The organism is Bacteroidales bacterium, from assembly GCA_029210725.1.
Lineage (GTDB): Bacteria > Bacteroidota > Bacteroidia > Bacteroidales.
Genome location: JARGFM010000001.1, coordinates 1 through 112,543 on the forward strand (window position 1 = coordinate 1; position 112,543 = coordinate 112,543).

The window sequence follows — 112,543 nt, forward strand, 5'->3', positions numbered from 1 at the left end:
GGGTACCGGTATTGAGTCAAGTAGATAGATGTTTTCACCTTCATTCAATAGGGAAGCGATCCGGTCGTTTAATCTTGCAATCAAGTCTCCCAGTCGCCGCCTTCTTCGATTGAAGGGGCTTCTGTGTATGAGATTGGGAAAATCGTTGATATGATCAGATTTGATCTTCCCAAACAGGTAGTTCTCACTGTCAATACCGATAGTTTCACCCAGTAATGAAAGTGCAATTATTTCACAATCAGACATTTTGGGCTTGTTAGGATAGATGTAATAGTTATAGTCAGCATCAATAGAGCCTTTAAAAAACGATTTTGTAATGTTCAAAATCTTGTCGAAATTTGATTTGAGATGGTGCATGATAAAGGAGTGTTTTTGGTTGAATACTTCCTTTAATTTACTGAAATACAGTAACATGCGCAATCTTTTTTTATAAGAGTTATAAACAGTTTTTAATAGCACAACAGGTTGTATCTTTATCCCGTTAATTAGCCAAACCACACATCCATGAAAAAATTATCGTTAGTATTCCTTTGGGTAGCCGCACTGGTCCTGACTTCCTGTTCGAAAAAGACCCCTGACTTTGTGCACAGCATACCGGATGATGCCATTGCAGTACTCTCGCTGCATCCGATGCAAATTCATACAAAAGGTAAGATCAATTCTTTTACCTCCATCAAGGAAAAAATGAAAGATGAAATCTGGGGGCAGATCCTTGAAAATCCTCTGAGCACCGGTCTTTTGATGAATGAGTATGCTTTTGTTTTCGTGAAGATGGAAGAGGAAGCCCCGGTTTTAGGAGTGGTCGCAGGAATGAAAGATGTGAATAAATTCAAATCCACGCTCTCCGGAATTAAGGAAGGAATCAGTGAAGAGTTTCAGATCAGGGAGGATTACACCTGGATCCAGCCTGACAAGGAAGGGGTAATTGCCTGGAACAACAAGCAGATGATTTTACTGGTCTCCCCGGATCATGATGAATTTGAAACATCCTACTTTATTGAATCCCTGGATCATATGTTCAGTCCGGTTAAAGAAGAGTCCATTACCAGTCTGGTCGATTTCAAAGATTTCCTGGGGAAAATGAAGGACCTCAATCTCTGGGTATCTTCCGATGAAATGTTTGATATCATCGAGATGATGGCGGGCGACAGAATGCCTGATATTCCGGTGGCTCTTTACAATAATTATGCACAAATCTATGTGGATTTTGCCAACGGGGCTATGAATATTAACGGGGAGACTCATTTCAGCGAAGAAGTTGAAAAAAATATCGAGGAATTCCTGGTCATGAAACCGGCTCTCAATAAAGACATGCTGAATCTGGCTCCCGGGGGTCAACTTTTAATGGCTCTGGCTGGTTCCGTGGACATGGCTAAAGCACAAAAGATGGCCGGGAAGTTTGCCAATCCGGAACTTGATACAGTCAGTAATAAGGTCGAGATGGTTACCGGAATGGAGATCCAGGATCTTCTGGATGCCCTTTCCGGCGATTTTACTATTGCCATTAACGGAGTGGAAGGTGAAGCCATGATCCCGCTGGAACTCTACCTGGGAATCGGAGTCAACGGCCAGGCTTTGCAGGAAAAACTCATGGAAACAGTTCAGGGGCTTGCAGCCGTGGAAGAGGAGGGCGATTTCTTCATCATAAACATCCAGGGTAACGAAATATACAGCGGTATCCTGAACGATGTCCTGGTAATCACCAATTCAAAAGGATATAAGGAAGCCGTGAAGGACGGAAGCCATGATACTCCGCTGACCAAATCCAGGTTTGGTGATTTTACCGATGGTTCCTTTGGAATGTATGTGAATCTGGACCTTCCCAAATACCCTGCCATGATCCAGGGTCTGCTTGCCCAGAGGTCCGGGGCTCAGCAATGGGTGTCACGTATTACCGGTCCTTTTGATTACCTGGGTGTAAGCGCCGGAAACTACAAAAACAGGGCCTTATTAAAAACCAGCGACCCATCGGAGAACAGTTTGTATACCATCATGAAAGTTATTGACTCTCCGGAATAAGGCCTGGAACTGAATTGCAGTACATGACCATCCGGCTCGAAAAGATGATACCCCTGCCGATGCTGGAGCAGGACACCTCCGGCTCCGAAGTCTGGGAAGCAGATTCCCTGTTGCTCGAGCAGGGTAAGAGCTATGTGGCCGAAGCTTCCTCGGGAAGAGGAAAAACAAGCCTCCTTTCTGTCATTTATGGCCTTCGGACCGATTACCAGGGGGTGGTCTTCATAGATGACCGGGATCTTAGAAGCCTCTCCCTGAAGGAATGGTCGTCTTACCGGAAAAACAGACTCTCTTTTATCTTTCAGGGGCTTGAGTTGTTTGAAGATCTGACTGCCCTGGAAAACATCCGTTTGAAAAATGAGCTGACCGCTTACCAGACGAACGACAGAATCCTGGAGATGGCCGGGATGCTGGGAATTGAGCCTTTTCTGAAACGAAAAGCCGGGATTCTTTCCTTTGGCCAGCAACAGAGAGTGGCCATTATTCGCGCACTCTGTCAACCCTTCAATTTCCTGCTGGCCGATGAATGTTTCAGCCACATGGACCGGGAAAACAGTCTCGCAGCCTACCAGCTGATCCGCCAGGAGTGTGAAGCGCGCCGGGCCGGATTGATCCTGACTTCTCTCAATAAAACGGACCTTCCAGATACTCTTGCAAGATTAAAACTATGAGGCTCATCTACCGGATACTGTGGAAAGATCATAGCAGGGCCCACCTTCTGGGAGCATTCCTGGGAACCCTGGCAGGATTTGTTCTTTTGCTGGCAGGTATTCAGTTCTACATGGATATTAAATCTGTCCTTACAGAAAACAGGGACCTGCTCGATCCGGAATATATTGTTATAAATAAGAAAGTAAATATCGGTCAGACCCTGGGGCTCGACATAAGTGGATTCACCGAGGAAGAGATACGGGAGATCGAAGCCCAGCCCTTTGCCGACCAGGTGGCAGCTTTCATCTCTAATGAGTTTCCCGTAAGCGCCTTTACCGAGAATGATCGCTTCCCCGATTTTATCACCGAACTTTTCTTTGAAGCGATCCCCGATGAATTCATCGATGTGAAATCGGAAGACTGGCAATGGGATCCTGAGGAAGGAACTATCCCGGTAATCATTCCGCAGGATTACCTGAACCTTTATAACTTTGGCTTTGCCCCCAGCCAGGGACTTCCCCAGATTCCCAAGGGGGTTGTTTCCATGATCAATTTCAAATTGAGGCTGAGAGGTCAGGGACGCGGAAACTATGAAGACTACCAGGGTCGCATAGTGGGCTTCAGTAATCGTGTGAACTCTATTCTTGTTCCGCTCGATTTTCTGGAATGGGCCAACAAGAAATACGGATACTTTAAGAAAAGTGATCCGTCTCAGGTCATCCTGGTCTCCAAAGATCCCACCGATCCTTCCATCATCAGGTTTATCGAGGAAAAAGGTTACGATACCATCCGGGAAAAGCTGAAGAGCAGCCGGATGAATATCATCCTCAAATTTGTAATCAGCTTTCTGGTGATTGTGGCTGCCATCATTATCGGACTGGCATTCCTGGTATTCCTTCTCAGTCTGCAGCTGATGATCAGCCGCTCTTCAGATAAGATCAGGAGGCTCAGCAAACTGGGCTTTCATTACCGGGAGATCAGCCGTCCCTATATCCTCTTACTGCTTTTGCTAATGGCAGGAATTACCGGGCTTTCTTTGTTGCTTACCTCCGTGCTTGCCGGTCAGATTCAACAAAGCGCAGAAGCCTGGAGCCTCAATATCTCTCCCACGCTTCACGGGATCATTTACGGCACTGCCCTGGGTCTGATCCTTCTGATATCTGTGGCCAATGTGGCCGCCATTCTGATAAGTACCAAAAAGCTATGCAAATAGCTCCATTTTTGCTGCAAATAGTTTGTATCATTCAAATTAATCACTATTTTTGCATCCCCAAATAATTTATAAGTCGATTATGGCACATCATTTATCAGCGAAGAAGAGGATCAGGCAAGCAGAGTCGAAGCGAGCAAATAACAAGTATTCCGCCAGGACCACAAGGAACGCCGTGAAAAAACTGCGTGGAACTACCGATAAGGAAGCCGCCACAGAGCAGTATTCAGAAGTAGTTTCCATGCTTGACAGACTTGCCAAGAACAATGTAATTCACAAGAATAAGGCCTCCAATCTCAAGTCGAAGCTTTCAAAGCACGTGAACAGCCTGTAAGAGCATTCACCTCACCATATTCTTAAGGCCTTCCACTTCCGGTGGTGGGCCTTTTTTTATTTAAATATTCTTCCGGAGAAGGGGGGGGGTATTCACACTGATGTTTCTGCTTCCGGCATATCAAAGAGTTAAACAGGAAGATGAACAAATACAACTCACACGCCCTGACCACCTGGGCAGTGGAAGAGCGCCCCAGAGAAAAAGTGATGGCCAACGGGGTCCACTACCTCTCCGATTCAGAGCTCCTGGCAATTTTGCTGGGTTCGGGCACAAAAAATATGACAGCGGTAGAACTGGCCCGCTTCGTTTTGAAAGAGTCGGGGAACAATCTGCAGCAACTGGGAAGGCAGGGAATCAGCGATCTGGTAAAAATTAAAGGGGTTGGACCGGCCAAGGCGATCACTCTGCTGGCTGCCCTGGAACTCGGCCGCAGGAGGGCGGGGATGCAGCATACGGAAAAAATACCGGTTAAATCCAGTGAAACGGTCTTCCGGATCTTTCATCCGCTGATGGGCGACCTGGAACATGAAGAGTTCTGGCTGCTGATGCTTAACCGGGCAAACAGGGTGTTGGGAAGGTATAAAGTCAGCCAGGGCGGACTCTCAGGGACAGTGATCGATACCAGGATCATACTGAAAAAATCCCTGGATAACCTGGCCTCCTCCATCATTGTTTGCCACAACCACCCCTCGGGCAATATGCAACCCAGCGATGCCGATGTGAAAATCACCGAGAAATTAAAAAAAGCGGCCGAAATGCTGGAAATTAAACTATTGGATCATGTTATTATAGCAGATAAGTCCTATTTTAGTTTCGCAGATGAAGGATTGATTCACTAACTACTCTTGTATTTTGATTCAGATTCTACTGACCATACTCTTTAGCTCCTTTAAGTTTGCAGCTACCTTTCCGCTGGTCGTCCTGAAGTTCAGGTTTTCATTTGCGGAGACCCTGCTGTGGACCAACCTTGGAGGAATAGTTGGAATCTACTTTTTTGCCTTCCTGGCGGAAAAGGTACTTGCCTGGTGGGAAAGGATATTCGGAAGATGCAGGAGGACCCTCCCGGAGGACAGGCAGAAGGTAAAAAAGACCTTCACCCGCAGGAACCGGAGGATCGTTCGAATAAAGCAGAAATACGGGCTTACCGGCATTGCCCTGTCTACGCCCTTCCTTCTTTCCATCCCGGTCGGCGTCTTCCTGCTTGTCCGGTATTACCGGAGCTCCAGAACCAAATTTCTGTACCTGATTGGCTCCAACATCATCTGGTCGGTCATCTATACGGCTTTCTATATGTTCTGGGATGAACTTCTTCTGAACAGGTCCTGACCTGCCGGCAGGACTTCCGACTGATCGGAACACTGTTCCAACATCTCACGGATGCTTATTCCCGAAACAGGATGTATCAGTTCAGGGGCCATTTCGGCCAGCGGAACCAGGACAAACCTGCGGTCTCCCATGGATGGATGAGGAAGTGATAAGCGGGGATGATCCATCTGCATGTGCCCGTACAGCAGCATATCAATATCAATGATCCTGTCGCTGTAACCCGCTCCGCCCTTTCCCCTGCCCATCTCTGCTTCTATATCCTGCAAGAGATCCAGTAAAGGAAGCGGCCCAAGGGCGCTTCTGATTGAAATACAGCAGTTACAGAACCTGTTCTCACTGGTATATCCCCAGGCTTCCGAATCATAGTAAGAAGAGATGGCTTCCATCCTGCCGATCCTTTGCTGAATCAGCTTCACCGCCTCGTTAAGGTTTTGTTCCCGCCTGCCCAGGTTGCTTCCCAGTGAAAGGTATATCAGATTCATGTTTTCTTCACACTAAGGTATTTATTATCATGCACAATTTTAGTACATTGCGGCTTCAAAATCAGTAGATATGAAAAATTTTCTTAGTAGTCTTTTAGCTACCATCACAGGCCTGCTAATTATGACTGTTCTGGTCTTTATAATTTTTATGGGTCTAGTTGCTGCCTCCACCTCCAAAGCACCCGTGGAGGTTAAGGAAAACTCCCTGCTTCTGGCAAGATTTAATGCACAAATTCTTGATCGCACCACGGAGGATCCTTTTGCGCTTCTTTTCTCAGGAAATTTCATGTATGATGAAACCATGGGGCTGAACCAGATCCTGAAGGACCTGAAGAAAGCCGGCACCGATGAGAACATTGAAGGTATCTTTATGAATCTTGGTGGTATCAATGCCGGGATCGCCACCCTGGGAGAGATCCGGGAGGCCATGCTGGACTTTAAGGAGAGCGGGAAGTTTATCTACGCCTATTCCAGCGCCTACACCCAGAAATCCTATTACCTGGCTTCAGTGGCCGACAGTGTGTTTATGGCCCCTGAGGGAATGTTCCTGTTTAACGGGATGAGCGCCCAGGTCATGTTCTACAAAAAAGCCCTGGAAAAGGCCGGGGTCGAAATGCAGGTGATCAGGCACGGATCCTACAAGGGAGCCGTCGAACCTTTCCTGCGTAACGATCTGAGCGAAGAGAACAGGGAGCAGATTGAAAGTTATGTGGGAGCCCTGTGGGGTAAGATCGTGGAAGATATCTCTGCGAGTCGTGGCCTTTCCGTAGAGAAGCTGAACCAGATTGCCGACGAACTGGCAAGCATTGACCCGGAAAAACTGGTAGAGACCGGGATGATCGACGGACTCATCTATTACGATGAGATGCTTGCCCGGATGAAAGAGCGCCTGGGAGTGGAAGAGGAGGACGATCTGGAGGCTGTCTCCCTGAAGGACTATAAGGATGCGACTGTAAAGAAGAAGGATAAGGAATTCAGCAGGGACAAAATTGCGGTTATTTATGCCTACGGGGCCGTGGTGGACGGAAATATGGGTGAGGGATACATCGGGTCGGAACGCATCTCCCAGGCCATTCGCAAGGCCCGGAGAGACAAGTCTGTCAAAGCCATCGTTTTCCGGATCAATTCCGGGGGAGGCAGCGGATCCGCCTCTGACATTATACACCGGGAAGTAATGCTGGCAGCGAAAGTAAAACCTGTGATCGCTTCCATGGGTGACCTGGCGGCTTCAGGTGGTTATTACATCGCCGCTCCTGCCGATACCATCCTGGCCGGACCGGGCACCATTACCGGATCCATCGGTGTATTTGGGATGTTTCCCAATGTTCAGAAACTGATGAATGATAAAATAGGCATCACCACCGAGGTGGTAAAAACCAATGAAAATGCCAACATACTCACGGCCCTGGATCCCCTGGATCCTGAGGAGCGGCAGATCGTTCAGAAAATGATTGATGACTTCTACATCAATTTCGTGAATATAGTGGCAGAAGGAAGGAATAAATCCTATGAGGAGATCGATGCCATAGCAGGAGGCCGGGTCTGGGCAGGTGCAGATGCCCTGGACCTGGGATTGATTGATATGTTTGGAGGATTGGAAAAATCTATCGAAGTAGCCGCAGAGATGGCCGGACTGGAGAGCTATCGGGTGCAGGAGCTACCCAGACTTGAAGACCCCATGGCAGCCATCATGAAACAGCTTACCGGGGGCTCCATGGCCCGGACCGAGCAAATCCTGAAACGCGAACTCGGAGAAGAATACAAACACTACAGGAAGATTCAGGAGATCCGGAATATGCATGGCATACAGGCCATCATGCCCTTCGAGATTGAACTCCGTTAATAAGAGGCAGGGCAGACCTGGAAAACCTATCATGAACTATGAATAAAACCGGTCGGAATAACTGGAAGGTCCTTCTTATCCCTTTCTCCTGGCTCTACGGCCTGGTGATCTGGGTCAGGAACAACCTTTATGATACGGGGTTTCTGAAATCTGCCGGCTTTAACATCCCCCTGATCTCGGTGGGGAACATCACGGCAGGAGGCACAGGAAAAACTCCGCATGTGGAGTACCTGGCCGAGCTGCTTCAAAAAGATTTCCGTGTCGCCACCCTGAGCCGGGGCTATAAAAGAAGTACCAGAGATTTCCGGATTGCCGGCCCGGAATCCTCCGTTCAGGAAATCGGAGACGAACCCTTGCAGATGAAGCGGCGTTTTCCGGGGATAACCGTTGCCGTTGACCGGAACAGGTCAAACGGAATACAATTGTTAATGAAAGAGGATCCCTCGGTGGAGGTGATCCTTTTGGACGATGCCTATCAACACCGCTCCGTCAAACCCGGGTTCTCCATTCTGCTGGTCGATTACACCCGCCCCATCGGCAAGGACCATTTGCTGCCCGCCGGCATGCTGAGGGAACCGGCCAGGAACCTTCACCGCGCCAATATCGTTCTGGTCACCCGTTCGCCCGAAAGAATCAAACCCTTGGAGCTCAGGCAGTATGCCAATGAGACAGGCCTTACCCTGGGTCAGCACCTCTATTTCACAAGCATGCGCTACGGGAATCTGTCCCCGGTATTTCCGGCAGTCAGAAAAAAGGATGCTGCATGGTTCAAACATTATGCGGGGGGAGTTCTGATTGTATCGGGAATTGCCAGGCCCCGGCCTCTTCGCCAGTATGCAAGAAGCATCAACACCAACATCCGTGAGCTCTCTTTTCCGGACCACCACCCCTATTCCGGGAGAGACCTGGAGAAGATCTCCCGCAACTATCGGGAATTCAGGGAGCAGCATGGGGAGATCCTGGTACTGACCACCGAAAAGGATGCCGTAAGGCTTCGGGGTCTCAATCCGGAAGTGGAGTGGAAAGAGGCCATGTATGCCGTGCGCATCCATGTCCACTTTTTGAATGATGATAAAGATGAATTTGACCGACAAATATGGAACTATGTTAACAGCAATAAACGAAGCAGTCTCCTTTATCAGGGAGCAGATTCATGAAACCCCCGATACAGCCATTATTCTGGGGACCGGACTGGGAAAAATAGTGGATCACCTGGAGGTGGAACAGGTAGTGGATTACGAATCCATCCCTCATTTTCCGGTTTCCACAGTTGAAGGACACGAAGGGAAGCTGATCTCCGGCCGGCTGGGAGAGAAACGCATCCTGGTGATGCAGGGGAGATTTCACTTCTACGAAGGGTATGCGATGCAGGAGGTGATCTTCCCCATACGGGTGATGAAGCTGCTGGGCATCAAGACCCTGGTGGTCTCCAATGCTGCCGGGGGAATGAACCCGGATTTCGAGATCGGCGATATCATGCTGATCAATGATCATATCTGCCTGATGCCCAATCCCTTGATTGGAAAACACGATCCCGGATTTGGCGCCAGGTTTCCGGATATGAGTCAGACCTACGATCCTGATCTGCTTCAAAAAGCCCGGGACCTCTCTCAGAAGCTGCAGATACCCATCCGGGAAGGGTGTTATGTAGGTGTAACGGGCCCTACCCTGGAGACCCCCGGGGAGTACCGGTACCTGCGGATTATCGGGGGGGATGCCGTTGGCATGTCGACGGTTCCTGAGGTCATAGCCGCCCACCAGATGGGAATTGCCATCTTTGCGGTTTCGGTAATCACCGATCTGGGTGTTCCCGGAAAGATCCAGAAACTCACCCATCAGGATGTGATTGCTGCCGCAGAAAAGACGGCTCCCAAACTCACGGAGTTGATCATCAACATGATCACCGGCTGATGCAAAAAGCCGGGGACGGATTTGAAAAGGGGAGAGTGCTGACCATGTCGGCGATCCACTTTGTACATGATTGCTACACCGCCTTCCTGGCGCCGGCCCTGCCCCTGATCATTGATAAACTCGGTATCTCTTACGGGATGACCGGACTGCTGGCGGTGATCCAGCGGATTCCATCCCTCTTTAATCCACTGATCGGCATCATTGCCGAGCGACCGGTGATGCGCCATATGGTGATCTTCTCTCCGGCCCTGACCGCCGTGTTTATGAGTCTGATCGGCCTGGCCCCTGGTTATACCATGCTGGCCGTTTTGCTTTTCTTTTCCGGAATCAGTTCTACCCTGTGGCACATTCCCACTCCGGTCATTGTGAAACAAGTCTCCGGAAGCCGGGTGGGGAAAGGGATGAGTTACTATATGGGAGGCGGGGAGCTGGCCCGGACCGCCGGTCCCATGATCGTCCTGGGAGTGATCAGCTGGTGGGGACTGGAAGGGATGTGGAGAATGATGCCCCTGGGAATCATTGCCTCCATGGTCCTCTGGTTCCAGTTCAGGAAAGCCCGGTTTACTCCGCCCTCTTCACCCCGAAAACATCAGGAAGGAAGTTACTGGAAGATCTTCCTGCGTTTTTCAACAGCCTTTGTTCTCACAGGAGGATTCACCTTCTTTCAGGCGGGTTTGAAGGCCTCTGTTACTTACTTTCTGCCCACCTTCCTTACCTCCACCGGAAACTCCCTGCACTATTCCGAGCTGGCCCTGACGGTCCTGCAGCTGGCAGGTGCCATGGGGGCTTTGTTTGCCGGGACCATCAGTGATAAAATAGGCCGGTTCCGTACCCTGCTGATCATCAGTGTTTTTACCCCCTTGCTGACTTTATTGTTCCTGAAGCTGGAAGGATTCTGGATCTTTCCTGTCTTACTGCCACTGGGCTTTTTCATCTTCGCCCCCACCTCGGTGATGCTGGCCACGGTGCAGGAACTGGACACGGAAAAGAAGGCATTCGTGAACTCCATCTACATGACCCTGAATTTTTTTGTAAGTGTGATGGTTTACCCCCTGGTGGGTGCCGCCATCGACAGGCTTGGATTCCTTCCCACCTACCGCTTTATCGCCTACCTGGGATTTGGTGCGGTGATCATTGTGCTTTTTACCCGGAAAGGCTTGCAGAGGACTACCGGTAAACCAGTCCAACCGCCTTCCTCCTGACCCATTGCTCCCCGGTAGGGGGGTGATATGCCCGGGCATGAATCACGTAAAATCCCATAGCCTGCATGGATCCGTCCTCTCCCTCCCCGTCCCAGGTATAGGTCAGCGTGGGCGCTGCCACATGGTTGTTGGCCAGGGTTCTGATCCGCCTTCCCTCCAGATCGCTGATCCACAATCCCACCACCCAGTCGAATCCCCCCGTAGCCAGGGTAATGCGAAGCTGGTCCTGGTAGCCGTCATTATCCGGACTGAACACCTGGGGCTCCACTCCCAGTAATTCCCCGCTATCCCCCTCCGCTGATCTCTGGGAATTTTCCTTTCCGGGGGTGGCATAGCCTGCGATGGAGGCTGCAGAGTGCCAGTTGTCCGGATCACTTCCCGGCCGGTCCGCGGAGATCCGCTCCAGGCTGATCCCCCGGGGATCCTGCAGCAGCTCAAGATGCAGGGTCTCACTGTATGCAGCCATATCCACGACCAGTCCGGCCCGGTCGGTCAGGTAAATGATCCCGCTGCTGTTGTTCATGGCGGGCAGTTCCTCCACCTCCACCCACTGACCGCTTTCCTCCAGCTGGTAGCGGTCCGTCAGCTGAGGCACACAAGCTGTAAGCACCAGGTACTGCCCGGGAAAAACAAGCCTGGAGCATGAAGAGAGCGCGACGGGATGATCGGGAACCCCCTCCTTCTCCTGCAGGTGTACAGCCAGGTCCTTAAGGTCATAAAAACGGTCTCCCGGCAGGTAGAGCTCCAGATACTCCGGGTCTCCCTCTTCGGGATCGAACATGATTTCATTTATCACCAAGGATGCAGGGACCGGACCTGAAACAGCTCCTGCCCGGAACTCGGAGCCGGCCGATTGATTCCCCGCACAATCGCTCAGTCCGGGCAGGGAGAGCCGGTAGGCAGGCCACCCCTGAAAATCCTCCGCAAAACTCAGGTGAAGGGTCTGTGAGAGTGGACCGGGAAGCTCCACAGACACCGGTTCAGCTCCTCCCGGATTCAGCCGGAATGCCGATCCCTGTGTTTCTTCCAAACGTAAGGGTTCAGAAAAGTGCAGCTGCATCTCTCCCGGATCCCCCAGACCGCCATAAAGCAATACCGGGGGAGTCCTGTCCGGCAGGAGCTCCTGAATGCTATTGATCCTGCCCGGTGTTCCTCCTCCGGGATCCTTTGAAAATTTCCAATTTTCGGTAAGTCCGCACAGGTCATCCGGATCAGGCGATTCCAGCGACCATCCTCCCTCCTTCTTCCAGCCGGGCCCGTCCCAGGGAAGCTTGTAGGCAGTTGCTTGCACCAGGGTCCCCTCCCCGCTGTATAGAGACAAAACAGCTCCTTCATTGGGAAGGGTCATCCCCTGGCATACTCCAAATTCCTGCGGGCCGATCTCCTGCAGGAAAGCAGACAGCAGATAAGTCCGCTCATTGACCTTCAGTTCCCACCCCTCCAGGCTGCACAAATAATCCGACCTGTTATAAAGTTCCAGATATTCCGTATCGTAACGAAGCGGTGGTTCGGGATCGGCCATTACTTCATTAAAAACCAAATCCCCCCATTGCGCTTCGTTCCTCAGGACCGGGACCAGGGTATCCGGCATCAGATTTCCATCCGGATCGGCCAGGCCGAAAAGCCGGAGAAGGCAGGGGACCCGGTTCGGGAAGGCCTCGGAAAAGGAGAGCAGAAATTTATCGCCCAGCTCCTTCAGGCTGTCCGGAACCACTCCCCCGGGCCGCTCTTCAGAAAACAAAAGGATGTGGCTCGAATCCGTAAGAACCACCCTTTCCGAAAAGCTTATCTGCAGATCCCTCTCCCCCACCAGGGCCGAACCGGTGACCTTCGGTGCGATGGTATCCATCCCGAAGTGGCCTTCCAGGAGGAAGCGGTCCATCCATAAACCCTGGTCCCTGGAGGAGCTGTAACTGTAACGAAGCACAAATTGCCTGCCCTGTGGAAACTCTTCCGGGTGGCAGGAGCACAGCCACTGCGGCTCCTGCCCGGCCGGATCGGGGGAGTAGTAAAGGTCGAGCCGTCCGCTTCCATCCCCCTGTAATCTGAACAGGGGAGCCAGCCCGCCACCCACCTGCTCCTGGTAATTCAGAGAGGTGGAACACAATTCAAAGATCTCCCCCTCCGCCACCCTCCAGATCTTTACCAGGTCGTCCGAACCCTGGAAATTAACCCCGGCCACAATGCCCTGATAAATCTTCGCTTCGGGCTCACTCCGGACATCCGCTGCCAAAGCCACTTGCCAGTTATTTTGAGAACTGGGTGCATACTTGTGCCGTATCCGGAAAGAGAGGGAGAAAGTGTCCGCAAAGGACAGGGGCTGGTGCCACAGAAGCAGGTAGTCGACCCCCTCCTGCACATTATCAAAACAGTGGTGCAGGGAAGAGCCCCCCTCAAGGGGCTCCACGGAATCGCAGCACCACCGCTCCCGGGGCAGCTGAGTCCAGTCTTCACATAAGCAGTTTTCATGGCATGCCAGACTATCAGTTTCGAAGTCAAACTGGTATTGTCCTGCTAATTTGAAAGAATACAGGAAAATAAAGAGTGAAAAAAATATAATAAGAGAGAAAAAATGGTGATTTTTGCACTTTGTTAATTTAATCATTGAGCGCATGAAAGTAGCTGTAGTTGGTGTAAGCGGAGCCGTCGGACAGGAGTTCCTGCGGGTATTGGAGGAAAGAGCCTTCCCCCTGGATGAACTGGTATTGTTCGGATCGTCGCGCAGTGCGGGGGCCCGGTACACATTTATGGGAAAGACCCTTACCGTAAAAGAGCTGAAGGAAAACGACGATTTTAAGGACATTGACATTGCTTTAACTTCTGCCGGAGGAGGCACTTCCAAAAAATTTGCTTCCACGATCACTAAATACGGGACCATCATGATCGATAACTCCTCTGCCTTCCGGATGGATGAGGATGTGCCCCTGGTGGTTCCCGAGGTAAACCCCGGGGACCTGCACAAGCTCCCCAGGAACATTGTGGCAAATCCAAACTGCACCACCATCCAGATGGTCGTCTGCCTGAAACCCATCCACGACCTCTCTCCCATTAAGCGGGTTCACGCGGCCACTTACCAGGCTGCCAGCGGCGCAGGGGCTGCTGCCATGACCGAGCTGGAGCAACAGATGCGCCAGATAGTATCAGGCGACCCGGTTATCGTCGAGAAGTTCCAGTATCAGCTGGCTCTCAACCTGATCCCACATGTTGATGTGTTCAAAGAGAACGGATACACCGGTGAAGAGATGAAAATGTACAACGAGTCGCGTAAAATCATGCATTCTGATATGCAGGTGAGTTCCACCTGTGTCAGGGTACCGGTCCTTCGCAACCACTCAGAGGCCATCTGGGTGGAAACGGAAGAGGCGCTTGAACTGGACCAGGTAAGAAAGGCTCTCGGGAATGCACAGGGGATCACCCTGCAGGACGATCCTGCAAACAACATTTATCCCATGCCCTTGGGATCGGCCGGCAAGGATGATATTTTTGTAGGCAGGCTGCGCAAAGATCTGGCCAATGAAAAAGGGCTCACCTTCTGGTGCGTTGGCGACCAGATCAAAAAAGGTGCAGCACTGAATGCTGTTCAGATCGCCGAATATATGATCGGAAAGGGCCTGGTTTAAGGGGCCGGACCGATTCTCAGCCGGTTCTAGTACAACAGGTCGTTGTAAGGGTAGCGCTGCACATGGATCTCTTTTACCTTTTGGTATAACTGATCTTTCAGCTCATCGATATTTGATTTCTTCAGAGCGGATATGAAGAGAGAGCCGGGATGTTTCCGGGTCCAGTCCCTGATATGATCGTCCAGGCTCAGATTTTCCTTTGTGGCAAGTGTCAGGTCATCCTTTTCCTTCCGGATATAGGAATAGGCATCGGTCTTATTGAAGACCAGCAAAACAGGAATGTCGCTTCCGCCCAACTCCCTCAGCGTAGTTTCCACCACTTCAATCTGCTCCTCATAATTGGGATGGGAGATATCCACCACGTGTAACAGGATATCGGCCTCCCTGACCTCATCCAGGGTCGATTTAAAAGACTCCACCAGGTGGGTGGGGAGTTTCCTGATAAAACCCACGGTATCGGACAAAAGAAAAGGAAGGTTCTCCACCACCACCTTGCGTACCGTGGTATCGAGGGTGGCAAAGAGCTTATCTTCGGCAAAGACCTTCGATTTACTTAGCAGATTCATCAGGGTGGACTTCCCGGCATTGGTATAACCCACCAGGGCCACCCGCACCATTTTGCCCCGGTTCTTGCGCTGAACCATCATCTGTTTATCAATCCTGGTGAGCTGTACCTTCAAATTGGCGATCCGGTCACGGATAATCCGCCGGTCTGTCTCAATCTCTGTCTCACCAGGTCCTCTTAATCCGATTCCCCCCCGCTGGCGCTCCAGGTGTGTCCACATGCGGGTCAGCCTGGGCAGCAAATACTGGTACTGTGCAAGTTCCACCTGGGTCTTGGCATGGGCCGTCTGCGCCCGGCCGGCAAAAATATCGAGAATCAGGTTGGTGCGATCCAGAATCCTGCAGTTGAGTTCACGCTCAATATTGCGAAGTTGCGAAGGGCTCAGTTCATCATCAAAGATGACCATATCGATCTCTTCTTTCTTCACATACTCCTCCACCTCCTGAAGCTTTCCCGAACCGATAAAGGTTTTTGGATGGGGAACTTCGAGGCGCTGAGTAAAAACAGCTCGCCGGTCCGCACCGGCTGTATCTGCAAGAAAAGCGAGCTCCTCCAGGTATTCCCTGGCCATCTCCTCGGTCTGGTCCCGGGTAATTACTCCCACCAGAACGGCTGTTTCCCGTTGCGGCCTGTGATCCCAATAGTCTCCCATAATGATGTACAAGGGCACAAAAATAGCAAATACTACGCTGGAAAGCATAATAAAATACAGGCTATCCTCGTAATAATGTCCTCCGCCAAAAAAGAAAGCCCCCCGCAGGGGAGGGCTCCCGAAAAAATTCCACACTCAATGACTGATTCTCTACGAGAGATTCAACAACCTGCCTGGCAGAGGCTTCAGCAGCATTCAGAGTATTCCAAAGCTCTAGTAGATATATTGCCGGTTGGCATAAATGGCATTACGAATGGCCGGTTTAATGGTCTCTGTACACATAAGCACCATATCCACATCTGTTGGGAAGGGGAGCTTCTCCTGCCGGGTCATTATCAGGGCTTCCTCGGTAAGAGCACCCTCATCCCCGATGGACCTGGCTGAGAAGTGCTCGAACTGGTTGGCTGCACCAAAAGGCTCCTTCTGGATCAGCCTCTCCGGATCGAGTGAAAGGATTTCCACCTCTCCTCTGATCTCCACACTCTTAAATTGCCGTGTTTCGATCAAGGTACAGGTTATCTCCTTGAATTTCTGAAGCTTTATATCATTCCCTGCCGTATCTTTCATCACGTTTCCCTGGGCATCCAGGACATAATCAAAGCCATCGGATATTTTTTTTGTGAATATCTGGTCTGTATCCTTTACATCATCCGGCGATACCATGATAGAGAGCAGTTTTACAAAAACCGCATAATCGTAGACCGCACTTTCATCCACATGTTTGAAATGGTATTCCACCCATTCATTGCCAAGGCCCCTGGTATCAAAGGAGATCAGATCCTCTTCTACCAAAGGGGGCAGCTGAAGCGGGGACTGGTTATTAACCTCAACGATTACTTTGCTGATCCCTTTCATACGGGCATCGTAGATCAGTGCATCGATATTCTCAAACTGTCCGCCACTGTACTCAGATGCTTTGACCAACTGATAATAAGCTTCGCGGTAATCCTCCTTCTGAAGAGCATTTTCGAGCAATCCTTTCCCGTTGTTATAGAAATAGTCGGCTGCCTTGCGTTTGGAAGCGATCATCTCTGCATCGTAGTCCACATACTCATAGCGGTAGGTCTTCCCGTCCACAGTCATCGGAGTAACTGTACGGACCTGCCTTTGACGTTCCTTGAGCATGTTGTAGCGGCTGAAAATTTCATCATAGTTATCGGGATTGTTCTCCGCCTTCAGAAACTTGATTCTTTCCAGGTCCCGCTCATTGGCAAGGCGGTAGGCCCTGTCCATTTCCGCAGCATCGACGGCATCTGGCTTTCTGATCAGTTTTTTAACACTCTTATCAATGACCGCATCGTAGTTCCCCTGTTGAAGCTTCTTGGTAGTGGATCCACATCCTGATAGCAGTAAAACTGCCATAAATAAAGTAAAAATTTTACGCATGGTCATTCAAGATTTAGTATGCAGTTTCCGTATACGAGGCTTAAACAAAAAGGTTCCCGGGATTTTTCCATCAAAAAAGCCGGCTTAAAGCCGGCTTTCAATAATAAGGTATTTCAGGAGCCTTTACTGAAGTACAAAGTTAATGGGAAAAGTAAAGAGAACCTTAACTGCTTTCCCACGCTGTTTTCCAGGGGTCCACCTGGGTGAAGACATAACCACCCTGATGGCCTCCTTGTCCAGGGCTGAATCCACGCTGCGCACAACAACTGCGTCCACAACCTTTCCGGTTCTGTCTACTGCAAACTGAACAATAACACGTCCGCTTACCCCGTTCTCAGCAGCAATCTCGGGATACTGGAGGTTCTGGGCAATATACTTTCTGAACTCTGTAGCAGGTTCGCCGCCATTGAAAGTCGGCATATCCTCCACAATATAGAATACCTCCTCTTCTTCAATATCTTCACTATCATCCCCGATCATGCTGGTGAAGTCGTATTCGGTGTTCTCAGTAGCTTCCATATCGAAATCGAATTCATCTTCGATTTCCACATCGTCATCTACAATGTCAAGCACCTCAGCAACCTTGGGCTGCTCGGGCTTTGGTTCCGGTTTTGGCTCCTCTCTTCGTGTAATCTGCATCATCTCGTCCTCGAACTCAATTTCAGAGACCACATTCTCGTCAATGTCCTTGTCCTCGCCTTTTGTCCACTCAAAGGCTACCAGCACAATGGCAAGAGTTACAACCAGTCCGATCTGGATGAACATCCCTTTCCTTTTTTCGAGATCAGCCGTTTTCGATTTCTTAAGTTCCATGTCACTTGTGAATTTGGGCAATAAAAATAGTGATTTACTTATGATAATTCAAAAAGAATTTGATCAAACATTTAATATATATCAGAGATACATCAAAAATTCTGCCAATCTGCCATTTTGTACTTGCGATTTTTTTAATAATTTTGCCAGGCATTGGGGCATTAGCTCAGTTGGCTAGAGCGTTTGACTGGCAGTCAAGAGGTCATCGGTTCGATTCCGATATGCTCCACACAGAGAATCAAAGGGTTACAGATTTCAAGATTTGTAACCCTTTCTTTTTTACCAGATTTTTGCCAGACAGCCGATCAAAAGGGCGATTATGCACACACTGTACACTATGTAATGAACGATTTAACAGTACACATCAAATATATAACTAATTGGTTAGTTATATTAACTAAATCGTTAGTTATTTATAGAGAGTAGTGGGAAAAACAATTCTCTTGACCACTTCAGGCCGATTCTGGTTTATTGTTTGACAATTGGCGCCAATCATAACATGATCAAGGCAATTGATTGACTTTCTGCTCAAATTCTCCTATTTTTAGTTACCCTTACCAAAGCATTCACCCTAATGTCTGGTAAATCATTTAATCTAAGACGTTTCTGGCTGGAACTAAAGAGACGGAGAGTCATTCATGTGATCACTGTATATGCCTCGTCGGCTTTTATCATTATTGAGTTAATCAATAACCTGTCAGAACCTTTGAACCTCCCGGTCAATCTGCTTACAATCGTTGTCATAATACTGGCTGTCGGATTCCCCTTAGCTATTATCCTCTCGTGGTTGTTCGATTTGACTTCAAAGGGTGTCGAAAGGACCAAACCTTTAAATGAAGAGGTCCCGACAGAAGCCACTGTGATTCCAAGCGCCTGGAAGATTGCCACCATAGTAAGCTTTGTTGTGATTGCCGGATTGATTGTTCTCAATATTGTGGGAATAAACAAGCAGGCGCATGCAGCCTCTGTCAGATCCCTGGTTGTACTTCCTTTCAGCAATTTCACTGGAGATGATCAACTGGAATACTTTGTGGATGGAATGCACTCTTCCCTAATTGGAGGCATTGGACAGTTGAGCAAGCTGAGAGTTCTGGGCGAAACCACAGCCAATGCTTACAAAGAAGGTAATAAGTCATTGCCAGTCATTGCCAGTGAATTGAATGTGGATGCAGCCCTGGAATCCACCGTCATGTGTCTGGGTGATACCATATGCCTCCAGGTCAAACTTATCAGTACCTTTCCGGAGGAGCGTCAGCTCTGGGTGGGTAATTTCAAAGAGGAGAAGAGCGAGATCATGAATCTCTATAACCGGATTATCAGCCAAATTGCCAGTGAGGTGAACATTAAGCTTACTCCAAGCGAAAAAATACAGCTCACCAGTGACAGAAAGCACAATCCGGCTCTCCTGGAAGCCATCTATAAAGGAAGATTCTATATGAATCAACTTACGCCTGAAGGATTTGAACTGGGGATCAGGTTTTACGATGAGGCGATCGCCATTGATTCTTCAGATCCCTTACCCTATCTTGGATTAGCTCACGGGTACAGCCTTGCAGGTCATGTATCCGGAATAGTGCCCAACGCTGCTGAACTGGCAGTGGAATATGCCCACAAAGCACTTGCGATTGATTCCACCCTGGCAGAGGCTTATGTAGTATTGGCCAGCGGGCCACTATATACAGAATGGGACTTTGCAAAAGCTGAGCGATATTTGAGACGCGCATTGGACCTGAATCAAAACATCGCCATGGCACATTATCATTATGGGTGGTACTGGTTGGCAGCCGATAATTTGGAGAAAGCTGTTGCTGAATTCCAAATATCTAAGGAAATTGATCCGGTAGATGTCACTTACTCAGCCAATCTTGCTGCTGCTTATGTCTGGATCGGACAATACGAGAAAGGCCTGGAAGAAGTAGAAAATGCCCTCAAGCTTAATCCGGTCTACCCCATTGCAGTATGGGCTCAAGGTACGGCAATTGCTAAATTGGGAAGGTCTGATGAAGCCATTGAAATCCATGAAAAGGGATTAGCCGTTAGCCCTGGATTTGAGAATGGACTGGGAACAGCTTATGCACTGGCAGGTCAGAGCGGGAAAGCCCTTGGGCTTATTGCCGAATTGGAAGAATTGGGATGGACCTGGTATACATGGGCCATTGCTGAGATATACACCTCATTGGGTGAGTATGATTCAGCCATCTACTGGATAGATGAAGCTGTAAACAGGCGCCATGATTTTGCTCCCTGGTTTAAAGTGTATGCCCTTTATGAGCCTTTGTATGGGGATCCTCGATTTCAAGAAATTGTAAATCGCATCAGTTATCCCGAATAGGAAGATACTTCAGGCAATATGCTCTTTATCCTGGCAGTCAAGAGGTCATCGGTTCGATTCCGATATGCTCCACTCAGAGGATCAAAGGGTTGCAGACCAGCAGGTTTGCAGCCCTTTTATTTTTATTCCTTTATTTCCTGCACACTCTGAATATGACGTGAAAGAACGAAAGATTACTTCTTTTACAAATATATAACTAATATTTTAGTTATACAACTAAATTGTTAGTCGTGACTTATTTATCTCCAGGTCATGTTTCTTATTGCTTTATAATCTTCCTGCTCAGCACCTCCCCGCCTGTCTCAAAGCTTATCAGGTACAGACCTGCCGGGAGTGCCGACAGGTCAAGTTCCCCGGCCTCCTCCATACGGGTGCTCAGGATTATCTGCCCATGCAGATTACGGATGCGGATAAGGGAAGAAGTGGCTAATCCTGCAATTTCAAGTTTATCAACCACCGGATTGGGATAAACCTGAATGCCCTCGAAGGGTGATTCCGCCACACCCGTGGCCAGGTGCAGGGTCCATTCACTTTCGCTGGTGTTCTCAATCAGATGAAAGGTCACCGATCCGCTTTTTAGTACAGGGATCTTCAGCAAAGCTTCGCCTTCCAAGGGGGGGACAGCGGTACAGAGGCCAATTCTGAAGTTATGGTCCTCCATGTTGACGGCCGACATGAAAGACGCGTCTAAAACTTCCGGTTTGCCCAGGATCCCCTTCTCATTGCTTGAGTTTATGTTCAATCCCAGCAGTTTCCCATGTGAATAAAATACAAGCTGCTCATTCTCCAGCTCAATGCTCACATGGGCTTCCGGGGTCTGAACCACAGACTCGGAGGGGAAATCCGAAAGGATGCCGGCTGAGTGCTGCAGGATCAGGCCGGCATCATTGGCCGTAATTCCACCTGCGGCATCAACGTTTGCCGTACTGTCTCTCCAGGGTTCCCAGGGCCTGGGGTCCAGGCCCGGAAGAGGATCCATTCCCACCGAATACTGCAGGGTAAGTGCCGCGTCGTAGGCCTGAATAAGACCATCATCATTCACATCCCCCGGAGTAAGCCCGATAATGGTGAATGTGCCTCCTCCGGTGGGCATTGAAACCAGTTCATTCCCCCAAAGGTCGGTGCCATTACTCAGGCTGACAAATACCTCCCCGCTGGCTTTGGGAATCTCATACAGATAGGTATAGACCCTCTCGCTGATCCGGGTCATCTCTGCCTCTTCCATGGTTACGGCACCACTCAGGCTCATTCTGACGGGGGGTTCAGCTGCCATATGCTCACTGAAAGTGGCCGTTATTAAGAGCGTATCGGCATACCTGTTCACCGAGTCGCTGTAGGTAATCACAGCGGTCGGAGGAGCCGTTTCTACGATGATAACCGCAGCGTGGGTCAGATCCGTAACCGGCGTGGTGTTCAGAAAAGCATTGGAAATATACAGCTCTGTTGTATCGGGAAGCAGGGACATAAACTGAATCAGCATGACCGGTCCAGCTCCGCTCAGGGCAGTCGTATTCATATAACCCACCGATAGTCTTCCCGCAGTGCCCTGATTCACAACAGCAGTCCCTCCGTCGGCAAGGGTTCCGGCAAGGGTAAAACCCGCAAATTCAAGGGCCATGGTATCAAAACCGATATCGAACTGATAGGCGATAATATGATCCTCCGGGGCCAGTTCATTCACGGCCACCGCCAGTTCCACGGCATGTCCCCTGGTCACGGTATCCCCAACCAGTGAAATAGAAAAATCGCCGGTAAGGACAGTGTCCGGGGGCACCGGGCCCAGGTGTGTTCCCGGATCCCCGTCTGCCACATTGGCCAGAGTGATTTCCCACTCTCCGGCGGTCCAGATGGCGTTGGGTTTAAGCACCTCGTCCATCCTGACCGCCCTGGAATCGGTATATTCCCAGGCTTCACCGGTGCCATCCACGTCAATAACTCCCAGAATATCAAGGAGCACCCCGGTTTCATGATTGCCCTGCGTGAAAAGCGCATAGGCATCATCCCCATTCCCGATCAGAATACCGGATTCCTGATCAGGGGCAAAGCCATACAGCGCTTCAAATCCCGAGCCGCCAATCACAAAAGTGTTTCCTGAAGCAACTGACCCGGTAAGCTGCAGGTCGCCCCAGCTGGTTCCTCCGTTGCTCTGGCGCGATAAATAACAAGGAGTGGTCTGGAAGTCGACCGTCTCGCTCCCCGCGTTGTAAAGTTCAATAAACCGTCCTGAATAATCATCTCCCGGATCCAGGACCTCTGAGATAAACAGGCTATCCTGTGCCTGTACCGACAGGGAAACAGCCAGCACTGCACCAATTAATTGAGTGGTAAAAATTCTTTTCATCATCCAGTTTTTATGGATGGATGTGATGAAGAATCATTTATCAGTTCGAGCTTGAGAAAAAAGGATCCTCTATCGGGAAATGGACGGGATCCGTTCCTTTACAGGAGGATTACTGAGCCCGGAGCTGGTAAAAAGTACCCCGCTCCTGCTTGAGGGATTCCACTTTGCCTGCTTCCTCCAGGACTCCCAGGTACTTGTTGATCTCGTTAATATGAAGACCGAGGATCTGCTCCAGGTCGCTGAGCGTGCAGGGGCGCCTGGCAATGGTCTCCAGAATAACGCTCTCCACATCGGTACGGTACGATTTTACCTGACTTCGCTCTTCTGGCGGGGCTATGATCTCCACCTGTTCCATGCCAAAAAAACCGGCGATTTCCTTCAACTGGGCCATGGGCGCAGGTAGCAATCCCACCACAGTACCGGGCCGGTCCAGGGTATTCAGCTGAACCCGGTGGGGTTTAATTTTCAATATAGCCTCCTTTAAGGCTTCCAGGTTCTGCTCGCCATCGTTGTAACCCGGAAGAATCAGGATTTCCAGCCAGATCTCCCCTTTAAACTCCTGGCTGAATTGCACCAGTCCGTTTATATAATCAGCAGCCTGCAGACTTCGGGGGGGGCGGTTTATTCTTCTCAGAGCCAGATCCGTGGCTGCATCCAGCGAAGGAAGAACCAGATCGGCCTGCATCAGTTCCTTCCTCACTTCTGCATCTCCCAGGAGAGTCCCGTTAGTCAGCACAGAAACAGGGATGCCGGGCCGAAGTTCCCTTACAAATGCAATCACCTCCCCGATGTGCTTATGAAGGGTGGGCTCACCGGCTCCTGAAAAAGTGAGATAGTCCGGATCGGGATTGTGAAGAAAAAAATCGGTCAATTCCCTGTAAACCTCTTCCACCGGCACATACTCTTTTCTTTCATCAGTAAGCGTGGTAGTGGCTCCGCATTCACAATAGACACAATTCAGGGAACAGATTTTATGCGGAATCAGGTCGATACCCAGCGACATTCCCAGCCTTCTCGAAGGCACTGGTCCAAACAGGTGCTTATACATTTATTTTCTTATTTCTTAATGTTCCGGATCGCTAGCCTGCACAAAATAACGCAGATAGTTCTGTTCTGCAAAATAGAATTCACTTTACTTCGCTTAATAAATGAGCAAACAATTCCGTCACAGGATTGTTTTTGCAATAAACACCCTGCACTATGAAAAAACTACTGTTAATTTCCCTGATCCTTACAGGCTTTCTGGCCCTGTCAAATGGCCAGGCAGCTCTTGGAGAAAAGGTTTCCAACTTCTCCACCCTGGACCAGGATGGCAAAAAATGGACTCTGAAATCAAATTTGAAAAAATCCGATTACCTGGTGATTTATTTTTACCCGGCTGCTTTTACCGGAGGATGCACTGCACAGGCCTGCAGTTACCGGGATCAGAAGGGCGAATTGGCCAGCGTGGGCGCCAGCGTGGCAGGGGTATCCGGCGACAGCCCGGAGACCCTCCGCCTATTCGCCCTGGAACATGCTTTGAACTTTCCCATGCTGGCTGATGAGTCGGGCGAAATCGCAGGCATCTTTGGTGTGCCGCACGGGGATGGAGGAACCATACAGCGGGAGATCAAAGGAGCCGCCCTGGACCTGACCAGGGGTACCACGATTCAGCGCTGGACCTTTATCCTGGACAGGAGTGGCACGCTGATTTACAAAGATACAGAGGTGGATGCAGCCGGAGACAGTGGCAAAGTACTGGAATTTCTCTCCTCCATGTAAGCAACTTATTTAGAACCATTCTATTTAACAAGGATAGTCAATTCCAAAATCTGAGGGATTTGCGAATTTTTGTATATTTTGTTATTGACTCAAGGCTAAACTGCGGAACCTAAATGAAGCGACCATGAAGCCAACCTTCCTGTTCGGGTTTGATATCGGTTCTATCTCCATCAATACCGTTGTTATGGATAAGAACGGTAAAATGATCCAAGACCGCTATGACTATAACCATGGCAAACCTTTTGAAAAACTAAAAGAGATCCTGGATGATCTGGAAAAGAGCTACTCCAGGGAACAATTCGGACAAATCAGCTGTACCGGTACCGGTGGAAAACTGGCAGCCGGGCTCCTGGGGGGCACCTATGTAAACGAAATTGTGGCCCAGTCCACCTCGGTCTCCAGGCTCTATCCCGAGGTCAGGACCATCATCGAGATGGGCGGAGAAGACTCCAAACTGATCTTCATGGACGAAGTGGAAAACAACGCTTCCAGGCTTTCAGATTTTGAGCTGAATACTCTGTGTGCCGCCGGGACCGGCTCCTTTCTCGACCAGCAGGCCAAACGCATAGGGATTTCCATCGAAAAGGAATTCGGAGAACTCTCGCTTCAATCGGAGGATCCGCCAAGAATTGCCGGGCGATGCAGCGTGTTTGCCAAGAGTGATATGATTCACCTCCAGCAAATTGCCACCCCGGTGCACGACATTGTGGCCGGACTCTGTTTTGCCGTAGCGAGAAATTTTATTTCTTCGCTGGGAAGAGGAAAAACCATCCGTTTTCCGGTGATGTTCCAGGGCGGGGTCTCCTCCAACATCGGTATGGTCCGGGCCTTCCGGGAACTTCTGGGTGCCAGGGATGGAGAGCTGCTGATCCCCGAACACAACACTTCCATGGGAGCCATGGGCGCCGTGCTGCATCATATGGAGACAGGCGTATCCGGAGCGATCACCTACAAGGGAAGCACTGATCTGGATCACTATATCCATGGTGAAAAATCGAGGGGCAAAGCTTTTGAGCCTCTGACTCCTCCCGAATCGGATATTCGCAAAGATGTATATCAGATCCCTGAATCCGGTGAACCCTATGAGGTTTACCTGGGGCTCGACATTGGTTCACTGAGCACCAACGTGGTGCTGATCGATGATCAGAACCGGGTGATCGCCCGAAGGTATCTGCCCACGGCCAGCAAACCCCTGGAGGCCATCCGCCGGGGTATGTACGAAATTTATGAGGAGATCGGGGAACGCGTGGTGGTAAGGGGGGCCGGAACGACCGGTTCGGGCCGCTACCTCACCGGCGATTTTATTGGAGCCGACCTGATCCGCAATGAGATTACGGCCCAGGCCACAGCCGCCATCGCCTTTGATCCGGAAGTGGACACCATCTTTGAGATCGGTGGACAGGATTCCAAATACATCAGCATCGATAAGGGGGTGGTGGTCGATTTTGAAATGAACAAGGTATGTGCCGCCGGAACAGGATCTTTCCTGGAGGAACAGGCTGAGAAGCTGGACATCCATATTATTGAGGAATTCGGAGAGATGGCTCTGGGGGCAGATAAACCGGCCGGACTGGGTGATCGTTGTACCGTGTTTATGGAGTCCGATTTAAATGCCTTCCAGCAAAGGGGGGTGGAGAAGGAGAACCTGGTGGGCGGACTGGCCTACTCCATTGTCCATAACTACATTCAGAAAGTGGTTCGCAAGAAGCGGGTGGGCAATCATATCCTCTTCCAGGGTGGAGTAACCAACAACCGGGCCGTGGTGGCCGCATTCGAAAAGGTAACGGGGAAGAAGATCCATATCCCGCCCCATTTCGATGTAACGGGAGCCATTGGAGCCGCCATGCTGGCTCGGGACCACATCAAACAGAACCAGCTACAGACAAGATTCAAGGGCTTTGATATCAGTAAGATCCCTTATACGGTAGATAAGTTTACCTGCAAAGCCTGCTCCAACCAGTGCGAGATCCGCAGAGTCCGTATTGAGGGCGAAAATAAACCCCTGTTTTATGGAGGGAGATGCGAGAAGTGGGAAATGGATGAACGAAAAGGCAAGGGTCAGGACATCCCAAACTATTTTGAAGAACGTATTGGAATGCTCACCGACGGATTCCAGCCCGGGAACGATCCGAAGAAACCCACCATCGGGATACTACGCGGACTAATGGTATTCTACCAGCAGTTTCCTTACTGGAGCACCTTCTTTAAGGAACTGGGATTTAATGTGATTGTTTCGGACGAAACCGACAATCAGACTGTTAAAAAAGCATTGAATAAGATAGTGGCCGAAACCTGCTTCCCGGTGGAGGTCATGCATGGCCATATATACGAAATGCTCGAAGATCAGGTGGATTATATCTTCACCCCTTTCATCATCAACACCAAAGCGGAAAAGGATAATCCGACCTCCAATTGCAACTGCCCCTGGGTGCAAACCGTCCCCTTTATGGTAAAGGCTTCTATCCCGGAAGAGCAGAGAGACAGGCTGCTGAGTCCCACGCTCAATTTCCGTTATTACGGCAAGGTGGTGGAGAAAGAGTTGTATGACTATTTCGGAAAGAAGTTCGGACTAAGCCGGAAGCAGATCGTCGCAGCCATGCAAAAGGCTGATGAGAAACAGGACCTTTTTGAAGAACGCGTCAAAGCCAGGGGCCGTGAGGTCATGGCCTCACTCCCCGGGGATAAGGAGTGCCTGGTCATTATCGGCCGTCCCTACAATACCGGCGATCCGGCCCTCAACCTGAGCATGGTGGAGAAACTGATCAATCTGGATGTGCTCCCCATCCCCATGGACTACCTGCCCCTGGCCGATGAGCACATCACCAGGGACTACAACAAGATGTACTGGCCCAATGGCCAGAGGATCCTGGCTGCTGCCCGGATCATCGCCCGGGACGACCGGATTCATGGCATCTACATGGGTAACTTCCGCTGCGGTCCCGACTCCTTCCTGGCACACTTTGTTCATGAAGAAATGGCCGGAAAACCCTATATGGAAATCGAAATAGATGAACATGGGGCCGATGCGGGAATGATTACCCGGTATGAGGCCTTCCTGGATAGCCTGAAAGGGACCAGACTGGGAGAGGAACGGAAGAAAAAAGTCTATATGCCCGGAAAAATGTCCTCCTCCCCCCTGGAAGGCCGGACCCTCTATTTCCCCTACCTGAGTGATGCATCCTATACCATAGCAGCCGTATGCCGCAGTTTCGGGATCAAGGCAGAATCACTTCCCATGCAAAACCAGGAAGATCTGGATCTGGCCCGCAAACACACTTCCGCAAGGGAATGCTTCCCCATGATCTGCACTACCGGAAGTTTCTTAAAGAAGCTGGGAGAACCGGACACCGATCCTGCCAGAGTCAGCTTTTTCATGCCCGATCATAACGGTCCCTGCCGTTTTGGCCAGTATAACCGCTTCCAGCGGGTCCTGTTCGACCGCCTGGGATATGACCAAACCGAAATTATCGCTCCCAGCAACGATGATTCTTACGAATCCATCTCCGGGGGTCATGGTTCCGAATTCCGGCTGAATTGCTGGAAAGGTTTTGTAGCCTTCGATATCATCCGGAAACTAAAACAGGAGCGCAAACCCTATGAACTGGTTCCCGGCAATACGGAGCAGGTCTACCAGCAGGCGCTGGCGGTCCTGTGTAACTGCCTGGAGAATCATGCCAAAGATCTGACCGATACCCTGGCCAGCATCGCCTATTCTTTCACTCAGATCCCCCTTTCCAACGGGAAACGCAAACCGGTGATTGCTGTTGTGGGGGAGATCTTTATGCGCGACAACGATTTCTGCAGTGCCCACCTGGTGAGAAGACTGGAAAAATTTGGTGCCGAAACCTGGATCGCTCCCTTTGCAGAATGGCTCTCCTATTCCACCATTCGCTACACCCGTGACAGCAAGTGGAAGGGCGATTTTAAAGGAGTCATCAAATCCAAACTCCAGGAGTACTTCCAGGAGCGGATTGCCGGAAAAATTGCCAGACCCTTCCACGGACTTTTCGACGAAGATAAGGAGGTAGCGGTAAAAGATATGCTGAATGCCTGTGGCCCCTATGTGCACCGTCATTACGACGGCGACCCGGCCCTGAACCTGGGCACCTCGGCTCTCCTGGCGGATAAAGGGATCTCGGGAATTGCCAACATATTGCCCTTCACCTGCATGCCCGGCACCCTGGTAGCCTCCGTTTCGGACCAGCTTCGCAAGGACAAGGGAAACATTCCTTACGTGAACATCGCCTACGACGGACAGGAGGATTCCTCCATCGAACTGCGGCTCCAGGCCTTTATGCATCAGGCCTCCCAGTTCGCGGAAGAAAAGGGACTGACCTTGCCCGAAACAAAGCAGTGGGTCCTGAATGGCACGCACAAATAATAGCTCTTTTGCCCTGGATCAATGGAATTTTGAACTTCATGAAGCCTTAATTGTTGTTCAGATAAATTAGATTAAATTGCATCTGCTGATTTAATAAAACTAACTCCTATGAAACGCCTTTTCCTTTTCCTGTCCCTGACAGCCATGATCTTCTCTTTCCAGGAGATACACTCCCAGAGTTTGCGGTCGCTGGTCAGGGATAAAATTCTGAATGATAACCTGGAAGCCCAGGCCAAAAGAGACAGCCTTAAGGCAGTAGAAGAGGGACGGGAACCCGATAAATCGCCCAATACCACCATGAACCAGGTTTACCTCGATGCCCTGGGTCTGTCCGATAATGTTGAATATGAAACCACCTACTCCTTCGATGCCTATATACAAATGGAAATCACCAACTATAATAAAAACGGCAAACTGGATGAAACGATGTTGTATGATAACTACCTGCATAAGAAGGAAGCCGATTATGCCATGGTGTTCAGGGATAACAACGATCAGTCGACCATCATTTTTGATACAAAAAACAGGGCCATGCTGATCCTGAGTGACAGCGACGGGGAAAAGACGGGCTTTGCCACCACCATCGATCCGGAGGCCGTAGCCGAACGGGTCGAAGAATATGCCGAGGAGGAAGAGGTGGATCTGGATGCCTACAGGCCTGTGAAAACAGGCAAAACAAAGAATATCCTGGGATACAGCTGCGACGAATACCTGGTTGAGGACGAGGAGACCACCGACCATATGTGGGTATCGGAGAAGCTGGGGAAAGAGATGCGCAAGGAGTGGATGAACAACCAGCAGACCTTTGGAACCATGTTTATCCACGCCTATTACCTCAATGGCATGGTGCTGGAGTATGACGCGACGGAAAAGGATGGTGAAAGGAGCGTGATGCAGGTTACCAAAATCGACATGAACCACTCCCATTCCGTAAACACACGCGGTTACACCATCATGTCCATGAGGCAAAAATCTGACGAGGAGTAATGGATTTCCCGTCCTTGCTGACCGAGATCCCGTCGGGAGTGGGGAAGGATCTGCTGATTGCTGAGGTAGTTAAATCCGAATCCCATTTCAGCCAACTGTATGATCTGGCTCTTCATGAAAAAGATCCCCTGGCCTGGAGGGCGGGCTGGATTCTGGACGGCAGCGATGAAAAGAGGCCGGAGCTGGCCCGCAAACATATTCCTGCCATCGTTGAGGCGCTCCCCACCCTGGAATCTTTGGGAACGCTCCGTTCACTGCTCAGATTGCTGAGCCGGCACGACATCCCGGAAGAAAAACAGGGCCTGCTCATCGATCTCTGCTTCGGCTACCTGCATTCCGAAAAATACCCGGTGGCCGTAAAGGCCCATGCCATGCAGATCATTTATAATCATGTACGGATCTATCCCGAACTGAAGGTTGAATTTCTTAGCATCCTGGAGGATGAGGCCAAAAACAACAGTGCCGGATTTAAAGCCAGGGCCAGCATCCTTATGAAACAGATGGAAAAGTTGTAAATTCACCACCCAAATACCATTCACCGCATAAACATCAGTTTGTTGGAGATTCATTTCATCCTATATAAACCGGCTGTTCCCGGGAACATCGGATCTGCTGCCAGGGCCATCAAAACCATGGGTTTCAGCCACCTCCGTCTGATCGAGCCCTGCAAGCACCTGAATGATGAAGCGCTGATGCTGGCCCATGGATCACACGACATTCTCCAGTCTGCTCAGGTTTATGATGATTACGAAGCGGCCGTGGAAGACCTCGACCTGGTGATCTGCACCACCGCCAAAGGGCGAACGGCCAAACATGAGTACCATTCCAGCAGGGAGATATTGTCCTTTCTGGAAAACAAGGCGGAATTTTTAAAAAAGGTGGGTATCCTTTTCGGAACAGAAGAGAGCGGGCTTCCCAATTCCCTGATCCTGAAATCGGATATGGCCATGAGTATTCCCATGGCAGGTCCCTACCCTTCCCTAAATCTGGCCCAGTCGGTCATGATCGCCGCCTACGAATTATCTCCCCTGAATCCCCTGGATAAACCGGGAGCCCCTCTTTTCAAATCGGGCGAAGGGTGGGCCACCCTGAAAAAACAAACTGAGCAGCTGCTCAGCAGCTCCGGAATCCCGGCAGGCAGTCCGCTCTACCACCGCATTATGGAACGAATGGCCACCGTGGGGGCCAGGGATATTCCCCTGTTTCTTTCGGTCCTTTCACGCATCCAAAACAACTCAACATGGGACCCCGGCACATCCTGATCGTATACCCCGGTAAAATTCCCACTCCCAAATACGGAGGCACCAGCAGGGACATCTGGTACCTGGGAAAGGAGCTGATAAACATGGGACACCGGATCACTTTCCTGGTGGCCCGGGGATCGGTTTGTGACTTTGCCAGGGTGGTTTATTTCAATCCCGACGAACCCCTGGCCAGTCAGATTCCCGAAGATGTGGACCTGGTCCATTCGCATATCCCTTTGTGGGAACCTCTTCCGAAGCCCTATATGATCACCCTTCATGGCAACTCCACCGATAAACGGGAATTTGATATCAACACCACCTTTATCTCCCGCGATCATGCCGCCCGCTTCGGAAGTGAGGTTTTTGTCTACAATGGTCTGGGATTAGAGGAGTATGGGAAACCGGAACTCGACAAGCCCCGCAGCTATCTGCACTTTCTCGGTAAAGCCGCCTGGCGGGTCAAAAACCTCAAGGCCTGTATGAGCATAGCCAGGAAATCGGGCCACACCCTGAGGGTCCTGGGGGGGTACCGGGTCAACCTGAAGATGGGCCTGCGAATCACGCTTGATCCCCGTATCCGCTTTGAAGGCATGGTGGGCGGAGAGAAGAAGAATCGCCTGATAAACGGCTCCAAGGCCCTGCTCTTCCCCGTAAGGTGGAACGAACCCATGGGACTGGCCGTGGTGGAGAGCCTCTATTTTGGCTGCCCGGTCTTTGGGACCCCCTATGGGGCCCTTCCCGAACTGGTGACCCCTGAATTCGGATTCCTCAGTTCTAAGGAATCCGAGCTGGTGAAAGCCCTCAGGCATGTGGATGCCTACGACCGAAAGTGCTGCCACGAGTATGTCTGCGACAATTTTGCTTCGATCCACATGGCCCGTAATTTTCTGCCCCTCTATGAGAAAGTACTCAACGGGGAAGCACTCAATCTCGTCCCTCCCCGGCTGCTTGACCCGGATCCGCCCCGGTTTCTTCCCTGGTATAGCTAGCCTGATCCAAACAGAGCCTGCAGCCCGCCCGGAAGCTACCAGTCGACCCGGTTAAAGTCGGGACCGTACTTTTCCACCAGATAGGTATTATGCGACTGATCGGAAGTGGCCCCGATATCCAGGGAAGGAGCGTAGGTGCCTTTCGAATCCCGGTAAGCATTCATCAGAGCTACCAGCTCTTTCACCTTCTCCGGCTGTTCGTGATACAGGTTCCTCTTTTCTCCCGGATCACTCTTCAGATTAAAGAGCAACGTATCATGGGGTGCCACTGCCTTTTTCCAGTTGCCCCCTGAAAATCCTTCATAGGGCAGTTTCAGCTTCCAGTCGCCGTTCCGGTAGCCCTGCAGCTCGGCCCCGTCGTAGTACAGGAACTCCCTGCCCACCCGTTTGCCCGATCCATCCAGCACTTTCAGAAGACTCTCGCCGTCATAGTCCCGGTCCGAAGGCAAGTCCGTAGCCGCAATCCCGGCAAAGGTGGGGAACCAGTCCATCATCAGGGCCATATCTTCGTACACAGATCCCGCCTCAATCACCTCCGGCCACATGGCCAGCGTAGGCACCCGCTGTCCCCCTTCAAAGGTATATTGCTTGCCTTCCCTCAGATTACCAGCGCTGCCCCCATGCTCCCGCATGGCCAGCCAGGGACCATTGTCGCTGGAAAAGACCACCAGGGTGTTCCGGAGTACTCCCTGCTCCTCCAGCTTTTTCAGCACCTCCCCCACACTCCAGTCGATCTCCTCGATCACATCGGTATAGAGGCCATGGCCCGAGCGGCCGTCAAACTCCGGCGAAGCATAGATGGGCACATGCGGCATGGAATGGGCCAGGTAGAGATAAAAGGGAGCCTCGGCATGGCGCTCAATAAAATCGCAGGCCTTCTCCGTATAGGTCCTGGTGGTGAAGTGCTGATCGGGACGGTATTCAGCCACCTCGTTCCCTTCCATATAGACCGCGCTGTGCATATCATTGCTGTAGGGGATCCCGAAATATTCGTCGAATCCCCTCTGCAGGGGAAGGAACTTTTCCCGGTGGCCCAGGTGCCATTTCCCCACGATGCCTGTCGCATAGCCTTTCGATTTCAACAAATCGGCCGTGGTGATCTCCTCCAGCGGCATCCCCGTAAAGGAGCGAGGAAAAAATACCGAGTTGATCCCCATCCGCTGAGGGATCCTTCCGGTCAGAAGAGCCGCCCGGGAGGGCGAGCAAACGGGAGAGGCAGAATAGAACTCGGTAAACTTCATCCCCTCTTCGGCCATACGGTCGATATGGGGGGTCCGGATCACTTCATTTCCGAAACAGCCCAGGTCGCCGTAACCTAGGTCATCGCAATAGATCACCACTATATTGGGAAGTGATCCGGAAAGGGTTTCGGGCTCAGGAAGGGTACAGGCACTGAAAAAAGTCAGGAAGGTCAATAAGAAAAAAGTAAAATGTTTCATGGGTCTTCGTTTATAAAGTTTTTTCAGAAAAAGTACTGCCATCCATTTAGTTTCCGGTGAAACCAAGCTGGTCGAGCAAAAGCGTCCCCTTCTCCTCTGCATCAAATACAAAACAAATGGAACGGATGCTTTGGGGAGGAAGCACTTCCCCTTCCGCGCTTTTAAACTGCTCAAGCGGTATGGAGATATACTGAAGAATTACTTCCGATTCGGGATCTTTCCAGAAAAGCCTGGATTTAAATACTTCCGGCTTCAGGGCGGGCTGGAGCTTATGGTAATCCCCGAGCCTCACCGAATATTCAATGCCCGATGTATCGGTAAGCAGCAGCGAAAAATCAATGGGTTCCGGATCCGCTTCTTCGGAATCCTGGCCGGAATCTGTTTCTTCTGCATCCTGACCGGAATCCGGACCTTCAGAATCCTGGTCTTCCATATCCGCTTCTTCCATATCCTGATTTTCGGAATCCACTCCGGAGTCCTCCATTCGCTTTCCCGGATCCATCTGCGCATCGGCCGCCAGAAAGGTGAGTGCCAGGCTTCCTTCCAGTCCGGATGTAAACGAACTGTCAAGCAGGATCCGGTAATTCCCGGGAATCGAATCCTCCTCATTGTTCCAACCCAGAAAAACCGCATTGTTCCGATAATCTCCCCACTTTTTTGGGATTCTCCCCTCCTTCCAGAGTGCCAGTCCGGATGCCAGGATGGAATCCACCCCGCTGGTCCCGGTGCTCAGATCCAGGTCCTCTTCAAACTCACAAAGGATCCTGGCCGATGATTCATGAAACTGGTTCAGATGGACCAGATCGGGCAGCCAGGCACGTCCCGCCCGGTAATCCCTGAACAGGGGCAGGTAGCCGCTACCGGGATGCAAGCTCTCCAGAACAAAAGCGGTGAGATACACCAGGGCCACCTGTTCCTGCTGTTTTGCCGGAATAATGGCTTTCCTGTTCAGCAGGAGTTTGTTGGGATAGCCATTATCAAACAATCCCCAGCTCTGGTTAAACTGCCCGTGATTGGCCCCGTGCAAATAAAGCCCGGAAGCGAAGTGGTATGCCGAATCATTAAACTGCACCCTTCGCATCTGCCTCAGTCCGTCGAAACTTCTCATATCCCCGTCCATGGAACCATGAATGGTAAAATAGTTCAAATTCTCAACCGGGGTAGGTATTCCGGCCGGGGAATACTGTCCGTCAACCGGGGCAATGGCAGCAATTCCACGGATACCAAAATGGAAATCAAACAACTCTTTTGCATTGTCCGGATAGAAGGGCAGGCCATTGAAACAGGCAGCCACGCTCGCCGCCTCCCCTCCCCTGGAGTGGCCGATCAGCACCACCCGGTCCAGATCCACCTGTCCGTAAAAAAGCGCCGTGTCGCACGCATTCCATTCCCTCCACTGTTCGAGGTGTTTTAACAGGAGCCATCCCCGGCAGTCGTTCTCTGTTTTCAGACCCTTGCTGAAATCGGACCAGGCTCCGTTCAGGAAATTTTCATCCACCGAGACTGCAATGATTCCATGGCTGGCAAAATGCCTGCCCAGGTATGCATATCCGGGATCCGAAAAATCGCGGTCCAGGTGATTTCCGTGAACCATCAGCACCAGGGGGAAGGGCCCCTCGCCTTCCGGGTACCAGACCCTTCCGTTCAGTGCCAGCGAATCGGGCCCCATTTTCCAGTAAAGCGTTCTCAGTTTACCCGAAAGTTTTTCCCAGCCATCCAGAAAATGGTGCCCATCCACCGGCCGAGTTTTCAGGCGGGCCAGGGACCCGTATTCTTTGCGGGGCTTATCCTTTCCCCAACCATAAAAAAGAGAATCGATTGCAAAGGGTCCCGCCTGCGAAGGATCATCTCCCCGGATCACTTCCGGAAGATGGCTGGCCTCCATGGCCCATGCTTTTACCTCCCCGCTTGCCTTCCCGGGATAGAGCAGGAAGCTCCATCCAAAAATAAAAAGAGCCGCTCCCACAGACAGAAATACCAGGGTCAGCACCTTTCTCACTTTGCTTAAAGCCGTCCAGCGGCCTCCGGAAAGATTGTAAAAGCCTGCTCCAAGAAAAGAACCCGAAAGAATCAGGAACAGTGCCAGTACCAGTTTTGTCTTTTCAGGGAAGCCGAAAAGAAAAAACACAAAAAAGAAGGCCCCGAAGAAGATCCAACTCTGTTTTTCAGGAAGGAGTTTTACCAGATTGATCCCCAGGCGCACACCCAGCCCGGAAAGCAAAGCCAGTCCGGGATAAAACAGAAGCGCAGCCAGGAATATCCCCACATGCAGCTCTCCGATAAAATCAACGGCCATTCCTGCCATAAACAGACCTATAATACTCAGAATGGCGAACGCGGCCCACTTCCAGTGCCCCGGAGCCAGGACACTGACTTCCAGTATCCATTTGCGGACTTTTGCCAGCTGAAAGCGGATGCGCCCAAGCAGATTGTTCAGGGAGGTGCGAAATTTCATCATGGGTTTTAATTTCAAGTTACTAATTTTAGTGCAGATGGAAAGCGCTGATCAGAAATACCTCCGCTCCCTGATTTCCGAAGGGGAGCACCAGCAACTCGATTTCAAGTTCGAAATCAACGATGCCCGGAAAATCGCCCGGACCCTCTCTGCTTTTTCAAACACGGACGGGGGAAGCTTACTGATCGGTGTCAAGGATAACGGCCGGATCCGCGGGATACAATCCGATGAAGAGTATTACATGGCAGAGTCGGCCGCCACCCTGTACTGCAGGCCGGAAGTGCTTTTCGAATCCCGGAATTACCTGATAGAGGGAAAAAATGTCCTGAAAATCTACATCCCCCCGGTAAGCCGCAAACCCGTCTATGCCCGAGACCATAATAACCGGTGGATGGCCTATATCCGGGTTAAGGATGAAAACATCCTGGCAGATGTGGTCAGGCTGGAAGTCTGGAAGGAGGAGCATAAAAAGCGGGGCAAACTCCTGGAATTCACTCAGAAAGAAGAGTTTCTACTGAAATACCTGGAAAACATCCCGGGATCCGGCCTGGGAAAGATTCAGAAAGATACCGGCTTTCCGAGAAAAGAGCTGGTTTCCCTGCTGACCAAACTGGTTCTTTTTGATGTGGTTGAAATGCAGTTGCGGGAAGGAACGAACCGCTTCCTTCTGAAGGAAAGACCGGGCGAATCCCTTTAGCCGGATTACATATATTCCATCAGAGAATCAAAAATAGCCTTGCCGTCACAACTCCCGCCCAGGGAAAAAACGGCCCGTTCGGGTTGGGGGATCAGGCCAAATACATTCTTTCTTTCATTACAAACACCGGCAATGTTATCGACCGAACCCGTCACATTGATTTCCTCCGAAATACGGGCAGTCTCATCACAATACCGGAACAGGATCTGCTCCCGGTGGCGCATTTGCACCAGGGTATCCTCCTTGGCGGCATACCTCCCATACCCGGTAGCAATGGGGATGCGGTAAGCCTGGTCGCCGGAGAGCTTACGGGTCAGTACCGTATTATCATTGTCGGGTTTGATGTAAGTATTGCGGCAGATATAACGCTGGGATCTGTTCATCCTTAAGGTCCCCGGTACCAGGCCAGTCTCACAAAGCACCCGGAAACCATTCCCGATCCCCACCAGGATTCTGCCCCGTTCTGCAAATTCGAGCATGGATTCAATGACCGGCGACTCTTCGATACACCTGGAAGAGCTGGAAGAGCCTTTGCATGGGAATCCGCCCGGAATAAAGAGAATATCTATCCCGCTGAGATCTCTCTCCTTGTTCCATATTGGCCTTACCTTTTGGCCATATACTCCTTCCAGAACCCTTTTAAGTTCTTTATCCCCATGGGCTCCCGGGAATATAAGAATACCGATGGTCATTGCACCTCGTTGCACCTGTCAAAGTTAAACACAAAAGGATTTTATCCAAATTTGAAGGTAATTATTAAATCCTTAGATTTACCCTATGGAGGTCGATGGGAAGGATATACAGAACTTTCAGCTTGCTGTTCGGGACCATTCTGATTTCGACCTCTCGGATTACTCCCACACTTCCCTCCGGCGAAGGCTCAACCGGATCCTTCTGGAACTGGAACTGAATATGGACCAGGTGATCGGACGGATGAAAAGTGAGGGAGACTTCCTGGACCAGATTATCCGCAAAATCACGGTTCATACTACCGAGTTGTTCAGGGATCCGGATATCTGGAAGGAGATTAAAAACGTCCTGCTCCCCTCCTACAGCAAGCAGGAGACGATCCGCATCTGGCATCCGGGCTGTTCGACCGGTCAGGAGGTATATTCCATGATGATGGTGCTGGATCACCTGGGTTTACTCGAAAAAACGGAAATTTATGGTAGCGACCTGCATGAGGAGATTCTCAGGACCGCACGGCTGGGCAGGTACAAATACCGTTTTAATCAGGCTTACCTGGAGAACTTCGACCGGGTCATGCTCAATGGGGAAGGAGCTTATTCCCTGAATCAGAGAAAAAAGTGGGAAAAATATTTCCATATCGATGAAGCCCGCGACATGATTCAAATGAGTGATCTGCTCCTGCAAAAAGTGGTTTATAAGAAACTGGACCTGGTGAAAGATCCTAATCTCTTTTTGGTTAAATTCGACCTGATAGTATGCAGAAACGTTATTATTTATTTTAACAATGAGCTGCAGAACAGGGTGTTTGATCTGTTTCACACAAACCTGCGTGAGCGGGGGACCCTGATCCTCGGGGTGCATGAAACGATCCTGGGAGCCAGTTCCAAAAAGTTTAGCAGAACGGACCCCTTCTATATTAAGGCAACGGTATGATCTTCCAAAATCTGTCCGTACGATCAAAACTGATATTAACCACCCTGTTCCTGGTGCTGGTGATGATAATCCTGGCACTTATCTACATGGATGCTTCCCGACGCCTGGAAACCCAGGCAGAACTGCTAAATAAACACTCCGGACCGGACAGCAGTTCTTTGTCCCTCCAAAACAGTTCCTACGCTATGGATGAAGAGCTGCCGGACCCGGGAAAGCGGTCTCCATGGCGGAGAAACTGGCAACTGGGACTTGCCATGGCTCTGGGTATCTTTCTTCTGGCCAGCTTCCTGGTTGTATTCGCCATGTACCTGGGTAAGAGCTTTACCGCCCTGTCCCGGTACACCCGGAAACTAAGCAAAGGGACCATTCCCCCGCACCAGGAACCGGGAAGACAAAAAGCGGAACTGGATCTCAGAGGGGGTCGCACAGCTGGGAGAGGTGCTCCGGTCGGAACGTGAGAATCCGACAGAACTCGCCTTTTTGATCATTCAAAAGCTGGTCACCTACATGAATATGGAAATGGGTTCGCTCTTTATCACCGACGATTCCGATCCGGAACATCTTTCTCTCGAACTGGTCGCTTCCTATGCCTACGACAGGCGTAAGTTTAAATCCCTGAAACTGGAGTGGGGAGAAGGCCTGCCCGGCTCCCGTGCCCGTGAAAAAGAACGCATCTTTATCACCGATGTGCCAGCCGGCTATTTTGAGGTAAGCTCGGGACTGGGAAGCTCAAGGCCTAACTGCATCCTCCTGGTTCCGCTTAAAATTGCCGACCGTGTGACAGGAGTCATTGAACTGGCAACGCTCCGGCTGCTCCGCCCCTTCGAAATAGATTTCGTGGAATCACTCTCCGACCGTATCGCCTCCTCCCTGACGGCCGTGCGAAACAGCGAGTGCAGCGCTCAGTTGCTAAAACAATCCCAGGCACAGGCTGAAGCCCTGAAGAAACAAGAGGCCGCCACCCGGGAGAATATGAATCTGCTGGAACAGGCCCAGAAGGAGTCCAGCAGAAAAGAGTCGGAGATAAACAGCATTCTCCGTGCCATCGACCAATCGACCCTGGTGGCAGAGTTTGGTCTGAACGGCCGCTTTACCCGCATCAACGAACAGTTCCTGATGCTGCTGGAATCGCACGATGACCAGGTGCTGGGAAAATTGTACAGTGATTTTGCCGTGGTCGACCGCTCTTCCGATGAATATAAGGCATTCTGGAATTCCCTGAAGGAGGGAAAGAGCATCTCCAATACCGAGATGTACCGGCTCTACTCGGGCGAAGAGATCTGGCTGCAACAAACCTTTACACCGATCATAAACAGCGAAGGAAGGGTACATAAGATCCTGAACATGGCGGTGAATATCACTGGTGAGCGAACCCTGCAGCAGCAGCTTAAAACACGGGAACTGGAGATTACCCGTAAAGGACTGGATATGCAGACGCTCAAGCAGGCTGTAAACACTTCCCTGATCAAAGGGGAACTGGATGCCGAGGGGATCATTCTGGAGGTAAATGATAAATACTGCGAAGTCACCGGGTATGGAAGAAAAGAGTTGCTGGGACGTAACTACCGCCTTTTCCTGAAAGACTCTGAAAGGGAACAGTTTGAAAAGATCTGGCAGGAAGTCAGAAAAGAAAAGGTGTATGAAGGAGTGATTCGCCGTTCGAGGCCGGGCGGCGGGGAAGTCTGGATTATCTCCACCTTCTCTCCTGTAATAGATGAAAGTGGTGTTATATACAAGATCTATTTCATGGGACTGGATATCACCGAGAAGAAATTAAAATACCAGTTACTGGATGATGCCAACCAGGAGATTGAACGCCTCAAGGCCCGCTTGCTGGATTATGAGTCCTAAGATACAGAGATGCAAAACAGCAGAATAAAATACCTGCTTACCTGGCTGTCACTGGCCGTGTTGCTTAGCAGCGGCACCCTGCTTATGGTCACTGCCTGGAACAGTCAGGTCCTGGGTCCGGTATCGCCGGGCTGGCTAATAATGCTGTTGGTCTTTCTCTCTGCTTCGGGAATATACCTCTTTATGCTTGCCGTGAAGAAGGCTCACCGGCAATGGATCAACGAAAAGCGCGAGCAGGAGAGTTTGAAGCAAGGGGAGAATCAAAAAACAAGAGTCAGACCGGGCTCTTCCAGGGAAACGAAAGCACTGGATTTTGCCTCTGCCGCCAGGAAAATAGTACGGCGTTTACCCGAAAAAATCGCCCGGGAACAACTGGGGTCCTTCCTGCTTAAAAACCTGGCCCGCGAACTGGAAATCATGTCGGGAGTCTTTTACCAGGAGGAGAAGGGGGAATTCACAGCCCTGGCCACTTATGCCATGACAGCCTCCACCGAGCCCTATTCATTTAAAAGCGGCGAAGGATTAAGCGGACAGGTGGCTAAAAACCAGCAATTAATGGTTATGACCCGTCTGCCGGAGGGACACCTGGAAGTTTATTCCGGACTGGGAAAAGCAGCTCCATCCTACCTGGCCATTGTTCCCCTGGTTCACAAAGGCAGAACCATGGCCGTTCTGGAATGTTCGGGATACCGGTATGATCCAGGCGATATCGAAAACATGTTCAAGATCCTGAGCAGGGAACTTGTAGAAAAACTTTCCCCCAATCTCTCCTGAAGATATGTCAAAAAGGGATCCGTATATCATAAAGCGCATCAACCTCCGGAGAGTTTTGGTGGTAACGGCCATCAGTATCCTGGTGGTCCTGCTGATCCTCTTTTCCTTTATCATGGAGAGCGGCCTGCCCATTAGCTTTCAAAGCCTTGCCAGGATCCACTCGGAGCATCCGTCGCTTTTCCTTGTCGACCTCTTGCCACTGTTTGTCTCAGCCTTTCTACATCCCATGCACTTCCTTATGAACAAGGCCATACGGGAGTATGAAGAACGGGTACTTGCCTCGCAGCTGTTGTTGAAGCGAAACACCGAATTTGCCAAATTATTATCCGACGGGGAAAATCCGGAGCCCTACGAAGAGATGATGGAAACTGAACTGGGAAGATCGCTCCGGATGATTCATCTCAATATCAAGGCCGACCGGCGGCAGGAGCGTGAACAGAGCTATATTAACGAAGGGAAAAATCTGGTATCCAGGGTTCTCCGTGAACAGCAGGACCTGGGAGAGCTCTCTTTCCGGATCCTGAAGGTGCTGAACACATACATCCAGTCCATCCAGGGTGCCTTTTATCTTTTTGATGAAGATTCCCGGCGTCTGATCAACACCGCCACCTATGCCTACAACAGGAATAAGTACCTGGATCAGGAGTTTAAGATCGGGGAGGGACTGGTGGGACAGTGTGCCTTTGAAATGGACTACATCTACCGCACCGAGATCCCCGAAGATTACATCACCATCACCTCGGGAATCCTGGGCGACCATAAACCCGAAAGTATCCTGCTGGTCCCCCTGATCTCCGACGAAGTCCTGCAGGGAGTTCTGGAATTTGCATTTCTGAAGGAGCGCATTCCCAAACTGACCATCCAGTTCCTGCTTGAACTGGGGGAAATCATAGCCCGGACCATCCTGAACCTGAAGATGAGCATGCATACCCGGAAGTGGCTCGAAGAGTCGCGGTCCATGACCGAAGAGCTGAAGAAAAATGAGGCTCAGTTACAGGAAAATGTCAGGGAGATGTCCATCGCTCAGCTTAAGCTGGAGCAGGCCAATATTCAGCTGGAAGGTAAGATTACGGAAGCCCGGCTCACCTATATCAGTCCATCCGTAGTCAACATATTGGGCTATTCGATGGAGGAGATGATGGCTGGCAAGGACCTGGAGCGTATCGGGAAAAAAGATTCCAAACGCCTGCAGCAGGTATTCGACCTCCTGAAAGAGAATCCGGAAGCCATTGAACCCCTGGAATACTGGTTTATTAAGAAGAACGGCGAACGGGTATTTCTCCGCAGCTCCTGCAGAAACATGATCGACGATACAGCTATCCGGGGATTTCTGTTAAATACAACGGATATCACCGAATCGGTACACAGGGAACGGGAACAGCGGCTCAAAAGCCGGATGCAGGCTTTGTCGGAAAACTCCCTGGATCTGATCCTGCGGATAAGCACTTCGGGAAACATTTATTATGCCAATCCCATCGTCGAGGACTACACCCAAATTGCCCCCTCCTCCATGGTCAACCGCAACATAAGCGAAGTCCCCTTTTCACAGGTCTTCGTCGGCCTGCTCGATCAGATCCTCTCCTCCATGGAGCAATCGCCGGTAAAAAAGAACCTCCAGCTAAACCTGCCCATGGATCTTGGAGAACACCGCAGCGAAAGGATCCTGAATGTGGATGCCATCCCCGAGTTCCTGGAAAACGAGCTGGAGACCATCCTGATCGTGGGCCATGATATCACCGAAGCCAAACTGATCGAGAAGGAGATTAAAATTCAGAACCGGAAAGTGCAGGATAGCATCAACTATGCCGAACGGATCCAGTCGTCCATACTCCCGGAAAGCGCCCGCATAAAAAAAGCCTTTCCCCGGAGTTTTGTCTTCTACAAAGCAAAAGATGTGATTTCGGGCGATTTCCCCTGGTTTTTCGAGACCGAAGATTCCTGGTATATGGCAGCGGTGGACTGCACCGGGCATGGAGTGCCCGGAGCCCTTCTCTCCCTGGTGGGGCTCTTCCTGATGAATAACATATGCGGACTGAATCCGGGAATCTCAGCTGGTGAATTGTGCGAATCGCTGCACCAGGAGGTAAGAAAAACTCTGAAACAGGACCGGGATAAACCCGAAACCCGCGATGGAATGGATATGGCGCTTTGCCGTTTTTTGAAGAAAAGACCGGTGATGGAGTTTGCCGGGGCACACCGGCCCCTCTACCTGCTTTCGGAAGGAGAGGTCAGTGTTTATAAGGGGGAGCGAAAGGCCATCGGGGGACTGAAACACCCCAGGAAACCGGAAAGCCTCTTTACCCATGTGGAAGTGGAATACCGGCCGGGTGATAAATTCTTTTTTTTCACCAACGGACTAAGCGACCAGATGGGAGGGCCGGAAGGACTCAAGTAAGGTTCTGCACGTGTCCGGCAGATATTGCTTGAGAATGCAGGCTATACCATGCCCCAGTTCTATGATCATTTCAAAAAAGATTTTACGGAGTGGATGGGCAAAGAACGGCAGCTGGATGACCTGCTGCTGATTGGTATCGAAGTCTGATTTTTCCTATATTTAAGGCCTTATGACATATACCGGCGAATCCAAAGGATTTATCAACTACATCTATGACAGGTACTCCAACCTGAGCATCAAAGATATTACCCTGGTTTTTGAAGGACAGATCACCCACCAGGTGATGAAGGCGCTGACCGGCCTGGTCGAGGAGCAGCTCGACGAGGTGGAAGACGACAAAGTGCTTCGAAGGGTCTACCATGTGATGGTGGAATCTCTCCAGAATATCAACCGGCATGCCGAAGTCTATGAATACCGGGGCCATCCCTATCCGGCGATGGGACTGGTGCTGGTGGCAAAGAACGCAGTGCGCTTCCAGGTAACTACAGGGAATATTGTGGAGAGCGGACATGCCGAGGAGATCGCCCTGTTCCTGGCAAAACTGAATAACATGAACCAGGACGACCTGGATGATCTCTATAAGAAGCAACTGCGCGAAGGGATTCTCTCCCCCAAGGGAGGAGCCGGCCTGGGCTTTATCGATATACGGAGGAAAACCGGAAACCACCTGGACTATAGTTTTGTAAAGATCGACCAGGAGACTTCCTTCTTTATTTTCACTTCAACCATATCCAGATAGCAAATGGAGACATTAATCATTGAACACACCGACGACAGTCCCCGGGTCATACTCGACCAGGAGAACCAACAATTCGAGATAGCCGGAAAATCCCTGCCCGAAGACGTGGTGGATTTTTACCAGCCGGTGCTCGACTGGCTCTCCGCTTACCGGGAGGCACCACTTCCCAAAACCCTGTTTAACCTGAAGCTGATCTATTTTAATACGGCCTCGTCAAAAATGATCATGGACATCCTCCTGATATTTGAAGAGATGGTGGAAGAAGGGCATGAAGTGCTGATCCGATGGCACTCCCTGCGCTCGGATGAGGATATGCAGGAAGCCGGAAAAGAGTACGACGAGATGATTGAAGCCCCCTTTGAGCACGTCATTTATGATAAACCATGAGTGAAGCGATCCTGAAGGCCCTGATGCAGCTTTTTGCCCTGATCACCAAACAGGACAGGGGCATCAGTCGGCAGGAGATCGATTATGTAAACCGCTTCCTGGTACAGCAGATCGGGATCGATTCGGCCCCCGAATACCTCCGGCTGTATAAGGACACCGCCACAGAGGGACTCTCCCCAAAGAACCCGCCTGGTTCAGAACCTGATCCCTCTATCGAACCAGATTCCTTCACAGAACCAGATCCCGGCACAGTCCCAGATCCCCCCATCGAACCAGATCCCCCCACAGAAAAAAAACTGACCTCTGTTCTGGACTCGGTCCGCGTGCTGAAGCTCTGCAGGCAGATCAGCAAGACCATCAATCAGCGCCAGAAAGTGGTGGTTTTGGTGCGGATCCTGGAACTGGTCAATACCGAATACAAGCTGACCGGACAGCGCCTCAGCATTGTCCTGACGGTTTCCGACATTTTCCGCATTCAAAAAGAGGAGTACGAGACCATCTTCACCTTTGTAACTTCACAAAACGGGAAGGATCTCAGCCACAGAAACCACCTGGTGAACGACCCGCTCTTTTTCCTGCGGGTACCCTCGGTGGAACTCTATTTTGTGAAATACAAGGGCAGGGCCGAAGCTTTTCTCAACGGCCTGAGCATGCACACCGGGGTGTGCTATAATTTTGCAAGTGGCTCGACCCTGCGCTTACCCGTGGGACAACCGGTCTATTACAGCGACATCGCCTCCCGTTTCCAGTCGGGACCGGACCAGGAAAAGATCACTCTGGAAGCCGACCACCTCTCCTACTTCTTTCCCGGAAAGGTCACCGGGCTGAAGGATATCTCCTTTTCGGCCCGGGAGGGGAACCTGGTGGGAATTATGGGATCCAGCGGAGCCGGTAAGACCACCCTGCTGAACGTTCTCTCCGGGATGTACCCTCCGGCCTCCGGGCAGGTACGCATCAACAACATCGATCTCTGGAACGATAAGGGCCAGCTGAACGGGGTCTCCGGATTTGTTCCCCAGGATGACCTCCTGATTGAGGAACTAAGCGTATTTGAGAACCTCTGGTACAACGCCAAATTCTGCTTTAAACAGCTTTCCAGCGAAGAGATCCGTGAGAAAGTAATCCACACTCTTACAAGCCTGGGACTCTTAGAGAAAAAAGACCTGAGGGTCGGTTCGGTCTTGAACAAGACCATCAGCGGGGTCCAGCGAAAAAGACTCAACATTGCCCTGGAACTGATCCGCGAACCTTCCATCCTCTTCCTGGACGAACCCACCTCGGGGCTTTCCTCGCGCGACTCCGAAAATGTGATGGACCTGCTCCGGGAACTCACCCTGAAGGGGAAACTGGTCTTTGTGGTCATTCACCAGCCCTCGTCGGAGCTATTTAAAATGTTCGACCAGGTGGTCATCCTGGATGACGGGGGACGTCTGGCCTATTACGGGAACCCGGTCGAAGCGGTGATCCATTTCCGGAAAGCCGATAAACAGGTGAATGCCACCGTGGGCGAATGCCCGTATGCGGCAATGTGAATCCCGAACAAATCTTCAATATTATCGAAGCCCGGCAGATTGATGAATATGGCAACTATACGGACCTTCGGAAGGTCTCGCCGGACACCTGGGAAGAGATGTACAAGGAGGCCGGGCCCCGGGAAGCGGCTCCCCCGCCAGACTCCCCGCCCCCGTCGAGCCTCCATGTCCCGGGATGGTCCGGGCAGCTGTTCAATTACATGAAACGGGATGCCCGCTCTAAGATCAACAACCGCCAGCAATTGTTACTGACCCTGCTGGTAAGTCCCCTGCTGGCCTTTATCCTGGCTTATATTGTCCGCTATGTGGTCGATCCGACCAGCGGCGACTACATTTTCAGGGAGAACGAAAACATCCCCATCTACATCTTCATGGCACTGATCGTGGCCCTTTTCCTGGGGCTGATCGTAAGTGCAGAAGAAATCTTCATGGACCGGAAGATCCTGAAAAGGGAGAAGTTCCTTCACCTGAGCCGCTCCGCCTACCTGCTGGCCAAAATCAAGATCCTGGTGCTCATCTCTGCCATCCAGTCGATCACTTTCGTCCTGGTTGCCAACGGCGTCCTGGAGATCAGGGGAATGACCTTTGCCTACTGGCTGGCTCTCTTTTCCACGGCGGTCTGTGCCAACCTGATCGGACTGGTCATCTCTTCGGCCTTCTCTTCGGCGATCGCCATTTATATCGTCATTCCGCTGGTGATGATCCCCATGATGATCCTGAGCGGAGCCCTGTTCTCATTTGACAAGCTGAACCGGAAGATCACCTCCATCGACAAGGTTCCCCTGGTGGCAGAGCTTATGCCCACCAAATGGTCGTACGAGGCCCTGATGGTGCAACAGTTCAAGGACAATACCTTCGAGAAAAATTTTTACGACTACGAGAAGCATATCTCCTACTACAACTTCAAGTCGGCCTACCTCACCCGTTTTTCTGCAGTCAAACGGGAAAAGGAGCGCTACCTGGGCAAGCTCATGGAGGACCGCCGTGATCTCTATTTCCGGTGGCTGAACCTCTATCACAATGAAAGTGTGGCCGACCAGGTGAAAAAGATCTATGAAAAGAACCAGATTATCGAATACGAGGGAGAGCTGTACCAGCAGATCGATCCGGTTTATCTGGACCCCCTCCCCGAAGGGCCCCTGGGGATCCGGTCCCACTTTTTCGCTCCCCGCAAGTATTTTCTGGGCAGCTATTACGATACCTATAATTTTAACATTTCCTTTATCTGGTTCATGACCCTCCTCCTTTACCTGGCCCTTTACTACGACCTCCTGGGGAAACTGATCAGAAGCCCCCTGTTCAAAGGAAAAACAAATTCGTAATCCCTGAAACCCTTTGCAGCGGCAACCGTTTAAAACTTAAACAACACCGCTTTTGCAAATTGCTATTTTTATACGTGGAACCAGGCCCATACAGCCTTTCAAAGAACAGATACTATGCTAAAACACTTATTGCTTCTGCTAACTGCCATTCTTCTCCTGGCTGCCTGTGGCCAGCGCCCGTCGGAGAACCTGGAAGTCAATATGGACGAGGTGGAAACGGGAGAACTCCAGATCTCCTCCGAAACCATGAATGAGATCATCCAGAACATTGCCTCCCCCATCGAGGTGGCAGCCCTGATCAATGCACTGAATGTTCCCTACTCCATTTCTTACCTGGCCGATCCGGAAAGCCTTTCCGCCAACACCACCAGCTTTGAAATGGCCTTCAGCCTGGGGGCCCTCAGCGCCGACCTGGGTTACCTCAACATGTACGAGAAAACTGGAACAGCCGTAAATTTCCTCTCCAGCATCAACCGCCTGGCCGAGGCACTTCAAATCGGGCAGTTTTTTGATTTTGCCACCATCAAACGGCTGGCGACCTCCAGCTCGGACCTGGATTCGCTGATGTTTATCTCGGTGAACAGTTTCAACAACATGGACGATTACCTGCGGGAGACCGACAGAAGCAACCTGTGCGCCCTGATGATTGCAGGAGTCTGGGTGGAAGGCCTCTACCTGGCCACCCAGGTGGCCCAGAAAAACAGCAACGAGGACCTGAAATCGATGATCGGGGAACAAAAACTGATCCTCAACGACCTGCTGCTGATACTGAATAACTACCGGAACGAAGAGACCATCGCCAGATATATCAACGATCTGGAAAAGATCAAAAGTGTCTACGACCAGGTAAAGATCACCTACGAAGTGGGCGAGCCGGAAACCATGGAAAAAGATGGCATGCTGATCGTCGTTCAAAGCGAATCGTCCCATGTCTCCATGAGCGAAGAGACCCTCCGGAAAATCATCGAAGTCACGGAAGAGGTCCGGAACCTGCATATGAACATCAAAGCCTAAGCGCCATGAAGATTCTGAAACCACTGATAGCCGTTATATTTGTCCTCCTGACCCTCTCCATGGTGCAGAGCGACCGCAAGGAACACGTTCAGGCCTGTGCCGAAAAAGCAGGCGAAGGCGCCATCTATCTCAAAGAATTTGTGGTGAGCCTCCCCAAAGCCGAAAAGGACCAGACCCCACCCGTCTACCGCCAGGCCGTCATCCTTCGCGGTAACAACATCTACCGCTTCAACCTCTGCAGCGACAAGGGCCAGACCATCATCCGCATCTACGACAGCTCCAACATGGTGCTCACCTCCTTCGACACCCGCACCGACCGCGACTTCAACCCCATCAACTTCCTCTGCCGCAAAACCGGCAAGTACTCCATCGTAATCAACTTCCGTGATGGGAAGGCTGGTGAGGCCGTTGGGATTATGTCTCATGTGATGAAGTAAAAGCCACATCGAATCTTATATCACCTCAATATGATCAAATGTCAGGTTACAAGTAACTTAAGGCATCTTACAACTAACTTACGCCATCTTACAAGACACTTTTGTCAGTTGACAGAACACCCCTCAAACAAATTGAGATTCTGAAGAATAATAATTAGCGGATTGTAATCTTCGATGCGTCCCCCCACTCAACACTTGATCCCAATATCAATTTTCCCTTCCCGCTGCCATTTTTGGAGCAGTAAAACACTTATGGGATTAAGGAATACTTTTGTTCCAAATGACATTTTATTCCTTGATATCTCGCTTTTGTACTGATCAAGCATCCAATGCAGTTTATCGTAATCAACATAGTGAATTTTGTTGTTTTCTCTTCCTTCTTCAATAAGAAGGCGAAATATGCTCTCATCTTTAACAACTCTATATAATACATAGGGAATAGTGGCACTAGTTTTATCTCTTCGGAGTCTTAACTCATCGAGGAGAATCCCATTCATTGCTTCGCGAAATAGATGTCTTCCTATCCCATCTTCATAATTATATTTGGATGGCAGCGAGAAAAAAAATTCAATCAATCTAACATCAAGAAAGGGATATCTATATTCAATGCCATGAGTCTTAGATAACAAATAAGAAGTTTCCAACCTATAAGAAATATTAGGATGCATTAACCTTTTGTACTGTCGTCTCTTAACATCAGGATCATTGGGTTGGAAGATACGATTGAAAAATCTTCTCTTCATTTTATATTTCTTACGCATTACAGGATTTAAGGCAACTACTTTGAATCTAGATCTACGCCAATCATGTTTAAAAAATCTAATTAACCATGGAATATAGATAAAGATGTATTGTTTAATAAGTTGGAAATAAAAACTACCACTTCTTTTCCTAATCCTACTCCGAATTATATCACGCAATTTTTTAAACTCTCTTTTAGCAGCTAATTCTTGCACAAATCCTGCACCTTGATATGACACTCCTTCATCACCCCCAAATCCCGACATTAATACAGTCGCGCCAGTATTTGATAATTTCTTGTATAATATGTCGGACAATAAACCATAACTCTGAACTACCGCTTCTGGTCTAATTCCTAGATAATTTACTAATGCGTAATATGCTCCGGGTGAATCTTCTCCTGTAATGATGTAATGCTTTTCGATTTGCTTATCTTTTACAAGTTTAGAGCTGAACACTTTCTCACTTTTAAAACCGACTGGTTTTATTTGCTGATCTTTGTCAAGATCATGCGTAAAAGCATATACGGGAACATCCTGTTTAAAAGTATCCTTTATACAAGCAGCTATACCAGATGAATCTAATCCTCCGCTCAGTTCAACCCCAATCGGTCCATCAGAATAGCTCCGCTGCTTGACCGCCTCAATAAAACGATTCCTAAGTTCATGCACGGCCTCGGCCTTAGAAAAATTTATAAATTCCTTCTGAACCTTCAGATCCCAATAGCGCTTTAGATGAACTGTATCATCTTCAATTACCGTTAGCGAATGTGCTGGTGGTAATTTATTGACTCCCTTAAATGCGGATCTATTTTTTTCAGGTATAATGGTGCTTATTGAATCTAAAATAAATTGCTCATCAATAGAAAACCTGAATCTAGGTAAGGCTTTGAATGCGTTCGGATCAGAAGAAATAACAAAATATTTACTATCATCAACATAGTATAGAGGACGACAGCCGAAATGATCTCTAGCACCAAATAACTTATTCCTTTTTTTATCCCATATAGCAAAAGCAAAATCACCTTGAAGATGCATAACACAATCCTCTCCCCATTTTAGATAGGACATTAGTATGAGTCGGTTATCCGGAATGCCATCGAAATCACTTGTCCCTGCCTTTAATTTTCTCAATAAATCTAATCGATAATCAATCCGTGCATCTGCCACTATGATACATTTTGAGCTAACATCTGCATATGGCATTAAATCCTTTCCAAAGGCATTGGTAGTATGAAATACATGGCACCCAAAGCCCACATTTTTATCTATCCAGGTATCAGAAAATTGCCAATTTTGGGAGCCCATTTCATTCATTGCATTCTCAACAATTTCTGATACTATCAACTCCCCACTCCTACTTAGTATAATGAAAATTGAGCTCATAGAAACAAATGTAATAGAATCTTAAACAACCCTGTCAATCTATTTTTTTCATGAAGACACAACGTTTATAAGTATCTTTGTAAAAAACTAAGTTTGAAAACAAAGACCTACAGGGTAAATGGATTAAATCTGAGCTCTGAAATTGAACTCCCTGAACTTGTTAGTTCTAACGTTCAGAAACCCGATGTTTGGATAAGATTTGGGTCCGTTCCAGATCATTTACCTGAAGCGGCTGGATCGGGTGTATTATACGAAGCCTCAAAGGATGATTTCCTTTTCAAATTAAATACTGTTGCGAAGTACCGAGTACAAAATGGAAAATACATTACAATTGAACCTCTTGAGACAACTGATCAAAAAGAGATTCGCCTTTTTCTCTTTGCATCAACAATGGGAGCTCTATTGCATCAAAGGGGTATGCTAGCTATACATGGAAGTTGTGTAGCCAAAGAAAACAAAGGAATCATATTCACAGGAATTTCATCTGCTGGTAAATCCACTATCGCAGCTGGCTTTTACATAAAAGGTTATTCGGTTATTACTGATGATATTGCCGTTATTGATAATTCAGAAAAAAAACACTTTATCCATCCTGGTATTCCTCACCTAAAACTATGGCAAGATGTTGTTTACTATATGAATGAAGAAAGTAACTTGGAAAGAGTACGATCTGAGCTAGAAAAATATAGGAAACCCATACCTGCCCTAAAACCCTCAATCCATGTCCCTCTGGAAAAAATAATCTTGCTCACTACAAAAAATACTCCAGGATTTCATTTTGAGGAAGTCTTTGGGGCGGATAAATTCCAAATATTACGTCAAAATACTTATAGGGTACAATTCCTGGAAATGCTAAATCAACTTGAGATACATTTCAAAAATATATCAAGTCTTGCTTCATCTATACCTCTGTATAAAGTTGAAAGACCATCTTCCCCTTTACAGGTTATGGAATTGACAGATTACATTGAAAAGCATATACTTCACATTTAATGCTGGTTAGAAAAAAAAATATAATTTGGCTAGCATCCTATCCAAAATCAGGGAATACCTGGTTCAGATTGTTTTTGAGCTACCTTTACTCTGATTCAGAAGATGACATAAATATCAATCAATTAGACCTAGCCCCTATCGCAAGTAGCAGGAGTTTAATTGATCAATATCTAGGAATTAATACCTCTAATCTTACAATGAATGAGATTGAAATCATCAGACCAAAAGTATATAGAAAGATATCTGATGAAAGTGAGAATGAAGTCTTTTTGAAAACACACGATGCTTGGAAGTTAAATTCTGATGGCGAATCCATGTTCCCACCTGATGTTACAAAGGGGGTGCTATATTTTGTTCGAAATCCACTTGATGTGGCAGTCTCTTTTGCTTTTCATAGTAATACGGATTTTGCTAAAACAATCCAGCATATGAATGATGATACTTTTGGATTTTGTATGGAAGAGAATAGGCTTTTTAATCAGCTCTCTCAGCAAATGTTCTCTTGGTCCGGACATGTAAATTCTTGGGTTCATCATTCAAAATTGCCAGTCCATGTCATGCGTTATGAGGATATGCTACATAAGCCCTTTTTGACATTTACGAAGGCGCTTGATTTTTTGAATATTAAATACTCAAAAACTAAAGTCAATAATGCATTATATAATTGTTCATTTGATAAACTTACATTCCAAGAAGAGAAATTTGGTTTCAAAGAGAAAACTATTAATTCCCTAAAATTCTTTAGAAGTGGTACAATGAATGACTGGCAAAAACACTTAAAAAAACATGAAGTGAATCAAATCATTAAAATGCATCGATCTACAATGGAATCCTTTGGATATTTAAATGATATCCAATCATATATATACAAATAAAACAAATTTTGACTAAATTTGTATAACACTTAAAAAATATTGTAACTTGAATGAGAATAGAGATCAAAAGTGAATCTGTATTGAAGAGAAATCCACAACAATTGTTTAGCGATATTGATGGAGAAGTTGTAATGTTGAGTATAAATAATGGTGAGTACTACAATTTGGATCGTATAAGCACTCAAATTTGGTATTTGCTTGAGAACCCCATTAACTTTAATAATCTAATAGGTGATTTGATGAACATTTATGAGGTAAGTAAGGATACATGCATTAAGGACACAAAGTACTTACTTGAGGAATTCATACAAAAAGGACTTATTGAGATAATAGATGAATAAATTCTTTAAAGCTGTGCGCTATTTTATTCGTTCTAATTGGAACGAAAAAAGAGAGGTTTTTTTGATCATTATGATGTCAGCTAAAATCGCTTTGATGGTCAACTTTATCCCTCTTCGACACTATTATTCTAAATATTTTACCACAACCCAACAAATGCACCAAGATTTGCAACTGTATAAGAGAAAAATTTGTCTTGTGAAAAAAATATTGAACCATCTCCCCTGGAAAGTATCTTGCCTTACAGAAAGCCTAATTGTAAAACGCTATATTTATAAGCAATTTGGAGTAGATTTAATTATTTCAGTTGGCATTAGTAAATCAAGTGAACTAAAGGCGCACGCTTGGTACGGTAAAACAGTTACAAATGAATTTGTTAATATAGTAATACCATGATAAAAAAGGAATTTAGTAAAAAGCTTTGGACTAAACCTAGAATTAAAAGCCTGAAATTTAACAAAACTATGGGCGGAATGGTGGGAGGCATATCTGAAAGTCATTATGCTTCGCCTGGGGAGCCATCTTAAATATAGCATTATGAAAAACTTCATCATTTCAGTTCTTTTGGCAGTTACTTCATTCACAAATGTCCTTTCTCAATCTTGGGTCACTTCTAGTCAAATATCAAGTACAAATGACATAGTCGTTATTCAATCAACAATTAATAACGTTGGAGAGGTAATTGTTTTTGGATATTTTCTTGGTACATTGACTTCTAATAACGGTCAATCAATAGACTCTTATGGAGATCGCGATTATTTTCTGATTAAGTTTAACACAGATGGAGGAGTTGTATGGATGAAGGCAATCGGAAGTGAACTAAGAGAATACCTTTCTGGTGGAGTTGGGATTGATCAAGATAACAATATTTATGTTTCAGGAGGCTTTCAAAGCTATTTGAAATACTCGGATTCTGATTCGATTCAGAGCACAGGGGTATATGATGCATTTATTGTTAAGTATGACGATTCTGGTAATGCCCTTTGGGCTAGGAATTGTGGGGCTGGAGCATTATTTCAAGGAACAACAGCCTTAGAAGTAAGCCCAACAGGTAATTTACTAATATCAGGAATATTTATAGATAGTATTAATATACAAAATATTTATTCTTTATATACAGGCGACACTAGTGCTGATTATTTCTATGCAGAACTTAGCCCCATTGATGGGACAGTTCAATGGATTGAGCATATTCGTTCATTAAATCTGAAAAATGGGGCAATTTGGGATATTGCTAGAAGCCCGGAATCTTATGCTATGGCTGGATTCTTTTATGATTCCATTGGTTTCACAACGGATACCATAGCTCCATATAATGATAATCAGGATGTTCACCTCATTTCTACAGATCATTTAGGAAATATAAACTGGGTTCGAAAAATCAGTGGTAATGCTAGAGATTTAAGCTATTCTGTTGTTTTTGATGATGAAAATAATATTTACATAGCAGGGTATTATAATAGCGATACCTTAAGCTTTTTCACATCTTCCGAAGATAGTGTGACAGTTTACGAAAATAATGGAACCTATGATCTTTTTATTGCTAAATATCTATCAAGTGGAAGTCTTGATTGGTATAAAGTGATGGGAAGTAACGGAGAAGATAAAGTTTTTGATATAGAGTTTTTTGATGATAAAATATATCTATCCGGATATTTTTCTGACACCTTAAATTGGGGAGGAATTAATCTTATTTCGGAAGGTATCGGTGATAGAGATATGTTTACGGGAGCATTAGATAAGGATGGGAATTATAGGGATGCCAATTCGTACCATGGAAGGAATAATAGTTCGGATGAAGCCTGGAGCATATTTAAAAACGTAGATGAATTATTTACTGTAATGAGATCAAACTCTGATATGATGATACTTGGAGATAGTATCTATACTGCCGATAAAACAACATTTGGGATGTATATAGGGGTAATTGGCTGCCTCCCCATCTCTGTCGACCAAACCATTCCGAGAAATGTTGCAGGTTGCTATGGCGATTCAACCGGATCCATACAGGTAGTGGCTTCAGGTGGATTTGGATCACCGTGGCAATATTCCATCGATAACGGATTAAACTACTCAACCGTAGCTTATTATGATGAGCTTCCGGCAGGGGACTACCAGGTGGTGGTAATTGATGCTGAAAACTGTGCGGAAGTAGGTCCTTTGGTTACACTGACACAGCCTGATACGCTGCTTGCACAGTTTGTTTCGAAGGATGATATTCTTCATCATACAGACTGGAGGGGGGATGTGGATATTACGGATGGATCGCTGGTGGTTTCGGCTACCGGGGGAACGGGTCCGTATACCTTTCAATTAATCCCCGGCGGGAGTCCCCAGGCACTGGGCACCTACACGTTTACCTATGCAGATTCGGGTAAGTATGTGGTTGCAGTGAACGACATTAATGGCTGTGGTCCATCGGAAACGGATACCATCGAGATCAATGTAATACGCACCAGTGCTGTGGGAGTGGATGATTTTGAAGGGGCCGGGGTAAAAATTTATCCCAATCCTACGGCTGGGATCCTGACCCTTGAGATGCCCTTTGAGGGTGGTGTGTGTGACATGGAGGTGCTGAATATGACCGGGCAGGTGGTTCTGAAACGCCAGGTTTACCCGTCCGGAGGTATCATCAACGAAACCCTGGACCTGTCGGACAAGGCCAAAGGCCTGTACATGCTAAAGATCAACGGAGAAGCTCTCCGTTCGGCCATTATGGTGAAATAAAGCATATAATTAACAATAAGTTAAGGCCGTCTTTTTTGATATTGAAGACGGCCTTTTCTATTTTTACGTGCCTTATTCTATTAATTTGAGGTGGTGATTCAATTGAATAAGATTTTATTCTTCACTGCTTCGACTATTTATAATAGGCTTTGCTTATGTAATACTGTTGTTATATTAGCTGCCTATAAATATTTACGCAGTAAAGATTTTCAGCAGCGTTATAATAACAGTGTTGCGTAAGAATATAATATTTAAACATTTAACCATGAACATCTTGATCATTGGATCCGGGGGCAGGGAGCATGCCCTGGCCTGGAAAATGGCCCAGAGCCCGCAGCTCGACAAACTGTTTATTGCTCCCGGGAATGCAGGAACCGCCGGGCTGGGGACCAATGTACCCGTCGGGGTGGAGGATTTTGCGGGGATCAGGAAGCTGGTCCTCGAGGAGCGGATCGGCCTGGTGGTGGTGGGTCCCGAGGCACCGCTGGTGGCTGGTTTCACCGACTTTTTCAAGGCGGATCCGGATCTGCAGGATGTGGCCGTGGTCGGCCCCACCAGGGCAGGGGCCAGGCTGGAGGGGAGCAAGGATTTTGCCAAGATCTTTATGGAAGAGAACAAGATCCCTACCGGGCGATTCAGCACCTTTATCGAATATACGGTTTCCGAGGGGAAGGACTTCCTGGCCCGGCTGAAGCCCCCCTACGTGTTAAAGGCCGACGGACTGGCTGCCGGGAAAGGAGTACTGATCATTGATGAGCTGGAGGAGGCCCGGCAGGAGCTGGAAAACATGCTCAAGGGAAAATTCGGGAAAGCCTCCGAAAAGGTCGTCGTGGAGGAGCATCTTGCCGGCATCGAGCTTTCTGTATTCGTGCTGACCGACGGGGAGGGCTATGTGATCCTGCCCGAGGCCAAGGATTACAAACGAATCGGGGAAGGCGATACCGGGCTCAATACGGGAGGTATGGGCGCCATCTCTCCGGTGCCATTTGCCGACAGGGAGTTCCTCAAAAAAGTGGAAGAGCGTATCGTAAAACCAACGATCCGTGGACTGCGGGAGCGGAGGATCGATTACAAAGGATTTATCTTTATCGGCCTGATGAACCAAGAGGGTGATCCCTATGTGATTGAATACAATGTACGTATGGGAGATCCCGAAGCGGAAGTGGTACTGCCCCGGATCAAAACCGACTTTGTGGAACTGATGAAAGCTACTGCCGATGGAAACTTATCGGATATAAAGCTGGAACTGGACGATCGTACGGTAAGCACGGTGATGCTGGTTTCGGGGGGCTACCCGGGAGCTTATGAAAAGGGAAAGGAAATAACCGGACTCGACCAGGTGGAAGAGAGTATGGTTTTCCATGCAGGTACTAAACCGGAGGGCGATAAAGTGGTGACCAGCGGAGGCCGCGTGATGGCAGTCAGTTCGTACGGGACAACCATGAAAGAGGCACTGGACCAGTCTTACAGGAATGCCGGAAAGATCGGCTTTGAAGGAAAGTATTACCGCAGCGATATCGGATTCGATTTATGATTCTGCTGCGAATCTTTAAAAACAACCGCTTAACAGGAACAGTGGCCATTTTCCTGCTCCTGATTGCCATCTTTGTTCCCTCCTTCGTGGATCTCTTTCGTACAGGCGTATCCCGGGAGCTGATACCCCTGAGTGGCATGCCCTTTTACAAGCTGGTCTTTGGATCTATTCATAAAGTGCCGGTGCTGAGTCATCTCGTGGCCATGCTGCTCCTGTTGATGATCAGCTTTACGCTGATCCGGATCGGCATCCGCTACCCGTTGCTGCAACAGCGCTCACTGATGCCGGCCTTCTTTTTCATCCTGTTCGCCGCTTCCCTGCCGGCAGCCAGACAGGTAAGCCCGGCCCTGGTAGGCTCACTCTTCTATCTGATCTTCTATTCTGTTCTGTTTGAGGTACAGGAGGAAAAAGCGGATACACTATCGATTTTCGCGGCTTCTCTGATCCTGGTTCTGGGAAGTATGTTCTATCTGAAGCTGATCTGGTTTCTGCCCCTTATATGGATAAGCCTGTGGACCTTGCGTCCGGTGACCTGGAGGGAGCTTTTTTACCCGGTGGTGGCCTATGCGCTTTTAATTCTCATTCTGTTTACCTGGTTCTGGGGCATCCGGGATCAGGGAGCCGGTTTTGTGGATTTATTGCGGAAGAACTTCACCTTAAGCGGCAGCTTTCAGGCCTGGCATTATAGTGTTTATTTGCTCTATGGCTTTTTTCTGATGCTGGTGGCGATAGCCAGCATCTTTATGGCATATCGCTTTCAGACAATGAAAACCGTGGCTCAGAATATTTACCAGGTCCTGTTTTACATGTTTCTGGGGGGGATCCTCTTTTTTCTGTTCATCGGCCGCTTCGATCCTTCCGCCCTGGTTTTCATTGCCTTCCCGGTCGCCTTTGTACTCTCCAATTTCTTTCACCGGAAAAAGAATTCCTGGATCCACGAACTGGTCCTGTGGATCCTGCTGGGTCTCGTGGTTTATGTTCAATGGATGGTATGATCCTCCCTGGGCAGACCGCTGCTGGGAATGGCCTTCATACGGTAACCCTCCTCCTTTAAAAACCCGAGGGTCCGGGGCAGGGCGTAATACAGGTTGTCTGCCGCTTTATCCGAATCGTGAAATACAATGATGGAGCCTGGTTTGACATGGCGGGTCACATTCTGAAGAACACGCTCCCCGCTGAGTCCGCTGTTATAGTCAATACTCAGCACATCCCACATGATAATATCATATTGCTCGAGCACCGCCTTTACCTGTCCCGGAAAGATCCGGCCATAAGGCGGACGGAACAATCTGGAATCGATCATGTCCGAAGCCAGGCGGATATCGTCCATATAGCGCCTGACGCTGGAACGGAACCCCTTCAGGTGACTGTAGCTATGGTTGCCCACTGAATGGCCGCCGGCGAGGATCTGCCTGTAGAGTCCGGGGTGCTTATCCACGTTGCGGCCCAGGCAGAAAAAGGTCCCCTTTGCCCCGGCTTCATCCAGGCGGTCCAGCACCCAGGGGGTTACCACGGGAGTCGGACCATCGTCAAAAGTCAGGTACACCTCCCGGTGGTCGCCGGTAAGGTCCCAGGTCATCCGGTGCAAGGCACGGGTAAGCAAAGAAGGTGGCCTGACTATCAGCATATTACTCTTTTAACGTAAAGAGTTTTAAAATGTTACCTGAAGAGCCTGTCGTACTCCTGTCCGTACCTGGAAAGCTTTTCTTCCAGGCGGCGCGAGGCTTCTATCTCGCCATATCCCAGACACATGCTGCGAAGCTGGTTGATATCCCTGACGGCAGCCAGGAAATCGTTGCCGGTCTTGGCAAAGCGGTACTTATTTTTCATGGACAACAGGACGTAGTAGTCGAGCTCCGATTCAAGCTTCTGCTCATACTTCTCAACCATCCTATTGGCAGTAGCCGTATCTCCCACCCCAAAATATCCCTGGATGATGGGAGTGATCCCGGCATTGTAAGGGACATTTTCTTCCGGCATCCGTTGCATGCAACGGTCCAGAACTTCTTTGGCCTCGTCCGGCCTTCCCTCGTCCGTGAGGGCGCCGGCCAGGACCGAGAAGGCATAGCGGTAGTGAATGGTCATCCTCAGGTTGTTCTCATCCATATAAATCCCCGGGGTATCCAGTCCGCCCCAGTCAAACTCCTCCATCAGCTTTCGGTACATGTCATCCGTATCCACCTTGCCCAGGTAGTTCAGGTTACCGAACTCCACGGGGGCTACCCGGAGAGCCAGTCCTTCACGCACAAAGTAGGGATCCAGGTTCAGATAGTTGTCCGACGGTACGGTGGTGGAGAAATAGATGGGACGCTCCCAGTCGTTGGTTCCCAGCAGATCCATTACGGTAAGCAAATTCTTGTAAAGGACCTGGTCGGAAATACTGAAGCGTACCTGATCCACCTGGTTCTCCCGGAATTTTTCGGGAACCACCCAGGGAGCCAGAGAGGCAGAATCGGCCGGAATCACAAATTTTTTGGCCGGAATAAAGTATTGTCCCTGCTGGAAGCGGGGATCATCGCCCAGCATAAAGGCAAAAGCCTCTTTCAGGGGGGCATAGTCGGCATCGATCCGCCTGATCATCGACTCCATCCGGGCAGTAAGCGCGTTCATCTCTCCCTTATCGAGCTGAATACGGCTGGCAATCTCCTCCGAATTAAACGTGCGCATATAACTGTAAAGGCGCAGGGGGTCCATATTGTTTTCAAGCGCTTCTATAGCCTTGTAATCATTGGCATGATTCTGTTGCAGCAGGGAGCCCTCCAAGACTTCCAGCAGATCCGAATATATCCCCATGGTCTTCTCTTCATAGCTCTCCCTGTTGGCCTCATACTTTTCCTTGATCAGAACCCCGGCATTGTCGACCAGGTAGGCAAAGTCCCGTTCCCCCTGGACATATTGCTCCCGGGTCATCGCAATGGGCAAGGCTTCAGTGTCGTAGAAGGTCTGCTTCATCTGCTCTATATACCAGTCCGCGGTCAGATAACTCAGGTTCACAACGCGCACATCGGTACGCACCCCCTCCACCTCCTGGAGGTACCAGAGCGGGAAAGTATCGTTATCCCCGTTGGTGAACATGATCCCTCCCGGAAGACAGGAATTCAGGAAATTCCGTGCAAAGGCAGGGGCTGTATACCGGTCCGAACGATCGTGATCGTCCCAGTTCTCTTTGGCCATGATCCCGGGCACCAGGATCAGCGATGCGAGAACCAGCGCCGCCGCGCTTACCGCGGAGCGCTTTTTTCCGGAAGCCCACTCAATGAGTCCGGCCACTCCAATCCCGATCCAGATGGCAAAGGCATAAAACGAGGCCGCATAGGCATAATCCCGTTCCCTGGGCTGGATGGGATACTGGTTCAGATAAACCAGGATGGCAAATCCGGTCAGGACAAACAGCAAACCTACCACCCAGAAGTCTTTCTGGTGTTTCTTGTAATGGAAAAAAGCTCCGGCCAGTCCGAGCAGGAGCGGCAAAAGATAATATTTATTATTCCCCTTGTTATCCACAATATAGGACGGCAGATTCTCCTGGGGTCCCAGGCGGGCCTGGTCGATAAACTTGATCCCGCTGATCCAGTTCCCCTTGGTCAGCTCGCCGTGTCCCTGAATATCGTTCTGCCTCCCTGCAAAGTTCCACATGAAATAGCGCAGGTACATATAACCCACCTGGTACCGGAAGAAAAAGCGCATATTCTGTCCAAAACTGGGTCTTCCTATGGCCCTGTTGCGATCGTAGCTGTAGGTCCCAAACTGGTTCATCATCGGGTTTCCTTCGGCATCCCGTTGCACATCATAAAGATCCGCCTCGCTCATTCCACCCCAGTAGATATACTCATTGGCGTGCCTGTCCTGGGTGCTCCACATCCTGGGGAACACCCCCTTGGCCGATTTATCATAAACATACTCCCGGTTCTTATCCACCTGGAAATATTTATCCTCGCCCTTGTAATAGCTGGGTTTACTCTCTTTTATACTGGTGGGCCTGTGATTGAAATAGGCCCCATAAACCAGGGGATTGTCCCCATACTGGTCCCTGTTCAGATAATCGAGCAGTGAAAACACGGTATCGGGGTTACTTTCATCCAGGGGCGTATTGGCAGCAGAACGGATCACAATAATCGCATAGGAAGAATAACCGATAACGATCACGAACAGACCAAGCAGGACGGTGTTCCAGAGAACCTTTCCCTTCTTGTGGGTCAGGTAAATCCCGGCTATCAGTCCGCTAAAAAGCAACAGGACATATACCACAACCCCCGAATTGAAGGGCAATCCCAAACCATTTACAAACAGCAGCTCAAATTTACCGGCAATGGCGGTCAGGCCGGGGATAAGCATATAGTTAATCACACCCAGTATGCCTACCGAAACAGCCATGGCTGCAAGCACTCCTTTTGCAGTGGGGGTGTATTTCCTGAAATAGTAGACCATGATAATGGCCGGAATGGCCAGCAGGTTCAGCAGGTGCACCCCGATGGAGAGCCCCATCAGATAGGCAATCAGGATCAGCCAGCGGTTGGCTCCGGGTTCGTCAGCCACGTTTTCCCACTTAAGGATGGCCCAGAATACCACGGCCGTAAAGAGCGAAGAGGTCGAGTAGACCTCGGCTTCCACGGCGGAGAACCAGAAGGAGTCGGAGAAGGTATAGGCCAGGGAACCCACCAGGGCAGCCCCAAATACAGTGATTCTGGCTACGGGGCCTGACTGTTCCTCTTTCTCAAAGAATTTCCGCACCAGGTGGGTCAGGGTCCAGAACAGGAACAGAATGGTAAAAGCGCTGGCCATGGCCGAAAGGATATTCATGCTCACGGCCACCCTGGTCACATCTCCTCCGGCGAACAGGGTGAAAAAACGTCCGAGAATCATAAAGAAGGGGGCTCCCGGAGGGTGACCTACCTCCATCTTATAGGCGGTGGCAATAAACTCTCCACAGTCCCAGAAGCTGGCTGTGGGTTCCATAGTAAGAAGGTAGACAATCAGTGAGACCAGAAAGACGCCCCATCCGAGGATCAGGTTATATCGACGGAAATTTTCCATTCATTCGGTATGTGAAGATTAAAAAGTATACAAATATAAAACAATTATATGTTTGAGTCCAGTTGACCGGAGGAAGGGAAAAGTTAAAGATTCATAAGATAACGCCAGGGTTTGCTCTTCCAGGGTTCCCCGGCATAATCGATCCCAATCCTGGGGCCCGCCGTATAGGCGGGAGCCGATCCGCTTTCTTCGATCCAGATCCGGTCCGAATTTACCAGGTCCTCTCCGTAAAAATCCCGGTCCACCCCCAGCAGACGTGTAAGCCGTCCTGGTCCGACTGCCTCCCGGAGGCCCCGGAACAGGACTGCCTGGGGAGCACCCCGGGGGCCCGTAACCACATTCATCATCCAGTACATTCCATAGATCAGATACATGTACAGATGGCCCCCTTCTCCAAACATCACGCTGGTTCTGGGAGTCATGCCCTTGCTGGCATGACAGGCCAGATCCTCTCCTCCCCGGTAAGCCTCGGTTTCAGAGATTACATAAATCGCTTTATGGCCATCCGGGCCCATCCTTACCAGGTGCTGACCCAGCAAAAGGGGTGCCACCTCCAGCACATCCTGACTGTAAAATTCCCTGTCGAAGCGTCTACCCATCCTCTTCGGTGATCTTGCGTCGCAGCCAGGGGAAATCGGGGCCAAATATAAAAAGGGCATAGAAATAACCCGCAAAGGCAGCTCCGGTTGCTGTCTCCAGGGTGTCTTCACTCAGCATGGACAACAGGATCAGGACCAAAAAACCCATGGCCAGGAAAGAACGCTGCCTGCCCCCCAGAAAGGGAGGGGCAATCAGTGCCAGAAGGCAGATGATCAAGCCCGGTATCCCGAAAGAGATCAGAAAAGTCAGGAACTGGTTGTGGGCTTTTCTTCTCCACTTTGGCTCCAGCGGCGATTGCACCGACTCATAGTATTCCCTGAACTCGTTCCACACATCCCCGTTCCCCACCCCAAACCAGAGATGCTCCCGGGCAATATGCCAGCCGGCTTCCAGGTACAGACAGCGCTGCACCACCGACTTTTCATTGGGATCACCGCCCAGCCTGTAACGGTCAATCTCCCAGATCAACTCATAGATGCGGGGGTAGAGTTTCAGATGGTCCAGGTAAATATAATTGGCCGTACCGCCTTCAATGGCCCGTATCTCCGTTTCGGAAAGCTGTTTCAGACCAACGGCATCCTTGCGCAGTCCCCTGGAGCTGAGATACCTGATCAGGGTGGTCCGGACCGAATTTCCGTTGGCGGTCCTTCCCCGGTAATCCAGATCACTGAGCGTTTTCCAGTCCCGCTCAAGTTCTTTATCGCATATATGAATCCAGATGTAATGGCCGTTCTCCACATCCCGGCTTTCGGGCATGTGGAGATAACGATTCCCCTCCACGGTATGAGAATCGAGCTCCGCAACATCCAGTGCATCCGCAGAATAAAACCGGTTCACTGCCTGGCCCAGATAAATAATCGAGAACAGGGGTAAGAGGATCACCGGTACAAATGCCATAAAACGGATCGCCTGGTCGCGAATTTCAAAAACCAAACGGAGCAGAATTAAGAAAGCAAGTATAGAAGCAATGATCAGTCCTGATAGCGATTTCAGCAAAGCCAGAAACACAGGGAACCACAGCAGAGCCGCCAGGAAGAAGAACCCTTCGGCCCTTGAAACCGTGTTTCGCCGGACAAAAACAACATAGACGCTTATCAGCAGGGCAAGCACAATGGTCAGGGAAAACCGGATATGACTCATAAAAAGGGACAGGTCCCTGTGGTCCTGAAACGACCCGGGCAACCAGCCCAGCAATTTAAACAGAGAAGCCATGGAGGCCACAAAAACACCCAGGGTAAAAAAAAGGAGGATGCGCTGGAGTTGCTGCCTGGTAAGCGGCGCCGAGGTGGCCACAAGCACCGGAAACAAAAGAAGCGGAAGCTTGATTTTCATATCCCTGAGCCCGTAGCCCAGATCGTCCGACCAAAGTAAGCCCGCCAAATGCAGCCCGAAAAGCAAAAGGAAGATCTGCAGGGCCCGGTTTCCCTTAAAAAGCAGCCATTTCTCCTTCAGTCTGCCCTCAAGCACCCAGTTGAGGGCCAGCAGGATCATACAGATGGAGCTCATTAAAACAGAAAAAGAGAGCGTGACGGCAAGAAAAATCAGGATATAGAAATAGACCTGCTCATGAATCTGTTTTCGGGTTAGTTGCATAAGTGAACAGCAGTACTGTATTATCAATAACTTACAGAGACCAATTCTATTGCATGGAAGAGACTTTTTTGCGACATTTGCAAACCGTTGTATATGCCTGATTATCAAAGTCTCTGGTTTTCAACAAATTTATTGTTGATATCTTCTTGTTTTAAAGAAATTAATTGTATTTTTGCGATCCACAAATTTAGGCACAAAACTGATAAAAGTGAATACATTAAGTTACAAGACAGTATCGGCAAATAAAGCAAGCGTTGAGAAGGAATGGTACATTGTTGATGCCAATGACGAAGTACTGGGACGTCTTGCTTCGGTTGTGGCAATGGTCCTCAGAGGAAAGCATAAGCCAAGTTTCACCCCGCATGTTGATTGTGGCGATAACGTGATCGTTATCAATGCCGAAAAAATCAGGATGACCGGCAAGAAGATGAGCGACAGAAAGTTTTTCAGTCACACCGGATACCCGGGTGGGCAGCGTATCACTACTCCCGAAAGGCTGCTGGCTAAAAAACCGGAAGCTCTGGTTGAGAAAGCTGTCAGGGGAATGCTCCCGAAAAGCAGGCTTGGAAGCTCCATCTTTAACAACCTGCATGTGTATGCCGGTGAAAGCCACCCGCACGAAGCACAGCAACCGAAGAAACTCGACTTAAATAAAATTAAATAAGACATGGACGTTATTAATACGATAGGACGAAGGAAAGCTGCCATTGCCAGGGTATATTTGAGTGAAGGTAAAGGCCAGATTATCGTAAACAACAGAGACTTCAAAGACTATTTTCCTGATAAGCAACTTCATTACGTAGTTGAACAGCCCCTGAACCTACTCGAGCTAAGGGATAATTACGACATCAAAGTAAATCTGAACGGCGGAGGAATGACCGGTCAGGCCGAAGCGCTGCGCCTCGGTATTTCACGGGCCCTGATCAAGATCAATCCCGAATACAAATCCGCCCTCAGGGCCGAAGGTTTTGTTACCCGAGACCCACGCGTTGTTGAACGTAAGAAACCCGGCCAGCCTAAAGCCAGGAAGAGGTTCCAGTTCAGTAAGCGTTAGAAACATAGTTCTATTCTTAATCATTGCGAAACGAACAGGACTCCCTTTTGGGGCTACCTGTTGGTTGACCAGCAAAAATTAAAAAGATGCCAAAAACAAGTTTTAAAGAATTATTGGATGCAGGTGTGCATTTCGGTCACCTGAAAAGAAAATGGAATCCTGCCATGGCTCCTTATATTTTTATGGAGAAAAACGGGATTCATATTATCGACCTCAACAAAACCGAGATCAAGTTGAATGAAGCCGCCGCCGCTATGAAGCAGATTGCCAAGAGCGGACGAAAGATTCTTTTCGTGGCCACCAAAAAGCAGGCTAAGGATATTGTCGCTGAAAAAGTCAAGGCGATCAATATGCCGTATGTGACGGAGCGCTGGCCGGGAGGTATGCTCACCAACTTTCCCACCATCCGGAAGGCTGTGAAGAAAATGTCGGCCATTGATAAAATGGCTACCGACGGAACTTTCGAGACTCTTTCCAAACGTGAAAGGCTCCAGATTGCCCGTCAGCGTGCCAAGCTTGAGAAAAACCTGGGATCCATTGCCGATCTGACCCGGCTTCCGGCTGCCATGTTTATCGTGGATGTACATAAAGAATATATTTCTGTTCGCGAAGCCAACAGGCTGAACATACCGGTTTTTGCCATGGTGGATACCAATTCGGATCCCCGTGACATTGATTTCCCGATTCCATCCAACGACGATGCTTCGAAGTCGATTTCGCTCATCATCGATTTTGTTACTGAAGCCATTGCTGAAGGTCTGAACGAAAGGAAGATGGAAAAGGAAAAAGAAGTTTCCGAATCCAAAACCAAGTCCGAAAAGAGCCGGGGCAAAGCCGAGGCCGGTGAAGACAAAGGCGGAACCAAAACGGAACATAAAGAGCCCCGGACCGAGCGTACGAGGAGGAAAGCTGAAAAGGTAGAGGTAAAAGAAGAGACAGTAGAGGCAGCCACTGCCGAAGAAACTGTCGTGGAAAAGCCGGTAGCCAGGGAACAAACTGAAGTAGAAGCCAAGGTTGAATCCAAAGAAGAAGCCAAGGTTGCCACCGATGAGCCTGAGGCCACAGCCGAAGATGAAAAGCCCGCTGAAAAAGCAGAATAGCAGGAGTACGAGTTAACCCATTCATAAACGTTTAAAAGACAATATATAATGGCTGATATTAAAGCGGCAGATGTTGCAAAACTGAGAAAATCCACCGGCGCCGGTATGATGGACTGCAAGAAAGCATTGCAGGAAGCTGATGGCGATTTTGACAAAGCTGTTGATCTGATTCGTCAAAAAGGGCAGGCCATTGCCAATAAGCGGGCCGATCGTGAAGCCAGTGAAGGAAGTGTGCAAGCCCGGGTGGAGGGCAGCTACGGTGCCTTGATCTCCCTGAATTGCGAAACCGATTTCGTTGCAAAGAACGAAAAATATGTAAAATTTGCCGGCTCCATCCTGGACCTGGCTATCGCTGAGAAACCGGCTGACCTGGATGCGCTGAAGGCTCTCACCCTGGACGGCAAGACCGTGGATGATCTGATTACCGAACAGTCCGGCACCATTGGAGAGAAGCTGGAACTGGCATACTTTGGTTTTATCCTGGCTGAAAAAGTCCAGGCATATAATCACACGGGCAATAACCTGGCTACCCTGGTTGGATTCAACAAAGCGGATATTCCGGAGCAGGTTGCCAAGGATGTAGCCATGCAGATTGCTGCCATGGCTCCCATTTCCGTGGATGAATCAGATGTTCCTGCCGAGGTTATTGCCAAAGAGAAAGAGATTGGCCGGGCTAAAGCTCTTGAAGAGGGCAAACCCGAAAACATTGTGGATCGCATTGCTGAAGGGATGGTCAAGAAATTCCTCAAGGAAAACACCCTGCTGAACCAGGAGTTCACAAAAGACAACAAGAAAACTGTGGCCCAATACCTCAAAGAGGCTGATAAAGACCTCCAGGTAACCGGCTTCCTCAGGTTTTCTGTAAAGTAAATTAAGATTGTTACTTGTAAAGGCTGGTCTGCGCGATGCGGATCAGCCTTTTTTGCTATTCTCCGTTAATTTGCTTTTTACTACTTTTAAGCAAAATGTGCCCTGAATGACTTACAAAAGGATTTTACTAAAGCTGAGCGGAGAGGCTCTGATGGCCGACCGGTCTCATGGAATAGACCCGGACAGGCTGAACGATTACATCGAAGAAATCATGGAAGTATCCCGAATGGGTGTCCAGGTGGGGATCGTTATCGGGGGTGGCAATATATTCCGGGGAATGGCTGGCGTTGAAGCCGGATTTGACCGCGTGAAGGGAGATTATATGGGCATGCTGGCTACGGTTATTAATGGCCTGGCCCTGAACTCGGCCTTCCAGTCGAAAGGATTCAAATCCAGGCTCTTTACGGCCATTCGCATGGAACCCGTAGCCGAATTCTACTACAAACCCAGGGTAGTCGAAGCATTGGAAAACAATGAAATAGTGATCTTCGCCGGGGGGACCGGCAATCCATATTTCACCACCGATACAGCAGCCACCCTTCGTGCAGTGGAAATGGAAGCCGATGTGGTACTGAAAGGCACCCGGGTGGATGGGGTATATACCAGCGATCCGGAAAAAGACCCCGGAGCAGAAAGGTACGGGGAGCTCAGCTTTTCAGAAGCCCTTGAAAAGGAATTACGGATTCTGGACCAAACCGCTTTTACCATGTGTAAAGAGAATGCGCTTCCAATTATCGTCTTCAATATGAACAAGAAAGGAAATCTGAAAGATCTGCTTTCAGGAAAAAAAGTTGGAACTTTAGTTAAAATTTAGATAATTTTGGCTCGAATCGTAAATCTGAGATCATGAACGAAGAAGTCCAAATGGTCTATGAGATGGCCAAAGAGCATATGGAAAAGGCCATTGAACACTTAGACAATGAGCTGATACGTATCAGGGCCGGTAAAGCCAATGTGCATATCCTGGATGGAATTATGGTGGATTACTATGAAACTCCAACCCCGCTGAACCAGGTTTCCAACATCAGTACTCCCGATGCCAAGACCATCATGATCCAGCCCTGGGAAAAAAGCATGATCGATCCGATTGAAAAAGCCCTGATGGTTTCCAACGTGGGCATCACCCCTTCCAATAACGGGGAGGTCATCCGGCTGATCATTCCCCAGCTTACTGAAGAGCGCCGCCGCGATCTGGTGAAGCAGGTAAAGAACGAAGGGGAAAATGCACGCGTAAGCATCAGGAATGCGCGTCGCGAAGCAAAGGAAGAGTATAAAAACATGCAGAAAGATGGTCTTTCGGAAGATGAAACCAAATCTGCAGAAGACGAAATTCAGAAGCTCACGGACGAATTCACCGAAAAGGTGGAAAAGATTGTGGAAGCCAAGGAAAAGGACATGATGACCATCTAGAGTTCCAGGATCCTGAACACCTCCGAGAGATCGGGCGACAGGATGATCTCTGTGCGACGGTTCTTTCTTCTGGCCTCAGGGGTTTTAGCCGGATCCACGGGCAGAAACTCCCCCCTCCCGGCCACGGTCAGCCTGGTGGGATCTATGCTCGACCCATCCAGCAATATCCTCACAATGGAGGTTGCTCTCAATACACTCAGATCCCAGTTGTCTTTGATGGATGATCCCTGCCTGAAGGGAACATCATCGGTATGGCCCTCTATCATGACACTGATTTCAGGATTCCGGGCCAGAACCTGTGACAGTTGCCTGAGGGCCCTGACACCATTGGGGTCCACCACGGTACTCCCCGACTTAAACAGCAGTTTCTCATCCATGGATACATAGACCTTTCCATTTTTCCGTGTCACGGTAAGACCCTGCCCTTCGAATCCAAGCAGTGCATCGGCTACCTTTTCACGCAGATCATCCAGGATCCTGTCCTTCTGGTGAAGCATCTCCTCCATCTCAATTAACCTGGCATTCCTGGCTTCCAGTTCAGCCTGTAAGCGGTTTACATCCAGGCGCTGACCGGCCACACTGGCCTCCAGTTCTCTTAACATCTGCTCCTTAACGGTCAGGTCCTCCTGGGTAGTCTGCAATTCATTGAGCAGTCTGCGGGTCTCCCTGGCATTGCCCCGTAAAAGAGCATCATGCGTCGATTGGAGATCGGCGTACTTCCTGTCCAGCTGAGCAAGCTCTTCCTCAAGCTCCCCGACTCTCTTATAAATCCGGATGCTGTCCTCTATGTTTTTCTTCTGCTGCTCCTCCACCTGATCAAATCTGGCCCTCATCTCCCGGTTTTCAACCGTCAGGTGCTCATTTTCGGCCATCAGGTCATCCCTCTCAACCTGCAGGGAGTTACTTTTCTCGGAAATTTGCGTGAATTCACTGGCCGGAACACAGGAAGCTAAAAGTGCCAGGCCCATGACTATGTAATTTATCCTCTTCATCATATCTTCATAACGGTTCAATTGGAGAAAATTACATAAAAATAGGGGCTAATATTTGCCATTTTTTCCCTTTGCTTGTTTAAGATATTAACATCCATAAATATTTGTAACTTTGCAGGGCGAAATAAGAGAAATGTCCGAGAGCGGGAGCGCATATAAATTACTGGAGACCATAGAGAGTCCGGACGACATGAAGTCCCTGACTCCGGAGCAATTACGGCAAATGAGTTCAGAGTTGCGTCAGTTTATTATTGAGGTTGTTTCATCCAATCCCGGTCACTTTGGGGCCAGCCTCGGAGTCGTGGAACTGACCGTAGCCCTGCATCATGTTTTTAATGCACCCTACGACCAGATTATCTGGGATGTGGGACATCAGGCCTACGGTCACAAAATACTGACCGGGCGAAGGGAAGTTTTCCATACCAACAGAAAGTACAGGGGGATCAGCGGATTTCCAAAGCCATCTGAAAGTGAATATGATGCTTTTGGAGTAGGGCACTCCTCCACCTCCATATCGGCAGCACTGGGAATGGCTGCAGGAAACGACTACCGGGATCAGTCGGACCGCCAGGTGGTGGCCATTATAGGGGATGGTGCTTTAAGCGCCGGAATCGCTTACGAGGCACTGAACAATGCCGGCCATGCCGGAAAAAACCTGCTGGTGATACTCAATGACAACAACATCTCCATCGATCCCAGCGTCGGTGCCATGAAGGACTACCTGCTCGATATTACCGCCTCAAAATCCTACAACAAAGTCAAAAACGATGTGTGGAACCTGCTGGGTTTCATGAATAAGATTGCTCCGAATGCCAGGAATTACGCCCAGAAAATTGAGAATGCCATCAAATCCATTCTGCTGAAGCAGAGCAACCTGTTTGAGTCCCTCAATTTCCGCTATTTTGGCCCGGTGGATGGACACGATGTTCTGCACCTGACTGAAATCCTGAAGGATATGAAAGATATCCCCGGGCCCAAACTGCTGCACGTGATTACCCAGAAGGGCAAAGGCTTTGCCAGGGCCGAGGAGAACCAGACAGAGTTTCATGCACCCGGAAGATTTGACATCGATACCGGGGAGATTATCAAGAAAGTACAGGACGGGCCCCAGGCACCCCTCTACCAGGATGTTTTTGGGGAAACCATCCTGGAACTGGCCAGGATCAATAAGAGGATTATTGGGATCACTCCCGCCATGCCCACCGGATCTTCCCTGAAGATCATGATGGATAAGATGCCCGACCGCACCTACGATGTGGGAATTGCCGAACAACATGCGGTCACGTTTTCGGCCGGACTTGCGGTATCGGGGATGATCCCTTTCTGCAATATCTATTCCTCCTTTATGCAACGGGCCTACGACCAGGTCATTCATGATGTGGCCCTTCAGAAACTGCCGGTGGTCTTTTTCCTGGATCGGGCCGGACTGGTAGGGTCGGACGGGGCCACCCACCATGGCGCTTATGATCTTGCCTTTTTCAGGTGTATCCCGGGGATGATCATTGCCTCCCCCCTCAACGAGGTGGAGATGCGTAACATGATGTATACCGCTCAGCTTAAACCCACAGGGCCCTTTGTGATTCGCTATCCCAGGGGACAGGGAGTGACCGTTGACTGGAAACAAGCCTTCAGCGAGATAGAGATCGGCAAAGGACAGCAGCTTAAAGATGGATCTGATATGGCCATCTTGTCTCTTGGTCCCATCGGCAACGAGGCCCGCAAGGCCATCGAACAACTTGAAAAGGAGCACATCAGTGTGGCACACTATGACATGCGCTTCCTTAAACCGCTGGATAATAATCTTCTAAAGGCCGTGTTCTCCAGATTTACTAAGATTATTACTCTGGAAGATGCGTCCATTGTGGGCGGACTTGGCAGTGCGGTTATTGAGTACATGAACGACAACAGCTACAAAGCCAAGGTGATTCGCCTCGGTATTCCGGACCGCTTTGTGGATCACGGAACACAGGAAGAACTCTACAGGGAATGTGGATACGATGTCGCCGGGATTACCTCCGCAGTCAAGAACCTGGTGCTTTCAAAGATACTCACCAGGGCCATATAAACCTCCCCGGGATTATACCTTTTTTACCACTCCAGAAAAGGCTCCAATGAACTTCTGGCAAAGAAAATTGCCGGTCGCCTCTCCTAAAGATCAAACTTGATTCCCTGGGCCAGGGGCAGGTCGGTTCCGTAATTGATGGTGTTGGTTTGTCTGCGCATATAAGCTTTCCAGGCATCGGAACCAGATTCCCGGCCACCGCCGGTCTCCTTCTCTCCACCAAAAGCTCCGCCTATTTCCGCACCGGAGGTTCCTATATTCACATTGGCAATTCCGCAATCGGAACCCACACCCGAAAGAAACTGTTCCGCCTCTCTCAGGTTCAATGTAAAGATGGCGGAAGAGAGGCCCTGAGGCACATCGTTATTAATGGCAATGGCCTCATCGATGTGGTCATATCTGATCAGATATAGCAGAGGTGCAAAGGTCTCATCCTGAACAATCTGATAATTATTCTGAACTTCGGCCAGTGCCGGAACCACATAGGTTCCCGCCTGATACTCCTCCCCTTTTAATACTTCCCCGCCGAACAGAATGGTACCCCCTTCTTTCTTTACTTTAGCAATGGCTTCGGTAAAAAGATCCACGGCCAGACGATCCACAAGCGGCCCGACCAGCACCTTTTCATCCAGAGGATTGCCAATCCGGGCAGAAACCTGCCGGTAGGCTTTTACCAGCCTGGTTTTTACTTCCTCGTACCTGGATTTGTGAATGATGACACGCCGGGTGGAGGTGCAGCGCTGGCCGGCTGTGCCCACAGCCCCGAAAACAATGGCCGGGATGGCGATATCCAGGTCGGCGTGCTCCGAAACGATCAGCGCATTATTTCCGCCCAGCTCCATAATGGTACTCCCCAGGCGTTCGCCCACAATTTTGGAAATGTGTTTTCCGACCTGGGTGGACCCCGTCACAGAAAAGAGGGGAATCCTGCGGTCTGCTGCAAAATTATCGCCCATGACCGATGATTTCGCAACCACCAGATTAAATACTCCCTCAGGGACATTATTGTCTCTCAGGACTTTTCGGATGATATTCTGAATGGCAATGGCTGTCAACGGAGTCTTCGAACTGGGCTTCCAGACGACTACGTCTCCGGCAACAGCAGCAATCATGGCATTCCAGGCCCATACGGCCACCGGAAAGTTAAAGGCAGTGACCAGGCCCAGGATTCCCAGCGGGTGGTACTGATCGTACATACGGTGCTGCGGACGTTCACTCTGCATGGTAAAGCCATACAGCATCCTGGACTGTCCCACGGCAAAGTCACAAATATCTATCATTTCCTGGACTTCGCCCAGGCCTTCCTGGTAGATCTTACCCATTTCCAGGCTTACCAGAAAACCAAGATCCTCCCTGGACTCGCGAAGGGCCAGTCCGATCTGCCTGACCACCTCTCCCCTCTGTGGTGCGGGAACGGTTTTCCAAACAGAAAAAGCCTCTTCCGCCTTAAGAATCACCGACTCGTAATCCTCTGTCGTGGCATTGGTAACTTTTGCAATGACCTCCCCGTCAATGGGCGAAACCGAAGAGCTGACATCTCCCCGGGTATCGAGCCCAAGCTGACCGGTGGTGGCTCCCGGATTCAAATCTCTGATCTCTAAACGGCCTAAAACCTGCTTAACCTTTTCCGTATATTCCTCTTTCATGGGTTTTCTGTTTCTATAGTTATAAAGTCCAACAAATTTAGCAATGCATCATTTCATAAAAGATATTTAAGAACATGAAGCGTTCAGTTTATCAGCATGCTTGGCAATTATCCTGAAAAGCATTAACTTCGCTCCGTTTTTAGCAATAGTTCTAAAAATTAGTTGGTTGGTTGGTTGGTAATACATTGCCCAGGTGGCGGAATTGGTAGACGCGCTGGTCTCAAACACCAGTGATAGCAATATCGTGCCGGTTCGATCCCGGCCCTGGGCACTATCCTCAAACGATGTCAGAAAAAAGCACAATCCAGGAAGAAAAGCAGCTGGTCATGGATAAGCGCTATTTAAAGATGGCCAGGATCTGGGCTTCAAACTCCTATTGTAAACGGAGGCAGGTGGGGGCTTTGCTGGTAAAAGACAAAATGATCATCTCCGACGGGTATAACGGAACCCCTTCGGGCTTTGAGAATGAGTGTGAAGATGATCAGGATACCACCAAAACCTATGTGCTGCATGCCGAGGCCAACGCCATCACCAAAGTGGCAAAGTCCAGCAACAGCAGTGAAGGTTCTACCCTCTATATCACCACTTCGCCCTGTATGGAGTGTTCAAAACTGATCATCCAGTCGGGGATCGTCAGGGTGGTATACCAGGAAAAGTACAGGATTACCGATGGACTGGATCTGCTCGAAAGGGCAAACATAGAACTGGTTCATTTGCCTGATATTGATGAAACAAGGAAATAACTATTATAAAGGGAGGGAAGTATGAGGACCAGGAGAGACAGACTGATTATTTTTCTGCCATTGATTGTCAGTATTGCCCTGATTATCGGAATCCTGCTGGGTAACTGGATAACCGGGATACGTATCAGGGGCATTGTATCTGACGAAATAAGTAATCAGAGGTTTTCAATCCGCCCCGGCAACAACTCGGGATCGGGTTTTTCACTGACACCCAAAGGGAATAAAATCACTTCGGCTCTGCAATATATTCTCAGCGAATATGTGGATACTGTCAGCATGCCCAAGCTGAACGAATCGGTGATCCCTTCCCTGGTGGATAACCTTGATCCACATTCCATCTATATACCTGCCAGCGAATTCCAAAAGTTTTCGGAACCCCTGATGGGCAATTTCAGCGGAATCGGTGTCTCCTTTAATATGACCGACGATACGGTGGCCATCATCAACACCATACCCAACGGTCCCTCCGAAATGGTGGGGATCCTGGCAGGCGACCGGATAATCATGGTGGATGATTCCGTGGTCGCCGGGGTAAATATTCCCAGCGACGACATCGTCAAGATGCTGAAAGGGCCGAAAAATACCGTCGTGAAGGTCACCATACACCGCAGGGGTGAAAAAGCTCCTCTCGAATTCGAAATCACCCGGGACGACATCCCCATCTACAGTGTGGATGTGGCCTATAAGGTCAATGAAAATACCGGGTATATCAAGATCAGTCAGTTTGCTCAAACCACCTACCATGAATTTATGCAGGCTGTGGAGAAGCTGAAAACCCAGGGTGTGGAGAAGCTGATTATCGACCTTCGCAGAAACGGTGGGGGGATCATGGAAGCATCTACCATGATCGCCGACCAGTTTCTGGAAGAGGGACAATTGATTGTGTATACCGAAGGACGGGCCCGGCCCAGAGAAAACGATTATGCCACTTCCAGGGGAATCCTCAAAAACGACAAAGTCGTGGTATTGATAGACGAATCCAGTGCTTCGGCCAGTGAGATCCTGGCAGGTGCCATCCAGGATAATGACCGGGGACTGGTGATCGGCCGGAGGTCTTTTGGGAAAGGCCTGGTGCAGGAGGAAATGCGCTTTTCAGATGGCTCTGCCATCCGCCTGACTGTTGCCCGCTATTATACCCCCACGGGCAGGAGTATTCAGCGCTCTTACGAAAACGGCAAAGAGGACTATTATCATGATTTTGCCGATCGCTGGATGCGCGGGGAGCTGGAGCATCAGGACAGCATTAAATTCGATGATGCGCAAAAGTTCGTGACTCCCGGTGGAAAGATTGTTTACGGCGGAGGCGGGATTATGCCGGATGTTTTTGTTCCGGTTGATACTTCGGGCTCTTCGGAATACTACAATAAGGTCCGGAACCTGGGACTGATGTACCGTTTCGCCTTCTACTACACAGACCTTCACAGGTCCTCGCTGGATCAGTTTACCCAGGCCGGGGAGATTGAAAGCTATCTGGACGAGCAGGACCTGTTGCCCCAGTTCATCTCTTATGCCAGCGGGAAAGGGGTTCAGCCCGATTATGAGGATATCAGGATTTCCAAACTGGTCCTTTTAAAGACCATCAAAGCTTATGTGGCCAGAAACCTTATAGACAATGAGGGATTCTATCCCATCATTGCAGATATTGACCAGACCCTGAAAGTGGCCATAGATACCATTGCCAGTCTCTGAGTCCCCTCCGTTAAACCTTCACGCCTTATGACTGTCAAAGAGGCAAATGCAAGAGCAATTTGTCTTACTAAATATTACTTATTATGAAAACAAACTATATAAAATCAGCAGGAGTATTGTTACTGGGACTCCTGATGCTAAGCACCGTGAATGCCCAGTCGGCCCGTCAGGGTGGACGAGGACAAGGAGCCTTTGGCGATGGAGACTTTTACGGCCGCTGGCATGCCATGCTTGATCTTACACAAGAACAAGAGGAACAGATGACAACTCTGTGCACCGAGCACTTCAAAGCCATGACACCCTTGCGAAACAAGCTGGCCGAATCGAAAGCCAGGGAACGTACGCTGCTTTCGGAGGAAAATGTGGATCTGACCGCCGTCAACAAAAGCATTGACGAACAGACCGATCTGATGAACAGCATGAGAAAACTTCAGGCAAAACACCAGCTTGCAGTTAAAAACATTCTTAGCGATGAGCAGTTAATGAAGCTGCAGCAAGGCAGAAAATTTGCTCAGCGCGATGGCTTCCATGGAAAAGGCAGCCACCGGGGAGGCAGAGATGCCGGTCCCGGCAGAGGCTACAGAGGAATTTAGGCTTAGTGAATACAAGCAATTCAGGACCTGTCGAATTTGATCCTTGAAGATCATAAGCGGCAGGTCCTTTTTATTTTTGCCCGGGCTTCAGGGTAATCGTTTCCAGTATCTCCAGGAAAGCCCGGACCACGGGTCCAGGCTCTTCCAGAAAGCCCAGATGACCACTTTCTTCCAAACGCAGCACCCGGGCATGAGGTGCCAGGGAGACCAGTTTTTCAAAAAGCTCCGCCGGAATATAATTATCCTTCATCCCCCCGATCAGCAACAGGGGTAAAGGAAGATTTTGAAGCACCGCGGTCCGGTCCGGCCTCTCCTTCATCCCGTTCAGCAGGGCAATAATACCCAGATCCGGACAATGAAGTGCCATTTGTTTCAGGCGGTCCACTTCCCCGGATAGTCTGTCCAGATTCTCCGAAGCAAATGCCTTGGGAATATTGACCATTACGATCTGTCTCTTCTTTCCGCAGAGTACCAGACTGATCTCCCGGTCCCGATTCTCCCGCTTTTCTTCCGTGTCGGCAAAAGGGGTCGAGTGAAGCAGTGCATAAGCAGACAGACGATCGCTGTATAATTGGGCAAAGGCCATGGTTACATAGCCTCCCATGGAGTGCCCGGCAACAAATGCCCGGGGGATCCCTTCCTCATCCAGAATGGTCCTGACAGCTTCTGCAAGCTCATCCATGCTGTGTATCTTTCCCCAGCTTTCCGAGCTGCCATGTCCGGGAAGATCGGGAACGACAAACCGGAAGCCCTCCGGAAACATATCCATAAAGGGCTGCCAAATCCTTCCATTCTCCAGATAACCATGTATCAGTACCATACAGGGGCCCACTCCAGAATCGGAGTAGAACAGGTCAATCCCTTTATACCTGATTTGCTTCTCCATGCCTTCTTAAGATGCCTGGTTCATCAGATCTTCGATTTCATCCGCTTCCATGGGAATATCTTCCATCAAATCGACCGGACCTTTTTCAGTAATCAATATATCATTTTCCAGCCGGATTCCCACACCCTCTTCCGCTATGTATATGGCAGGTTCACAGCTAAACACCATCCCAGGTTCAAAAGGATGGAGACGGTCGAAAGGATCATGCACATCCAACCCCATGGAATGAGAGGTGCCATGCATAAAATAGTTCTTCCAGAGTGGCTCGGTACCCTGGTGAGATGCCACATCGTCCCGGGAGTAGAGTCCCAGTGAGATATGTTCCTCCTCCCACAATTCACCTGTCGCCTGTTGAAAATCGGCCATCAAGGTTCCCGGCATCATCAGGTCCCTGGCCTGCCGGAACACCCTTAATACGGCATCGTAGAGCTGCCTCTGCCGAGGGGTGAAGCGTCCGTTCACCGGGATGGTACGTGAACAGTCGGAAGCATAGTAATTGACCTCTGCTCCGAAGTCCATCAGCAAGAGTTCTCCATCTCTGCAGATACAGTTGTTCTTGACATAATGCAGAACCAGCGCGTTTTTACCACTGGCCACAATCGGTTCAAAAGCATGCCCCTCTGCTCCTCTTCCGATAAACTCGCCGATAATCTCTGCCTCCACCTGATATTCGTACATCCCCGGTTCCAGCTTTCGCAGAACTCTCAGAAAGGCCGACCTGGTGATCGAAACCGCATTTTTTATAACAGCAATCTCTTCGGGCTGCTTAATCATTCTCAGACTCTGAAGCAGGGGAGCCAGAGCTTTTGTCCGGGGATACTGGTTTTTGCCGGCCTCCTCTTCCTCGCCGGTCAGATGATCGGTATAGACCAGTGTTTCATCCCCGATTAAAAGCTGAAGGTAAGCATCGCGCTCATCCAGCCAGCGCACCTGTCCGATTCCTGAAAGTGCCCGGAGCTGTTCCGGGCCCGGACGGCGTCCCGTCCACAACTCCGATTTCAGGGTAGGTCTTTCAATAAAAAGAATCTCCCTGAGAACAGGGTCCGGAAAATCCGGCGCAAAGAGAAAGAAACTTTTATCCTGGCTGATCCCGGTCAGGTAAAAAAAGTCTGAGCGTTGCCTGAAAGGATAGGCCTGGTCGCCATTTCTCAACTTCCTTTCACCCGACCTGATCAGGGCCACAGCACCCGGCAGCATCAACCGGGACAGCCTGAGCCTGTTGTTTATGAATAAATAAGAAGTAACAGGATTTGATTTCATCCGATACCCAGGGCTTTACTTTAGAAGGTGTTTAAACTGCTGTAGGAAATGCTACACACCCTTTTACAAGAATCAGAAAATCTTATATTTGTTGACTACCCTTTGCAATTTAAGTAACTTATTTTAATTGTAATCATATGTCCGGAATATTAACCTCTTCCATTGGAAAGAAACTTTTAATGTCGCTTGCCGGAATTTTCCTCATTGTATTCCTGCTGGTTCATATGGGGATCAATCTCCTGGTTATCATCTATGAAGACCCCATGGTCTACAACAAAGCAGCCCACTTTATGAGCTCAAATATCCTGATAAAGATCTTTGAGATCATCTTATTCGGAGGTTTTCTGCTGCATATCATCTATGCCCTTATTCTTCAGATTCAGAACTGGATTGCAAGACCCAGTCGGTACAACAAAGCTAACTACTCAAACACCTCCTTCTTTTCGAAATTCATGATCCATACGGCGGCCATTACCCTGGTCTTCCTGGTGATCCATTTCCTGGACTTCTATATCAAAGCCAAATTCGGCCATGCCACCGAGATCATAGTGGACGGAGTTGCTTACCACGATTTTGCATCGGAAATTGTAGATAAATTTAAAGTGCTGCCCTTTGTAATCTTCTATATAGCAGCCTTTATTTTCCTGGGATTCCACTTGATTCACGGTTTCCAGTCGGCCTTTAAAACCCTTGGGATGGACCACAGGAAATACACCCCGGCGGTCCAGGTACTGGCCATTATTTACACGGTCTTTGTGGTGGCCGGTTACTCGCTCATCCCGGTGATCATCTACTTTCAATAATAATAACAATAACCCGATATGCTTAAGCTACAATCGAAGATCCCTGAAGGACCCCTGGCTGAGAAATGGTCCAACTACAAATCCAACCAGAACCTGGTCAACCCGGCCAACAAAAGAAAACTGGATGTGATTGTAATCGGGACGGGCCTGGCTGGTGCCGCAGCAGCAGCCTCCATGGCGGAGATGGGATTTAAAGTGAAATCCTTCTGCTACCAGGACAGCTCCAGGCGTGCTCACAGTATTGCGGCCCAGGGCGGCATCAATGCAGCAAAGAATTATCAGAATGACGGTGACAGCATCTACCGGCTTTTTTTCGACACCATCAAAGGCGGGGATTACCGCTCCCGGGAAGCCAATGTTTACCGGCTCGCTGAAGTGAGCAACGAAATCATAGATCAGTGCGTGGCCCAGGGGGTGCCCTTTGCCAGGGAATATGGAGGAACACTGGATAACCGCTCTTTTGGAGGCGCCCTGGTTTCCAGGACTTTTTATGCGCGTGGCCAGACCGGTCAGCAGCTTCTTCTTGGAGCTTACCAGGCCCTGAGCAGACAGGTGAAAAAGGGAAACGTGGAGATGTATCCCCGGATGGAAATGTTTAACCTGGTGATTGTCGATGGAAAAGCGCGCGGAATTATCGCCCGCGATGTGATCACCGGCAAACTGGAACGTTTCAGTGCCCATGCGGTGGTGCTGGCTTCCGGTGGCTACGGAAATGTGTACTTTCTCTCCACCATGGCCATGGGAGCCAATGTTACCGCCGCCTGGCAGTGTTATAAAAAAGGGGCCTTCTTCGGGAATCCCAGTTTTGTCCAGATCCACCCCACCTGCATACCGGTGCACGGGGAATACCAGTCCAAGCTTACACTGATGAGCGAAAGTCTGCGGAACGACGGGCGCATCTGGGTGCCTAAAAAGCTGGAAGATGCGAAACGTCTGCAGAATGGTGAGATTGGAGGAGCTGATATACCGGAGGAAGACCGGGATTACTACCTGGAGAGGCGATACCCGGCCTTCGGGAACCTGGTGCCCAGGGATGTGGCCTCACGTGCAGCGAAGGAACGCTGTGATGCAGGCTTTGGAGTAAATGAAACCGGGCTGGCCGTATTCCTGGATTTCAGAGATGCCATTCAGCGGCTGGGTAAGGATGTCATTGAGGCCAAATATGGCAACCTGTTCCAGATGTATGAGAAAATCACGGATCATAATCCCTATGAAGTCCCCATGATGATCTATCCGGCCATTCACTACGCCATGGGCGGGATCTGGGTCGATTATGAATTGCAAACCACCATACCCGGACTGTTTGCCACCGGAGAATCCAATTTCTCCGACCATGGGGCCAACAGGCTCGGGGCCTCGGCTTTGATGCAGGGACTTGCAGACGGATATTTCGTACTGCCCTATACCATCCAGAACTTCCTGGCCCATGAAATCAACACCCCCCGCTTTAAAACCGATCTGCCGGAATTTGAGCAGGCGGAAAAGGAGGTTCAGGAGCAACTGGAAAAGCTGATGGCCGTGAAAGGGACCATGAGTGTGGATACCCTCCATAAAAAACTTGGACACATCATGTGGAATTATGTGGGGATGGCCAGGAACAAGGAGGGACTGGAGAAAGCCATCCTGGAAATTGCAGACCTGAAGAAAGAATTCTGGAACAACGTGAATATCCCGGGTGAGCTGAACGATTTGAACGTGGAGTTGCAAAAGGCCAGCCGCCTGGCCGATTTTATAGAGCTCGGCGACCTGATGGCCAGGGATGCCCTGAACAGGGAGGAGTCCTGCGGGGGTCATTTCCGGGAGGAATACCAGACCGGAGAAGGAGAGGCCCTGCGTAATGACAAGGACTTTACTTATGTGGCTGCCTGGGAGTATAAGGGAGAGGACAAAGAGCATGTACTCCATAAAGAGCCCCTGAAATTTGAATACATCGAAGTCAAACAAAGGAATTATAAATAAGAGATAATCTGCCATGAACCTGAAACTGAAAATCTGGCGCCAGAAGGATCCCAACAGCAGGGGTAATTTTGTGAACTACCAGCTCCAAAATATTTCATCCGACAGCTCCTTCCTGGAAATGCTCGATGTTCTGAACGAAGAGTTGATCTCCAGGGGTGAAGAACCGGTCATTTATGACCACGACTGCCGGGAGGGGATCTGTGGTGCCTGTGGACTGTATATCAACGGCCGGCCGCACGGCCCCGACTCCCTGATCACGGTTTGCCAGCTGCATATGCGAAAATTCAGGGATGGCGACACCATTGTCATTGAGCCCTGGAGGGCCAGGGCCTTCCCGGTCATCAGGGACCTGATGGTGGACCGCAGTGCCTTTGACAAACTGATCCAGGAAGGAGGCTATGTGTCTGTAAATACAGGCAGCGCCCCCGATGCCAACAATATTCCCATAAAGAAGGAGTATGCCGACCTGGCCATGGATGCCGCCGCCTGCATCGGTTGCGGAGCCTGTGTTGCCGCTTGTAAGAATGCATCAGCCATGCTTTTTGTGGGCGCCAAAGTATCCCACCTCACCCTGCTGCCGCAGGGCAGGATAGAGGCCAGGGACCGGGTTCGTCATATGGTGGCTAAAATGGATGAACTGGGCTTTGGGAACTGCACCAATACGGGAGCTTGTGAGGCTGAATGTCCCAAGGGCATCAAGCTCACCAATATAGCCAGGCTGAACAGGGAGTATTACAAAGCGGCACTCTGATCACAACGCAGGCTTCCCTCCTTTTACGTGCAGGAACCCTTGCGATTTATCACTGTGGCATTTTTGCTTGCAGCGCCTACAAAGATTTATGCAGTAAATGTTTTAAGCGCAAGAGTAAAATTGCCACGGCATTGTTTATGAGCTCATGGTTTCCTCCACCTCTTCCACTGTTTTGGGAACGGGTGTGCCCAGTACCCTGCTGCCCGACCCGGTAATAAGCACATCGTCTTCGATCCTGACACCGCCAAAGCCCCGGTATTTATCCACCTGATCGTAGTTGATAAAGCGACCATGTTTCTGCTCTGCTTTCCACTGATCGATCAGGGCAGGAATAAAGTAGCAGCCGGGCTCATTGGTCACCACAAAACCGGGTTCCAGTTCGCGACCCATCCTCAGGTAGGCCAGTCCAAACTGATCGCTTCTTTTCACGGAAGAACTATATCCCACATAATTTTCTCCCAATCCTTCCATATCATGAACATCCAGGCCAAGCATATGGCCCAGCCCATGCGGAAAAAACAAGGCATGTGCCCCGGCTGATACGGCCTCATCAAGATCCCCTTTCATTAGGCCCAGATCCTGTAATCCCCCTGCAATGATCCTTGCAGCCATCAGGTGCACTTCCCGGTAGGTACGTCCGGGTATGGAGGCTTTAATGGTTTCGGTATTGGCCTTCAGAACGATGTTATAAATATCTTTCTGCTGGCTGGAGAATTTCCCCCCCACCGGAAAGGTCCTGGTAATATCGCTTGCATAACTTCTGGACGTTTCTGCCCCGGCATCGCAAACCACCATCCTCCCCTCCTTCAACTCGTTACCGTGATAATGGTTGTGCAGGGTCTGACCATCCATACTCAGAATGACCGGGAAAGAGACCGGTCCTCCATGGGAGAGAGCAATCCCTTCGATAGCTCCGGCCAGCTCCCTCTCAAAATTACCCGGGAAGCCCATCTTCATGGCCGTGGTATGCATGATCCAGGCCACATCCACGGCTTTCTCCATCTCTTCGATCTCGTACTTATCCTTCACGGAACGCAGCTTAACCACCGCTGCGATCAGCTCCCTGGATACCCTTTTCGAAAGCTCTTCATAATTCACTTCCATTAAATTCGACAGGCTCAATACCTGATCGCCCCGGTAGGTGGGCAGAAGATGTATTTTCCGGCCCGATTTTCTGACCTCCTTCAGAAAGTTAGCGAGGTCCTTTACAGATGCCGAGCGGTCAACTCCAATCCTGGCTGCCAGTTCACTGACCGCTGGCTGCTCGCCCATCCATATGATATCATCGATGCCAAAATCGTTGCCATACAGGATATCCCGGTCATTGTCCACATCGCATACTCCATAAAAACCCGGCCTGCTGATCCCGAAAAAATATAAAAAGCTGCTATCCTGCCTGAAATGGTAGGTATTCGCCCCGTAATTCATGGCACTCTCCTCGTTTCCCGGAAGCAGGATAACCCCATCCCCAACCAGTGCACGCAACATTTTTCTTCTCTGCCAGTAAACCTCTTTTGCAAACATATTGATCCTGTTTTTTGTAATGATAGATATATTAAATAAAAGTAGCCTCATTTTTAACAAACGGCATTATTTGAGGAATTAGTTTTCTCGCGAAAAGTGCGGCTTTAAAGCAGAAAGGCTGAAAAACGCTCATTTACGGAGCTTATCCGGGAATTTTGTAACCTTTTAATAACCAAAGCGTAAAAAAATGCGAATAGCCTTGCATAGCTTCATTTTATTTATATATTCGCAGTTGAAAAGCCATTTATTAACCCTTGATCAACATTTTTACTAACATGCCCTATCGCCGTTTACCCAATACAGATTCTGCAAGGCTTAAATCCATGAAGTCGGCTTATGATAAAGGAAAAGACCTTCCACCATTTAAACTGGCCTTTAGTCCCAATTCCCTAAGGAAGATGCAGGCCTTACTCCCCCAGTTTGAAAATGCCATAAGCGAACACAAGAATTCCCTGAATCTTCATGCGGAAAAAAACAAAGAGTATCAGAAACGGCTGAAAAAGGTACGCCTGTACATCTCTCATTTTGTTCAGGTGGTAAATCTGGCTATCGTAAGAGGGGACCTGACTCCGGAAACAAGGAACTATTTCGGGCTGGAAGAGGACGAAAGGAAAATCCCTTCCCTTTCTGCGGAAGAGGACGTGATAAAGTGGGGAGAACAGCTTATTGAGGGAGAAAGAAAAAGAAGAAACAAGGGCCTGAATCCAATCACCAATCCGACCATTGCTGTTTTGAAGGTTCATTTCGACAAATTTATGGAATATCATAACTACCAGAAAAGCCTGAAACTCCGTAATCAGCGCACACAGGAGCAATTGAACGAGCAACGTTCCCTGATCGATGGGGTAATACAGCAAATCTGGAACGAGGTGGAACATACCTATAACGACCTTCCCGAAGAGATGCGCAGAGAAAAAGCCTCGGAATATGGCCTGGTATATGTGTTCCGCAAGAATGAGTTAGATCATGCTAGTGTCATGTCAAGATGATATTGTCGGATAGAGTCTTTTCAACTTTATTCGAGCATCATCGGTTTTAAATTGCCAGTTTATCTTAGCATTCTTATTATTTCTATCTTTCACCCAGGCCCTTGTCTCTTTTCTGATGGTAACTGTGTTGTCAATTCTCCGGTTTAAACACTGGCCCATCAAAACATTGAGTTCAATTTCGGCCATATTCAACCAACTGCCGTGTTTAGGGGTATAGATAAACTCAAACCTGTCCCATATCCGCTTGGCTTCTTCCGGAGAAAAAGTCTCATACAACGCTGAGAGTTTGTGGGTATTCAGGTTATCCATTATCAGCCGTATCTTCTCTGCATTGGGATACTTCTGATCTGCAATGTACCTGACAAAATATGCCCAGTCCTTCTTCGTTTTGCTTTTCTTGATCCTGATATACCGTTTTCCCTTCAAGGGTTCGTTGGCAAGAAAGATATTCGCAACACCCTGCCTGGAGTATTCATAATCCTCTTTAGCATCATGCCCCGGTTTCCTGGCAATAGGAATGCGTGTTTGCTTAATCAGTTGTTTCGGCGACTCATCCATACACACAACCGGATATCGCTTGTCATAAGGCATTTTGTATATATCCAGTACAGATTCCATATGGGCTACAAAGTCGCTATTTGCCAGAGGAGGGATCACCCAACCTTTGACCCGCCACGGTTTGATTTCGTTTTTTTAAGCACCTGACGAACAGTTTCATGTGAGATTGTTTCGGTATATGCCAGTTCTACCATCTTGTCTGCAAGCATCCGTAAGGACCAACGTGCATAGCCTTCTGGAGCTTCACTACAGCTTAGGGCCACTAAATGAGCTTCAAAATCACCATCCGCCTTCTTGGGACCCTTCTTTGGGTATGGCTTGCGATCCATGCATGCATCAAAGCCTTCCTCTACAAATCGTTGTTTCACACGCTCAACAGTCTTGGTGTTTATTTGCAATACCTGGGCAACTTGCTCGTTGGACAATTTCTGACCAAAAGGCCCCTCATCTGTATTTATCAGGATGCAGGCGTTTCGATACTCCTGTGAGCTATGTTTTCCCTTGCCTAATGTGCGCTTGCACAACTCATGCTCATCTTGAGTTAAAGTTACTTTATACCGTACCATCGTTTTTGATGGCAAGTTAAATAATAAAACAGACATATTCAAGTTGACATGACACTAGTCTTTTTCAGACTCAACAGGTTGAGGATATCGGATAGCATACTTTTTTACCTGGATAAACCAGAGTACCCCGCCCGTTAGAAATAGTGCCAGACTGATTACAGCTGCCACCGGTATCAGGGTACTGGTGCCAATTTCCTCCAGCATATCATCGGCACTTCCCCTGGAATTAAAATAGTAATAAATCACCCCCATGGCATTGTTTACAAAATGAGCCAGGATGGGATACCAGATGGATCGCCCGTAAAACATCAGATAACCCAGAATCACCCCCAGCACAAACCTGGGCAGGAATGTGAAGAACTGAAAGTGAAACGCACTGAAAAACACAGCCGTAACAAGGATGGCCAGGTGAACATTCCTGAGCATATCGATCATCAACCTTTGTAACAATCCCCTGAATATCAGCTCCTCTCCAACGGCCGCTATGACCGCGATCATACAAAGGTTCACCAGAAGGCCCACAAAACTTTTCGTTGCCGTGAAGGCCACCATCATTTCTTCCGCGGTATTCTCCAGGCTGCGGAGTAAACGGTCAATCGCCCGGATGGGAATTTCCATTTTCAGGTTAATCTCGGCCAGGTAGTTGATAAAAGGGATCACCGAGACCATCATTAAGATGACCAGTAACATGGGCACCATTCCTGTCTGGTTTCTGAACTGGTAGTAGGAAAAGAGGTCCCCTTCAAACAGATAGGAGAAGAGAAATGCCGGCAGAATGAATGTTCCCACAGATCCCAGTATCTGAATTAATTTGGATGCTGACACATAGTCGGGATTATCATAGGTCCCCAGGGCCAGAACCTCTGATATGCTGAACCCGTATATCCAGGCAGCCAGAAATGCTCCCAGGAATTGAAAGCCCAATCCGAGGATAAAAAGCATCACTACGGAGAAGAGGAATTTCTCGGCAGGTCTCAAACCGGCAAGTAATGCTCTCTTGGGCATGATTTTTTGTAATTTTGCGACGAAATGAAGGCACAAAGAAAGCAAATTGCCCGTTCAGTTCCTACTATAGTTTTACACCATGCGCATCGGAAATCTTGATCTTGGCGACCTGCCTGTCTTCCTGGCACCCATGGAGGACATCACCGATCCTTCGTTCAGATACTTGTGTAAGAAATCCGGAGCCGACGTGATGTACACGGAATTTATCTCTTCGGATGGTCTGATCAGAGACGGTGCAAAAAGTGTAAAGAAGCTGGATATTTTCGATTATGAACGACCCATGGGGATCCAGCTTTATGGCCATGTGGTGGAATCGATGGTGGAAGCCACTCACCGGGCAGTTGCGGCCGGGCCCGATATTTTAGATATCAACTTTGGTTGTCCGGTCCGGAAGATAGCCAACCGGGGAGCAGGTGCCGGGATGCTTTCCAATATTCCCCTGATGATGAAAATGACCCGGGCCATCGTAAAGGCTTCCCCGGTTCCGGTAACCGTAAAGACCCGGCTGGGGTGGGACGATCAGCATAAAATCATAAAGGAAGTGGCCGAACAGCTGCAGGATCAGGGCATCACTGCTCTTACCATTCACGGTCGCACCCGGGCTCAGATGTACCAGGGAAGAGCCGACTGGACCTTAATCGGAGAAGTAAAACAAAATCCCCGGATGCAGATTCCTGTCATCGGCAACGGCGATATATCCAATCCTCTGGAGGCCAAAGAGGCCTTTGATCGTTATGGGGTGGATGGGATTATGATCGGACGGGCAGCGGTTGGAAAGCCCTGGTTATTCAGACACATAAAACAATACCTGAAAACGGGTCAGTTGCTGCCCGAACCCACCGTTGCCGAGAAAGTGGATATGGCCAGGATGCAATTCGAAAAATCGCTGGAGTTTAAAGAGGGACCTGTTGGAATCTATGAAATGCGCAGACACTTTTCCAACTATTTCAAAGGGCTCCCCCATTTTAAGGAGATGCGCATTAAGCTGCTGACCTCTCTGGATGTGGATGAAATCCTGGCATTGCTGGAGCAAATCAGGGAACTCTATGGAGAAGAGCGGCCGGAAATTAGTGGAGGATTCTGGGATCGCTGATGGGCCGTGTTATCACTCCTGCTCACTGTGCCTGGGATAGTCCAGGTTATAGTGCAGGCCCCTGCTCTCTTTGCGGGCCTGAGCCATCTTAATGACCAGGTAACCCACATTGATCAGGTTCCGCAGCTGACAGATCCTCAGGGAAACCTTGGATTTTTTATAGAGCTCTTCTGTCTCCCGGTAAATGATTGCCAACCTGACCGCAGCCCTTTCCAGCCGCAGATCGGACCTGACGATGCCCACATAATTGGTCATAATCTGTTTGACCTCTTTCAGGTTTTGTGTGATCAGTACCATCTCCTCCGGATGGGTGGTGCCTCTGTCGTCCCACGGAGGAATCTGACCGGGAACCTGACAGGATGAAAAGTGTTTCACTGCATGCTTCACGGCCCGTTCGGCATAAACAATGGCCTCAATCAATGAATTAGAGGCGAGCCGGTTAGCCCCGTGTAGCCCGGTGGAAGAGACTTCCCCGACAGCATACAGTTTTTTGATCGAGGTCTGCCCGTCCATATCCACTTTTACCCCTCCACACATGTAATGAGCCGCAGGAACCACCGGAATCTTCTCCTTGGCAATATCTATACCCAGGGATCTGCACTTTTCCGTGATATTAGGGAAGTGCTCCTTCAATGCCCTGGCATCCAGATGTGTGTTATCGAGGTAGACAAAATCGTGACCGTGTACCTTCATCTCGTTATCGATAGCCCTGGCAACCACATCCCTGGGGGCCAGACTGCCTCTGGGATCGTACTTTTTCATAAATTTATCTCCCAGTTGATTCTTAAGAATCCCCCCATATCCGCGCATAGCTTCTGTAATCAGGTAGGAAGGTGACTCCCCGGGATTGTAGAGGGATGTGGGATGGAATTGCACAAATTCCATATTATCTACAATTCCCTTGGCCCGGTATACCATGGACACACCGTCGCCGGTTGCGACCAGAGGATTGGTAGTGGTGTAGTAGAGGTTGCCGGCTCCGCCGGATGCGAGTAAAGTACTTCGTGAAAGAATTCTCAAAACCTTATGGGTCTCCAGATTCAGCACATATGCGCCGTAGCACTCTATATCGGTCATATGACGCTTAACCAGCTTCCCCAGATGGTGCTGGGTAATCAGATCGACAGCAAAGTGCTTTTCCAGCAGGTCAATATTGGGATGTCTCCGAACCTGAACCGAAAGGGCACGCTGTATTTCCTGTCCGGTATTATCTTTGTGATGCAGGATCCGGTGTTCAGAATGCCCTCCCTCACGAGCCAGGTCATATTTACCACTGGATTGCTTGTCAAATTTGGCACCCCACTGGATGAGCTCGCGGATCTGATCAGGGGCCTCCCTGACCACCATCCTGACTACCTCCTCATTGCAAAGATAGTCTCCTGCGATCAGGGTATCCTGCACATGTTTCTCATGGCTGTCGGGCTCATAGGTAACGGCAGCAATACCTCCCTGGGCATAGCGGGTGTTGGTCTCTTCCAGATCCGCCTTGGTAATCAGACAAACCAAACCGTGATTTGCAGCCTTCAGAGCAAAACTTAGTCCCCCGAGCCCCGAACCAATAACCAGAAAATCATATTTTTTCTTCATGGAATATACCCTCAAAATACCTGACAAATATAGGAAAACCTGCAGAGAATCATTTAAATCAGCTATTTTTGAATACATGATAAAATTACTTACGATAATCGGAGCCAGGCCCCAGATTATTAAGGCCGCAGCACTGAGCAGGGCCATGCACGAGGGGTTTAAGGACCAGATCCATGAAGTGATCCTGCATACGGGTCAGCATTACGACGATGCCCTGTCCGAAGTCTTCTTCCGCGAGATGCACATCCCTTCCCCGGATTATAACCTGGGAATCGGATCGGCCGGTCACGGTTCACAGACGGGACAAATGATCGGGGGCATAGAGGAGGTTCTTCTGAAAGAAAAACCCGATGGCCTGGTGGTTTACGGAGATACCAATTCAACCCTGGCCGGGGCACTGGCCGCTGCCAAGCTGCATATTCCTGTCATCCATATCGAGGCGGGGCTGCGTTCTTTCAACAAAAGAATGCCCGAAGAAATCAACCGGATCGCCTGCGATCATATGAGTACTTTTCTTTTCTCTCCCACCCTCACCGGAATAGAAAACCTGGCAAAAGAGGGGATAATGCACCATCAGAACCAATCTCTTTCATCCGACCATCCGGGGGTTTATCACAGCGGAGATGTGATGTACGACAATACCCTCTTCTTCAGGGAACTTGCCATGGATAAGTCCCCTATCCTAAAAAACCTGGGACTGGACAATCAAAATTATATTCTTGCCACCATCCACCGGCCTTCTAATACCGATATCCCGGAGAACCTGGCTGGCATTTTCCGCGCCATGGATGAGATTTCAAAGGAGAAAAACATCCCCATTGTCCTTCCCCTTCATCCGCGCACGGCAGCCATCCTCCAGCAGGAGCATATGCAGGAGCGTATGGAGTTTATCAGTTCTAACAGACTGATCAGACTGTTACCGGCTGTCTCTTTTCTCGATATGATCCGTCTGGAGGCGGGAGCAAAACTGATCCTGACCGATTCGGGCGGGGTACAGAAAGAGGCCTGGTTCATGGAGAAACCGGTTGTGGTATTGCGGAAGGAGACGGAATGGGTCGAAATTGTTGAGGCCGGGAAAGGAGTTCTCACCGGCCCGGATACGGATAAGATCATCCAATCGGCAAAAATGTTCCTGGAGGCTGAACCCGGGGCCTATCCGCCCATTTTTGGAGACGGAAAGGCTGCCAGGCAGATATTGAAAGTGCTCACCACGGCCAACTGGCAGTAATCTTACAAAATTCAATTACTTTTGTGCTTTCATAAAAGAACACGAAGATGGCCCAGGAAGATCTCTTTAAGAAATTGGTTGCGCACTGCAAGGAGTATGGATATGTTTTCCCATCCAGTGAGATATATGACGGATTGGCTGCAGTATACGACTACGGGCAGTATGGAGTTGAACTTAAAAATAACATCAAGAAATACTGGTGGGACTCCATGGTCCTTCTGCACGAAAATGTGGTGGGGCTCGATTCCGCCATTTTTATGCACCCCACCACCTGGAAAGCTTCGGGGCACGTGGATGCGTTCAACGATCCCCTGATCGATAACAAAGACTCCAAGAAACGCTACCGGGCCGATGTGCTGATCGAGGAGCAGATGGCCAAATACGAGGAGAAGATCAATAAGGAAGTTCAAAAGGCAAAAAAGCGTTTTGGGGATTCTTTTGACGAAGCTCAGTTCAAGAGCACCCATCCCAGGGTGCTGGCCAGCCAGGAGAAGCTGGATAAGCTGCACAGCCGTTTCGTGGAAGCGCTGAACAGCTCCGATCTGAATGAGCTCAAGCAGATCATTTTGGACGAAGAGATTGTCTGCCCGTTTTCGGGATCGCGCAACTGGACGGATGTAAGGCAATTCAACCTGATGTTCTCGACCGAAATGGGCTCGACTTCCGAGAGTTCGAACAAAATCTATTTGCGCCCCGAAACAGCCCAGGGTATTTTTGTTAACTACCTGAACGTACAAAAGTCGGGCAGGATGAAAATCCCTTTTGGAATCGCCCAGATCGGGAAAGCCTTCCGGAATGAAATTGTGGCCAGGCAATTCATCTTCCGGATGCGTGAATTTGAACAAATGGAGATGCAGTTCTTTGTCCCCCCGGGAACGGAACTGGAATGGTTCAATACCTGGAAGGAGATCCGGATGAAATGGCACCGCGCCCTGGGATTCGGTGAAAACAAATACCGCTTCCACGATCACGATAAGCTGGCCCATTATGCCAATGCAGCCACAGACATCGAATTTGAGTTTCCCTTTGGTTTTAAAGAAGTGGAAGGGATCCATTCCCGTACCGATTTTGACCTGGGCAGTCACCAGGAGTACTCCGGGAAAAAACTGCAATACTTTGATCCGGATACCAATAAGAATTATGTGCCCTACGTGGTTGAAACATCCATTGGGGTCGATCGCATGTTCCTGCAGATCATCTCTGCGGCCTATACCGAAGAGCAACTGATCAAAGAGGACGGATCAACCGATTCAAGGGTAGTACTAAAACTGCCTCCGGCTCTTGCCCCGGTCAAACTGGCGGTCTTCCCGCTGACCAGGAAGGACGGTTTGCCGGAAAAAGCCAGGAAGATCATCGACCAGCTAAAATTTGATTTCAACTGCCAGTACGAGGAAAAAGACTCCATCGGGAAAAGATACCGGAGGCAGGACGCCATCGGAACCCCCTTTTGTATCACCATAGATCATCAAACCCTGGAGGACGATACAGTCACCATCCGTTACAGAGATACCATGGAGCAGGACCGAATCCCGTGGCCGGAGCTTCATGGAATCATTCATGAAAAAGTGAGTATGAGAACACTCTTTGAAAGCATTACTGCCTAAAACTCAGGATATGAAAGAAGCGCTGATTGTTTCTCTTAAAACATTCTCCCGGACTCATTTAATTATTCTGCTTGGTTTTCTGGCCCTGGCCCTCGCTTATATGAGTCCCGTGCTGGATGGAAAGGTGCTTTCCCAGCACGATATGACCCAGTTTGAAGGGGTCCGGCAGGAGCTGGAGAATTTTGAAGAAGAGACCGGGGAATCTTCGCAGTGGACAAACTCTCAGTTTTCGGGCATGCCCGCTTTTCACGTGGGTCCCACCGGAGCAAAAACCACCGTTTTCAGGGAGATGGCCAGAGTTTTGCGCCTGGGAGCCGGATCGAACAATCCCATTGCCATCCTGTTTGCTTACCTTCTCTGTTTTTATATTCTGCTGCTTACCCTGCGCCTCTCTCCCTGGCTGAGTGCCATCGGAGCCATTGCTTTCGCCCTGTCCTCCTATAACCTGATCATCCTTCAGCCCGGCCATATTAACAAAGCTTATGCCATTGCATTTATGGCACCTGTAGTGGCGGGGATCCTGCTTGCCTACCGGGGAAAGTATTTGGGCGGGGGACTCCTTTTCCTTCTGGGACTGGGCATTCAATTGTATTATAACCACCTGCAGATCACCTATTACCTCCTGCTTCTGTCATTGATCATTATTCTCTCGAAGGGGATATATGCCATTCTTGAAAAGCAGCTCAAAAAATACCTGACTGCCTCAGCAGTACTTCTTGTGGCTGCCGTGCTGGCCTTGCTTCCAAACTTTTCGAGTCTCTGGATCAATTACGAGATTTCCAAACAGAGTATCAGGGGCAAGCCTGAACTAAGCCTGAACCGGGAGAACCAGACCTCCGGACTGGACAGTGATTATGCCCTGAGCTGGAGCTATGGCAAGGTAGAGACTTTTTCTCTGATGATCCCGTATATGACCGGCGGGAAAACAGCCGCCATGGGAGAAAATGAAAAAGCCATGGAGAAAGTGAGTCCCCAGTTCAGGGAGACCGTGGCCGGACAGAACCAGTACTGGGGGCCCAAAGCATCCACAGCAGGCTCCAATTATTCAGGCGCCATTGTGGTATTCTTCTTTGTCCTGGGACTCTTCCTGATCCATGGCCCCATGCGCTGGTGGATCATTATCAGCAGCCTGCTCTCCATTATGCTGGCCTGGGGCTCTCATTTACCGGGGCTGTCCCACTTTTTCCTGGATCACGTGCCTTTCTACAACAAATTCAGGACCGTGGAGATGACCCTGGTCATTGTCTGCTTTAATATCCCGCTTCTGGCCTTTCTGGCCATAGACCGGATCATAATGAATCCTGATCTGATCCTGGAGAAGAGAAAACAGCTATTGCTCGCCTTCGGCTTCACAGGAGGCCTCTCTCTGCTCTTTTTCCTGTTCCCGGGTATATTTAGCTTTTTCTCGGAACGGGAACAGCTGATATTCAACCAGCAGCTGCAGGGTGCCGACCTTCAATATGCGGGCCAGTTCAGACAGTTTATGGATGAACTGGAGGCCGCAAGAATCTATCTTTTCAGGCACGATGCCATCCGCAGCTTTGTTTTGATCGCCATGGCCTTTGTGCTGACCTGGTACTTTGCCAGCAAGAAGCTGAAGCTGGCCTGGTTCCTGGCCGGACTTGCGGTCCTGATCACCCTCGATCTCTGGTTAATCGATCACCGCTTCCTGAACAGGGACAATTTCGTCTCAAAAAGGCAGCAGGCCAATACCCTGGCCCCCACACCGGCCGATGAGTTCATTCTCCAGGATCCGGATATTCATTTCAGGGTGGCCAACCTGACCGTCTCCCCCTGGCAGGATGGCACGACCTCCTATCACCACAAATCCATCGGGGGCTATCATGGCATAAAAATGAGAAGGTACCAGGATCTGATTGATCTCTATCTTTCGCGGGGACTGCAGAATATAATCGGGGTTTTAAATCAACAACCCTCTCACATGCAGGTGGATTCTGTTCTGGCCGCCCAACAGGTTTTGAATATGTTAAATACCAAATACTTTATTCTGAATCCCTCTTCCCAGCCCCTCAGGAATCCGCACGCCATGGGTCATGCCTGGCTGGTGAACGAGGTGGAGCTGGTGAATAACCCGGATGAGGAGTACCTGGCATTGGAAAACACCGACCTCACCAGGGTGGCGGTGGTAGACCGAAGGTTTGAGGAGCTTTTGCCCGCCGATTTCGGTCAGAATGAAGCTACCGGCACCGTGGAGCTCACTGCTTACCAGCCAAACCGGATGACCTACCAGGTATCGCTGGAACAAGAGTCGCTGGTGGTCTTCTCCGATATTTATTATGAAGGCGGCTGGCAGGCCAGCATTGATGGGGAACCGGCTCCTCTCTTAAGGGCCAATTATATACTGCGGGCCCTGCCGGTAGAAGCTGGTGAGCATGAAGTGGAATTCAACTTTGTGTTCGAACCATTCGAAAAAGGGGAAAAGATCTCCCTGGTGGGATCCTTGCTGGTATTGTTATTGCTGCTCGGGGGTGCCGGGTTCTATATTTACTCGCGGAAGGACTGAGCCAGTCTGTTTATTTATCAGCAGATAGATCAATTTGAATCTTTCTGACAAACTGCGGATTGCTGTCTCCCATATCCCGCATGTGCCTGTTGTACAGATTTACCATTTGCCGCATTAACTTTCCTGTTTTGGAGTTCGGCTGCCGCCCCTCACCCGAGGGAGGAAAGCCGGCCGCATTTCCCTCCCATACAATATGCTCATAATCACTTTGTTGCGCTACTATCTTGAACAGCTCTTTCTCTTTTCGTTTTTGTGCAATCACAAACAGATAGGAGGCTTCAGAGTTTGCCATGATAACCCGCTGCCGCAGGACGAGGGGATCAAGTACTTCGTAGATGGATGCCCCTTTACGATCGCGATACAGGTACATTTTTCTTATCTCAAATCCATTCGACTCGCTAAAGATTCTGTAATAGAGCTCCGGACTGAATTGATAGAAGCCATGACCCAAAAAATTATTAGCAGGCGTAATTCCTATGTAATACCCATCCTTTTCGATCAGGTTCATGCAACTTTTAATGGCGGATGGAAAGTTGAATACATGCTCCAGGCTTCCGCCATCGATCACCAGTGTATACCTGGACAATAGCTCTTCCGGCAGGGACACGTTCAGGTCATGAATGAGGGTCGCCCCTTCGTAAGCCGATGCATCCAGGGAATCCGTGACCTCCGCACCCAGCAAGCCGAGAAATGGTTCTGCATGACTATCTGCCGGGAAAGGGGCCCTTTTATAAACATCCATAAGTCCGGCCTGGAGAAGCATATCGTTTAACTCCTTTTGATTCAGAAAAAGCATTTGCCTCCCGATGGTCAGGACTTTCCGGAAGTTCACATCCAGCTGTCTGGCATGAAGGAGGAGTTTCACTCCATTACTATCAAATCCCATGATTTTCTTTTTTCTTCAGAAACTCGAAGCAATCTGCAAAGCGCCGGGTAACCTTGTCCAGATTGATCTTCTCCTCAATGATGGATAAAGACTGCGCTCCCATGGCCCGGGTTTTCTCCGGATCTTCAAGTAAGATTTCTATTTTTGAGGCCAGGTCATCAGCATCTCCTTCTTTAAAGTAAAGACCGTTCATCCCGTCGTTTACCAGGTCTTTTTCAGTTCCGTCGCACCTGGAGCAGACTACCGGTTTACCAAAGGCCATGGCTTCATTGATGGATAATCCGCCCATTCCTGCAAGAACATAGATGGCAGAGGAGAGGATTTCCCTGCCCAGGTCCTCCGGATCATAGATGCTTCCCAGGAATTTTACTCTGTCTTTAAGAGCTTTTCGCTCCACCAGTTGTTTCAAATAGGTCTCCTCCGGACCCTCTCCAATAATACACAGTTCCAGGGTGTCATGCCCGGGGGAGAGTTTGGCTGTTGCTTCAATCAGCAGATCGACCCGTTTCCATTTCACAAGGCGACCCAGATGCAGGATTCTTTTGGGATTTGATACCGTCACCCCCTCTCCGGTCAATCGTTGACGAATATTGGCTATCTTCTCTGTATCGGGAGAATTATAGGTCAGGAATATATTCTTCCGGTCGATCCCATAACTCTCCTGAATTACAAATCCATGGCTGGCATAAATCATGGTTGCATCAACCTGCCTGTAGTATCTGATCCGCATCAGGTTTAATCCGAAAGCCCAGGGATAAAACCTCAGTCCCACCGGATTTTCGACCTCCAGGTTTTCATTCACAATGGGATTCTTCCTGTAATAGCAAATGGACCTGTTTTTGGGGGCCACCATAAAAGGAATCTCCCGGAAAACCAGTGAAATGTTATTTGCCCTGACCACTTTCCTCGATCCGGAATCGAAGGAATAATTGACGATATAGGGCCAGCCCATGACCACAATATCCGGTAAAAGCTCCTCCAGTGTGCTATGCAGCTTCCTGAAATAGGGTTTCCTGAACTTCCCGCGATATTCCTCCAGTTGCCTGACCGAGAATAGACAGGGCTCCTCTTCATCGCCCAGCTTGACACCCTCCCCCAGGGATAAGCCTCGCTTCCCGGGAACAATGACACTTACCTCCATCCCATGCACACTTACCAGCCGGTTTAAAAGTGCGATCAAATAGTGTGGGAGCCCACTAAACAGGAATGTAACCTTCATTGGATTAAATTACTAGTGCAAGTATAATAAATAATCGAGTTTTATACCTTTGTTCACGAGTTACAGAATAAGAATATGAAGTTTGAACCGCATATTTACCCCTACCTGAATGATAAAGCTTTTATCGGTAGTCTCCATGTTAAGATTTCTACTCCTTCCTCGAAGCCGAAATCAAGGATAGACTACCTGACCGGCATGGCTGAAGGAAAAAAGATCATACACCTGGGGTGTGTGGACCACCTTCCCCTCGTGGATCAAAAGATGGCCAGTAATACCTGGTTACATAAGCTGCTGGATGAAAAAGCTGATCGCTGTCTGGGCATAGATATAAACGCGGAAGGCATCAACTACATGAAAAAAATCGGGTTTGAAGACTGCCTGGCCCATGACATGATCGCAGATAAAGCATCTCCGGTTATTCTGGATCAAAAATGGGATTTTCTGATTCTGGGAGAGCTTATGGAGCATATCGATAATCCGGTACAGTTCCTGTCACAAATCAGCCTGAAATATGGCCATGTGATCGATAAGGTGCTGATCACCGTTCCCAATGGTTTCCGCTGGGTAAATATTAAAAAGGTGTTCCGCAACAAGGAGGTGATCAATTCAGATCACAGGTTCTGGTATACTCCTTATACTCTGGCAAAGGTCTGTACGCAGGCCGGACTTAAGGTGGAAGAGTTCAGCTTTCTGCTGGACTATAAGATGGTCTGGTACAGCTTCATAACAAAAACGATCTACAGGCTCAGACCTGCACTTCTGGATAATCTCAGTATGATTGCCCGCTTTTCTTAAGATCTCAGTCCCCTTCCCATACTGCTTAAGGCTCTTTTCACCAGTGAATTCAGGTCATCCGAAAGCATGAGGTAGTAGGTGCATCCAACAAAAACTCCCAGGAGGACCAGGCTTCTGTAAAGTGAATCAAGGAACCAGTGTCCGAGGGTTGGAAGCAGGAAATTAATCAGGAAGGACAGGGATATAAGCAGGAATATCCAGAGGCTTTTAAGCGTAAATGGCTGGATTCCCAATTTGTATCTGATAAACAGAATAACCACGGAATTGATGATAAAGTAGGAAGTGAGAGAGGCAATGGCCGCTCCGGTGATTCCCAGGATGGGGATCAGGATATAATTCCCGCTTACCGTTACAACACCCAGAATTAGCACAAAAAGAATCAGGGAACGGTGATACTTCGAATAAATCAGGATCAGATTATTGATACCGGTGGACACGTCAATCAGTTTCCCCAGGCCGACAAAGAGAACCACATACTTCCCGGCCTCGTAGATCTCACCATTGGGCATCAGAATAAAGATGCTGTTAATGTTGGCCCAGAGCAGCACCAGCAGGAGTCCTCCTATAATGGCCTGATTGGCTGAGTAGCGTACATACAGATTCTTAAGCCTGGGAAGATCATTTTCCTCCAGGCTCTCGGAGACAAAGGGGGAGCTTATCTGCAGGGTAGCCCTTGAAGGAATCTCAATCATGGAGGTCATAAAATAGCTGATGGTATAAATCCCCGTGCTTCCCAGACCAATCATTGACGAGATCATAAAAGCATCCACCTTGGTAACAATGTTGGATCCTATTCCAGCCAGGAGCATAAAACCCATATAGGGGAAAATGGCCCGCCGGATCTCTCTCGACACCCCGGAACCCTGCTCCCCGGGCATCAGGATCCGCTGCAAACGCTTGAAATAAGAGAAGAGTATAAATACGGCCAGGGCATAGGAAGCGATAACAAGCAATACGTACAGATCCACAGATAAGCGGAGGTGGAAAAAAAGAATGGCTGAAGCGATCAGGAAAACCCTTAAAATGATATCCCGGATGAGCTTCGGAATGGTAATCCTGTAATAAGAAACAGCAAAGTTCTCAATTATTCCCATATACACACAGACCAGTCCGAAGGGAATAATCAAAAGAAAAAACCTGCTGTAAAGGGGGGAGTTCTCCGTAAAAAAGCCCTGCAGGTAATCCTTCCCCAGGAAAACAAGAGTCCCGAAAAAAACGATACTGATCAATGGCAAAAGTAAGGCGTAGCGGTAGGCCTCCCGGAGCATTCCCATTTTCTTTAGCTGGGGACTGAAGCGGATAATCGCATTGGGAATTCCGATTTGTGCAATAAAGGCAAATAGAAAGGCCGAGTCTGTTAACATGCGGTTCAGGCCTATTAATTCAGGACTAAGAAAATAGGGATAGATAAAAATGGTGGAGACCATTCCGATAACTGCCCCGGCATAACTGACCACCGAAGCCTTGATGCTTTGCCTGATCACTATCCCCATCCTAAAATGCTTTCAATATTATTCGTTTAAAAAACAGGACCCCTCGAAAAGGGACCATCTCTTTCCAGCTCAAATACTTTCTGTTAATTAACGTGGTTTTGTTCCGCTTCATTTCCCTACCTTCAAAAGACTGGATCAATTCCAGGTATTTTCCGTGAGAAAGGGAACTGGAGAAATGATCACGGGCCCTTTTCGCTGCATTTTTACTCTGCAAATTTAAAAGATCGGGGCTTCCGAGCAGCTCTGCGATACGCTGAGCAAATTCATCTGCCTTACCCGGCTCAACAAGGTATCCCGAACTTCCCTGCTCGATGCATATGTCGGTACACTGGGGCAAAAGAGAGGAGACAGGAACGCAAGCATGGGCCATGGCCTCCATTAAAGTGAGGGGATGTCCTTCAAAATTTGAAGGCAACAGAAGAATCTTATGCTCCCTGTAATAATCCTCTACTCCGGCCGGAGCTACCCGCCCTGTGAACCTGATATGCTCTGTCAGTGATCTTCTGGCTGTAAGCTGCCTGAGTTTGTCCAGATCGGGCCCCTCGCCCACTACGGTCAGCCTGACCCCTTTATGCCTGAGCAGCAGTCTGCCGAGGATATCCGGAATCATAAAAACGGCCTTTTGCCTGTTGTCAATGCGACCCACAAAAAGAATATCCCCGGGTCTGTCGCTGCAGTTATCGTATGGCTTTGCCGCTTCTTCCGGCAAGGAAATCCCATTCAGAATGCAGGTAAGCACTTTTGCGGGAAGATAGCGGCCGGCCAGCTCCTCAATGCGGGGGCTCACCCCAACCACTTTGTCCGAGAGCGGATCAGATTCACGTTCCACCATTTGTTCGAGCTGATTGTGAACCACATGAATGATCCGGCTAAGGTCGTAAAAATATCCAGCAGCAGCATGTATATAGAAACTATGATTGTTGATGATAAAATCAAAAGACTGCTTTCTCATATAAGCTCCGATCCTGCGGGCGAAAAGGATCCTGCCAAAAGGGATCCACTCGTAAATTCCCGAATTAAAATACTTGCCGTGAAGACCTTCCTGCTCGATTCTCTGGTACCAGTTCCCTTTCCGGTCGGTACAAATAACGGACACCACATAGCCCTTCGATTTCAAAAATTTTCCCAGTTCGATAATAAAATTGCTGATTCCTCCCATATTCAGGATATAGGTGGTAATCGCTATACGGACCGCTTGCTTCTTGCCTTCTGTCTGAATCAATAGGAAAAGATTTAGATTCGTCTGTGTCTCAGATAGTAGTTTGTGAGCCGGACTCCAAAGATAAAATGCCGCAGAATTGTCGGGATCAGTCCGTAATACTGCTTCATGATTTTAAACCGCTCCTTAAGTCCTGCTTTTATATGGTGTTCGGTAAGCCCCCCTTCCAGGAACCTGGAGAGAATCAAGCTGGTATTATGAATCCGCGCAGAACTCCTTACCGAGCGGATGGCCCAGTCGATATCTGCAGAGAACCGGTAGTCGAGATTATACATCGGGGCTAACTCCCGCTTTACAAGAATGGACTGATGACAGACCACCATCCCCTGCCGGAATGATCTCCAGGTAAGCCGGCCGGGAGGTTTTAAGCGTCTGTCTCCAATCTCGTTCTGCTTCTCATCGATGATCATGGTCCCCCCGTAAATAATATCGGGCAGGCCATCGAGCCCCCTGAACATCTTCTCTACGGTATCATTCTGGTAGATCTGATCGCCTGCATTCAGAAACCAGACATAATCGCCCGAGGCCACTTTCAACCCTTTATTCATGGCATCATAGAGTCCCTGATCCGGTTCGCTGATCACCCGGTCGACCCCCTTGAATCCGGCAATGACCTCCAGGGTGTGATCGGTAGATTCCCCATCAACGATGATGTACTCTATCTGCCTGTAGGTCTGATCCATCACACTCTGCACGGTCCTGCCAATATGCTTCTCTCCGTTGTAGACCACTGTAATCACAGATATAAGGGGAGTATTTTTCATGATTCCGCCTTTTGTTTCAGCAGATCGCTGTACAAAGCCAGATGCATCTCCACGGAACGGTCCATGGAAAAGCGTTCAAGCGTCATCTGGCGGGTTTGTGCAGAAAGCTGTTCATAGGTATCCAGGGAAAGGACCCACTTTATGCCTTCCGCCAGTTCCCCGGAAGATTTGCAGGAGGCCAGGTATCCATTTTGCCTGTGAGCGATCATTCCAGGGATTCCTCCCGTCCGGAAACCCACTACCGGGGTTCCGCATAACATGGATTCCAGAATGGTGTTTGGGAGATTATCCTGCAGGGAGGGGATCGCAAAAAGATGCGCGGCACTGTATAGTTCCACCATTGTACGTACCGATTGAACAAAGGCAATATTGCGGGCAGGCAGGGGGAAGGTACGGGCCACGTCCTCCCTGGTCTTGCCGAAAAGGAGGATCTCCACCTCCCCTGCCGTTTCCATATCTTCGGCGAGTATCCGGATGGCTTCCTGGAAGTAACTGAATCCTTTGAGCACATTTTTCATGGTGGCCGCTCCGAACAGAATGTACTTTTTGGAAGGATCAAGACCCAGCGCTAAACAGGCCTGTTTCCTTTCTACAGGCGCAAACAAATGGGGATCGACGGGATTAGGAATCGTAAGCACTTTCCAGTGCCGCAGCAGGGAACTGGCACGGACACACTCCTGAAGCCAGTCGCTGGGGGTAATTACAGTCACCTCACTATTCCGGAACAAGCGTTCCTTTTTCTTCCAGATACGATGCGACAAATCTCCTTTCCCGGGTTTTTTCAAATAGGGACAGCTTCCGCACTCCCGGGTATATTCTTTGCAATCCAGGGCATAATGGCAGCCTCCCGTGAAAGGCCACATATCATGAAAGGTCCAGACCATCGGCTTCCCCGTCTGAAGCAGTTCGCTCAAGGATCTTAGAGAGAGAAAACCGGCATTGATCCAGTGCAGATGAATCACATCGGCCTCCGTCACGTGCCGGTTCCGGATCAGGCTCTCGCCCGTGTTGGCCAGGGAAAAGAGAAAACGAATGCTTTTGGACCTCTCCTTCCTGATGAATACCAGGCGTTCCCAGATAAAGCGGATCAGGTTGATCCATTCCTTTATCCGTCCGCCGGTGGTGGAAAAGATCTCCTCCTTCTCATCAGCTCCCTCCTGAACCAGCATTTTCACATTCGCATTTTTCGACCTGAGAGCCTCCAGTAACCTTCGGGAGGCTATGGCAGCTCCTCCTGTACGGGGAGATTTGCTGATAAGGAGTATCTTCCTCTTCACAATGCAAATAAAGCAAATAATATTAACTTGTCACGCCATGAACAGCAGTAAAACCAGGGAAACGGAGGCCAGTTTTTCGGGCCGGAAATTATACGGGGACGACTTCTCTCAGGAACAGATCGCCCGCTGGTTCGAGGAGGAAGCGGAAGCTTATGCGGAGCTTGGAAACAGGGAAATCTCCGACTACTCTTACCAGTATCATGCATTGAACCGCATCCATGGTTTCCGGCACATAAAAAAGATTGCAGGCTTTGACCAGGTACTGGGGCTGGGTGCGGCATGGGGACATGAGTTCTTACCGGTCATTCATAAGATCAAAAACCTGGTGATTGCAGAACCGTCGGAAAACCTTCGCAGCGAAGAGATTGGATCATTAAAACCGGTCTATATAAAACCTGAAATAAAGGGCACCCTGGAATTTGAGGATAATACCTTTGACCTGGTAAGCTGCTTCGGGACCCTGCATCATATTCCGAATGTGACTTTTGTCCTGGGCGAATTAATTCGTGTATTGAAGCCAGGGGGACACCTCCTCCTCAGAGAACCCATCATATCCCTGGGCGACTGGAACAGGCCCCGGCCCGGACTGACCAGCAATGAACGGGGAATCCCGGTTTCTCATTTCGAAGAGTTCTTCAAGAAGCAGCCTGTAGAGCGTATTTCCAGGTCCTATTGCCTTAGCATGACCTACCAGTTTCAAAAAATACTGAAGAATGTGCTCAAAAAGCCCCTGATCACCTACAGCTGGTATATCCATGCAGACCGCCTGCTTTCCTCCCTGCTGGGATGGAATGTCAGGTATCATGCCTTGAAGAAGCGGCACCGGATAGCCCCTTCCAATATCTTTTATGTGATCAGGAAGATTTAATAGCGGTTCAACCACTTGTAGCGGCGGGCATTGTCCCCGAGTTTAACGGAAAGTGTGACTTCGTGGGACCCGTAATTAAAATGCCCGATTTCTGAGAATGCCCAGTCAAAGGAATAGCCAAAATACAGACTCTCAACTTTTACTCCCAGAAGCAGAATCACGCTTTGATTGGTCCGGTATGAGAGTCCGCCCCAGAATTGTTCATCGAAATACAGCTTCATAGTAAAATCCCCCTGAGGATTCCAATTCTCAGAGGTCTTTAATAAAGCTCCTGGTTCCAGCTCCAGCATATCGGAAAGCCTGAAACGATATGCTCCCAGCAGCCAGTAATGCCTGAAGGTCTTAAAATCTGCAATCTCGTTGCCCCCCACCTTCACAGAGGACTGCAGAAGGTTGCTGACTGAGAATCCAACGAAATACTTAGGATCCCAGAAGAATACCCCAAAATCGGCATCCGGGCTGTAGGCCACGGTTCTGAAGTTGCCATCCATCACCGGGTCGCCATCCTCGCCAAAGGTGAGTTGTTCGCTATTGATCCTGTATTGAAATGCCTTGGCAGCCAGCCCAAAGGAGAGTTGCTGCCTGTTCATGAAAATATGATAAGCATAGGTGAAGGAAGCTCCCGTCCGTGCCACATTTGCATTTACATCATTGACCAGATAAGCGCCCAATCCTACTCGCCCTTTTGTGCTGGGCTTAAGCCTGTTGTCACTTTTAACTGGACGTTTGATGATCTTATAGGACTTCCGGAGAACCCTCGTTTGCCAGGAGGCCGAATAGGTCCGCGGAGCCTGATTAAATCCCAGCCATTGCTGTCTGGCCGTGGTATTGAAAGAGGTATAACCATCGTATCCGGCCATGGCCGGGTTGACAACAAATCCATTTAGAACATATTGTGAAAATATGGGTAACTGCTGTGCCATAAGCTTACCTGCCATTCCCGCTGTCAGAAGCAATATGATATAAATCCTCCTCCTTCTCATTTCTCTCTATTACGCTCCTATCTGACAATGGTTACGTTCCCGGTAATGGCAGGCTCCCCATTTTCAAGACGAATGATATAGTGGTAAGAATCGATGGGCAGGCGTCTGCCATCAAATGTGCCATCCCAGGGATCATCTGCAGCATTGGGGGAATAATAAACACGGCTGCCCCACCGGTCAAAGATCCTCAATTCAGCACTTGGGTAAAGCTCCAGTCCCTCGATCATCCAGAGATCATTATAACCGTCCCCGTTGGGCGAGAATGCATTGGGAATTACCAGGCAGGACTCATGGGTATACCCTATATAAATGGTATCGGTCATCACACAGGCATGTGCATCGGTCACGGTAGCAATGTATTCTCCCGGGTATATTTCGTTGAAGGAGTCCTCATTATCGGGCAGACCCATATTCCATGATATGTCATAGGGGAAGATACCTCCATCAATATACAGACGCAACTCTCCATCAGGCTTATCCCGGCAGAATGCATCCTCCGTATCAAAAGAAAGCTCCAGGGAATCGGGATCTATCAGTTCTGCTTCGGTCTCCACGAAGCAATCATTCAGGTCCTCGATTCTGACCTGATGAATTCCCGACGGAAGATTCCCTGTAACTCTTCCTGTCAGTACATCATTCACCCACACTTCGTAATCATCCACGGTATAAATGGTACCCCCTGTAATCAGCAGTTCGATCTGTCCGCTTGCATCTCCGTAACATAAAGGATCCTCCAGCTGCATGGAGTAATCAAGGGGCAGGGGATCTTCAAGAACCACCTGGGCCGAATCGACACAGCCATGTTGGTCAATAACCACCAATCGGTAGGTCCCGGCAGGTACATTCGCCAGGTTCCTGGTGGTGGCCCCCGTATTCCAGGAATAGGTGTAGGGCGGAGTTCCACCCAGGGTATCCACATGAATGATTCCATCTGAGGCGTTGGTACAGGAAATAACTGCCCCGTGATAATCGCTGGCCACAAGCAGTTCCACTCCAAAATGGTCCGCTTCAAAGACCTCTGCGCTATCGATAAGGATGCAACCGTTATCGTCGGTAATCACAATGGTATATACACCAGCCAACAAACTGTCAATATCTTCCGTAAGCTCTCCATTATTCCACAGGAAGTTAAAGGGATCGACACCCCCGTAGGCGACCATATCGATCTTTCCGGTAGCCGACCCAAAACAGAAAGCACTATCCACCATGAAAGTATCAATCACAAGGGGATCTGGATCGAGCAGTTCATAGCTCTCCAAATAGGTACATCCGTTGATATCGGTCACCAGTACCGTATAGTTCCCTTCTCGAAGGCCTGCCTGGTCCCTGGACAAAGGATCGGCCAGGTTCCCGATGTCGGTCGACCACAGGTAAGTATTTTGCAGCGAATCGGCTCCTCCAAGAGGAATCAGAGTGATGGAACCTGTAGAATCTCCCGCGCAGGCGATCTCCCAGTCATTGATACGAGGAATTACGGTATCCAGGCCCAGTGGATTGGGTTCAATCAGTTCAAAGACCGTATTCAGGGTACACCCCAGACTATCGGTGATAGTCAGATGAAAGGTATCGGCCACCAGGTCGTAAATATCCTGCTGAGTGGGATCGGGCAGCGTTGAACGACCCGGGCTCCACAGATAAGCATGAGACTCAATACCGCCGGAAGAAGAGATCTCAATAAAGCCATCATTGTCCCCGAAGCAGGTAATGTTCCAGCCGTTTAGTTCCCGGACAGAATCTACCTCCAGTAAGATTTGCGCAGGTTCATAAAGGGTATACTCTGCCGTCTGTTCACATCCATAGCGATCGGTAAGAAGCAGATTATAAGTGCCACCACTCAAGGAGCTTTGCAGGCTGTCGCCCGGAACCAGGTCGCTTTCGCCCGGGGGACCGGTCCATAGGAAGGTATTTGGATAATCGGCCGTATGGCCGCCGCTTACTTCTATATCGATGAAACCGTCGTCCGCCCCAAAACAACTGATATCCACAGTATCGAATACTGGCTGAATATCCAGACGGGTGATGGAGATCGTATCGGGTTCGGACAGCACATTGGTTATATCGCCCTGATTCATGTTATAACAATTTTCCGTGTCGTAGGCCCACAACCTGTATTCTCCGGCGGGCAGACCACTTACCAACGCGGAGTAGGTCCCGCCGCTCTGTGCAACAGGCTGGTTGTATACCTCCGCCCCCGTATTCTCATCCTCTACAATCAGGGTATAACCCGGGAATCCGCCGGAGATACTATTTACCACGATTTCTCCCGTGCTCTCTCCGAAACAGCTGACCTCGTAATTGCCATACCTCCGGACTGTTGTATCAATACTGATCAATTTAGCCGAACCAATCCAGAAGAGGTCTCTGATCTCGCAACGGTTGGTATCATTCAGCGTCAGCCGGTAGGGACCGGCAGTTCCGGCTAGCACATCCTCCGCAGTACTGTTGTATCCGAAGGGCCCGGTCCACTGGTATGAATAACCCTCAATACCCCCCGTGGGAGAAATGTCAATGGAACCATCATTCCTGTTATCGGCCAGACAGGTCGCATCGACAATAACCGCCGGGGCCACCAGGGTATCGGGCTGGGTGAGGGTAATGGTATCCCCAAAAGCACAACCAATGGCATCGACCACATCAAACCAGTACAGTCCCTCTCCCATATTTGTCTGGATAGAATCATCAGGAACCATATTCGCGGAAGATCCTCCCAGGGTATACCAGTCAAAATCATAAGGATTTCTATTGTACCCACCCCTGACATTGGAATGCAGAAGGACATCTTCCAGTCCGTAACACCGGACCGCATGACCACCCACATAGGAAGTGTCAGGCTCCAGGAGACCAATCAATTCAGGAGCTACCTGGACCGTGATGGAGTCATAGGCGGTGCCGGGACAATCCTTGCCCTGGCCATTCACGTTCCTGATCACCGGGATATACCGGTAGGTGATGTCTTCAATAAAATACCCATTATTTATAACGGTGGTCTGATCCAGGTTTTCAATAAGATAGTCTCCACTCAATCTTTCATTATCCACATTGGGTTCATTATAGACAAAAGTATTCAGATCATAGATAAAATTGCCCGTGGTGCTGTCAATGTTCTCATTCATCAGGATCAGATATCCCTGGTCAAAGCACACCGCCGTATCCTGGGGCCTCGACAGCTGGGCAGTCATCCTGGGCTCCGGATTCACATCAATGAAGAAGGTCGTATCGGTACCCATGCATCCTTCGGTAGAAATAAATGGAAGGATGTTATAACTAAGCCGGCCATAGCCTGTATGCGGATTCAGTACGTCTGACTGATCCAGGTTGTTGGCAACCGCAAGCGTATCTCCGTATGCAGACGGGTCAATCACATTCAGCAATCCATTGTCGTTGGTAACCACCAGTTCGAAATAGAGCGGATGGGTGGCATAGGCCAGTGAATCAGTAAGAATGGTAAAGCCATCATCATAACAGAGGCTGTCTTCCAGCAGGGTATAATCGAGTCCTGGAACAGGGTTGAGATAGATATATACAGTGGTATCACTTCCATTGTTGCAGAAGCCTCCCTCATGCCCCAGCCTGTCATCTCTGATCCTAGCCGTAAAGTGGTAGCTGATCAGCTGAACCGTAACGCTGTTGTTGATAAGCAGATCCGAAATGGACTGATCGGGGAGGAACTCGCCATCGGGGGTAATGGAGCCGGATACGTCAAGCGGATCATAGCTTACTACCAGGTCATAAACCAGTGTTCCTCCCATAATGCTGCCCTGACTGGTAGAGACATTTATCTCTACGGTGCTGTTATCGCAGATAATGGTATCCGGAACAGCCACCTGTATGCCCGGTGACGGATTGATCCAGATCCTTACCGTAACGGGCCCGTTATAGCAAAACTCCCCAAAATGACCCGGACGGGTATCCCGTATCCTTGCCGTAAAGGTATAGTCCACCGGCTGGGCCTCCAGGGAATGATTTATATAAATATCGGTAATCGGGGTGCCCGAAGGCAGGGTCTCCGAAGCACCTGAAGCCCTGGAAATAACAGTCACCTCTGAGCCATAAACAGCACTGACGGTATACTCCTTCACCCCATATACCAGGCCCAGTCCATCCTCCACTGAAATCACGGCTGTATCGTTATTACAGAATATGGTATCGGGGAAACTAACTAAGATCCGGGGGGTGGGATTCACCCAAATAGTCACGGTAGTATCCCGGCCGTTTTCACAATCTCCATCAAAATCAGAAGGTCCGATTCTCGGTGTAAACCGATAGATCACCTTATGGACAACCGTATCCATATTGGTGAGCAGATCCTGGATCTGGATGCTGTCGACAGGGTAAATGCCCCCGGGGCGGGCACCGATGATCTCCGCATCCGGAAACACCTCCAGGTTGTAGAACCAATCTCCACGTACATAAGGATTAAGACTGTTTACCTTGATGTCTGCCAACCCCTCATTACAGATTAAAGTGTCCATAACTTCAACCAGGACATCGGGAACCGGATTGACCCAGACCACAATGGTCGTATCGATCCCGTTATTGCACCAATCCCCGTCATCGTCTCTGATACGCGGAATAAAACGATAGCTGACACTCCGGGCTTCATTGCTGGTGTTATTCAGGGTGTAATTATAAACCGCATCCCCTGCAAAAGTCTGGCTCCCTGAACTTACCCCGGTAATGCCCGGATCCACACTGATCTCCAGGGTTCCGTCCCAAATCCTAAGGATGGGATTATTGGGGTTTCTTAACTGCAGTGTCAGGGGATCCCCATCGCATAAGACCGTGTCGCTGACCGTAACCCGTACCTCCGGGGTGGGATTCACCCAGATCACTATCGTTGTATCATTTCCACCTGCACAAAGATCCGGATCCGGGGTTTTAGTCGGAGTGAAAGTGTATTCAACCTTATGAACAATGGTATCATGATTGATCAAAGGATCGATCAGCAGCGTATCAGCGATTCCTTCCACCCCGGATCGGGCTCCGGTAATCTGCGGATCGGGATTCACCACCAGGTTGTACTCCCAGGCTCCGTTCACAAATATATTGGGATTGCTGATCCAAATGTTCGCAGAATCACCGTTACAGAGTATGGAATCCTGGGCATACACGCGGATGGCGGGAGTCGGGTTTACCCATACACGGATGGTGGTGTCTATTCCATTTTCACAATCAATTCCCAGATCACCGGGGGAAATCCTGGGTGTAAAAATATAATCTACAAAGTGGAAGATGGTGTCATGGTTGATTAGGTGGTCGGTCAGCACCACATCTGTCCCATCATATTCACCCCCGATATCATTTCCCGTCATCCCGAAGTCATAGACGACTGTCAGGTTATATTTCCAGTCCCCCATGACCGGAATATTCGGATTTCGCACGAAGAGATTAATAAGGTCTTCGTTACAAATCATCGTGTTGGCGATATTCACCCGGATTTCCGGAGTCGGATTCACCCAGATCCAGACGGTGGTATCAACCCCGGAACCACAATCCGCTCCCAGATTACCAGGAGTAATCCGCGGGGTAAAATGATAGGGGATCCTGTGCGCGACGGTATCATGATTAACCAGGTGATCCATCAGATTAAGGTCGCCGGCCGTGTACTCACCACCAATCCCCAGGCCTGTAACATGCTCCCCGTAATCGACTGTCATATTGTATTTCCATTCGCCGTGAGCAGTGACATTGGGAATCTTCACTTCAAAAAGAACATCTTCATCATTACAGAGCACCGTATCTGGAGCCTCCACCTCAATCCGGGGTGTGGGATTTACCCAGACAGTAATCGTGGTATCGCGGCCCCCTCCACAATCCGCTCCCGAATCATCCGGATAGATCCAGGGAGTAAAATGGTACTCCACTTTTTGTGCTTCGACACTATTATTACTCAGTGTTTCATTAAATAATGTGGTCGTGATCCCTGCCTGGCTCCCGCTGGCCCCTGTGATTCCCGGATCGGGCGTTACCACCAGGTCATAGGTCCAGTTCCCCCGTATGGGAAAGTTGGGATTGTCCACCTGAATAGTGGCAGTACCCTCGCTGCAGATTACAGAATCTGCACTTACCCGGATCTCCGGAGTAGGATTCACCCAAATAGTCACGGTAGTATCCCGGCCGTTTTCACAATCTCCATCAAAATCAGAAGGCCCGATTCTCGGTGTAAACCGATAGATCACCTTATGGACAACCGTATCCATATTGGTGAGCAGATCCTGGATCTGGATGCTGTCGACAGGGTAAATGCCCCCGGGGCGGGCACCGATGATCTCCGCATCCGGAAACACCTCCAGGTTGTAGAACCAATCTCCACGTACATAAGGATTAAGACTGTTTACCTTGATGTCTGCCAACCCCTCATTACAGATTAAAGTGTCCATAACTTCAACCAGGACATCGGGAACCGGATTGACCCAGACCACAATGGTCGTATCGATCCCGTTATTGCACCAATCCCCGTCATCGTCTCTGATACGCGGAATAAAACGATAGCTGACACTCCGGGCTTCATTGCTGGTGTTATTCAGGGTGTAATTATAAACCGCATCCCCTGCAAAAGTCTGGCTCCCTGAACTTACCCCGGTAATGCCCGGATCCACACTGATCTCCAGGGTTCCGTCCCAAATCCTAAGGATGGGATTATTGGGGTTTCTTAACTGCAGTGTCAGGGGATCCCCATCGCATAAGACCGTGTCGCTGACCGTAACCCGTACCTCCGGGGTGGGATTCACCCAGATCACAATGGTGGTATCCCTTCCATTCTCACAATCATCCCCGCCATCCACCGGATCAATCCTTGGAATGAAATGATATTGTACCCTGCGCACAACGGTATCGTTGTTGGTCAGTGTTTGTGTATAGGAAGGGGTAGTCACTCCGGACTGATCTCCAATAGCCCCACCAATCAGAGGATCGGCATCAACCTCCAGATAATAGATCCAGTTCCCCCTGACAGAGGTGTTGGGATTAGTCACCGTCAGTACCGTCGTCTCTCCATTACACAGCACACTATCGGAGGCCTCCACAGAAATATTAGGTGTGGGATTGATCCAGATGGTGATGGTGGTATCAATCCCATGATCACAGTACCCGAAGTTGTTTCCTGCCCGGTCATCCCTTATCCTGGCTACAAAATGGTAAGTTATGGACTGTGCCAGATCGGTATTGTTAATCAGCTGGTCACTAATATCATCTGTGGAAAGGTAATACTCTCCGTCAGGCTGACCCGTAATAACCGTTAAATCTGCGGGATCATACGTCCTGCTCAGCTCATAAACTTTTGTTCCTTCAACCATGCCCATTCCATCTGTGAGATCCAGAACAACGGAGGAAGCATCGCATACCAATGTATCAGGTGAGCTAACAGTGAACTGGGGAGTTGGATTCACATAGATCGTCACTGCCTGGGTAACACCATCGGGACAAGTTGTGGGATTGATCGGAGTAATGTTGTAAGTTACCGTTTGTACCGCATTGGTTGGGTTTATTAACTGGTCTGCAATGATGTGATCCAATGGCAAAGCGCTAACTGGTGACGTATAGCCTGTAACCCCAACACTTGCAGTGACCGTATAGTTAAATGTAATATTACCGCTTGTGAATATGGATGGACTTGTAAGTTGGATGTTGGTGAATGTACTGTCGCACTGAATAGTATCAGAGGTAAGAGGGACGACCACAGGTACTGCCTCCACCCAAATGATTTGATTTTGAGATAACTCATTTCCACTGGCATCTGACAGAGTCCAGGTACGAATAATATACCCTGCCTTATCGCAACTGGTCAAATTGGTGAAGTCATCATTATATATTGCTTCGATGGACATCGAACAGTTATCCCATTCATCAGTCACATCCCCGGTAACTGAGGGATCACTATCGTATGCACAATCAGGATTCCTGCATATGGTCACATCAGCAGGAACTGTAAATGTCGGCGCCTCATCATCGGTCACCGTGATATCCTGCGTGCATGTGTTCGTGTTACCGTGGATATCGGTCACCGTCCAGG

90 protein-coding genes and 2 tRNA genes are annotated in these 112,543 nt (G+C 49.2%); 60 read left to right on the top strand and 32 right to left on the bottom strand.

Translation table 11 applies throughout. The annotated features are described in order from the left end of the window. Window positions 1–414: hypothetical protein (locus P1P86_00005; protein ID MDF1573561.1), on the bottom strand; the 414-nt coding region annotated here is incomplete at its 3' end. 90 nt (window positions 415–504) lie between these two features. On the opposite strand from P1P86_00005, the gene P1P86_00010 reads away from it, so the two are divergent. From P1P86_00010 to P1P86_00035, 6 genes are all read left to right on the top strand, one after another. Next, entirely contained in the window at window positions 505–2,019 is a 1,515-nt protein-coding gene (locus tag P1P86_00010; GenBank protein MDF1573562.1) for a DUF4836 family protein, read from the top strand. A gap of 23 nt (window positions 2,020–2,042) precedes the next feature. Continuing rightward, a complete protein-coding gene (locus P1P86_00015) occupies window positions 2,043–2,687 on the top strand; it encodes an ATP-binding cassette domain-containing protein (GenBank protein ID MDF1573563.1) in 645 nt (214 codons plus the stop codon). Beyond that, window positions 2,684–3,880: a hypothetical protein gene (locus tag P1P86_00020; GenBank protein MDF1573564.1), complete on the top strand. Its 1,197-nt coding sequence runs from the start codon at window positions 2,684–2,686 to the stop codon at window positions 3,878–3,880. Before P1P86_00015 ends, P1P86_00020 begins: the two co-directional genes overlap by 4 nt. A gap of 79 nt (window positions 3,881–3,959) precedes the next feature. Then, window positions 3,960–4,211 carry a 30S ribosomal protein S20 gene (gene rpsT, locus P1P86_00025; protein MDF1573565.1) on the top strand — a complete coding sequence of 84 codons (252 nt, stop codon included), beginning with the start codon at window positions 3,960–3,962 and terminating at the stop codon, window positions 4,209–4,211. A 140-nt stretch (window positions 4,212–4,351) separates the two neighbouring features. Further along, complete coding sequence (radC, locus tag P1P86_00030) at window positions 4,352–5,050, top strand: DNA repair protein RadC (GenBank protein ID MDF1573566.1); 699 nt, start codon at window positions 4,352–4,354, stop codon at window positions 5,048–5,050. Between the two features lie 13 nt (window positions 5,051–5,063). Further along, window positions 5,064–5,537, top strand: a complete 474-nt coding sequence (locus P1P86_00035) for a hypothetical protein (protein ID MDF1573567.1) — start codon at window positions 5,064–5,066, stop codon at window positions 5,535–5,537. Here P1P86_00035 and folK read toward each other — a convergent pair. Next, complete coding sequence (folK, locus tag P1P86_00040; protein ID MDF1573568.1) at window positions 5,498–6,019, bottom strand: 2-amino-4-hydroxy-6-hydroxymethyldihydropteridine diphosphokinase; 522 nt, start codon at window positions 6,017–6,019, stop codon at window positions 5,498–5,500. The genes P1P86_00035 and folK overlap by 40 nt on opposite strands. 70 nt (window positions 6,020–6,089) lie before the next feature. Between folK and sppA the strand changes: the two genes are divergently transcribed. Genes sppA through P1P86_00060 form a run of 4 tightly spaced genes read left to right on the top strand, consistent with a single transcriptional unit; the run spans window position 6,090 to window position 10,975 of the window. Next, window positions 6,090–7,862, top strand: coding sequence for a signal peptide peptidase SppA (gene sppA / locus P1P86_00045; protein MDF1573569.1), 1,773 nt, complete (start codon window positions 6,090–6,092; stop codon window positions 7,860–7,862). A 38-nt stretch (window positions 7,863–7,900) separates the two neighbouring features. Continuing rightward, window positions 7,901–9,019 carry a tetraacyldisaccharide 4'-kinase gene (gene lpxK / locus P1P86_00050; protein ID MDF1573570.1) on the top strand — a complete coding sequence of 373 codons (1,119 nt, stop codon included), beginning with the start codon at window positions 7,901–7,903 and terminating at the stop codon, window positions 9,017–9,019. Next, window positions 8,967–9,773, top strand: a complete 807-nt coding sequence (locus P1P86_00055) for a purine-nucleoside phosphorylase (protein ID MDF1573571.1) — start codon at window positions 8,967–8,969, stop codon at window positions 9,771–9,773. Before lpxK ends, P1P86_00055 begins: the two co-directional genes overlap by 53 nt. Then, window positions 9,773–10,975 carry an MFS transporter gene (locus P1P86_00060; protein ID MDF1573572.1) on the top strand — a complete coding sequence of 401 codons (1,203 nt, stop codon included), beginning with the start codon at window positions 9,773–9,775 and terminating at the stop codon, window positions 10,973–10,975. Before P1P86_00055 ends, P1P86_00060 begins: the two co-directional genes overlap by 1 nt. On the opposite strand, the gene P1P86_00065 is transcribed toward P1P86_00060, so the two are convergent. Beyond that, window positions 10,941–13,382 (bottom strand): lamin tail domain-containing protein, encoded by a 2,442-nt coding sequence (locus P1P86_00065; protein MDF1573573.1) that lies wholly within the window; start codon window positions 13,380–13,382, stop codon window positions 10,941–10,943. The genes P1P86_00060 and P1P86_00065 overlap by 35 nt on opposite strands. A 205-nt stretch (window positions 13,383–13,587) precedes the next feature. Between P1P86_00065 and P1P86_00070 the strand changes: the two genes are divergently transcribed. Then, entirely contained in the window at window positions 13,588–14,595 is a 1,008-nt protein-coding gene (locus P1P86_00070) for an aspartate-semialdehyde dehydrogenase (protein MDF1573574.1), read from the top strand. A gap of 26 nt (window positions 14,596–14,621) precedes the next feature. On the opposite strand, the gene hflX is transcribed toward P1P86_00070, so the two are convergent. From hflX to P1P86_00085, 3 genes are all read right to left on the bottom strand, one after another. Beyond that, window positions 14,622–15,812: a GTPase HflX gene (gene hflX / locus P1P86_00075; GenBank protein MDF1573575.1), complete on the bottom strand. Its 1,191-nt coding sequence runs from the start codon at window positions 15,810–15,812 to the stop codon at window positions 14,622–14,624. A 213-nt stretch (window positions 15,813–16,025) separates the two neighbouring features. Continuing rightward, on the bottom strand, window positions 16,026–17,198 hold the full coding sequence (locus P1P86_00080) for a hypothetical protein (GenBank protein ID MDF1573576.1): 1,173 nt from the start codon (window positions 17,196–17,198) through the stop codon (window positions 16,026–16,028). Window positions 17,199–17,321: 123 nt separating this feature from the next. Further along, window positions 17,322–18,032 carry an energy transducer TonB gene (locus P1P86_00085; GenBank protein ID MDF1573577.1) on the bottom strand — a complete coding sequence of 237 codons (711 nt, stop codon included), beginning with the start codon at window positions 18,030–18,032 and terminating at the stop codon, window positions 17,322–17,324. Window positions 18,033–18,166: 134 nt separating this feature from the next. Here P1P86_00085 and P1P86_00090 point away from each other — a divergent pair. Together P1P86_00090 and P1P86_00095 are read left to right on the top strand one after the other, a co-directional pair. Further along, window positions 18,167–18,240: transfer RNA gene (locus P1P86_00090), tRNA-Ala, on the top strand. A 345-nt stretch (window positions 18,241–18,585) separates the two neighbouring features. Further along, window positions 18,586–20,343: a tetratricopeptide repeat protein gene (locus P1P86_00095; GenBank protein ID MDF1573578.1), complete on the top strand. Its 1,758-nt coding sequence runs from the start codon at window positions 18,586–18,588 to the stop codon at window positions 20,341–20,343. 259 nt (window positions 20,344–20,602) lie between these two features. On the opposite strand, the gene P1P86_00100 is transcribed toward P1P86_00095, so the two are convergent. Both P1P86_00100 and P1P86_00105 read right to left on the bottom strand, forming a co-directional pair. Continuing rightward, on the bottom strand, window positions 20,603–22,684 hold the full coding sequence (locus P1P86_00100; GenBank protein MDF1573579.1) for a T9SS type A sorting domain-containing protein: 2,082 nt from the start codon (window positions 22,682–22,684) through the stop codon (window positions 20,603–20,605). Between the two features lie 109 nt (window positions 22,685–22,793). Continuing rightward, window positions 22,794–23,732: a radical SAM protein gene (locus P1P86_00105; protein ID MDF1573580.1), complete on the bottom strand. Its 939-nt coding sequence runs from the start codon at window positions 23,730–23,732 to the stop codon at window positions 22,794–22,796. A 152-nt stretch (window positions 23,733–23,884) separates the two neighbouring features. Here P1P86_00105 and P1P86_00110 point away from each other — a divergent pair, with 152 nt between their 5' ends. From P1P86_00110 to P1P86_00135, 6 genes are all read left to right on the top strand, one after another. Continuing rightward, complete coding sequence (locus P1P86_00110) at window positions 23,885–24,445, top strand: peroxiredoxin (protein ID MDF1573581.1); 561 nt, start codon at window positions 23,885–23,887, stop codon at window positions 24,443–24,445. 124 nt (window positions 24,446–24,569) lie between these two features. Continuing rightward, complete coding sequence (locus P1P86_00115) at window positions 24,570–28,826, top strand: acyl-CoA dehydratase activase (protein MDF1573582.1); 4,257 nt, start codon at window positions 24,570–24,572, stop codon at window positions 28,824–28,826. Window positions 28,827–28,934: 108 nt separating this feature from the next. Beyond that, window positions 28,935–29,813 (top strand): DUF4412 domain-containing protein, encoded by an 879-nt coding sequence (locus tag P1P86_00120; protein ID MDF1573583.1) that lies wholly within the window; start codon window positions 28,935–28,937, stop codon window positions 29,811–29,813. Further along, entirely contained in the window at window positions 29,813–30,328 is a 516-nt protein-coding gene (locus P1P86_00125) for a hypothetical protein (protein ID MDF1573584.1), read from the top strand. The genes P1P86_00120 and P1P86_00125 overlap by 1 nt, the downstream gene beginning before the upstream one ends. A 42-nt stretch (window positions 30,329–30,370) precedes the next feature. Next, window positions 30,371–31,075, top strand: coding sequence for a TrmH family RNA methyltransferase (locus tag P1P86_00130; GenBank protein MDF1573585.1), 705 nt, complete (start codon window positions 30,371–30,373; stop codon window positions 31,073–31,075). Then, the gene (locus P1P86_00135) at window positions 31,054–32,046 is read left to right on the top strand and encodes a glycosyltransferase (GenBank protein MDF1573586.1); all 993 of its coding nucleotides are present in this window, start codon (window positions 31,054–31,056) and stop codon (window positions 32,044–32,046) included. The genes P1P86_00130 and P1P86_00135 overlap by 22 nt, the downstream gene beginning before the upstream one ends. A gap of 35 nt (window positions 32,047–32,081) precedes the next feature. Here the strand turns inward: P1P86_00135 and P1P86_00140 are convergent, their stop codons facing one another. Continuing rightward, window positions 32,082–33,485, bottom strand: coding sequence for a sulfatase (locus tag P1P86_00140; GenBank protein ID MDF1573587.1), 1,404 nt, complete (start codon window positions 33,483–33,485; stop codon window positions 32,082–32,084). Window positions 33,486–33,531: 46 nt separating this feature from the next. Continuing rightward, window positions 33,532–35,943 (bottom strand): hypothetical protein, encoded by a 2,412-nt coding sequence (locus P1P86_00145; protein ID MDF1573588.1) that lies wholly within the window; start codon window positions 35,941–35,943, stop codon window positions 33,532–33,534. A 34-nt stretch (window positions 35,944–35,977) separates the two neighbouring features. Between P1P86_00145 and P1P86_00150 the strand changes: the two genes are divergently transcribed. After that, window positions 35,978–36,637 (top strand): ATP-binding protein, encoded by a 660-nt coding sequence (locus P1P86_00150; GenBank protein ID MDF1573589.1) that lies wholly within the window; start codon window positions 35,978–35,980, stop codon window positions 36,635–36,637. A 5-nt stretch (window positions 36,638–36,642) separates the two neighbouring features. Here the strand turns inward: P1P86_00150 and purQ are convergent, their stop codons facing one another. Further along, window positions 36,643–37,344, bottom strand: coding sequence for a phosphoribosylformylglycinamidine synthase I (gene purQ, locus P1P86_00155; protein ID MDF1573590.1), 702 nt, complete (start codon window positions 37,342–37,344; stop codon window positions 36,643–36,645). A 70-nt stretch (window positions 37,345–37,414) separates the two neighbouring features. On the opposite strand from purQ, the gene P1P86_00160 reads away from it, so the two are divergent. From P1P86_00160 to P1P86_00215, 12 genes are all read left to right on the top strand, one after another. Beyond that, the gene (locus P1P86_00160; protein ID MDF1573591.1) at window positions 37,415–38,260 is read left to right on the top strand and encodes a hypothetical protein; all 846 of its coding nucleotides are present in this window, start codon (window positions 37,415–37,417) and stop codon (window positions 38,258–38,260) included. Beyond that, entirely contained in the window at window positions 38,257–38,718 is a 462-nt protein-coding gene (locus P1P86_00165; protein MDF1573592.1) for a hypothetical protein, read from the top strand. Before P1P86_00160 ends, P1P86_00165 begins: the two co-directional genes overlap by 4 nt. Continuing rightward, a complete protein-coding gene (locus P1P86_00170) occupies window positions 38,699–40,111 on the top strand; it encodes a PAS domain S-box protein (GenBank protein MDF1573593.1) in 1,413 nt (470 codons plus the stop codon). Before P1P86_00165 ends, P1P86_00170 begins: the two co-directional genes overlap by 20 nt. Window positions 40,112–40,120: 9 nt before the next feature. Beyond that, window positions 40,121–40,885: a GAF domain-containing protein gene (locus tag P1P86_00175; GenBank protein ID MDF1573594.1), complete on the top strand. Its 765-nt coding sequence runs from the start codon at window positions 40,121–40,123 to the stop codon at window positions 40,883–40,885. Window positions 40,886–40,889: 4 nt separating this feature from the next. Then, entirely contained in the window at window positions 40,890–43,280 is a 2,391-nt protein-coding gene (locus P1P86_00180) for a PAS domain S-box protein (protein MDF1573595.1), read from the top strand. Window positions 43,281–43,304: 24 nt separating this feature from the next. Beyond that, window positions 43,305–43,427 carry a hypothetical protein gene (locus tag P1P86_00185; GenBank protein MDF1573596.1) on the top strand — a complete coding sequence of 41 codons (123 nt, stop codon included), beginning with the start codon at window positions 43,305–43,307 and terminating at the stop codon, window positions 43,425–43,427. Between the two features lie 22 nt (window positions 43,428–43,449). Next, complete coding sequence (locus tag P1P86_00190; protein ID MDF1573597.1) at window positions 43,450–44,019, top strand: SiaB family protein kinase; 570 nt, start codon at window positions 43,450–43,452, stop codon at window positions 44,017–44,019. A 3-nt stretch (window positions 44,020–44,022) separates the two neighbouring features. Beyond that, on the top strand, window positions 44,023–44,406 hold the full coding sequence (locus P1P86_00195) for a DUF1987 domain-containing protein (protein ID MDF1573598.1): 384 nt from the start codon (window positions 44,023–44,025) through the stop codon (window positions 44,404–44,406). After that, window positions 44,403–45,938, top strand: a complete 1,536-nt coding sequence (locus tag P1P86_00200) for an ATP-binding cassette domain-containing protein (GenBank protein MDF1573599.1) — start codon at window positions 44,403–44,405, stop codon at window positions 45,936–45,938. The genes P1P86_00195 and P1P86_00200 overlap by 4 nt, the downstream gene beginning before the upstream one ends. Continuing rightward, window positions 45,917–47,260, top strand: coding sequence for an ABC transporter permease (locus P1P86_00205; GenBank protein ID MDF1573600.1), 1,344 nt, complete (start codon window positions 45,917–45,919; stop codon window positions 47,258–47,260). Before P1P86_00200 ends, P1P86_00205 begins: the two co-directional genes overlap by 22 nt. A 114-nt stretch (window positions 47,261–47,374) precedes the next feature. Next, entirely contained in the window at window positions 47,375–48,274 is a 900-nt protein-coding gene (locus tag P1P86_00210) for a hypothetical protein (protein ID MDF1573601.1), read from the top strand. 5 nt (window positions 48,275–48,279) lie between these two features. Next, complete coding sequence (locus P1P86_00215) at window positions 48,280–48,711, top strand: hypothetical protein (protein MDF1573602.1); 432 nt, start codon at window positions 48,280–48,282, stop codon at window positions 48,709–48,711. 188 nt (window positions 48,712–48,899) lie between these two features. On the opposite strand, the gene P1P86_00220 is transcribed toward P1P86_00215, so the two are convergent. Then, window positions 48,900–50,837: an asparagine synthase-related protein gene (locus tag P1P86_00220; GenBank protein ID MDF1573603.1), complete on the bottom strand. Its 1,938-nt coding sequence runs from the start codon at window positions 50,835–50,837 to the stop codon at window positions 48,900–48,902. 93 nt (window positions 50,838–50,930) lie between these two features. Between P1P86_00220 and P1P86_00225 the strand changes: the two genes are divergently transcribed. The 7 genes from P1P86_00225 to P1P86_00255 all read left to right on the top strand — a co-directional run bounded on the left by P1P86_00225 (window position 50,931) and on the right by P1P86_00255 (window position 58,300). After that, entirely contained in the window at window positions 50,931–51,830 is a 900-nt protein-coding gene (locus P1P86_00225; protein MDF1573604.1) for a hypothetical protein, read from the top strand. After that, window positions 51,830–52,705 (top strand): sulfotransferase domain-containing protein, encoded by an 876-nt coding sequence (locus P1P86_00230; protein ID MDF1573605.1) that lies wholly within the window; start codon window positions 51,830–51,832, stop codon window positions 52,703–52,705. Before P1P86_00225 ends, P1P86_00230 begins: the two co-directional genes overlap by 1 nt. A gap of 50 nt (window positions 52,706–52,755) precedes the next feature. Further along, window positions 52,756–53,046 carry a lasso peptide biosynthesis PqqD family chaperone gene (locus P1P86_00235; protein MDF1573606.1) on the top strand — a complete coding sequence of 97 codons (291 nt, stop codon included), beginning with the start codon at window positions 52,756–52,758 and terminating at the stop codon, window positions 53,044–53,046. Further along, entirely contained in the window at window positions 53,039–53,440 is a 402-nt protein-coding gene (locus P1P86_00240; GenBank protein ID MDF1573607.1) for a lasso peptide biosynthesis B2 protein, read from the top strand. The genes P1P86_00235 and P1P86_00240 overlap by 8 nt, the downstream gene beginning before the upstream one ends. Window positions 53,441–53,581: 141 nt before the next feature. Beyond that, window positions 53,582–55,771, top strand: a complete 2,190-nt coding sequence (locus P1P86_00245) for a T9SS type A sorting domain-containing protein (protein MDF1573608.1) — start codon at window positions 53,582–53,584, stop codon at window positions 55,769–55,771. A gap of 265 nt (window positions 55,772–56,036) precedes the next feature. Continuing rightward, a complete protein-coding gene (gene purD, locus P1P86_00250) occupies window positions 56,037–57,305 on the top strand; it encodes a phosphoribosylamine--glycine ligase (GenBank protein ID MDF1573609.1) in 1,269 nt (422 codons plus the stop codon). Further along, a complete protein-coding gene (locus tag P1P86_00255; GenBank protein ID MDF1573610.1) occupies window positions 57,302–58,300 on the top strand; it encodes a DUF6427 family protein in 999 nt (332 codons plus the stop codon). The genes purD and P1P86_00255 overlap by 4 nt, the downstream gene beginning before the upstream one ends. On the opposite strand, the gene P1P86_00260 is transcribed toward P1P86_00255, so the two are convergent. The 4 genes from P1P86_00260 to P1P86_00275 all read right to left on the bottom strand — a co-directional run bounded on the left by P1P86_00260 (window position 58,285) and on the right by P1P86_00275 (window position 64,532). Then, on the bottom strand, window positions 58,285–58,932 hold the full coding sequence (locus P1P86_00260; protein MDF1573611.1) for a polysaccharide deacetylase family protein: 648 nt from the start codon (window positions 58,930–58,932) through the stop codon (window positions 58,285–58,287). The two genes, P1P86_00255 and P1P86_00260, sit on opposite strands and share 16 nt — an antisense overlap. 32 nt (window positions 58,933–58,964) lie before the next feature. Continuing rightward, the gene (locus tag P1P86_00265) at window positions 58,965–62,339 is read right to left on the bottom strand and encodes a DUF2723 domain-containing protein (protein MDF1573612.1); all 3,375 of its coding nucleotides are present in this window, start codon (window positions 62,337–62,339) and stop codon (window positions 58,965–58,967) included. Between the two features lie 83 nt (window positions 62,340–62,422). Next, window positions 62,423–62,938 carry a DNA-3-methyladenine glycosylase gene (locus P1P86_00270; GenBank protein ID MDF1573613.1) on the bottom strand — a complete coding sequence of 172 codons (516 nt, stop codon included), beginning with the start codon at window positions 62,936–62,938 and terminating at the stop codon, window positions 62,423–62,425. Beyond that, a complete protein-coding gene (locus P1P86_00275) occupies window positions 62,931–64,532 on the bottom strand; it encodes an O-antigen ligase family protein (protein ID MDF1573614.1) in 1,602 nt (533 codons plus the stop codon). The genes P1P86_00270 and P1P86_00275 overlap by 8 nt, the downstream gene beginning before the upstream one ends. A 208-nt stretch (window positions 64,533–64,740) precedes the next feature. On the opposite strand from P1P86_00275, the gene rplM reads away from it, so the two are divergent. From rplM to frr, 6 genes are all read left to right on the top strand, one after another. Then, window positions 64,741–65,196 (top strand): 50S ribosomal protein L13, encoded by a 456-nt coding sequence (rplM, locus tag P1P86_00280; GenBank protein ID MDF1573615.1) that lies wholly within the window; start codon window positions 64,741–64,743, stop codon window positions 65,194–65,196. A gap of 3 nt (window positions 65,197–65,199) precedes the next feature. Continuing rightward, window positions 65,200–65,586 (top strand): 30S ribosomal protein S9, encoded by a 387-nt coding sequence (rpsI, locus tag P1P86_00285; protein MDF1573616.1) that lies wholly within the window; start codon window positions 65,200–65,202, stop codon window positions 65,584–65,586. Between the two features lie 86 nt (window positions 65,587–65,672). Then, entirely contained in the window at window positions 65,673–66,686 is a 1,014-nt protein-coding gene (rpsB, locus tag P1P86_00290) for a 30S ribosomal protein S2 (GenBank protein MDF1573617.1), read from the top strand. A gap of 48 nt (window positions 66,687–66,734) precedes the next feature. Further along, entirely contained in the window at window positions 66,735–67,556 is an 822-nt protein-coding gene (tsf, locus tag P1P86_00295) for a translation elongation factor Ts (protein MDF1573618.1), read from the top strand. A 106-nt stretch (window positions 67,557–67,662) separates the two neighbouring features. After that, window positions 67,663–68,370 carry a UMP kinase gene (pyrH, locus tag P1P86_00300; protein ID MDF1573619.1) on the top strand — a complete coding sequence of 236 codons (708 nt, stop codon included), beginning with the start codon at window positions 67,663–67,665 and terminating at the stop codon, window positions 68,368–68,370. Between the two features lie 32 nt (window positions 68,371–68,402). Beyond that, window positions 68,403–68,966: a ribosome recycling factor gene (gene frr, locus P1P86_00305; protein MDF1573620.1), complete on the top strand. Its 564-nt coding sequence runs from the start codon at window positions 68,403–68,405 to the stop codon at window positions 68,964–68,966. Here frr and P1P86_00310 read toward each other — a convergent pair. After that, complete coding sequence (locus P1P86_00310; GenBank protein MDF1573621.1) at window positions 68,963–69,961, bottom strand: OmpA family protein; 999 nt, start codon at window positions 69,959–69,961, stop codon at window positions 68,963–68,965. The genes frr and P1P86_00310 overlap by 4 nt on opposite strands. A 130-nt stretch (window positions 69,962–70,091) precedes the next feature. On the opposite strand from P1P86_00310, the gene dxs reads away from it, so the two are divergent. Then, a complete protein-coding gene (gene dxs / locus P1P86_00315; GenBank protein ID MDF1573622.1) occupies window positions 70,092–72,023 on the top strand; it encodes a 1-deoxy-D-xylulose-5-phosphate synthase in 1,932 nt (643 codons plus the stop codon). 83 nt (window positions 72,024–72,106) lie between these two features. Here dxs and P1P86_00320 read toward each other — a convergent pair whose 3' ends face one another. Beyond that, entirely contained in the window at window positions 72,107–73,666 is a 1,560-nt protein-coding gene (locus P1P86_00320) for an aldehyde dehydrogenase family protein (GenBank protein ID MDF1573623.1), read from the bottom strand. Window positions 73,667–73,853: 187 nt separating this feature from the next. On the opposite strand from P1P86_00320, the gene P1P86_00325 reads away from it, so the two are divergent. The 4 genes from P1P86_00325 (at window position 73,854) to P1P86_00340 (ending at window position 76,691) form a co-directional block, all read left to right on the top strand. Continuing rightward, a tRNA-Leu gene (locus P1P86_00325) sits at window positions 73,854–73,937 on the top strand. 13 nt (window positions 73,938–73,950) lie between these two features. Next, complete coding sequence (locus tag P1P86_00330) at window positions 73,951–74,409, top strand: dCMP deaminase family protein (GenBank protein ID MDF1573624.1); 459 nt, start codon at window positions 73,951–73,953, stop codon at window positions 74,407–74,409. Between the two features lie 21 nt (window positions 74,410–74,430). Beyond that, the gene (locus tag P1P86_00335; protein MDF1573625.1) at window positions 74,431–76,098 is read left to right on the top strand and encodes a S41 family peptidase; all 1,668 of its coding nucleotides are present in this window, start codon (window positions 74,431–74,433) and stop codon (window positions 76,096–76,098) included. 83 nt (window positions 76,099–76,181) lie between these two features. Beyond that, window positions 76,182–76,691, top strand: a complete 510-nt coding sequence (locus P1P86_00340) for a Spy/CpxP family protein refolding chaperone (protein ID MDF1573626.1) — start codon at window positions 76,182–76,184, stop codon at window positions 76,689–76,691. Window positions 76,692–76,761: 70 nt separating this feature from the next. On the opposite strand, the gene P1P86_00345 is transcribed toward P1P86_00340, so the two are convergent. Both P1P86_00345 and P1P86_00350 read right to left on the bottom strand, forming a co-directional pair. Further along, the gene (locus P1P86_00345; protein ID MDF1573627.1) at window positions 76,762–77,577 is read right to left on the bottom strand and encodes an alpha/beta hydrolase; all 816 of its coding nucleotides are present in this window, start codon (window positions 77,575–77,577) and stop codon (window positions 76,762–76,764) included. Window positions 77,578–77,583: 6 nt separating this feature from the next. Beyond that, window positions 77,584–78,837: an aminopeptidase P N-terminal domain-containing protein gene (locus P1P86_00350; protein ID MDF1573628.1), complete on the bottom strand. Its 1,254-nt coding sequence runs from the start codon at window positions 78,835–78,837 to the stop codon at window positions 77,584–77,586. A 137-nt stretch (window positions 78,838–78,974) separates the two neighbouring features. On the opposite strand from P1P86_00350, the gene P1P86_00355 reads away from it, so the two are divergent. Genes P1P86_00355 through P1P86_00365 form a run of 3 tightly spaced genes read left to right on the top strand, consistent with a single transcriptional unit; the run spans window position 78,975 to window position 82,350 of the window. Next, complete coding sequence (locus tag P1P86_00355) at window positions 78,975–79,640, top strand: succinate dehydrogenase cytochrome b subunit (protein ID MDF1573629.1); 666 nt, start codon at window positions 78,975–78,977, stop codon at window positions 79,638–79,640. A gap of 18 nt (window positions 79,641–79,658) precedes the next feature. Beyond that, entirely contained in the window at window positions 79,659–81,599 is a 1,941-nt protein-coding gene (locus tag P1P86_00360) for a fumarate reductase/succinate dehydrogenase flavoprotein subunit (GenBank protein MDF1573630.1), read from the top strand. A gap of 13 nt (window positions 81,600–81,612) precedes the next feature. Then, a complete protein-coding gene (locus P1P86_00365; protein MDF1573631.1) occupies window positions 81,613–82,350 on the top strand; it encodes a succinate dehydrogenase/fumarate reductase iron-sulfur subunit in 738 nt (245 codons plus the stop codon). 135 nt (window positions 82,351–82,485) lie between these two features. Here the strand turns inward: P1P86_00365 and P1P86_00370 are convergent, their stop codons facing one another. Then, the gene (locus tag P1P86_00370; protein ID MDF1573632.1) at window positions 82,486–83,874 is read right to left on the bottom strand and encodes an aminopeptidase P family protein; all 1,389 of its coding nucleotides are present in this window, start codon (window positions 83,872–83,874) and stop codon (window positions 82,486–82,488) included. Between the two features lie 323 nt (window positions 83,875–84,197). Between P1P86_00370 and P1P86_00375 the strand changes: the two genes are divergently transcribed. After that, a complete protein-coding gene (locus P1P86_00375) occupies window positions 84,198–84,863 on the top strand; it encodes a hypothetical protein (protein MDF1573633.1) in 666 nt (221 codons plus the stop codon). Here the strand turns inward: P1P86_00375 and P1P86_00380 are convergent. Together P1P86_00380 and P1P86_00385 are read right to left on the bottom strand one after the other, a co-directional pair. Next, window positions 84,855–85,987 (bottom strand): IS630 family transposase gene (locus tag P1P86_00380; GenBank protein ID MDF1573634.1). Its coding sequence is split into 2 segments (ribosomal slippage): window positions 84,855–85,549 and window positions 85,549–85,987, totalling 1,134 coding nucleotides; the frame shifts between segments, so codons are not numbered across the junction. The genes P1P86_00375 and P1P86_00380 overlap by 9 nt on opposite strands. A 54-nt stretch (window positions 85,988–86,041) precedes the next feature. Further along, window positions 86,042–86,992 (bottom strand): CPBP family intramembrane metalloprotease, encoded by a 951-nt coding sequence (locus P1P86_00385; protein MDF1573635.1) that lies wholly within the window; start codon window positions 86,990–86,992, stop codon window positions 86,042–86,044. A 79-nt stretch (window positions 86,993–87,071) separates the two neighbouring features. On the opposite strand from P1P86_00385, the gene dusB reads away from it, so the two are divergent. After that, window positions 87,072–88,085 (top strand): tRNA dihydrouridine synthase DusB, encoded by a 1,014-nt coding sequence (dusB, locus tag P1P86_00390; protein MDF1573636.1) that lies wholly within the window; start codon window positions 87,072–87,074, stop codon window positions 88,083–88,085. Window positions 88,086–88,097: 12 nt separating this feature from the next. Here the strand turns inward: dusB and nadB are convergent, their stop codons facing one another. Then, entirely contained in the window at window positions 88,098–89,672 is a 1,575-nt protein-coding gene (gene nadB, locus P1P86_00395; GenBank protein ID MDF1573637.1) for an L-aspartate oxidase, read from the bottom strand. Window positions 89,673–89,748: 76 nt separating this feature from the next. On the opposite strand from nadB, the gene wecB reads away from it, so the two are divergent. The 3 genes from wecB to P1P86_00410 are packed head-to-tail and all read left to right on the top strand — an operon-like array spanning window position 89,749 to window position 95,028. Next, window positions 89,749–90,900, top strand: coding sequence for a UDP-N-acetylglucosamine 2-epimerase (non-hydrolyzing) (wecB, locus tag P1P86_00400; GenBank protein ID MDF1573638.1), 1,152 nt, complete (start codon window positions 89,749–89,751; stop codon window positions 90,898–90,900). A 47-nt stretch (window positions 90,901–90,947) separates the two neighbouring features. Then, on the top strand, window positions 90,948–92,504 hold the full coding sequence (locus tag P1P86_00405; protein ID MDF1573639.1) for a glycine--tRNA ligase: 1,557 nt from the start codon (window positions 90,948–90,950) through the stop codon (window positions 92,502–92,504). 10 nt (window positions 92,505–92,514) lie between these two features. Further along, window positions 92,515–95,028: a YfhO family protein gene (locus tag P1P86_00410; protein ID MDF1573640.1), complete on the top strand. Its 2,514-nt coding sequence runs from the start codon at window positions 92,515–92,517 to the stop codon at window positions 95,026–95,028. Window positions 95,029–95,038: 10 nt separating this feature from the next. Here P1P86_00410 and P1P86_00415 read toward each other — a convergent pair whose 3' ends face one another. Both P1P86_00415 and P1P86_00420 read right to left on the bottom strand, forming a co-directional pair. Continuing rightward, on the bottom strand, window positions 95,039–95,914 hold the full coding sequence (locus P1P86_00415) for a hypothetical protein (GenBank protein ID MDF1573641.1): 876 nt from the start codon (window positions 95,912–95,914) through the stop codon (window positions 95,039–95,041). Further along, complete coding sequence (locus P1P86_00420; protein ID MDF1573642.1) at window positions 95,904–97,133, bottom strand: glycosyltransferase; 1,230 nt, start codon at window positions 97,131–97,133, stop codon at window positions 95,904–95,906. The genes P1P86_00415 and P1P86_00420 overlap by 11 nt, the downstream gene beginning before the upstream one ends. Window positions 97,134–97,208: 75 nt before the next feature. Here P1P86_00420 and P1P86_00425 point away from each other — a divergent pair, with 75 nt between their 5' ends. Beyond that, window positions 97,209–97,928, top strand: a complete 720-nt coding sequence (locus P1P86_00425) for a hypothetical protein (GenBank protein ID MDF1573643.1) — start codon at window positions 97,209–97,211, stop codon at window positions 97,926–97,928. Here P1P86_00425 and P1P86_00430 read toward each other — a convergent pair. Genes P1P86_00430 through P1P86_00445 form a run of 4 tightly spaced genes read right to left on the bottom strand, consistent with a single transcriptional unit; the run spans window position 97,925 to window position 102,681 of the window. Then, on the bottom strand, window positions 97,925–99,421 hold the full coding sequence (locus tag P1P86_00430; protein MDF1573644.1) for a polysaccharide biosynthesis C-terminal domain-containing protein: 1,497 nt from the start codon (window positions 99,419–99,421) through the stop codon (window positions 97,925–97,927). The genes P1P86_00425 and P1P86_00430 overlap by 4 nt on opposite strands. A gap of 1 nt (window position 99,422) precedes the next feature. Next, window positions 99,423–100,643, bottom strand: coding sequence for a glycosyltransferase family 4 protein (locus tag P1P86_00435; protein MDF1573645.1), 1,221 nt, complete (start codon window positions 100,641–100,643; stop codon window positions 99,423–99,425). An 11-nt stretch (window positions 100,644–100,654) separates the two neighbouring features. Continuing rightward, entirely contained in the window at window positions 100,655–101,404 is a 750-nt protein-coding gene (locus P1P86_00440) for a glycosyltransferase family 2 protein (protein MDF1573646.1), read from the bottom strand. Continuing rightward, window positions 101,401–102,681, bottom strand: a complete 1,281-nt coding sequence (locus tag P1P86_00445) for a glycosyltransferase (protein MDF1573647.1) — start codon at window positions 102,679–102,681, stop codon at window positions 101,401–101,403. Before P1P86_00445 ends, P1P86_00440 begins: the two co-directional genes overlap by 4 nt. Window positions 102,682–102,718: 37 nt before the next feature. On the opposite strand from P1P86_00445, the gene P1P86_00450 reads away from it, so the two are divergent. Further along, window positions 102,719–103,549, top strand: a complete 831-nt coding sequence (locus P1P86_00450) for a class I SAM-dependent methyltransferase (GenBank protein MDF1573648.1) — start codon at window positions 102,719–102,721, stop codon at window positions 103,547–103,549. On the opposite strand, the gene P1P86_00455 is transcribed toward P1P86_00450, so the two are convergent. Together P1P86_00455 and P1P86_00460 are read right to left on the bottom strand one after the other, a co-directional pair. Next, complete coding sequence (locus tag P1P86_00455) at window positions 103,546–104,532, bottom strand: type IX secretion system membrane protein PorP/SprF (protein MDF1573649.1); 987 nt, start codon at window positions 104,530–104,532, stop codon at window positions 103,546–103,548. The two genes, P1P86_00450 and P1P86_00455, sit on opposite strands and share 4 nt — an antisense overlap. A gap of 17 nt (window positions 104,533–104,549) precedes the next feature. Continuing rightward, complete coding sequence (locus tag P1P86_00460; GenBank protein MDF1573650.1) at window positions 104,550–112,535, bottom strand: gliding motility-associated C-terminal domain-containing protein; 7,986 nt, start codon at window positions 112,533–112,535, stop codon at window positions 104,550–104,552. Between the last annotated feature and the right edge of the window lie 8 nt (window positions 112,536–112,543).

Bases quoted from the DNA above. Each gene is read 5' to 3' on its own strand.
- P1P86_00345 (MDF1573627.1), bottom strand. From the start codon at position 77,577: ATGGAGAAGCAAATCAGGTATAAAGGGATTGACCTGTTCTACTCCGAT.
- P1P86_00140 (MDF1573587.1), bottom strand. From the start codon at position 33,485: ATGAAACATTTTACTTTTTTCTTATTGACCTTCCTGACTTTTTTCAGT.
- nadB (MDF1573637.1), bottom strand. From the start codon at position 89,672: ATGAAGAAAAAATATGATTTTCTGGTTATTGGTTCGGGGCTCGGGGGA.
- P1P86_00095 (MDF1573578.1), top strand. From the start codon at position 18,586: ATGTCTGGTAAATCATTTAATCTAAGACGTTTCTGGCTGGAACTAAAG.
- pyrH (MDF1573619.1), top strand. From the start codon at position 67,663: ATGACTTACAAAAGGATTTTACTAAAGCTGAGCGGAGAGGCTCTGATG.
- P1P86_00255 (MDF1573610.1), top strand. From the start codon at position 57,302: ATGATTCTGCTGCGAATCTTTAAAAACAACCGCTTAACAGGAACAGTG.
- P1P86_00375 (MDF1573633.1), top strand. From the start codon at position 84,198: ATGAAGTCGGCTTATGATAAAGGAAAAGACCTTCCACCATTTAAACTG.
- frr (MDF1573620.1), top strand. From the start codon at position 68,403: ATGAACGAAGAAGTCCAAATGGTCTATGAGATGGCCAAAGAGCATATG.
- P1P86_00060 (MDF1573572.1), top strand. From the start codon at position 9,773: ATGCAAAAAGCCGGGGACGGATTTGAAAAGGGGAGAGTGCTGACCATG.
- rpsI (MDF1573616.1), top strand. From the start codon at position 65,200: ATGGACGTTATTAATACGATAGGACGAAGGAAAGCTGCCATTGCCAGG.
- radC (MDF1573566.1), top strand. From the start codon at position 4,352: ATGAACAAATACAACTCACACGCCCTGACCACCTGGGCAGTGGAAGAG.
- P1P86_00145 (MDF1573588.1), bottom strand. From the start codon at position 35,943: ATGATGAAATTTCGCACCTCCCTGAACAATCTGCTTGGGCGCATCCGC.
- P1P86_00235 (MDF1573606.1), top strand. From the start codon at position 52,756: ATGAGAATAGAGATCAAAAGTGAATCTGTATTGAAGAGAAATCCACAA.
- P1P86_00275 (MDF1573614.1), bottom strand. From the start codon at position 64,532: ATGCAACTAACCCGAAAACAGATTCATGAGCAGGTCTATTTCTATATC.
- P1P86_00370 (MDF1573632.1), bottom strand. From the start codon at position 83,874: ATGTTTGCAAAAGAGGTTTACTGGCAGAGAAGAAAAATGTTGCGTGCA.
- P1P86_00200 (MDF1573599.1), top strand. From the start codon at position 44,403: ATGAGTGAAGCGATCCTGAAGGCCCTGATGCAGCTTTTTGCCCTGATC.
- P1P86_00360 (MDF1573630.1), top strand. From the start codon at position 79,659: ATGCTTAAGCTACAATCGAAGATCCCTGAAGGACCCCTGGCTGAGAAA.
- P1P86_00420 (MDF1573642.1), bottom strand. From the start codon at position 97,133: ATGAAGGTTACATTCCTGTTTAGTGGGCTCCCACACTATTTGATCGCA.
- P1P86_00350 (MDF1573628.1), bottom strand. From the start codon at position 78,837: ATGAAATCAAATCCTGTTACTTCTTATTTATTCATAAACAACAGGCTC.
- P1P86_00320 (MDF1573623.1), bottom strand. From the start codon at position 73,666: ATGAAAGAGGAATATACGGAAAAGGTTAAGCAGGTTTTAGGCCGTTTA.
- P1P86_00210 (MDF1573601.1), top strand. From the start codon at position 47,375: ATGCTAAAACACTTATTGCTTCTGCTAACTGCCATTCTTCTCCTGGCT.
- P1P86_00365 (MDF1573631.1), top strand. From the start codon at position 81,613: ATGAACCTGAAACTGAAAATCTGGCGCCAGAAGGATCCCAACAGCAGG.
- P1P86_00430 (MDF1573644.1), bottom strand. From the start codon at position 99,421: ATGGGGATAGTGATCAGGCAAAGCATCAAGGCTTCGGTGGTCAGTTAT.
- P1P86_00245 (MDF1573608.1), top strand. From the start codon at position 53,582: ATGAAAAACTTCATCATTTCAGTTCTTTTGGCAGTTACTTCATTCACA.
- P1P86_00405 (MDF1573639.1), top strand. From the start codon at position 90,948: ATGGCCCAGGAAGATCTCTTTAAGAAATTGGTTGCGCACTGCAAGGAG.
- P1P86_00195 (MDF1573598.1), top strand. From the start codon at position 44,023: ATGGAGACATTAATCATTGAACACACCGACGACAGTCCCCGGGTCATA.
- P1P86_00340 (MDF1573626.1), top strand. From the start codon at position 76,182: ATGAAAACAAACTATATAAAATCAGCAGGAGTATTGTTACTGGGACTC.
- P1P86_00205 (MDF1573600.1), top strand. From the start codon at position 45,917: ATGCCCGTATGCGGCAATGTGAATCCCGAACAAATCTTCAATATTATC.
- P1P86_00385 (MDF1573635.1), bottom strand. From the start codon at position 86,992: ATGCCCAAGAGAGCATTACTTGCCGGTTTGAGACCTGCCGAGAAATTC.
- P1P86_00125 (MDF1573584.1), top strand. From the start codon at position 29,813: ATGGATTTCCCGTCCTTGCTGACCGAGATCCCGTCGGGAGTGGGGAAG.
- P1P86_00165 (MDF1573592.1), top strand. From the start codon at position 38,257: ATGATCTTCCAAAATCTGTCCGTACGATCAAAACTGATATTAACCACC.
- P1P86_00055 (MDF1573571.1), top strand. From the start codon at position 8,967: ATGTTAACAGCAATAAACGAAGCAGTCTCCTTTATCAGGGAGCAGATT.
- folK (MDF1573568.1), bottom strand. From the start codon at position 6,019: ATGAATCTGATATACCTTTCACTGGGAAGCAACCTGGGCAGGCGGGAA.
- P1P86_00150 (MDF1573589.1), top strand. From the start codon at position 35,978: ATGGAAAGCGCTGATCAGAAATACCTCCGCTCCCTGATTTCCGAAGGG.
- P1P86_00310 (MDF1573621.1), bottom strand. From the start codon at position 69,961: ATGATGAAGAGGATAAATTACATAGTCATGGGCCTGGCACTTTTAGCT.
- P1P86_00105 (MDF1573580.1), bottom strand. From the start codon at position 23,732: ATGTATAAGCACCTGTTTGGACCAGTGCCTTCGAGAAGGCTGGGAATG.
- P1P86_00270 (MDF1573613.1), bottom strand. From the start codon at position 62,938: ATGGGTAGACGCTTCGACAGGGAATTTTACAGTCAGGATGTGCTGGAG.
- sppA (MDF1573569.1), top strand. From the start codon at position 6,090: ATGAAAAATTTTCTTAGTAGTCTTTTAGCTACCATCACAGGCCTGCTA.
- P1P86_00215 (MDF1573602.1), top strand. From the start codon at position 48,280: ATGAAGATTCTGAAACCACTGATAGCCGTTATATTTGTCCTCCTGACC.
- rpsT (MDF1573565.1), top strand. From the start codon at position 3,960: ATGGCACATCATTTATCAGCGAAGAAGAGGATCAGGCAAGCAGAGTCG.
- P1P86_00015 (MDF1573563.1), top strand. From the start codon at position 2,043: ATGACCATCCGGCTCGAAAAGATGATACCCCTGCCGATGCTGGAGCAG.
- P1P86_00450 (MDF1573648.1), top strand. From the start codon at position 102,719: ATGAACAGCAGTAAAACCAGGGAAACGGAGGCCAGTTTTTCGGGCCGG.
- P1P86_00160 (MDF1573591.1), top strand. From the start codon at position 37,415: ATGGAGGTCGATGGGAAGGATATACAGAACTTTCAGCTTGCTGTTCGG.
- P1P86_00175 (MDF1573594.1), top strand. From the start codon at position 40,121: ATGCAAAACAGCAGAATAAAATACCTGCTTACCTGGCTGTCACTGGCC.
- lpxK (MDF1573570.1), top strand. From the start codon at position 7,901: ATGAATAAAACCGGTCGGAATAACTGGAAGGTCCTTCTTATCCCTTTC.
- P1P86_00265 (MDF1573612.1), bottom strand. From the start codon at position 62,339: ATGGAAAATTTCCGTCGATATAACCTGATCCTCGGATGGGGCGTCTTT.
- P1P86_00455 (MDF1573649.1), bottom strand. From the start codon at position 104,532: ATGAGAAGGAGGAGGATTTATATCATATTGCTTCTGACAGCGGGAATG.
- P1P86_00425 (MDF1573643.1), top strand. From the start codon at position 97,209: ATGAAGTTTGAACCGCATATTTACCCCTACCTGAATGATAAAGCTTTT.
- rpsB (MDF1573617.1), top strand. From the start codon at position 65,673: ATGCCAAAAACAAGTTTTAAAGAATTATTGGATGCAGGTGTGCATTTC.
- wecB (MDF1573638.1), top strand. From the start codon at position 89,749: ATGATAAAATTACTTACGATAATCGGAGCCAGGCCCCAGATTATTAAG.
- P1P86_00330 (MDF1573624.1), top strand. From the start codon at position 73,951: ATGTCAGAAAAAAGCACAATCCAGGAAGAAAAGCAGCTGGTCATGGAT.
- P1P86_00080 (MDF1573576.1), bottom strand. From the start codon at position 17,198: ATGCGTAAAATTTTTACTTTATTTATGGCAGTTTTACTGCTATCAGGA.
- P1P86_00415 (MDF1573641.1), bottom strand. From the start codon at position 95,914: ATGGGATTTGATAGTAATGGAGTGAAACTCCTCCTTCATGCCAGACAG.
- P1P86_00230 (MDF1573605.1), top strand. From the start codon at position 51,830: ATGCTGGTTAGAAAAAAAAATATAATTTGGCTAGCATCCTATCCAAAA.
- tsf (MDF1573618.1), top strand. From the start codon at position 66,735: ATGGCTGATATTAAAGCGGCAGATGTTGCAAAACTGAGAAAATCCACC.
- P1P86_00010 (MDF1573562.1), top strand. From the start codon at position 505: ATGAAAAAATTATCGTTAGTATTCCTTTGGGTAGCCGCACTGGTCCTG.
- P1P86_00120 (MDF1573583.1), top strand. From the start codon at position 28,935: ATGAAACGCCTTTTCCTTTTCCTGTCCCTGACAGCCATGATCTTCTCT.
- P1P86_00020 (MDF1573564.1), top strand. From the start codon at position 2,684: ATGAGGCTCATCTACCGGATACTGTGGAAAGATCATAGCAGGGCCCAC.
- P1P86_00100 (MDF1573579.1), bottom strand. From the start codon at position 22,684: ATGAAAAGAATTTTTACCACTCAATTAATTGGTGCAGTGCTGGCTGTT.
- P1P86_00190 (MDF1573597.1), top strand. From the start codon at position 43,450: ATGACATATACCGGCGAATCCAAAGGATTTATCAACTACATCTATGAC.
- P1P86_00355 (MDF1573629.1), top strand. From the start codon at position 78,975: ATGTCCGGAATATTAACCTCTTCCATTGGAAAGAAACTTTTAATGTCG.
- P1P86_00115 (MDF1573582.1), top strand. From the start codon at position 24,570: ATGAAGCCAACCTTCCTGTTCGGGTTTGATATCGGTTCTATCTCCATC.
- hflX (MDF1573575.1), bottom strand. From the start codon at position 15,812: ATGGGAGACTATTGGGATCACAGGCCGCAACGGGAAACAGCCGTTCTG.
- P1P86_00135 (MDF1573586.1), top strand. From the start codon at position 31,054: ATGGGACCCCGGCACATCCTGATCGTATACCCCGGTAAAATTCCCACT.
- purD (MDF1573609.1), top strand. From the start codon at position 56,037: ATGAACATCTTGATCATTGGATCCGGGGGCAGGGAGCATGCCCTGGCC.
- P1P86_00410 (MDF1573640.1), top strand. From the start codon at position 92,515: ATGAAAGAAGCGCTGATTGTTTCTCTTAAAACATTCTCCCGGACTCAT.
- P1P86_00070 (MDF1573574.1), top strand. From the start codon at position 13,588: ATGAAAGTAGCTGTAGTTGGTGTAAGCGGAGCCGTCGGACAGGAGTTC.
- P1P86_00440 (MDF1573646.1), bottom strand. From the start codon at position 101,404: ATGAAAAATACTCCCCTTATATCTGTGATTACAGTGGTCTACAACGGA.
- dxs (MDF1573622.1), top strand. From the start codon at position 70,092: ATGTCCGAGAGCGGGAGCGCATATAAATTACTGGAGACCATAGAGAGT.
- P1P86_00260 (MDF1573611.1), bottom strand. From the start codon at position 58,932: ATGCTGATAGTCAGGCCACCTTCTTTGCTTACCCGTGCCTTGCACCGG.
- P1P86_00335 (MDF1573625.1), top strand. From the start codon at position 74,431: ATGAGGACCAGGAGAGACAGACTGATTATTTTTCTGCCATTGATTGTC.
- P1P86_00110 (MDF1573581.1), top strand. From the start codon at position 23,885: ATGAAAAAACTACTGTTAATTTCCCTGATCCTTACAGGCTTTCTGGCC.
- dusB (MDF1573636.1), top strand. From the start codon at position 87,072: ATGCGCATCGGAAATCTTGATCTTGGCGACCTGCCTGTCTTCCTGGCA.
- P1P86_00220 (MDF1573603.1), bottom strand. From the start codon at position 50,837: ATGAGCTCAATTTTCATTATACTAAGTAGGAGTGGGGAGTTGATAGTA.
- P1P86_00180 (MDF1573595.1), top strand. From the start codon at position 40,890: ATGTCAAAAAGGGATCCGTATATCATAAAGCGCATCAACCTCCGGAGA.
- P1P86_00240 (MDF1573607.1), top strand. From the start codon at position 53,039: ATGAATAAATTCTTTAAAGCTGTGCGCTATTTTATTCGTTCTAATTGG.